The organism is Stenotrophomonas sp. SMYL8 (assembly GCF_036320065.1).
Taxonomy (GTDB): Bacteria; Pseudomonadota; Gammaproteobacteria; order Xanthomonadales; family Xanthomonadaceae; genus Stenotrophomonas; species Stenotrophomonas maltophilia_A.
On record NZ_JAWIRR010000020.1, the window covers coordinates 1 to 87,840 of the forward strand.

71 protein-coding genes are annotated in these 87,840 nt (G+C 67.8%); 37 read left to right on the plus strand and 34 right to left on the minus strand.

From position 1 onward, the window contains the following. A partial coding sequence (locus tag V3B25_RS15200; protein ID WP_329810922.1) for an IS3 family transposase occupies positions 1-236 on the plus strand: 236 nt, incomplete at its 5' end. Between the two features lie 160 nt (positions 237-396). On the opposite strand, the gene V3B25_RS15205 is transcribed toward V3B25_RS15200, so the two are convergent. After that, the gene (locus V3B25_RS15205; RefSeq protein ID WP_032128715.1) at positions 397-1,032 is read right to left on the minus strand and encodes a hypothetical protein; all 636 of its coding nucleotides are present in this window, start codon (positions 1,030-1,032) and stop codon (positions 397-399) included. A gap of 168 nt (positions 1,033-1,200) precedes the next feature. Here V3B25_RS15205 and V3B25_RS15210 point away from each other — a divergent pair, with 168 nt between their 5' ends. The 3 genes from V3B25_RS15210 (at position 1,201) to V3B25_RS15220 (ending at position 6,628) form a co-directional block, all read left to right on the plus strand. Further along, entirely contained in the window at positions 1,201-4,887 is a 3,687-nt protein-coding gene (locus V3B25_RS15210; RefSeq protein ID WP_329810923.1) for an indolepyruvate ferredoxin oxidoreductase family protein, read from the plus strand. A 157-nt stretch (positions 4,888-5,044) separates the two neighbouring features. After that, the gene (locus V3B25_RS15215) at positions 5,045-5,302 is read left to right on the plus strand and encodes a helix-turn-helix transcriptional regulator (RefSeq protein ID WP_004134030.1); all 258 of its coding nucleotides are present in this window, start codon (positions 5,045-5,047) and stop codon (positions 5,300-5,302) included. Positions 5,303-5,305: 3 nt separating this feature from the next. Then, positions 5,306-6,628, plus strand: coding sequence for a type II toxin-antitoxin system HipA family toxin (locus tag V3B25_RS15220; RefSeq protein WP_329810924.1), 1,323 nt, complete (start codon positions 5,306-5,308; stop codon positions 6,626-6,628). On the opposite strand, the gene V3B25_RS15225 is transcribed toward V3B25_RS15220, so the two are convergent. Further along, the gene (locus V3B25_RS15225; RefSeq protein ID WP_049462868.1) at positions 6,629-7,243 is read right to left on the minus strand and encodes a DUF938 domain-containing protein; all 615 of its coding nucleotides are present in this window, start codon (positions 7,241-7,243) and stop codon (positions 6,629-6,631) included. Positions 7,244-8,090: 847 nt separating this feature from the next. On the opposite strand from V3B25_RS15225, the gene V3B25_RS15230 reads away from it, so the two are divergent. Genes V3B25_RS15230 through V3B25_RS15270 form a run of 9 tightly spaced genes read left to right on the plus strand, consistent with a single transcriptional unit; the run spans position 8,091 to position 20,445 of the window. Continuing rightward, the gene (locus tag V3B25_RS15230) at positions 8,091-9,722 is read left to right on the plus strand and encodes a TldD/PmbA family protein (protein ID WP_329810925.1); all 1,632 of its coding nucleotides are present in this window, start codon (positions 8,091-8,093) and stop codon (positions 9,720-9,722) included. A 30-nt stretch (positions 9,723-9,752) separates the two neighbouring features. After that, positions 9,753-11,387 (plus strand): TldD/PmbA family protein, encoded by a 1,635-nt coding sequence (locus tag V3B25_RS15235; protein WP_032128710.1) that lies wholly within the window; start codon positions 9,753-9,755, stop codon positions 11,385-11,387. 21 nt (positions 11,388-11,408) lie between these two features. Continuing rightward, complete coding sequence (locus V3B25_RS15240) at positions 11,409-12,743, plus strand: TldD/PmbA family protein (protein WP_019336350.1); 1,335 nt, start codon at positions 11,409-11,411, stop codon at positions 12,741-12,743. Then, entirely contained in the window at positions 12,743-13,450 is a 708-nt protein-coding gene (locus tag V3B25_RS15245; RefSeq protein WP_329810926.1) for a DUF4159 domain-containing protein, read from the plus strand. Before V3B25_RS15240 ends, V3B25_RS15245 begins: the two co-directional genes overlap by 1 nt. Before the next feature lie 16 nt (positions 13,451-13,466). Beyond that, a complete protein-coding gene (locus tag V3B25_RS15250; RefSeq protein ID WP_049422406.1) occupies positions 13,467-14,450 on the plus strand; it encodes a MoxR family ATPase in 984 nt (327 codons plus the stop codon). Between the two features lie 7 nt (positions 14,451-14,457). Beyond that, a complete protein-coding gene (locus V3B25_RS15255; protein WP_329810927.1) occupies positions 14,458-15,354 on the plus strand; it encodes a DUF58 domain-containing protein in 897 nt (298 codons plus the stop codon). After that, on the plus strand, positions 15,351-16,472 hold the full coding sequence (locus V3B25_RS15260) for a BatA domain-containing protein (protein WP_329810928.1): 1,122 nt from the start codon (positions 15,351-15,353) through the stop codon (positions 16,470-16,472). Before V3B25_RS15255 ends, V3B25_RS15260 begins: the two co-directional genes overlap by 4 nt. Next, the gene (locus V3B25_RS15265) at positions 16,469-18,640 is read left to right on the plus strand and encodes a hypothetical protein (RefSeq protein WP_329810953.1); all 2,172 of its coding nucleotides are present in this window, start codon (positions 16,469-16,471) and stop codon (positions 18,638-18,640) included. Before V3B25_RS15260 ends, V3B25_RS15265 begins: the two co-directional genes overlap by 4 nt. Further along, the gene (locus V3B25_RS15270) at positions 18,637-20,445 is read left to right on the plus strand and encodes a hypothetical protein (protein ID WP_329810929.1); all 1,809 of its coding nucleotides are present in this window, start codon (positions 18,637-18,639) and stop codon (positions 20,443-20,445) included. The genes V3B25_RS15265 and V3B25_RS15270 overlap by 4 nt, the downstream gene beginning before the upstream one ends. Positions 20,446-20,544: 99 nt before the next feature. Here V3B25_RS15270 and V3B25_RS15275 read toward each other — a convergent pair whose 3' ends face one another. Further along, complete coding sequence (locus V3B25_RS15275) at positions 20,545-21,219, minus strand: hypothetical protein (protein ID WP_329810930.1); 675 nt, start codon at positions 21,217-21,219, stop codon at positions 20,545-20,547. Positions 21,220-21,259: 40 nt separating this feature from the next. Then, the gene (locus V3B25_RS15280) at positions 21,260-21,778 is read right to left on the minus strand and encodes a hypothetical protein (RefSeq protein ID WP_329810931.1); all 519 of its coding nucleotides are present in this window, start codon (positions 21,776-21,778) and stop codon (positions 21,260-21,262) included. Positions 21,779-21,990: 212 nt separating this feature from the next. Here V3B25_RS15280 and V3B25_RS15285 point away from each other — a divergent pair, with 212 nt between their 5' ends. The 3 genes from V3B25_RS15285 (at position 21,991) to V3B25_RS15295 (ending at position 25,880) form a co-directional block, all read left to right on the plus strand. After that, a complete protein-coding gene (locus tag V3B25_RS15285; protein WP_329810932.1) occupies positions 21,991-24,480 on the plus strand; it encodes a DEAD/DEAH box helicase in 2,490 nt (829 codons plus the stop codon). Further along, positions 24,477-25,499: a ribonuclease H-like domain-containing protein gene (locus V3B25_RS15290; protein WP_329810933.1), complete on the plus strand. Its 1,023-nt coding sequence runs from the start codon at positions 24,477-24,479 to the stop codon at positions 25,497-25,499. Before V3B25_RS15285 ends, V3B25_RS15290 begins: the two co-directional genes overlap by 4 nt. A 66-nt stretch (positions 25,500-25,565) precedes the next feature. Further along, a complete protein-coding gene (locus V3B25_RS15295) occupies positions 25,566-25,880 on the plus strand; it encodes an I78 family peptidase inhibitor (protein WP_088023101.1) in 315 nt (104 codons plus the stop codon). A 40-nt stretch (positions 25,881-25,920) separates the two neighbouring features. On the opposite strand, the gene V3B25_RS15300 is transcribed toward V3B25_RS15295, so the two are convergent. The 5 genes from V3B25_RS15300 to V3B25_RS15320 all read right to left on the minus strand — a co-directional run bounded on the left by V3B25_RS15300 (position 25,921) and on the right by V3B25_RS15320 (position 32,285). Next, positions 25,921-27,912: a M56 family metallopeptidase gene (locus tag V3B25_RS15300; protein ID WP_329810934.1), complete on the minus strand. Its 1,992-nt coding sequence runs from the start codon at positions 27,910-27,912 to the stop codon at positions 25,921-25,923. Between the two features lie 3 nt (positions 27,913-27,915). Continuing rightward, positions 27,916-28,302: a BlaI/MecI/CopY family transcriptional regulator gene (locus V3B25_RS15305; protein ID WP_180855496.1), complete on the minus strand. Its 387-nt coding sequence runs from the start codon at positions 28,300-28,302 to the stop codon at positions 27,916-27,918. Between the two features lie 107 nt (positions 28,303-28,409). Next, positions 28,410-30,665 (minus strand): TonB-dependent receptor, encoded by a 2,256-nt coding sequence (locus tag V3B25_RS15310; protein WP_329810935.1) that lies wholly within the window; start codon positions 30,663-30,665, stop codon positions 28,410-28,412. Between the two features lie 17 nt (positions 30,666-30,682). Further along, positions 30,683-31,903, minus strand: a complete 1,221-nt coding sequence (locus V3B25_RS15315; RefSeq protein ID WP_329810936.1) for an MFS transporter — start codon at positions 31,901-31,903, stop codon at positions 30,683-30,685. Then, positions 31,893-32,285 (minus strand): hypothetical protein, encoded by a 393-nt coding sequence (locus V3B25_RS15320; protein ID WP_223224697.1) that lies wholly within the window; start codon positions 32,283-32,285, stop codon positions 31,893-31,895. Before V3B25_RS15320 ends, V3B25_RS15315 begins: the two co-directional genes overlap by 11 nt. Before the next feature lie 127 nt (positions 32,286-32,412). On the opposite strand from V3B25_RS15320, the gene V3B25_RS15325 reads away from it, so the two are divergent. Both V3B25_RS15325 and V3B25_RS15330 read left to right on the plus strand, forming a co-directional pair. Next, positions 32,413-33,360 carry an AraC family transcriptional regulator gene (locus V3B25_RS15325; protein WP_154351865.1) on the plus strand — a complete coding sequence of 316 codons (948 nt, stop codon included), beginning with the start codon at positions 32,413-32,415 and terminating at the stop codon, positions 33,358-33,360. Between the two features lie 144 nt (positions 33,361-33,504). After that, a complete protein-coding gene (locus V3B25_RS15330) occupies positions 33,505-34,572 on the plus strand; it encodes a serine hydrolase domain-containing protein (protein ID WP_329810937.1) in 1,068 nt (355 codons plus the stop codon). 72 nt (positions 34,573-34,644) lie between these two features. Here the strand turns inward: V3B25_RS15330 and V3B25_RS15335 are convergent, their stop codons facing one another. Further along, complete coding sequence (locus V3B25_RS15335; protein ID WP_329810938.1) at positions 34,645-35,763, minus strand: SDR family oxidoreductase; 1,119 nt, start codon at positions 35,761-35,763, stop codon at positions 34,645-34,647. 194 nt (positions 35,764-35,957) lie between these two features. Here V3B25_RS15335 and V3B25_RS15340 point away from each other — a divergent pair, with 194 nt between their 5' ends. After that, positions 35,958-36,266: a hypothetical protein gene (locus V3B25_RS15340; RefSeq protein WP_004153470.1), complete on the plus strand. Its 309-nt coding sequence runs from the start codon at positions 35,958-35,960 to the stop codon at positions 36,264-36,266. Here V3B25_RS15340 and V3B25_RS15345 read toward each other — a convergent pair. After that, positions 36,244-37,299: a DNA topoisomerase IB gene (locus V3B25_RS15345; protein ID WP_329810939.1), complete on the minus strand. Its 1,056-nt coding sequence runs from the start codon at positions 37,297-37,299 to the stop codon at positions 36,244-36,246. The two genes, V3B25_RS15340 and V3B25_RS15345, sit on opposite strands and share 23 nt — an antisense overlap. Positions 37,300-37,410: 111 nt before the next feature. Here V3B25_RS15345 and V3B25_RS15350 point away from each other — a divergent pair, with 111 nt between their 5' ends. The 3 genes from V3B25_RS15350 (at position 37,411) to V3B25_RS15360 (ending at position 43,937) form a co-directional block, all read left to right on the plus strand. Continuing rightward, positions 37,411-37,800, plus strand: a complete 390-nt coding sequence (locus V3B25_RS15350; RefSeq protein ID WP_004133799.1) for an I78 family peptidase inhibitor — start codon at positions 37,411-37,413, stop codon at positions 37,798-37,800. 175 nt (positions 37,801-37,975) lie between these two features. Then, positions 37,976-42,430, plus strand: coding sequence for a glutamate synthase large subunit (gene gltB / locus V3B25_RS15355; protein WP_329810940.1), 4,455 nt, complete (start codon positions 37,976-37,978; stop codon positions 42,428-42,430). A 61-nt stretch (positions 42,431-42,491) separates the two neighbouring features. Then, positions 42,492-43,937 carry an FAD-dependent oxidoreductase gene (locus tag V3B25_RS15360; RefSeq protein ID WP_329810941.1) on the plus strand — a complete coding sequence of 482 codons (1,446 nt, stop codon included), beginning with the start codon at positions 42,492-42,494 and terminating at the stop codon, positions 43,935-43,937. On the opposite strand, the gene V3B25_RS15365 is transcribed toward V3B25_RS15360, so the two are convergent. Beyond that, positions 43,923-46,331 carry an ATP-binding protein gene (locus V3B25_RS15365; RefSeq protein WP_329810954.1) on the minus strand — a complete coding sequence of 803 codons (2,409 nt, stop codon included), beginning with the start codon at positions 46,329-46,331 and terminating at the stop codon, positions 43,923-43,925. The two genes, V3B25_RS15360 and V3B25_RS15365, sit on opposite strands and share 15 nt — an antisense overlap. Positions 46,332-46,498: 167 nt before the next feature. On the opposite strand from V3B25_RS15365, the gene V3B25_RS15370 reads away from it, so the two are divergent. Then, positions 46,499-47,365 carry a methylglyoxal synthase gene (locus V3B25_RS15370; protein ID WP_201117759.1) on the plus strand — a complete coding sequence of 289 codons (867 nt, stop codon included), beginning with the start codon at positions 46,499-46,501 and terminating at the stop codon, positions 47,363-47,365. 373 nt (positions 47,366-47,738) lie between these two features. On the opposite strand, the gene V3B25_RS15375 is transcribed toward V3B25_RS15370, so the two are convergent. The 3 genes from V3B25_RS15375 to ttcA are packed head-to-tail and all read right to left on the minus strand — an operon-like array spanning position 47,739 to position 50,440. Continuing rightward, a complete protein-coding gene (locus tag V3B25_RS15375) occupies positions 47,739-48,518 on the minus strand; it encodes a SprT family zinc-dependent metalloprotease (RefSeq protein WP_329810942.1) in 780 nt (259 codons plus the stop codon). Positions 48,519-48,577: 59 nt separating this feature from the next. Continuing rightward, the gene (locus tag V3B25_RS15380; protein ID WP_005411825.1) at positions 48,578-49,483 is read right to left on the minus strand and encodes a recombination-associated protein RdgC; all 906 of its coding nucleotides are present in this window, start codon (positions 49,481-49,483) and stop codon (positions 48,578-48,580) included. A 36-nt stretch (positions 49,484-49,519) separates the two neighbouring features. Continuing rightward, a complete protein-coding gene (ttcA, locus tag V3B25_RS15385; RefSeq protein WP_329810943.1) occupies positions 49,520-50,440 on the minus strand; it encodes a tRNA 2-thiocytidine(32) synthetase TtcA in 921 nt (306 codons plus the stop codon). 91 nt (positions 50,441-50,531) lie between these two features. On the opposite strand from ttcA, the gene V3B25_RS15390 reads away from it, so the two are divergent. Further along, positions 50,532-50,735, plus strand: coding sequence for a YdcH family protein (locus V3B25_RS15390; RefSeq protein ID WP_049461553.1), 204 nt, complete (start codon positions 50,532-50,534; stop codon positions 50,733-50,735). 100 nt (positions 50,736-50,835) lie between these two features. Here V3B25_RS15390 and plsB read toward each other — a convergent pair whose 3' ends face one another. The 4 genes from plsB to V3B25_RS15410 form a co-directional block, all read right to left on the minus strand. Continuing rightward, positions 50,836-53,472, minus strand: a complete 2,637-nt coding sequence (gene plsB / locus V3B25_RS15395; protein ID WP_032128690.1) for a glycerol-3-phosphate 1-O-acyltransferase PlsB — start codon at positions 53,470-53,472, stop codon at positions 50,836-50,838. After that, entirely contained in the window at positions 53,472-54,422 is a 951-nt protein-coding gene (locus tag V3B25_RS15400) for a hypothetical protein (RefSeq protein ID WP_329810944.1), read from the minus strand. Before V3B25_RS15400 ends, plsB begins: the two co-directional genes overlap by 1 nt. A 424-nt stretch (positions 54,423-54,846) precedes the next feature. Next, the gene (gene pyrF / locus V3B25_RS15405) at positions 54,847-55,572 is read right to left on the minus strand and encodes an orotidine-5'-phosphate decarboxylase (RefSeq protein WP_032128688.1); all 726 of its coding nucleotides are present in this window, start codon (positions 55,570-55,572) and stop codon (positions 54,847-54,849) included. Beyond that, complete coding sequence (locus tag V3B25_RS15410) at positions 55,569-56,492, minus strand: 5'-nucleotidase, lipoprotein e(P4) family (protein ID WP_201117755.1); 924 nt, start codon at positions 56,490-56,492, stop codon at positions 55,569-55,571. Before V3B25_RS15410 ends, pyrF begins: the two co-directional genes overlap by 4 nt. A 101-nt stretch (positions 56,493-56,593) precedes the next feature. Here V3B25_RS15410 and V3B25_RS15415 point away from each other — a divergent pair, with 101 nt between their 5' ends. Further along, positions 56,594-57,244 (plus strand): DUF480 domain-containing protein, encoded by a 651-nt coding sequence (locus tag V3B25_RS15415; protein WP_032128686.1) that lies wholly within the window; start codon positions 56,594-56,596, stop codon positions 57,242-57,244. Between the two features lie 98 nt (positions 57,245-57,342). On the opposite strand, the gene V3B25_RS15420 is transcribed toward V3B25_RS15415, so the two are convergent. Further along, positions 57,343-57,870 carry a GNAT family N-acetyltransferase gene (locus tag V3B25_RS15420; RefSeq protein ID WP_049422378.1) on the minus strand — a complete coding sequence of 176 codons (528 nt, stop codon included), beginning with the start codon at positions 57,868-57,870 and terminating at the stop codon, positions 57,343-57,345. 341 nt (positions 57,871-58,211) lie between these two features. Further along, entirely contained in the window at positions 58,212-60,188 is a 1,977-nt protein-coding gene (locus V3B25_RS15425; RefSeq protein ID WP_094001738.1) for a UvrD-helicase domain-containing protein, read from the minus strand. A 101-nt stretch (positions 60,189-60,289) separates the two neighbouring features. On the opposite strand from V3B25_RS15425, the gene V3B25_RS15430 reads away from it, so the two are divergent. After that, complete coding sequence (locus tag V3B25_RS15430) at positions 60,290-60,910, plus strand: thymidine kinase (protein WP_008264720.1); 621 nt, start codon at positions 60,290-60,292, stop codon at positions 60,908-60,910. 95 nt (positions 60,911-61,005) lie between these two features. Further along, on the plus strand, positions 61,006-61,710 hold the full coding sequence (locus V3B25_RS15435; protein ID WP_032128680.1) for a sel1 repeat family protein: 705 nt from the start codon (positions 61,006-61,008) through the stop codon (positions 61,708-61,710). Positions 61,711-61,752: 42 nt separating this feature from the next. On the opposite strand, the gene V3B25_RS15440 is transcribed toward V3B25_RS15435, so the two are convergent. The 4 genes from V3B25_RS15440 to V3B25_RS15455 all read right to left on the minus strand — a co-directional run bounded on the left by V3B25_RS15440 (position 61,753) and on the right by V3B25_RS15455 (position 65,826). Further along, on the minus strand, positions 61,753-63,357 hold the full coding sequence (locus V3B25_RS15440) for a glucan biosynthesis protein D (RefSeq protein ID WP_201117753.1): 1,605 nt from the start codon (positions 63,355-63,357) through the stop codon (positions 61,753-61,755). 105 nt (positions 63,358-63,462) lie between these two features. After that, positions 63,463-64,275, minus strand: coding sequence for a bifunctional DNA-formamidopyrimidine glycosylase/DNA-(apurinic or apyrimidinic site) lyase (mutM, locus tag V3B25_RS15445; protein ID WP_329810945.1), 813 nt, complete (start codon positions 64,273-64,275; stop codon positions 63,463-63,465). A 19-nt stretch (positions 64,276-64,294) separates the two neighbouring features. Next, complete coding sequence (locus V3B25_RS15450) at positions 64,295-64,627, minus strand: EF-hand domain-containing protein (RefSeq protein ID WP_049398994.1); 333 nt, start codon at positions 64,625-64,627, stop codon at positions 64,295-64,297. Then, positions 64,624-65,826, minus strand: coding sequence for a fatty acid desaturase (locus tag V3B25_RS15455; protein WP_329810946.1), 1,203 nt, complete (start codon positions 65,824-65,826; stop codon positions 64,624-64,626). Before V3B25_RS15455 ends, V3B25_RS15450 begins: the two co-directional genes overlap by 4 nt. Before the next feature lie 151 nt (positions 65,827-65,977). Between V3B25_RS15455 and V3B25_RS15460 the strand changes: the two genes are divergently transcribed. Continuing rightward, positions 65,978-66,799, plus strand: a complete 822-nt coding sequence (locus V3B25_RS15460; protein WP_107432555.1) for an ATP-binding cassette domain-containing protein — start codon at positions 65,978-65,980, stop codon at positions 66,797-66,799. Between the two features lie 143 nt (positions 66,800-66,942). Here V3B25_RS15460 and V3B25_RS15465 read toward each other — a convergent pair whose 3' ends face one another. Together V3B25_RS15465 and V3B25_RS15470 are read right to left on the minus strand one after the other, a co-directional pair. Next, positions 66,943-68,145, minus strand: a complete 1,203-nt coding sequence (locus V3B25_RS15465) for a DUF4785 domain-containing protein (protein ID WP_329810947.1) — start codon at positions 68,143-68,145, stop codon at positions 66,943-66,945. An 11-nt stretch (positions 68,146-68,156) separates the two neighbouring features. After that, the gene (locus tag V3B25_RS15470; RefSeq protein ID WP_049399000.1) at positions 68,157-69,035 is read right to left on the minus strand and encodes a hypothetical protein; all 879 of its coding nucleotides are present in this window, start codon (positions 69,033-69,035) and stop codon (positions 68,157-68,159) included. A 262-nt stretch (positions 69,036-69,297) separates the two neighbouring features. Here V3B25_RS15470 and V3B25_RS15475 point away from each other — a divergent pair, with 262 nt between their 5' ends. Next, positions 69,298-70,137, plus strand: a complete 840-nt coding sequence (locus V3B25_RS15475; RefSeq protein WP_049399001.1) for a phosphatase PAP2 family protein — start codon at positions 69,298-69,300, stop codon at positions 70,135-70,137. Positions 70,138-70,249: 112 nt separating this feature from the next. On the opposite strand, the gene V3B25_RS15480 is transcribed toward V3B25_RS15475, so the two are convergent. After that, the gene (locus tag V3B25_RS15480; RefSeq protein WP_329810948.1) at positions 70,250-72,520 is read right to left on the minus strand and encodes a TonB-dependent receptor; all 2,271 of its coding nucleotides are present in this window, start codon (positions 72,518-72,520) and stop codon (positions 70,250-70,252) included. A gap of 159 nt (positions 72,521-72,679) precedes the next feature. Here V3B25_RS15480 and V3B25_RS15485 point away from each other — a divergent pair, with 159 nt between their 5' ends. Next, the gene (locus tag V3B25_RS15485; protein ID WP_329810949.1) at positions 72,680-73,696 is read left to right on the plus strand and encodes a TIGR00266 family protein; all 1,017 of its coding nucleotides are present in this window, start codon (positions 72,680-72,682) and stop codon (positions 73,694-73,696) included. Positions 73,697-73,979: 283 nt separating this feature from the next. After that, a complete protein-coding gene (locus tag V3B25_RS15490) occupies positions 73,980-74,972 on the plus strand; it encodes a patatin-like phospholipase family protein (RefSeq protein WP_329810950.1) in 993 nt (330 codons plus the stop codon). 39 nt (positions 74,973-75,011) lie between these two features. Here the strand turns inward: V3B25_RS15490 and V3B25_RS15495 are convergent, their stop codons facing one another. Next, positions 75,012-77,012 (minus strand): hypothetical protein, encoded by a 2,001-nt coding sequence (locus tag V3B25_RS15495; protein WP_329810951.1) that lies wholly within the window; start codon positions 77,010-77,012, stop codon positions 75,012-75,014. Between the two features lie 87 nt (positions 77,013-77,099). Then, on the minus strand, positions 77,100-77,582 hold the full coding sequence (locus V3B25_RS15500) for an Lrp/AsnC family transcriptional regulator (protein ID WP_004153377.1): 483 nt from the start codon (positions 77,580-77,582) through the stop codon (positions 77,100-77,102). Between the two features lie 125 nt (positions 77,583-77,707). Here V3B25_RS15500 and phhA point away from each other — a divergent pair, with 125 nt between their 5' ends. Next, the gene (gene phhA / locus V3B25_RS15505) at positions 77,708-78,601 is read left to right on the plus strand and encodes a phenylalanine 4-monooxygenase (RefSeq protein ID WP_110710638.1); all 894 of its coding nucleotides are present in this window, start codon (positions 77,708-77,710) and stop codon (positions 78,599-78,601) included. 105 nt (positions 78,602-78,706) lie between these two features. On the opposite strand, the gene V3B25_RS15510 is transcribed toward phhA, so the two are convergent. Then, positions 78,707-79,762, minus strand: coding sequence for a LacI family DNA-binding transcriptional regulator (locus V3B25_RS15510; protein ID WP_032129266.1), 1,056 nt, complete (start codon positions 79,760-79,762; stop codon positions 78,707-78,709). Positions 79,763-80,001: 239 nt separating this feature from the next. Between V3B25_RS15510 and V3B25_RS15515 the strand changes: the two genes are divergently transcribed. The 4 genes from V3B25_RS15515 to V3B25_RS15530 all read left to right on the plus strand — a co-directional run bounded on the left by V3B25_RS15515 (position 80,002) and on the right by V3B25_RS15530 (position 83,031). After that, positions 80,002-80,592, plus strand: coding sequence for a cysteine dioxygenase family protein (locus V3B25_RS15515; protein WP_049399007.1), 591 nt, complete (start codon positions 80,002-80,004; stop codon positions 80,590-80,592). A 116-nt stretch (positions 80,593-80,708) separates the two neighbouring features. Further along, positions 80,709-81,347, plus strand: a complete 639-nt coding sequence (eda, locus tag V3B25_RS15520; RefSeq protein ID WP_049422364.1) for a bifunctional 4-hydroxy-2-oxoglutarate aldolase/2-dehydro-3-deoxy-phosphogluconate aldolase — start codon at positions 80,709-80,711, stop codon at positions 81,345-81,347. A 96-nt stretch (positions 81,348-81,443) separates the two neighbouring features. Next, complete coding sequence (gene adhP / locus V3B25_RS15525) at positions 81,444-82,472, plus strand: alcohol dehydrogenase AdhP (protein WP_182266977.1); 1,029 nt, start codon at positions 81,444-81,446, stop codon at positions 82,470-82,472. Between the two features lie 166 nt (positions 82,473-82,638). Continuing rightward, a complete protein-coding gene (locus V3B25_RS15530) occupies positions 82,639-83,031 on the plus strand; it encodes a hypothetical protein (protein WP_107432547.1) in 393 nt (130 codons plus the stop codon). A gap of 141 nt (positions 83,032-83,172) precedes the next feature. On the opposite strand, the gene ligD is transcribed toward V3B25_RS15530, so the two are convergent. From ligD to V3B25_RS15545, 3 genes are all read right to left on the minus strand, one after another. After that, positions 83,173-85,659, minus strand: a complete 2,487-nt coding sequence (gene ligD, locus V3B25_RS15535; protein WP_329810952.1) for a DNA ligase D — start codon at positions 85,657-85,659, stop codon at positions 83,173-83,175. 3 nt (positions 85,660-85,662) lie between these two features. Continuing rightward, positions 85,663-86,568, minus strand: coding sequence for a Ku protein (locus V3B25_RS15540; RefSeq protein ID WP_049422360.1), 906 nt, complete (start codon positions 86,566-86,568; stop codon positions 85,663-85,665). 164 nt (positions 86,569-86,732) lie between these two features. After that, positions 86,733-87,131: a hypothetical protein gene (locus V3B25_RS15545; RefSeq protein WP_032129272.1), complete on the minus strand. Its 399-nt coding sequence runs from the start codon at positions 87,129-87,131 to the stop codon at positions 86,733-86,735. Positions 87,132-87,277: 146 nt separating this feature from the next. On the opposite strand from V3B25_RS15545, the gene V3B25_RS15550 reads away from it, so the two are divergent. Then, positions 87,278-87,622, plus strand: a complete 345-nt coding sequence (locus V3B25_RS15550; RefSeq protein ID WP_032129273.1) for a hypothetical protein — start codon at positions 87,278-87,280, stop codon at positions 87,620-87,622. The last annotated feature ends 218 nt before the right edge of the window (positions 87,623-87,840 follow it).

Sequence of the window (87,840 nt, forward strand, 5' to 3'; positions counted from 1 at the left end):
ACTCGTTGAAGCAAAGCATGTCCCGGCGCGGCAACTGCCTGGACAATGCGGCGATGGAGAGCTTCTTTGGAACGCTGAAGTCGGAATTCTTCTACCTGAACAGCTTTGACAGCCTCGAGAGTCTGGAGGCTGGGCTGGTGGAATACATCCAGTACTACAACGAAGAACGCATCAAACTGAAACTGAAAGGTCTGAGCCCGATAAAGTACCGGGAGCAGGCCCAATCGGCCGCCTGACCCCGTCCAAGTCTCGGGGGTCACTTCATGGACGGGTTTACGGCGTGTCCTGCCAACCCACACCGCCCCGCCATCCCACAGATTGCCCGCTGTTGCTGTTGCTTTGGCTTTGGCTGTTGCCTCTGCGGGTGCCGGGTGCAACCCGGCCGAACCCCTTCCCTCAGGGCCAGGCAGGTGGTGCGGCCGCCCAGGCCTGCTGCACCTCGGCCAGCGACGCGCGCTCATCCTCACGCCACTGCGGCAGCAGCTGCCCATAGTTGGCCGTGGTACTCCACTGCGTCGGCTCGGTGCGTACCGCAGCCGCATACCACTGCACCGCCTCCTGCTTCTGCCCCATCCGCCACAATGCCAACGCATAGGTCGGTGGCACCCAGGTGGGCTTCGTACGGGCGTTGCTGGCCGATACCAGCCACTGTTCCAGCGCCGCCTCCGGCTTGCCCTGGCGCAGCAGGTCCCAACCGTAGTTCCAGCGCACGCTGCGGCCGCTGCTGCTCTGTGCCGGCGCCTCTTTCATCGCCTCGCCATACAGCTGCTCGGCCAGCTCGCCACGGCCCTGCGCGCCGGCCACCGATGCCAGCTGCACCGTCGCTTCCACCGCGCGGCGGCCGCGCTCACGCAGCTTGACCAGCTGGGCCACCAGCTCATCGCCCTCGCCCTGCACCGCCACCATCGGCGTTGCCGCCAGGTCGTTGTCGAAGTAGAACTCCTGTGGTGCCGGCACAGCCGGCGCGGCCCACGCAGTGGCCACTCCCGAGGCCAGCAGCACGCTGGCCAGGATCTTTCCTGGAACTGACATCCCTTCTCCCCAGGCCGCAACTGCAGCCTCCCTCTCTCTCCCCGATCCTAACCCCAGCACCGCCGCGGGCGCGAGTGCCGGGGCCTCGCGGCCCCGCTGCTACAATTCGCGCCTTTCCCGCCGCGTGCCTGCACGCGGCCGGTGCCAGCCGATCCTACCGGGCCAGCCATGACCAGTACCGCGCAACTCACTTCGCCCTCGTCCGCCGACCTGCTCGACCGTGATTACACGCTCGACCACAAGTACACCCGCAGCGAGGGGCGGATCTACCTGAGTGGCGTGCAGGCGCTGGTGCGGCTGCCGCTGATGCAGCGGCTGCGCGACGCCGCCGAAGGCATCGACAGCGCCGGCTTTGTCAGCGGCTACCGTGGCAGCCCGCTGGGTGGCTTCGACCTGGAGCTGTGGCGCGCGCGCAAGCACCTTGAAGCAGCCAAGGTGAAGTTCACCCCGGGCCTGAACGAGGACCTGGGCGCCACCATGGTGTGGGGCACGCAGCAGACCAACCTGTTCCCCGGCGCCAACGTGCAGGGCGTGTTCGGCATGTGGTACGGCAAGGGCCCGGGCGTGGACCGCTGCGGCGACGTGTTCAAGCACGCCAATGCCGCCGGCACCTCGCGCCATGGCGGCGTGCTGGCGCTGGCTGCCGACGACCATGCCTGCCGCAGCTCGACGCTGCCGCACGGCAGCGAGGACGAGTTCGTCAGCGCGATGATGCCGGTGCTGAACCCGGCCGGCGTGCAGGACATCCTCGACATGGGCCTGCTGGGCTGGGCGATGAGCCGCTATACCGGCCGCTGGGTCGGCTTCAAGACGATTGCCGAGACGGTGGAATCGTCGGCCTCGGTCGAGGTCGATCCGATGGCGCGCCGCATCGTGCTGCCGGAAGACTTCGAAATGCCCTCGGGCGGCCTCAACATCCGCTGGCCGGACCCGCCGCTGGACCAGGAAATGCGCCTGCACCGCTATGCGGTGAAGGCCGCACAGGCATTCGCCCGCGCCAACGGCATCGACAAGGTGGTGATGGACGCGCCGCGCGCGCGGCTGGGCATCGTCACCACCGGCAAGAGCTACCTGGACGTGTTGCAGGCGCTGGAATACCTGGGCCTGGATGAAGCGGCCTGTGCCGACATCGGTATCCGCGTGTACAAGGTCGGCATGACCTGGCCGCTGGAGCCGCAGGGCATCGCGCGCTTCGCGCAGGGCCTGGAAGACATCATCGTGGTGGAGGAGAAGCGTGCCTTCATCGAGCGCCAGATGAAGGAACAGTTCTTCAACTGGCCGGCCAGCTGGGGCCAGCGCCCGTCGATCGTCGGCAAGTACGACGAGAGCGGTGAGTGGATCCTGCCGTCCACCGGCGAACTGACCCCGGCCACCATTGCCGGCGTGATCGGCCGCCGCATCCAGAAGTTCTTCAACAACGAATCGATCGAGCAGCGCCTGCAGTGGATGCAGGAAAAGGAAGCCGAGCTTGCGCTGCCGCGCGCCAGCTTCCCGCGCGTGCCGCACTACTGCTCCGGCTGCCCGCACAACACCTCCACCAAGGTGCCGGAAGGCTCGCGTGCGCTGGCCGGCATCGGTTGCCATTACATGGTGACCTGGATGGACCGCAGCACCGACACCTTCACCCACATGGGCGGCGAAGGCGTGACCTGGGCCGGGCAGGCGCCGTTCACCGACACCCCGCACGTGTTCCAGAACCTCGGCGACGGCACCTACTTCCACAGCGGTTCGCTGGCGATCCGCCAGGCGGTCGCCGCCGGCGTCAACATCACCTACAAGATCCTCTACAACGACGCGGTGGCGATGACCGGCGGCCAGCCGGTGGACGGCCCGCTGAGCGTGCCGGACATCGCCAGGCAGATGCGCGCCGAAGGCATCCACACCATCGTGGTGCTGTCGGACAACATCGGCAAGTGGACCGGCCAGCGCGAGCACTTCCCCAGCGACGTCGAGTTCCACGACCGCAGCGAGCTGGATGAGGTGCAGAAGCGCCTGCGCGAGGTGAAGGGTGTTTCGATCCTGATCTACGAACAGACCTGCGCCACCGAGAAGCGCCGCCGCCGCAAGCGCGGCAAGCTGGAAGATCCGCAGAAGCGCGTGCTGATCAATTCGCTGGTCTGCGAAGGCTGTGGCGACTGCGGCAAGAAGAGCTTCTGCGTGTCGGTACTGCCGAAGGAAACCGAGTTCGGGCGCAAGCGCGAGATCGATCAGTCCAACTGCAACAAGGACTATTCCTGCGTGAACGGTTTCTGCCCGAGCTTCGTCACCGTGCACGGTGGCCAGCCGCGCAAGGGCAGCAAGCGCGATGCTTCCACCCTGCTGGACAACCTGCCGGCACCGGCCATCCGCGGCACCCTCGAACAGCCCTGGAACATCCTGATCACCGGCGTCGGCGGTACCGGCGTGGTGACCATCGGCGCGCTGCTGGGCATGGCCGGCCACCTGGAAGGCAAGGGTGCGACCGTGCTCGACCAGACCGGCCTGGCACAGAAGGGCGGCGCGGTGACCACGCACATCCGCATCGCCCGTCGTCCCGAAGACATCCACGCCGTGCGCATCGCCGCCGGTGAGGCTGACCTGGTGGTGGGCTGCGACATGGTGGTGGTCAACGACTACTGGGCCCTGTCGAAGGTGCGTGCCGGCCGTTCGCAGGTGGTGCTGAACACCTACGAAGCGATGCCCGGTACCTTCACCACCCGCCCAGACATGCAGTTCCCCGCCGCCGACATCGTGGCCGGTGTGCGCGTGGCGCTGGGCGGCCAGGAGCCGTTGCTGCTGGATGCCACCCAGCTGGCCACCGCGCTGCTGGGCGATGCGATCGCCGCCAACCTGTTCATCCTCGGCTATGCCTGGCAGCAGGGCCTGGTGCCGCTGTCGTTCGAGTCGCTGATGCGCGCCATCGAGCTCAACGGTGCGGCCGTGGCGATGAACCAGCAGGCCTTCGCCTGGGGCCGCCTGGCCGTGGTCGACCCGCAGGCCGTGCAGCAGGCCGCCGGCCTGGTGCGCAACCGCCACACCGATACCGAATCCACTCCGGGCCCGCTGCACCCGCTGCCGCCGGGCGAGTGGGAGGGCAACGAATGGGGTGCCACCGCCGCACCGCGCAACACCGGCGACGAACGCGAACTGCGTGGCCTGCCCTCGCACGGTGGCGACGTGGCGTTCCTGCCGCTGGACGACGCCCGCCTGTCGCGCTCGCTGGATGAAATGATCGAGCGCCGCGCCGCGTTCCTGGTCGAGTACCAGGACGCTGCCTACGCCAACCGCTACCGCAGCCTGGTCGAGCGCGTGCGCGCCGCCGAAGCCGACCGCATCGGCGGTTCCACCGCGCTGACCGAGACCGTAGCCCGTTACCTGTTCAAGCTGATGGCCTACAAGGACGAGTACGAAGTGGCCCGCCTGTATACCAGCGGCGACTTCCAGCGCCGCCTGCAGCAGCAGTTCGAGGGCGATTACCAGCTGCGCTTCCACCTGGCACCGCCGCTGTTCGCCAAGAAGGACGAGCAGGGCCGGTTGCTGAAGAAGGAATACGGCCCGTGGATGTTCAAGGCCTTCGGCCTGCTGGCCAGGCTGAAGTTCCTGCGTGGTGGCCGCTTCGACATGTTCGGACGCACCGAGGAACGCCGCATGGAGCGCAAGCTGATCGGCGATTACGAAGCCACCGTGCAGCTGCTGCTGGACGGACTGGATGACGACCGCCTGGCGCTGGCGGTGGAGATCGCCAGCGTGCCCGAGCACATCCGCGGCTTCGGCCACGTCAAGGAAGCGCATTTCGAGCAGGCCAAGGCGCGCGAAGCCGCCCTGCTGGCGCAGTGGCGGAACCCGAAGGCGCTGCATATCGTGCAGGTGGCTTGAGCACCGCTGACGGCACGAAAGCAACCTATTGATTGCATATTGAGATAGCAATCGATAGGTTGCCTCCAGCGAAGGAAAGAGATAGGTTGCTTGTCGTAATGCAACCTATCCTTTGCGTACACGTTCGCGTACGGTCACTTTCTAGGGGACTGCCGATATGGACAGGCCGCTGCACACGGTGAGGACACCTCAACAACTGGCACCGCTGATGCGTGCGTTCAGGCGCCAGGCGGGCCTGAGCCAGGCGCAGTTGGCGGCACAGCTCGGCATAAGCCGCCAGGCAGTAGGCGCATTGGAGCGCGACCCGGCATCGGCAAGCTTCGAACGGCTGATGCGGGTCTGGGCAGTGCTGGGTCTGGAAGTCAGATTGCAGCAGCGAAGCCCCCCGGAGACAACGTCAACGTTGGAGTGGTGAGCCATGGGTACGCTGCGGGTCTGGATGAATGGTGTCGAGGTCGCGCTCTGGGATGATGTCCGGAGCGGATCTTCCCGGCTTTCGTACGTCGACTCGTGGATCAGCTCCGCCCAGTCCCGGCCGTTGTCACTCTCACTGCCCCTGCTCCCGGAGGGTGAGAGCCATCGGGGCGATGTCGTCAACAACTACTTCGACAACCTTCTTCCCGACAACGCCGTCATCCGCAACCGGATCCGCGACAGGTTCTCCACGCGCAGCAGCGACACATTCGATCTTCTCGAAGCCATTGGCCGGGATTGCGTCGGCGCAGTACAACTGCTGCCGCTTTCGCATACACCGGGGGACATCCAGCAGATTACGTGCGAAGCGTTGGACGAATCAGGCGTCGCTGCGATCCTGCGTCAGGTGACGGCAGGGAATCGACCTGGCGCACCCACCAGTGATGATGCGTTCCGCATATCCATCGCCGGTGCGCAGGAGAAGACGGGACTTCTGCTGCATGCTGGCCAGTGGTGCATTCCCACCGGCAGTACCCCATCCACCCATATCTTCAAGCTGCCGCTTGGCATTGTGGGCAACATGCGGGCGGACATGCACCAATCCGTCGAGAACGAATGGCTGTGCATGCAACTGCTTTCCGCCTTTGGAATCCCCGTTGCGAATACGCAGATGGGACGCTTCAAGGACGAACGCGCGCTTATTGTGGAGCGATTCGACCGCCGCCTTTCTGCGGATCGCCGGTGGTGGCTGCGGCTGCCCCAGGAAGACATGTGCCAGGTCTTCGGTCTGCCCGCTGCCAGGAAGTATGAATCCGATGGCGGCCCAGGCATCGTGACCATCATGGATCTGCTTCGACAATCCGAGCATTTCGAGGATCGGGCGACCTTCTTCAAGACGCAGATTCTTTTCTGGATGTTGGCTGCAACCGATGGACATGCCAAGAACTTCAGTGTTTACCTCGAAGCCGGTGGACGCTTCCGCCTGACACCCGTCTACGACGTATTGTCGGTGCATCCCATCCTGGGTAGGGGGCCAAACCAGCTCGACCCGCGGAATGCACAGCTCGCGATGTCCGTCCAGGGCAAGAACCGCCACCGGAAGCTGCACCTTGTGCGACGACGCCATTGGAACGAAACCGCACGCGCCTGTGGTGTCGCTGATGGTGCGGAGCCGTGGATCGAAGCGCTGATCGCAGCCGTCGAACCCGCCATCGAGCAGGTCACGCGTCAGCTCCCAAGTGATTTCCCCGTAAACGTGTCCGAACCCATTTTCAACGGGCTGCGCGCTGCGGCAGCACGCCTTTCCAGCATGTCGCCGGACGCCTGATCACCCCAGCCGCCACAGCAGCAACCGGTTGTTGGCCGGCATCGCCACATCACCCAGGCGGGTGAAGCCGTTGTCCGCCGCCAGCGCCTGCACCGCTTCCACATCGCGGATGCCGCTGCGTGGATCACGCGCCTTCAGCCAGGCATCGAACTGCGCGTTGCTGTCGCTGGTGTAGCGACCGCCGTAGTTGAACGGGCCGTACACCGCCAGCAGCGCACCATGCCGCAGCACCGACGGCAGCGCGGCGAACAGCGCCTGCACATGCTCCCAGCCCATGATGTGCAACGTGTTGGCACTGAATGCGGCATCGAACGTGCTGCCCTCGGGCAACGACAGGCCCGGCGCCGGGGGGAGTTCCACCTGCAGTGCCACCGGCGGCAGCAGATTCAGCAACGCGGCCTCCGCACGCCAGGCCTCGATGCCGGGCAGATGGTCCGGATGATCGCTGGGCTGCCAGCGCAGCCAGGGCCAGCGCTCGGCGAAGAACGCCGCGTGCTGGCCGGTGCCACTGCCGATCTCCAGCAGCCGATGGCGGTCGCCCATCCACGGGTCGAGTGCGGTGGCGATGGGTTCGCGGTTGCGCTCGCAGGCTTCTGAATACGGCTTGCTCGACATCAGGGACGGTGTCCAGGCGGGGTCGGCCCCATTGTGCACGAGGGGGTGTCTGCAGGGCTTGCAGCCCTGCACCCGCACGAGCCGGAGCAACAGCAACAGCCAAAGCAACTGCAACAGCGGGCTTCCTGGGGGATGGCGGGGTGGGTCCGGTTGCGGGGGACGCCGTGAATCCCCCTCCGGGGTCCGGCCCAGCCGCTGGCGGCTGTGCGTTCGGGCGCTTGCGAAGCGGTGCTTCGCAAGCAAAGCGCCCTCACCCATGGAGGCTCGGTCGCGCCATCCATGGCGCTCACGCCCCCGCAACCGGACCCACCCCGCCTTCGACAGTTTTCTGCCGTCTGCCGGAACGGCTCTTGGGGTCAGATCCGTTTTCCGCAGGAGAACGGCTCTGACCCCGGATACATTTCGATATCTGACAGACGTGTCGACCAAGGTCGACACCTACCAACAGCCGAGTGAACCTGTCGAAGGTGGGGCGGTGTCGGATTGCGGGGTGTCAGCCGCATGGGCCCGAGGCATGCCTCGGGCGGGTTGGGCAGGACACCCAACCCCGGTCTTGCCGTGTGCGCAGGACTGCGCACACGAGCAAGCGGCTGCCAAGCCTACAGGGACGTACTTGCGGCGTCCCCGCAGTCCGACACCGCCCCACCAACCCACGGAATGCCGCTCTGGCTTTGGCCGTTGCCGTTGCCGTTGCATTGAGCAGGTGCAGGGCTGCAAGCCCTGCCGAAACCCACCCAACCATGACTGCAGTCACTTGCCCGGACGCGCCGCGCTGGCGAAAGTCGAGGAGTTGACGTGATCGGTCCGGCCCGTTGCCAACCGCACGCAAGCGAGAGAGAGAAACGCTGTGCAACGACGTGAGTTCCTGGCTTTTTCCGGTCTGGGCCTGGCGGGCCTGCTGCTGCCGCATTCCCGTGCCATCGCCGCCGAGCAGCTGCTCGCCCCGGTCGATACCGCCCAGCGCAGACGCCTGGCGGACGTTGCGCTCGCCGCCGCACGCACCGCCAAGGCCAGCTACTGCGACGTGCGCATCGGCCGCTATCTCAACCAGTCGGTCATCACCCGCGAGCACCAGGTCGGCAATGTGACCAACCGCGAATCGTCCGGTGTCGGCGTGCGGGTGATCGTCAACGGCGCCTGGGGCTTTGCCGCTACCCACCAGCAGACCGAGGCTGCCGTGCGCGCGGCGGTCGAGCAGGCTGCGGCCATCGCCCGTGCCAACGCCAGCATCCAGACCCGGCCGGTGCAGCTGGCGCCGACGCCCTCGGTCGGTGAGGTGCGCTGGCAGACCCCAGTGCGCAGGAACGCGATGGCGGTGCCGATCCAGGACAAGGTCGAGCTGCTGCTGGCGCTCAACGCCGCCGCGCTGAATGCGGGCGCCGACTACATCAATTCCACCCTGTTCCTGGTCAATGAACAGAAGTACTTCGCCTCCAGCGACGGCTCGTTCATCGACCAGGACATCCATCGCATCTGGCTGCCTTTCACTGCCACCGCCATCGACAAGGCCAGCGGCAGGTTCCGCACTCGTGCCGGCCTGTCCTCGCCGATGGGCATGGGCTACGAGTTCCTCGATGGCGATGCGCGCGGCAAGGTGCAGCTGCCCGGTGGCATCACCGCCTACCGCGATTCCTACGACCCGGTCGAGGACGCCATCGCCGCCGCCCGCCACGCGCGCGAGAAACTGAAGGCGCCATCGGTGAAGCCGGGCAAGTACGACCTGGTGCTGGACCCGTCCAACCTGTTCCTGACCATCCACGAGAACGTTGGCCACCCGCTGGAGCTGGACCGCGTGCTCGGCTACGAAGCCAACTACGCCGGCACCAGCTTCGCCACGCTGGACAAGCGCGATGCCGGTTTCCGCTGGGGCAGCGACATCGTCACCTTCTTCGCCGACAAGACCCAACCGGGCAGCCTCGGTGCGGTCGGCTACGACGATGAAGGCGTGAAGACCCAGCGCTGGGACCTGGTGCGCGACGGCATCCTGGTCGATTACCAGGCCACCCGCGATGAGGCCCACATCCTCGGCCGCGATGCCTCGCATGGCTGCAGTTACGCCGATTCCTGGTCCAGCGTGCAGTTCCAGCGCATGGCCAATGTCTCGCTGGCGCCGGGCAAAAAGCCGCTCAGCGTCGAAGACATGATCAAGGACGTGGAGAACGGCATCTACATCCACGGCCGTGGGTCGTATTCGATCGACCAGCAGCGCTACAACGCGCAGTTCGGCGGCCAGCTGTACTACCAGATCAAGGACGGAAAGATCGCCGGCATGGTCGAGGATGCGGCCTACCAGATCCGTACGCCGGAATTCTGGAATGCCTGCACTGCGATCTGCGACGAGCGTGACTTCCGCCTGGGCGGTTCGTTCTTCGACGGCAAGGGCCAGCCCGGCCAGGTCTCGGCGGTCTCGCACGGTTCGTCCACCACCCGCTTCAACGGCATCAACATCATCAGCACCGCGCGCAGTCTCGGCGCTTGAGCCACCCATCCTTCGACATGGAGAGCAGCCTTGCAAAGACGTGACTTCCTGGCCCTGACCGGGCTTACCGCGGGCGGGCTGATCGTGCCTTCCTTCTTCGGCAAGGCGATTGCCGCCGAACAACTGCAGAGCACGCTGGACCTGGGGCTGAAGAAGCGCCTGGCCGATGCGGCGCTGGCCGCTGCCCGCCAGGCCGGTGCCACCTACTGCGACGTGCGCATCGGCCGCTACCTGCGGCAGTTCGTGATCACCCGCGAGGACAAGGTGCAGAACGTGGTGAACACCGAGTCCACCGGCGTGGGCATCCGCGTGATCGTCAACGGTGCGTGGGGCTTCGCCGCCACCAATGCGCTGGGTACGGCCGATGTAGCCAAGGCCGCGCAGCAGGCCGCAGCAATCGCCAAGGCCAATGCCGGCGTGCAGACCGCACCGGTACAGCTGGCCAAGGCGCCGGGCGTGGGTGAGGTGAGCTGGCGCACGCCTATCCGCAAGAATGCGATGGAAGTGCCGATCAAGGACAAGGTCGGCCTGCTGCTGGACGTCAACGCTGCGGCGATGGGCGCCGGCGCCAGCTTCGTCAATTCGATGCTGTTCCTGGTCAACGAGCAGAAGTACTTCGCCTCCACCGATGGTTCCTATATCGACCAGGACGTGCACCGCATCTGGGCACCGATGACGATTACCGCCATCGACAAGTCCAGCGGCAAGTTCCGTACCCGCGAAGGCCTGTCCTCGCCGATGGGCCTGGGCTACGAGTATCTGGACGGCGCGGCTGCCGGCAAGGTGGTCAGCCCGAATGGCGTGGTCAACTACAGCTCTTCCTACAACATGAAGGAAGATGCCATCGCCGCCGCCAAGCAGGCGCAGGAGAAGCTGAAGGCCCCGTCGGTGAAGCCGGGCAAGTACGATCTGGTGCTCGACCCGTCGCACACCTGGCTGACCATCCATGAGTCGATCGGCCACCCGCTGGAGCTGGACCGCGTGCTCGGCTACGAAGCCAACTACGCCGGCACCAGCTTCGCCACCCTGGACAAGCGCGAACAGCATTTCCAGTACGGCAGCGAACTGGTCAACATCTTCGCCGACAAGACCCAGCCGGGCAGCCTCGGTGCGGTGGCGTACGACGATGAAGGCGTGAAGTGCAAGCGCTGGGACCTGATCAGCAACGGCAAACTGGTGGATTACCAGACCATCCGCGACCAGGCCCACATCCTCGGCAAGACCGAGTCCGACGGCTGCTGCTACGCCGACTCGTGGTCCAGCGTGCAGTTCCAGCGCATGGCCAACGTGTCGATGGCACCGGGCAAGAAGCCGCTGAGCGTGCCGGACCTGATCAAGGACGTGGAGAACGGCATCTACATCATCGGTGATGGTTCGTTCTCGATCGACCAGCAGCGCTACAACGCGCAGTTCGGCGGCCAGCTGTTCTACGAGATCAAGAACGGCCAGATCACCCGCATGCTGGAAGACGTGGCCTACCAGATCCGCACGCCGGAGTTCTGGAATGCCTGCACCGCCGTGGCCGACGAGCGCGACTACCGCCTGGGCGGTTCGTTCTTCGACGGCAAGGGCCAGCCGGGCCAGGTCTCGGCGGTCTCGCACGGTTCGTCGACCGCGCGCTTCAACGGCATCAACGTCATCAACACCGCACGCAGCCTCGGCTGACCGGTCAGGAGCCCTTACACCATGAGTATCTTCACCGAAGCCCAGGCCAAGGCCATCCTCGACAAGGTCATCGCCCTGTCCAAGGCCGACGAATGCACCGCCGTGCTGGCCGGCGCGATCAGCGGCAACATCCGTTTCGCGCTGAACAACGTCTCCACCAGCGGCATCGTCGACAACACCGAGCTGGCGGTCACCGTCGCCTTCGGCAAGCGCGTGGGTACCGCCTCGATCAACGAGTTCGACGATGCCGCGCTGGAACGCGTGGTACGCCGCGCCGAAGACCTGGCGCGCCTGGCGCCGGAGAACCCGGAGTTCATGCCGGCCATCGGCAAGCAGAGCTATCGCGCCAGCCCGACCTTCAGCGAATCCACTGCAGCGATCGATCCAGCCTTCCGCGCCAAGGTCGCCGCCGATTCGATCGCCCCGTGCCGTGGCCACGGCCTGATCGCCGCCGGCTTCCTCGAGGACGGCCAGGGCTTCCAGGCCACCGCCAACAGCAACGGCAACTTCGCCTACCAGCGCACCACCAACTTCGATTACACCTGCACCGTGCGTACCGAAGATGGCCGCGGTTCGGGCTGGGTCGGCCGCAACCTGAAGGATGCCGCCGACTTCAAGGCCGACCAGGACATCCGCATCGCCATGCGCAAGGCCACCGAATCGGCCGAAGCCAAGGCGCTGGAGCCGGGCAAGTACACGGTGATCCTGGAACCGGCCGCGGCCGCAGGCCTGATCAGCTTCATGATGAACTTCTTCAGCGCACGCTCGGCCGATGAGGGCCGCAGCTTCCTGTCGAAGAAAGGCGGCGGCAACAAGCTGGGCGAGCAGGTCTACGACCCGCGCGTGACCATGATTGCCGATCCGTGGCATCCGGACGCACCGGTGCTGCCGTGGGACGGCGAAGGCATGCCACGCGAGCGCATGGCGATCATCGAGAACGGCAAGATCGCCAACCTGGACTACTCGCGCTTCTGGGCGCAGAAGCAGGGCAAGACCGCCAAGGCAACGCCGGGCAACCTGCTGATGAGCGGTGGCGACAAGAGCACCGCCGAGCTGGTGCGCGGCACCCAGAAGGGCATCCTGGTCACCCGTACCTGGTACATCCGCATGGTCGATCCGCAGACCGTGCTGCTGACCGGCCTCACCCGCGACGGCACCTTCTACATCGAGAACGGCCAGATCAAGCACCCGGTGAAGAACTTCCGCTTCAACGAATCGCCGGTGATCATGCTCAACAACATCGAAGAGCTGGGCAAGCCGGTGCGCGTGGCCGGTGATGAATCCAGCTACGTGATGATGATCCCGCCGATGAAGCTGCGCGATTTCACCTTCACCTCGCTGTCCGACGCGGTCTGATGGATCGCCGGGCCTGCCTGCGCTGGTTGGCCGCTGCCGCTTCGGCGGCGGCGCTGCCGACCTTGGCGCAGTCAGGCCCGCGCAGTTCGCGCTACGACTTCTGGTTCACCCGCCTGCAGTACGACTCCGGCGACTGGGATGTGGACGCGCGCATGCCGTCCAACCTGATCACCTCGCTGATCGACTACACCTCGCTGCGCGTGGATCCGCAGGAGCATGTGGTGGCGCTGGCCGACCCACGCATGCTGGAAGCGCCGTTCTGCTACCTGGCCGGGCACACGCTGGTGGAGTTCAACGCCGCCGAGCGGCAGAACTTCGTGCGCTATGTGCGCAATGGCGGCTTCGTCTTCGTCGACGACTGCAACCACGATATCGACGGCCTGTTCGCCACCTCGTTCGAGTCGCAGATGGGTCGCCTGTTTGGTCCCAAGGCACTGCAGAAGCTGCCCAACAGCCACCCGCTGTACCGCAGCTTCTTCCGCTTCCCCGATGGCCCGCCCGCCACCAGCTTCGAACTCAACGGCTGGGGCGACGACCTGGTGCACGACTATCTGAAGGGCATCGAGGTCGATGGCCGCCTGGGCCTGCTCTACAGCAACAAGGACTACGGCTGCGAGTGGGACTACGACTGGCGCAACAAGCGCTTCCTGGCCGAAGACAACACCCGCTTCGGCGTCAACATTGTGATGTACGCGTTGAACAATTGATAGGACCTGCACGCCCATGACCACCGCTGACCTCGACTCCCTGCTGCCGCGCCTGCACGATCTGCGCGCTGCGCTCGCACGCGCGGTGGTTGGCCAGAACACCGTGGTCGAACAGCTGCTGATCGGCCTGCTGGCCGGCGGCCACTGCCTGCTGGAAGGCGCCCCGGGGCTGGGCAAGACCCTGCTGGTGCGCTCGCTCGGGCAGGCGCTGGAGCTGCAGTTCCGGCGCGTGCAGTTCACCCCCGACCTGATGCCCAGCGACATCCTCGGTACCGAGTTGCTGGAGGAAGACCACGGCACCGGCCATCGCCATTTCCGCTTCCAGCAGGGCCCGATCTTCACCAACCTGCTGCTGGCCGACGAACTCAACCGTACCCCGCCCAAGACCCAGGCCGCGCTGCTGGAAGCGATGCAGGAGCGTACCGTCAGCTACGCAGGCACCACGTATGCACTGCCTGCACCGTTCTTCGTGCTGGCCACGCAGAACCCGATCGAGCAGGCCGGCACCTACCCGTTGCCGGAAGCACAGCTGGATCGTTTCCTGCTGCACGTGCTGGTGGATTATCCGAGCGAGGACGAAGAGCGGCAGATCCTGGAACAGACCACCGGCGGTGCCACCGACGCGGTGCCGAAGGTGATGGATGCCGAAGCGGTGATCGCGCTGCAGGCCGCAGTACGCCAGGTGCATGTCAGCCCTGATGTGCTGGCCTGGATCACCCGCCTGGTTCGCGCCAGCCGACCAGGCGAAGGCGCACTCGCGGCGATCAACCAGTGGGTGAAGTGGGGTGCGGGCCCGCGCGCCGGGCAGTCGCTGGTGCTGGCGGCGAAAGCACGCGCATTGCTGCAGGGCCGCTTCGCCGCCACCCGTGAGGATGTGCAGGCCTTGGCCGCGCCGGTGATGCGTCATCGCCTGCTGCTGTCGTTCGCCGCCGAGGCCGAGCAGAAGCGTGCCGACGACGTGGTCGCCGCCCTGCTGCAGGCCGTGCCGTTCCCGGGTTGAGCCACGCGTGAACGCAGGTGCCCCGCTGACGTTGCCACCGGAACTGCGTGCGCGCCTGCGCCTGCTGCGGTTGCGGCCGCGCCTGGCGAGCGGCGCAAGCGGCATCGGCCAGCACGCAAGCCGCAGCCGCGGTGCGGGCCTCGAATTCGCCCAGTACCGGGCCTACGAACCGGGCGACGAGCTGCGCCAGATCGACTGGAAGCTGTATGCACGCTCGGACCGCTTCTTCGTGCGCGAATCCGAACGCGAAAGCCCGATCACGGTCTGGCTGCTGCTCGATGCCACCGCCTCGGCCGGCCAGGCCGATCGCGCGGCACCACAGCGCACGCGCCTGGACCACATGCGCGGCGTGGCCGCCTGCGTGGTCGAACTGGCCCTGCAGCAGGGCGACCGTTTCGGCCTGCTGGCGATCAACGGCGATGGACTGCAACTGGTGCCCGCAGCGAACGGCGCACGCCAGCGTGACCGCGTGCATCTGCAACTTCATGCGCTGCAGGCGCGCGGTGGCTGGCCTGCGGCCGATCGCCTGCGCCCGCTGTGGGAGCGCGTGCGTCCGGGCGACCTGCTGCTGGCAGTTGGCGACGGCTTCGACGAAGCCTGCATCGCGCTGCTGGAACAACTGGCCAGCGCGCGCCGCGAAGTGGCCCTGCTGCAGATCCTGACTGCCGACGAACGCGACTTCCCGTTCGATGCCGGCCACCGCTTCCGCGATCCGGAAACCGGCGAGGAACTGCTGGGCGATGGTGCGGCGATCCGCGCCGACTACCTGCAGCGCTTCGCCGACGCACGCAGTGCGCTGCAGTCGCGCCTGCAGGCCAGTGGCATCGCCAGTGCCACCGGCTGGCTCGACCAGCCGCTGGATCAACCACTGCAGGCGCTGTTCGGGCGTGGGGGCGGTGCATGATCCTGCTGTTCCCGTTGGGCCTGGCCGCGCTCGCCGCATGGCTGCTGCCGCTGCTGATCCACCTCGCCCGCCGCCATCCGTACACACCGCTGGATTTCGCCGCGCTGCGCTGGCTGCGCGCACAGATCCGGCCACGCCAGCGCATCCGCTTCGATGACTGGCCATTGCTGCTGGTGCGCCTGCTGTTGCTGGCCGCGCTGGCCTTGTTGCTGGCACGGCCTGCGTTGACCGGCCCCGTGCCGGCCTCCAGTGCATGGACGGTGGTGGCCCCGGGGCTGGATGCCGCCGCACTGCGCGGTACCGCTGCGGATCGCAACTGGCACTGGCTGGCGCCCGGCTTCCCGGCCATTGATCAGGCACCACCTGCAACCAGCGCATCCCTGCCCAGCCTGCTGCGCGAACTGGACGCGCAGCTGCCCGTTGGCACCGCATTGACCGTGCACGTTCCCGATCCCCTGCCCGGCCTGGATGGCGCCCGCCTGCAGCTGTCGCGTGAGGTGCAATGGCACACGCAGCCGATGCCGGTCACTGCGCAACCGCGTGCCGCAACGTCGCCGCGCCTGCGCGTGCACAGCGATGCTTCGGCCGCTGCCCAGCACTGGTTGAATGCACTGCAGCGCGCATGGGGCGTGCAGGCGCCGCTCGCTCCTCTGGTGGCGGATGCCCTGCCCGAACGCGGCGAGATCGGCGTATGGAGCCGCAACGACGCACTGCCGGCGAACTGGCAGGCGTGGCTGCGCGACGGCGGCAGTGTGCTGATCGCCGCCAAGCCCGCCACGGAAGCCCAGGTCCTGCTGCGCAGCGCCGAAGGCGTGCCGCTGTTGTGGCAGCAACGTGTCGGCCTTGGCCGCCTGCTGTCACTACCGGGTGATTGGGATGCCGCCAGCAACACCGCGCTGCGTGATCCACAGCTGCCGCGTTCCCTGCTGCTGGCCCTGCAGCCGCCGCCGTCGCCACGCGTGGGCGATGCACAGGACCAGGCGCCGCGCCAGATTGCACTGCCCGCCGCAGCATCGCCGGTGCGTGAGCCCACGGCATGGCTTCTGCTGGCAATCGTGCTGCTGTTCGCACTGGAACGCTGGATGGCCAGCAGCGCGCGGCGCAGGGCGATCGCATGAAGACGCTGCAGCATGCCTGGCAACGTGCGCGTCGTCGCCGCGCCGCCATCACCCTGCTGCTGGGCCTGCCGTGGGCGCTGGCTGCGACGGCGCTCGCACTGCGGCTGTCCGGTTTCGATATCGCCTGCGTGGTCGCCACGGTCAGCCTGCTCGCCTGCGCGGCCTTCGCCACTGCACGTGCCCGCCAGCTGGACCGCCAGTGGCTGCAGCGCCAACTCGATGGCAGTGGTGCCAGCGAGGACAGTGCCGATCTGCTGTTCGCCGACGCCACCACGCTCAATCCGCTGCAGCAGCGCCAGCGTGTGCATGTGCTGGCCACGCTTGAACGCGCTATGCCGGAGCTGCGTCCGCGTTGGCCGCACCTGGCGGTGATGCTGTGCTGGATCGGTGGCTTGGCCGTTGCCCTGCTCGCGTTCGGCTGGCCGCGTTCGAACCCAGACCCGGCAGCCGTTCATTCCGCCACGACGACCGGCAGCACGGCGTCCGCAGGCCCGCTGCAACTGCAGTCCAGTCGCCTGCGCATCGACGCACCGGCTTACACCGGGCAAGCCACGCTGACGCAGAGCACGCTGGATGCCAAGGTCGCCGCCGACAGCCAGCTGTCGTGGTCGTTGCGCTTCGACCGCGCACCGGCCAAGGCATGGCTGCAGTTCCACGATGGTCGCCGGTTGCCACTGAGCGAGCACGATGGACAGTGGCAGGCGCAGGATGTGGCACGCACGCCGGTGCTGTACCGCGTGGTGAGCGAACCGGCACTGGCAGAGACCCGCCTGTATCGGCTGGATGTAGTGGCCGACCGCGCGCCCAGCGTGCGCGTGCTGGAGCCCGCCGCCAGCCTGGTGCTGGGCACGCCCGGGCAACGGCAATGGGCGCTGCGCTTCGAGGCCAGCGACGATTACGGTGTCGCGGCGCAGGCAACACTGTCGATCACCACCACCCAGGGCAGCGGTGAGAACATCACCTTCGCGAAGCGCAGCGTCACGCTTGCCGGCAGCGGCGAAGCCACCGCGCGGCGTTTCGCCCATACCCTTGATCTTGCTGCGCTGGGCGCACAGCCCGGCAACGATGTCATCGCCCAGCTGGAAGTGCGCGACAACCATGCGCCCACGCCGCAGACCGGACGCAGCAGCAGCGTGATCCTGCGCCTGCCCAGCGCCGAAGTCGCACTCGGTGCAGAGCTGGAAGGCCGCATCAAGAAGACCCTGCCGGCCTACTTCCGCAGCCAGCGACAGATCATCATTGATGCCGAAGCGCTGATCCGGCAGCGCCGCACTCTCGCCGCCGAGGACTTCGTGAAGCGCAGCGATGCGATCGGCGTCGACCAGCGCATCCTGCGCCTGCGCTACGGCCAGTTCCTGGGTGAGGAAAGCGAAGGTGCGCCGAAGCCACCGCCGACCAGCGACCTGCCCACCAGCGATACGCCCGCCGCAGACGACCACGATCACGACGACGATCACGACCATGGCGCCGAGGCCGGAGCGCACGATGAGCATGGCCACGATCACGGCGGCAAGGCGTCCAATGCCGATACGCCACCGGTGTTCGGCAGCGCCACCGACGTGCTCTCGGAATACGGACACACCCATGACCACGCCGAGGCGGCCACTCTGCTCGATCCGCAGACCCGTGCCACGCTGAAGGCGGCGCTTGACCAGATGTGGTCGGCCGAAGGCGAGCTGCGCCAGGGCCGCCCGGAGCAGGCGCTTCCGTTTGCCTACAAGGCATTGGGCTTCATCAAGCAGGTGCAGCAGGCCGAGCGCATCTATCTGGCCCGTGTCGGACCGGAGCTGCCACCGATCGATGAAGGCCGCCGCCTCGGCGGTGACCGTGCCGGGCTGGCCAGTCGTGAACTGCCGCTGGCCGCCCGCACCCCGCCCGATCCGGCCATCGTCGAAGCCTGGCAGCGTCTCGGCGACGACACCGGCGCGCCGGATCTGGATGCGCTCGCGACTTGGCAGCAGCGCAACGCGGCCTACCTGCCCGATGCACTCGATCTGGCTGCGGCCATCGAGCAGCTGCGCATCGAGCCCGGTTGCCAAGACTGTCGCCAGCGCCTGCGCGCACAGTTGTGGCGGGCGCTGCAGCGTCCGCTGCCGCAGGCGATGCGGCGCAGTGCCGCCGATGCGATGGGCCAGCGGTACCTTGATGCGCTGGAGGCGCAGCCATGAACGCCTCCGCTGTGAACCTGTGGATTGCACTGGCACTCGCCCTGATCGTGGTCATCGCCAGCGTGCGCCAGCTGCGTGGAAACACCGCGCACCCTGGCCGCCGGTGGATCGTGATCGCACTGCAGATCATCGTCGCCGCGCTGCTGTATTTCTGCCTGGTACCGCCCACCCGCCAGCAACCCGCAGGCGGGCTGGTCGTGCTCGGAACCGATGCCGGCAAGGCCGGCGCGCTCCCAGCCAGCGAAGGCCCGCTGTTGCTGTTGCCGGAAGCTGCCGATATACCCGGCGCACAGCGCGTTCCCGACCTGGCCACCGCGCTGCGCCAGCATCCGGCGTCCACACTGACACTGGTCGGTGCGGGCCTGGCCGCACGTGACCGTGACGCGCTGCTGCCACCGGATGTACGTTGGCAGGCCGCACCGGAGCCGCGCGGCTGGATCGCACTGCAACCACCGGCCGATGTCGCTCCCGGTGCTCGTTTTGACGTCCAGGCACAGGCGCGTGGCGCGGCCAAAGCGAAAGCAGAGCTGCTTGACCCCGCCGACAGCGTGGTTGATCGCATGGACGTTGCCGAGGACGGGCGCGTGAAGCTCAGCGGCATCGCCCGCGCCGAAGGCCGCAGCGTGTTCCAGCTGCGCCTGCTCGATGCCGACGGCCATGTGGTGGACAGCGTACCGGTGCCGCAGCAGACCCTGCCGGCCGCACCGCTGCGCCTGCTGGTGCGCGCCAGTGCGCCGGGTCCAGAGCTGAAGTACCTGCGGCGTTGGGCGGCCGATGCCGGCATCCGCGTGCAGGTGCAGGCCGATACCGGGGCGGGTGTCAGCGTGGGAGATGGCGCGGTCGCGCTGGATGCGGCGTCACTCGCGCGCAGCGATCTGCTGTTGCTGGACGAGCGCAGCCTGGCCGCATTGAGTGCCGGCCAGCTGGCTGCCGTGCGGCAAGCGTTGCGCGAGGGACTGGGCGTGCTGGTACGCAGTGCGGGCGCACCTTCGGCCAGCGCGCGCCAGCGCCTCCGCGATCTGGGCCTGCCGGTGCAAGGCGATGGCAGCAGCCACGCCCTCGAACTTCCCGGCGACGGCGACAGCGCGGTCCTCGCCGCACGGCGTGGCCCGCTCGCCGCGGGTACGCTGCCGACCGGCTACGGCGAAGAGGCTGACCGCAGCTCGCACAATGCTCCCCTGCCTGCGCTGGAAGCACTCGCGCTGCAGGCACCGGGCAGCACCGCCCTGCTGCTGGATGGCACGGGCAAGGCTGTCGGTGGCTGGCGCGCTGCCGGCAAGGGCCGCATCGGCCTGCTGCCGCTGACCGACAGCTGGCGCTGGGTACTGGCCGGGCGCGACGACCGCCACGGCGAACTGTGGAGCGGCGTGGTGGCCACGCTGGCACGTGCACAGGGCAGCGCTGATGCGCTGTGGTCACCGCAACCGATCGGCTGGGCAGGCGAACGACAATCGCTGTGCGGTGTGCAGGCGCCGCTGCAGATCTTCGACAAGCGTGGCGACGATGTACCCCTGATCGTCGATGGCGCGACGTCGGCGCTGCGCTGCGTCGGCTGGTGGCCCCGTGAGGCAGGCTGGCAGCGCCTGCAGCATGGCGGCAGCGTTGTCTGGCGCTATGTGTTCGATCCGAAGGATGCACCGACGCTGCATCGGCAGGCGATGATCGATGCGACCACGCGTGCACTGGCCGCCAGCACGCCGGCAGACGCGTCAGTGATGCAACCCATGGCAGGTCCACGCTGGCCGTGGTGGCTGGCGTTCGTGTTGTGCGCATCGCTGCAGTGGTGGCTGGAACGGCGACGCTGAGCCCATCGATTGGATCGCGGACAGCATCCACGCATGGCGTGGATCTACTGGCCGGTTGCCCTGGTAGATGCCAACCTTGGTTGGCGCCTTTCCGCGGGGTCAACGCGTGCCGGCGCGCCGGTACACGCCGTTGAAGCGCACGTTCATGCCACCGCATTCGCTGTTGTCGGCCACGATCAGCACCTCCCCCAGCGAATGTACGCGCACCTTGCAGGTGTCCTCTACAAACTCGACATCGGCACCACGCGGCGTCGCGCGCGCTTCCACCTGGCCCATGTTCGGCCCGTAGGGGCGCTGCTCCGGCGTGGGGTTGGCGGAGGGCCAGTAGGCGTCACCCTCCACATGCAGCTGCCCGCCCTGCACGGTGATGCGCAGGCCGTTGTCGCCGTCCTTCCAGTGGCCCGCCCAATCCTGCAGCGACGGCACGACCACCGGCAACGCCTGCAGCTTGCTGCGGTCCACCCAGCCAGCACTGCCACCCACCTTGTTCGGGAAGAACGCGCAGCGGTAGCGGCCAAGATCACGCCCGGTCACCACGGTATCGCCATTGACCACATAGCTGCGCTGTCGGCAGGCCGGTTCGCCCTTCGCCGGGCAGCCGTCCATGTCGCCAAGCAGGTACAGACGGGGCGCATCGACCACCCGCGCCAGAGCGAACCGGCTCTGTTCAGAGGGAAACGCGCCATTGCGGCAGGCGCCATCACCGGCGATGCCATCGGCGAAGGCGGACGCCGGCAGCAATGCCGCCAGCAGGCAGATCGAACGCAGGAACATGGCAGCACTAGCGGTTGGGGAGCCGGCAGGATATACCGGCCTACTTCACCGGCGGTGCATCGCCGGCATCCTGCTCCTGGGAGAACCGCAGCGCACGCTGCTGCTGCTCGGCACTGAGCTCCGGCGGTGGCCGCGCCACGGCGGCCTGGATCTGCGCCGGTCCGCCGGTGAGTTTGTTGATCCCCTTGGCCGCCGCCATCACACCCTTGACCACGCCCATCATGATGTAGCCACCGCCCATGCTGACCTGCTCCGGCGACGGCGGTTCGCTCCAGTCGCGACTGAAGCGGTTGTCGCCGAACTTCACCGGGTTCTTGAAACGGTACAGATCCAGCGGCTCGTCTTCGGGCTTGAGCGCACGCACTTCGCCAAGGGTGGTGACGTTGTCCTGCGGCAGGGTGGTGGAGATCGGCGCGGTGGTTGCAGCCAGCGCATCTGCAGGAGGTTCGGGCGCTGGGTTGGGCACCGCTACCGGCGTGGCCTGCTGCGCCTGCGCGATACCGGCCAGCAGCATGCTGGCCAGGACGGCTCCCTGCGTTCCACGTCGTGCCACAGCCATCCACCCTGTTGGTTGCGTCCAGCACCCAAGGATACGGATACCGGCTTCAGATTTCGTTGCTGCACGGGCAGCTGTTCAGCCAGGGGAGATGCGGCGACGCCACGGGACGCGAGCACTGAACGGTTCATGCCCTTGGTGTGCGGTGTCTCACATCCTGAGACGTGAGTGTGGTGCCATGTGACCCCTCGCAATCCGTCCCGGCTCCACTTTCCATGGCTTACGAACTCGCCAAGCGCACCGCCGATGCCGAGCAGAAGCTCGCCACCCGCGATGGCCTGCCCGCCCGCGACGGCGCACTGCTCAGTGCGCGCCTGCAGCGCCGCTACCAGGACCGCATCACCGGCAGCTTTGCCATTCCCGGCCGGGAAGGCCGCTATGCGCCCATTCCCGATTCGGTTCCGCCGGCCCTGGCTGCCGCGCTGAAGGCGCGGGGCATCGAGCAGCTCTACAGCCACCAGGCCGAGGCCTGGGAGGCCAGCCAGCGCGGCGAGCACGTGGCCATCGTCACCCCCACCGCCAGCGGCAAGTCGCTGTGCTACACCCTGCCGGTGGTCAGCGCGGCGATGCAGGACAAGGCCAAGGCGCTGTACCTGTTCCCGACCAAGGCGCTGGCCCAGGACCAGGTGGCCGAGCTGCTGGAGCTCAACCGCGCCGGCGATCTGGGGGTGAAGGCCTTCACCTTCGATGGCGACACCCCTGGCGATGCGCGGCAGGCCATCCGCCTGCACGGCGACATCGTGGTGTCCAACCCGGACATGCTGCACCAGGCCATCCTGCCGCATCACACCAAGTGGGCGCAGTTCTTCGAGAACCTGCGCTACATCGTCATCGACGAAGTGCATACCTACCGCGGCGTGTTTGGCAGCCACGTCACCAACGTGCTGCGCCGGCTCAAGCGCATCTGCGCGTTCTACGGCGTGCAACCGCAGTTCATCCTGTGCTCCGCCACCATCGGCAACCCGCAGGCCCATGCCGAGGCGCTGATCGAGGCACCGGTCACCGCCATCACCGAATCCGGCGCGCCCAGCGGGCCCAAGCAGGTGCTGCTGTGGAACCCGCCGGTGATCAATCCGGACCTGGGCCTGCGCGCCTCGGCACGCTCGCAGAGCAACCGCATCGCACGCATTGCGATCAAGTCCGGGCTGAAGACCCTGGTGTTCGCGCAGACCCGCTTGATGGTCGAGGTGCTGACCAAGTACCTGAAGGACATCTTCGACCACGACCCGCGCAAGCCGCCACGCATCCGCGCCTACCGCGGTGGCTACCTGCCCACCGAACGCCGCGAGACCGAGCGTGCGATGCGCGCGGGCAACATCGACGGCATCGTCAGCACCTCGGCGCTGGAGCTGGGCGTGGATATCGGCAGCCTGGACGTGGTCATCCTCAACGGCTACCCCGGCAGCGTGGCCGCCACCTGGCAGCGCTTCGGCCGCGCCGGCCGCCGCCAGCAGCCGGCGCTTGGGGTGATGGTGGCCAGTTCGCAGCCGCTGGATCAGTACGTGGTGCGGCACCCGGACTTCTTCGCCGAGGCCTCGCCCGAGCACGCGCGCATCGCGCCGGACCAGCCGCTGATCCTGTTCGACCATATCCGCTGCGCGGCCTTCGAGCTGCCGTTCCGGGTCGGCGACGGCTTCGGTCCGATCGATCCGGAAGTGTTCCTGGAAGCACTGGCAGAGACAGAAGTGATCCACCGTGAAGGCGAACGCTGGGAATGGATCGCCGACAGCTATCCGGCCAATGCGGTCAGCCTGCGTGCAGTGGCCGACGGCAATTTCGTGGTGGTCGACCGCAGCGACGGCCGCCAGCAGATCATCGCCGAGGTTGATTATTCCGCCGCCGCACTCACACTGTACGAAGGCGCCATCCACATGGTGCAGTCCACGCCCTATCAGGTGGAGACGCTGGACTGGGACGGCCGCAAGGCCTACGTCACCCGCACGCATGTGGATTACTACACCGACAGCATCGACTTCACCAAGCTCAAGGTGCTGGACCGTTTCGACGGCGGCGTGGCCGGGCGTGGCGATTCGCACCATGGCGAGGTGCACGTGGTGCGCCGCGTGGCCGGCTACAAGAAGATCCGCTACTACACCCACGAGAACATCGGCTACGGGCCGGTGAACCTGCCCGACCAGGAACTGCACACCACTGCGGTATGGTGGCAGCTGCCGCAGGCGCTGCTGCTGCGCGCGTTCGCCAGCAAGCAGGATGCGCTGGATGGCTTCCTCGGCGCCGCGTATGCGCTGCACATCGTCGCCACCGTAGCGGTGATGGCCGATGCGCGTGACCTGCAGAAGTCGGTCGGCAACGGCGATGGTTCCTGGTTCGCGATCGCCGACCAGAGCGGCCGCGGCCAGCTGCGCGGCAGCGAAGGTGATCCTGGTGTGGTGGAACTGCTGCAGGAGTTCGTACCCACCGTGTATCTGTACGACAACTTCCCCGGCGGCGTCGGCCTGAGCGAACCGCTGTGGCAGCGCCAGGCCGAGCTGGTGCAGCGCGCGCGCGAACTGGTGCAGCGCTGCGACTGCAAGGCCGGCTGCCCGGCCTGCGTGGGCCCGGTGCTGGCCGCGCAGGAAGAGGATGACACCTCGCCGCGCGCGCTGGCGCTGCGCGTGCTCGACCTGTTCGACGCCGAGGCCTGCCAGCATGTGCCCGACGTGGTGGTGACCGTGCGCGATCCGATGGAGCTGCTGGCACCGTGAGCCTGAGCCTGGACAAGCTACGCCTGCTGCGCAGGCAGGCCGGCGACCCGAAAGCGGCCACGCCGGCGGCGCCGGATGCAACGCCTGCGCCCCCCGCACCCGTGGCCGCCAACGATGCACGGCAACCACCGGCCGAGCGCTCGGTGTTCGCCTGGGTCGAACAGGAAATCCGCCACAAGCCGACTGGCGCAGCGGCGCCCGTTGCTGCACCGGCACCACTGCGCCGACCAGAGGTAGGCAGCCTGCATCGCCTGCTCGGCCTGCGCACGCGCGCCGGCGGTGCACCTGCACGGGCCAGCGCGCAGGATCGGCAGCTGCCCGGCGAGGAGATCGCACCGGGCTTGTTCCTGATCGAATCGCTGCAGCCGCAGGCGATTCCCGCGCAGCCACTGTCGCTGGACTTCGCCCGCCGCGATGGCGAGCACGTGGCCGCACGCGACCTGCTGTTCTTCGATACCGAGACCACCGGCCTGGCCGGCGGCACCGGCACCCGCGCCTTCATGATCGGGGCCGCCGACTGGCATGTGTGCCCGCAACGCGGCGAAGGCCTGCGCATCCGCCAGCTGCTGATGGCGACGATGGCCGCCGAGGACGCGATGCTGGCCACCTTCGCCCGCTGGCTGCAGCCGTCCACCGTGTTCTGCAGCTACAACGGCCGCAGCTACGATGCGCCGCTGCTGAAGGCGCGCTACCGGCTGGCCCGCCAGCGCTGCCCGATCAGCGCGTTGGATCACGTCGACCTGCTCTATCCGACCCGCCGCCGCTATCGGGGCACGTGGGAGAACTGCAAGCTGTCCACCATCGAACGCCAGCTGCTGCGCGTGGTGCGCGAGGACGACCTGCCCGGTTCTGAAGCGCCGGGCGCATGGCTGCGCTTCCTGCGCGGCGGCGACGCGGTGAACCTGCGCCGGGTGGCCGACCACAACCACCAGGACGTGGTGACCCTGGCCCTGCTGCTGCAGCGGCTGGTACGGGAAGAACAACGTGAGCGCGAAACCCTGGCGCTGGTCGGGCAGTAGGCGTTGACGCAGCCTGACGGTGGCAGCGGTGACACTGCCGCCACCATCCATGCCTGGAGCCCGACGATGCGCCTCAATCCCCTGGTCCTGCTCGCCATCCTGCCCTTGGCCGCCTGCAGTCACGCCGGCAGCAGCACCACCCACGATCCCGCGCCAGCGCCCGTGGCCGATGCCGCGCACGAATGCAGGCCGGAGGCACTGGATGCCTTCACCGGCAAGACCGCCGACGAAGCCACGATCAAGAAACTGGTGGCTGACAGCGGCGCGCGCGGTGCACGGGTGGTCAAGCCGGGCATGGCGGTGACCATGGACTTCCGCCAGGACCGCGTGACCGTGCAGGTGGATGCGCAGAACCGGATCGAGCGCGCCAGCTGCGGTTGATGTTCCCAGGGGGGTGCCGGCCAGCGGCCGGCACTACCGCTCAGAGTCGCTCGGCCTTGCCGCTGGCCAGTGCGCGCGCGATCACCTGCTGTGCCTGCTGCGATGCCTGCGCATGCACGCGTGCCTGGCGCTCGCCCAACGCGGCCTGTTGGCTGCCCAGTGCCGCCTGTCGGCTGGCCAGTTCAGACTGCTGGCTGGCCAGGCGCTGCATGTCACGTGTGCGGCCGGATTGCGCGGCCTCGCTGCGGGCTTCCTGCATTGCACGACGTGCCTCAGCGGCGGCCTCGCGTGCAGCCTCACTTGCAACGGCCATATCGCTGGTCGCACCACGCGCCGCCTTCGCTGCTTCTGCGGCGGCCTCACGATTGATGTCGTGGGCAGCCATCGCGCTACGCGCTACCTCAGCGGCGGCCAGCGCAAGGCGGCGTGACTCCTCGCCCTGCAGGCGGCCCATCTCACCCATCTGCCTGCCGAGTTCGCCCTGCTCGCGACCCAGCGCACTCTGCTGGCGGCCCAGTTCGCTCTGCTGGCGACCGAGGTCTGCGGCGCCGCTGTAGGCGCGCTGCAGGGTCTGGATCAGCATCGGGTCGCGTACCACATAGCGCTTGTCGCCCTGGCGGAACCACAGCGCCGGGCCCTTGCCGAGCTGCCTGCGGGCGACCGTCACGTCGTCCATGCCGCCATTGGCGAAGGTCGAATCGCCATCGACCAGCACGAAGGCCTCCGGCGGCGATTTGCTCAGGTCCAGGCGGCCGTAGGTGGTGATGGAGGTAGTGCGGGAGGTCGAATGTTGACTGTGCATGCCGGTATCGACGTCGACATCCGCATCCACGTCGACCGCCACATCCGCATCGTCCGGACCTGACAACGCCTCGACGTCAGCCGGCTCGGCGGGCGGCGCGGGCGCCACCGGCACGGCCGGAACGCGCGCGGCCGAAGGCGGTGCGGGCGGCGCCTTCGGCGGCGGCGGCACCACGGCCTTCGGCGCCGCAGGAGGCGCGGGCGGAGCCGGCGGCACCGGCGCTGCGACCAGCCGCATCGGCGCCACGCCCACCAGCACCACGGCGGCGGTCAGCGCCATCGCCAGGATGCGCGGGCAGGCCCGGCGCGGCTGCAGCGAAAGCAGGCGACGCTTGAGACTGGTGGTGCTCGGTGCGGCGCTGGCCACGCCCAGGTGCGGCTGCGGTGCCACGCCCAGCTGCAGCAGCAGGCGGCCATAGGCCTGGCGGCTCGCACCATGCTGGCCGACCACCGCTGCGTCCACCGCTTCTTCGCGGGCCTGTGCGTATTCGCGCACCGACAGGCGCAGCAGTGGGTGGAAGAAGAACAGGTGCTGGGCCAGTGCGGGCAGCAGGCCCCACTGCAGGTCACGCCGCTGCAGGTGCTGCAGTTCATGGGTCAGTGCCAGGTCCAGCGCATCACCCTGCAGGGCGTTATCGCCAGCCGGCAGCAGCAGCACCGGGCGGAACGGACCGACCAGCTGCGGTGCGTCCACCTGCGCGCTCATCCACAGCCGCGGTGCCGGGCGCACGCCGTGCGCATCCGAAGCCAGCTGCAGGGCCTGCACCAGTGCTTGGTCCTCGCAGGGATAGGCCGCTGCCAGCAGCGCACGGCAGCGGCGCCACTCACCGAAGGTACGCAGCACCATCAACACCACGCCGGACATCCACAGCGCGGCCAGCACGACAGCCCACCACGCCACCGCCGGTACGTCTGCGGCCGGCATCGGCATTGCAGCCAACAGCTGTGCCGAAGCTTCCGGGGCCAGCGGGTAGACCATCTCGGCGGCCACATCGGTCGCGCTCATCGCCGCCGCCTGCGGGGCCGGCAGCCAGGCCAGCTGCAGCGGCTGGCTCCAGAACAGGCCGAGCACGGCCTGCAGCGACACCAGCCACCACAGGCGGCAGCGAGTGGCCGCCGACAGCGACGGCAGCGCGCGGCATACGCCGTACACCAGGGCCACCAGCAGCACGGTCTGCAGGCTGGTCCAGCCCAGCCGTTCCAACATCGGGATCAGCATCGTGGTGTCCATGGCTCAGCCCTCGTGGCGGCGCGATTGGAGCTGGGCGACCAGCGCTTCCAGCTCGGCCAGCTCGTTGTCGCTGACCTGCTGGCGCTGCGACAGGTAGGCCACGAACGGCGACACCGAGCCCTGCAGGGTGTTGTCGACGAACTGCGCCACCGCGCCCTGCAGCACGCTCTCCGGGCCACGCGTGGCCTGGTAGCGGTAGACGCCATCCTGCTGCTGGCGCTGAAGATACCCCTTCGCCCGCAGCCGCTCCATCATCGTCAGCACGGTGGAGCGGGCCAGGCCACGGGCCTCGCCGTAGCCGCTGGCGACCTCGCCGACGCTGGCCGGCGCATGTTCATCGATGTACTGCAGCAGGGCCAGTTCCTGGTCCCCGATGGTCTTGCCACGCATGACACCACTCCCTTGACTACACGTGTCGTCACTGTCAGCTTGACGACAACTGTAGTCAACCCCCCGGAAGTCATGGGCCGACGAACGGTAGGGGGACGCCGCCCGGCTCAGTACTCCACCCGATACCCGATCGAGAAGGTCCGCCCTGCCGCCGGCAGGCTGGACATCTTCCCGTAGGTCGCCTCGGCCTGCTGGCCATAGACTGTGCGGTAGTCACGATCGGCCAGGTTGTAGATGCCGACACTGAAGCGGCCGCCTGCCAGCGGCAGCTCGCCGATCAGGTCGAATACCGCATAGCCGTGGATCTTCGCCGCCGGGGTAGCGCGGATGCTGGGACTGATCGCTGCGAGTGGCGCATCGCGCCAGGCACGATCGGTGCCGCCCACCACTTGTCCCTGCAAGCGCAGCAGGCTGTCATTGGCGAAGCGCCACTGCCCATGCACACCCGCCTTCAAGGGTGAAACGCGGAACGCATTGAGCTCACGCCAACGTCCGGCAGCATCGCGGTACTGGCCCCGGGTGCTGGCAAGGCTTGCGCCCAGCTCCAGCTGCGCCGTCGGTGTGTAGCGCAGGTTGGCCTCCACGCCCCACACGCGCTCATCGGTGTCGGCCACCGACACGCTGTAGTCGCGGTTGAACTGCACGGTCTTGTCCGAGCGGTTGTAGAACGCGGTCACCGCGCTCTGCAGCGATGCATCGCTGCGGCGCCAGCCCAGCTCATAGCTGTCGACCTTGATCGGGCCGACGTTGCGGCTGTCGATGACGAAGCTTGCCGGTACATCGCGCAGCATGCGCTGGGTGTCCGGCAGGCTGAAGCCCTGCGAGACGTTGGCGAACAGCTGTTGGGATGCATCCAGCCGGTACACCACGCCGGCATTGAACAGGGTCTGCGAGTGGCGCACGCGGCCGCCCCGCAGCAGGTGCGGCTGATACCCGGCAACGGCATCGGCGGTGATCGCTTCGGTGTAGGGAAGCGAGTCTTCTACGCGGTTGCGCAGGATATGGTGGCGCACGCCGGCCTGCACGCTGAAGCGCTCACTCAGCGAATGGTCGGCCTGCAGGAACAGGCCGGTGGTATCCACGCGCACGTCCGGCCCCATCGCGTACTGCGCGGTGGGCTGGTAGTCGAGACCGTTGCTGGCGATGAAGCGGTTGATGTCATACATCTGCCCGCGCTGGCTGTCCTGCTCGCGCTCGTGGTCCACGCCGTACGACAGCTGCAGGCTGCGGCCCGCCACGTCGAAACCCTTGTGCAGCGCTGTGCGCAGGCCCCACACATCGATATCGGTGTTGGACTGCATCGCCACATAGGCGAAGCCACCGCGCAGTGCCGGGTGCACCAGCGTCGACACCGACGGGAACCAGCGCCCCTGCTCGTTGCGGTAATAGGCTTCCACGCTCAGTTCCTGCCCGCCCAGTACATCGCGGTTGCGGTACTGCGCATTCACTCCCTGGTGCCGGGTACGTGGCTGCGCCTCCAGCTGCAGGCCGGGCAGCGCCTGGTGGCTGGGCGTGAATGCAGGGTTGAACAGCGCAGCCAGGCGCGGGCCATAGTCGGGGCCATGATCACTGTCCTGCTGATCGTCGAACCAGCGCACGCCCACGCTCAACTGCTGGCTGTCCGTCGGGGTCCAGTCAAAGCGCGCATTGAGTTCGCGGGTCTCGGTGTCCTGCCGATCGGTCTGCGCGATCTCCGGACCGATACGGCGGCCATGCGCATCCAGCGATGCGCCCTGCCGGCCATAGGCGAAGCCGAACGCGCCACTGAACTGATCGCCGCGCACGGTCATGGTCTGCGCTGCGTTCCAGGCCAGCGTGTCACTGGACAGATGCGAGGGACTGCGCAGGCCGAACTGGCTTGCCAGCTGGACCGGCTGATCGCCGGGCTGCAGGGTGATGATGTTGATGATGCCGCCACTGGCACCGGCGCCATACAGCGCGGTGGCGCCGGAGATCACCTCGATGCGCTCGATCATGGTCGGCGAGATGCTGTTGAGCTGGCGCGACCCATCGCGTGCGCCGGTCAACGGCACGCCATCGATCATCACCTGCACGCTGCGGCCCCGCATGGTCATGCCGTAGTTGCTGGTGGTCCCGCTGGCCGGCGCCAGCGACGGCACCAGCTGGCCGAGGATGTCGGCGGTGCTGCGCCCGGCGGTGATCTGCTGGGCAATCTGCTCGCGCTCGATGGCATACACGGTGCCGGCGATCTCGGCTACGCTGCGTGCGCCTCGCACGGCGGTGACACTCACCGCATCCAGTTGCCGGGTGCCAGCCGTAGCGGACGTATTCTGCGCCGCCAGCTGGCCACTGATGGCCAACGCCAGCATCGCCAGCGGAAGGGTTGCTGCGGTCTGCCGCATGGTGTCCTCGTTGCGTATCAGGGGGAATCGATAGGCGCTGCGAAGCGGCGCATCAGCGGCCGGCACAGCAGCAACCCGAGCGCCGAAACTGCCGCCAGCGCGATGTAGTAGATGGGGTAGCCCAGGCCCTTGGCGAGGAAGCCAGACAACGCGCCGCCGATGAAATTGACCAGCAGTTCGAAGCACACGAGCAGGGTGAAATCAGTGCCGGCCTGGGCACGCGAACTGACCCGCATGAACAGGGCATACAGGCTGGTCATCGCCACATAGCGCAGCGCCAGCAGCGCGATCACCAGCGCGCCCAGGCCCCACCGTGACGTCGCCATCGCACCGCTGTAAAGCATCAACGCCAGCAGTACATACAACACGGTGCGCCACCAGCCAGCGTGCATCAGCAACTGCTCGGCCCGGCGCTGCTTGAGCAACCAGGCGGCGGCCACCGCAGCCAGCATGCCGGTACCGGCACCACCCACCGAGATCAGCAGCCCGATCTCGGTCAGGCTGAACTGCTGGTCGACCAGCAGCGGATTGATCATCGCCATTGCGGGTGCTTCCACCAACCGATACAGCACGATCAGCAGCAGCGCCCAGCGCAGTTCGCGACGACGCAGCGCACGCAGGATGCTCGGCTGCGGCGCGTCGGGCCTGGCCGGCGTTTCGTTGATCTGCTGCACTGCCAGCAGGGTCAGTGCGCTCATTGCCGCCAGGCTCAGCAGGGCCACGCTCCAGCCGCGGGTTTCATACAGCCACAGCACACCGGCGCCACCGATCATGCTGCCCAGGGCCACGCCCACGCTCTGCGCCATGCTGCCCAGCCGGTGCTCGGCCGGCGCCAGCGCCTCCACGGTATAGCCGTCGATGGCGATGTCCTGGGTGGCGGCAATGGTCGAGATCCACATGCCGACCAGCACGAACACGACCAGGCCATGATCCAGGCCGGTGAACGCCAGCACCAGGATCCCGGCCAGCAGCAACAGTTGCGTCAGCCACAGCCAGCTGCGGCGGCGGCCGAGGGCGGGCAGGTGCCAGCGGTCGACCAGCGGCGCCCACAGGAACTTCAGCGCCCACGGCAGGTACAGCAGCGACAACATGCCGATCCAGCGCAGATCCACGCCCTGGCTGCGCAGGATGGCCGGTACCGCCACGTTGTAGAAATACAGGGGCAAGGCATGTGCCATGTACAGCGCGACGATCACACCCAGGCCGAATGGCGAAGCAGCGGTGCGCTCAGTGCGCATCGGCCTGCTCCAGGTGCTCGCCAATCCAGCGCATGCCCGCGCCGGCATCGGCGGTGACGAAGTACGGCACGGCCCAGGCCGCGTGCAGCGCCGGGGTGTCCAGCCGTTGCTGCTCGGCGGCATCGCTGGCGATGCGCACCAGGCCCCGGCAGTACTGCCGGAAGGCGGCCTTGTACTGCTTGTACCAGACCGCCTGCAGGGCACGGTAATCGTCGCAGAAGGTGGCACCGGGCGCGGTGCTGGCAACGAAGTAGAAGGGGCGGTGGGCATCGATCAGCGCCTGCACGCGGTCCAGCCAGTACCGGATCTGGTGCGCATCCACCGCGCCATGGAAGACGGCACGCAGCACCACCGCCTCGTTGATCACCAGACCCATCGCCATCGACCTTCTTGCTGAACAGGGGAAAGGGGCAGCGAGCCCCCGCAAATGAGAATAATTTGCAATACCATTGAAAGTTTAGGCGCGACGAAAGAAAATTTAGGCACGACAGCATTCGCGGGTGCCTTGCATGCAGGTCTATTCCTGCGCCGAACTGATGAGCGCCGCCCACGCGCTGGGCGGCCGGGTCGACTTTGAATCGGGCCTCCCCGATGCGCTGCCGGTGCTGGCCGGCTGGCAGCAGGTGCAGTCGATGGACAGCGGCCTGGTGCTCTACCTCAGCCGCAGCCAGGACATGGTCGGCGGCCGCAGCCAGAACTGCCTGCCTGCGGGCCTCACCGCCAGCTTCCTGCTGCAGGGGCAGGCCGAAGTGGTCATCGCCAACCAGCGCCTGCAGATGGACAGCCGGCGGACCGGGAGCCCGGCGATGCTGGTCCACCTTCGTGAGGAGGAAGCGTTCCAGCGCCATTGGCAGGCGGGTCGCGAGGAAACCAAGGTCAGCCTGCACCTCGGCCGGGACTGGTTGTCGCGCCAGCTCGATGGTATTGCGTCGGCCGGACTCACCCGCCTGCGACTGAGCCACGCACGCAACCAGGCGTGGCAACCGCCAGCGCCACTGCTGCGGCGGGCCGCAGCGTTGTTCGGGGCGGAAACGGCGGAGCCGCCTCTGCTGGCCAACCTGCAACGCGAGAGCTTTGCGCTGGAAGTCGCGGCCAGCGTGGTTCGATCCGTGATCGCCGAACGCGAGGCGCCTGCCCCCAGCGCACATCTGCGGCGTTGCGTGGACCAGTTGCAACAGTGGCTGCAGAGCGGCGAAGCCGATGGCCTGACCATCAACCAGATGGCGCGCAGGCTGGGGACCAACGCCGTCGACCTGCAAAGCACCTTCCAGCAGCTGCACGGCAGCAGCATCGCCGCCTGGCTGCGTGCACTGCGCCTGCAACGGGCGCACGATGCCCTGCTGCAACGACGGGTGTCAGTGGACGTGGCGGCCAGCGTGGCCGGGTACGCCCATACCAGCAGCTTCAGTGCCGCGTTCAAGCGGCAGTTCGGAAGGTCTCCTTCCCGGATCCGCTAGCCGCAGCAGGCACGTCCCGCGCGCACAACCAGTACCTGCCTCGCAGCGCAGGTACTGCTTAAACCTTTTGCGCACCCGCTGCATCCGATCCTCGACGCCCCGCCGGAATCCCGCATGTTCCGCCCAACGCTTCGAGTCGTGCTCATGCTCATCACTGCCCTGCCCTTCGCCGCCATCTCCGCCAGCCAGGACCAGGCCAACGAGCAGACCCGCCGCCTGATCCGCCAGATCATGCTGGAGCAGCGCATTCCCGGGCTGCAGGTCGCGGTGATCAAAGACGGGCAGATCGTGTTGTCCGAGGCCTACGGTCTGGCCAATGTCGAGAACGGTGTGCTCGCCTCGCACGACACCCGCTTTCCGCTCAATTCGGCCACCAAGGCGTTTACCGGCGTGGCTGCCGCGCAGCTGGCCCAGCAGGGGCAGCTGGATCTGGACGCGCCGACCTCGCGTTACCTGGATGATCTTCCGGCAGCGTGGCGAGACGTACGCGTACGCCAGTTGCTTGCGCATACCTCAGGCCTTCCGGACATCCTTGATGCGAATGGGCTGTTGGGCGGTGGCTCCGAAGCGCAGGCGTGGACAGCCGTCACTGCGCGGCCGGTCGAAGCCGTACCCGGGCAGCGCTTCGCCTACAACCAGACCAACTACGTACTGCTGGCACGGATCATCGCGCAGCAATCCGGCATGCCCTACGAACGCTTCCTCGCCACCCGCCAGTTCAGCAGCGCGCGCATGGCGCGCACCACCTTCGGCGACAGCTACGACCTGATCCCGGATGTGGCGACGATGTACAGCCTGGCCCCGCGTGCCACCGACGCAGCCGATGCACCGCCGCGCCTGCCGCACTGGTTCTACGACATTCCGCCTTCACTGTGGGCCGGTGGTGGCATCCTCACCACCGCCGATGACACCGCACGCTGGCTGGTCGCGTTGACCGACGGGCGCCTGCTTCAGGATGCACCTCGGAAGAGGATGTGGACCGCAGAGCGCCTCACCGATGGCCGTGCCGGCCCATGGGCGGGCGGCTGGCCGGTGCTGCGCGCATCGCCCGACCTGCAGGTGGCCGGCATCGGTGGCGCGCGATCGGCCTTCATCGTCTACCCCGACCGCGGCGTGGCGGTGGTGGTGCTGACCAATCTGGTCGGTGCCAATCCACAGCAGTTCATTCCGCGCATTGCCGATCTCTATGCGCCTGCGGTGACCGTGCCCTGAGGCTGCCGGCCAGCGGCCGGCACTACCGGAGCATCGGCCGCGCCGACGGCCATTTCCGGCAGAATCGGTGCGTCAGCCGTGCGGCCCGCCCATCACCGGCAGGATCACCCCGCTGATGTAACTGGCACAGACCGGCGAAGCCAGGAACACATAGGCGGGCGACAGTTCTTCGGGTTGTGCGGGCCGCCCCATGTCACTGTCCTTGCCGAACTCCGCAACATCTTCGGCCTGCTTGTCGGCGGGGTTCAACGGCGTCCACACCGGCCCCGGCGCCACGCAGTTGACCCGGATGCCACGTGGCAGCAGCTGGCTGGCCAGCGCCTTGGTGAACGCATGGATCGCGCCCTTGGTGGCCGAGTAGTCGATCAGCGCCTTGCTGCCGAAGATTCCCGTTTCCGATCCTGTGTTGATGATGCTGGCACCCTCGCCCAGGTGCGGCAGCACCGCGCGCGCCATCTGGATGTAACCGCCGATGTTGGTCTGCAGGGTTTCCTGCAGATGCGCGTCTTCCAGGTCTTCCAGCCGCTCGCAATGCAGCTGGAACGCGGCGTTGTTGACCAGGATGTCGATGCCGCCGAACGCCTTGGCCACCTGCTTGACCGCCTTGTTGCAGAAGCGCGGATCGCGCACGTCACCGGCGATCACCACGCAGCGACCGCCTTCGCGCTCCACGTGCTGGCGGGTGATGTCCGCGTCCTCGGCCTCGTCCAAATGCAGTACCGCCACATCGGCGCCTTCGCGTGCGAACAGTACTGCCACCGCACGGCCGATACCAGAATCGCCACCGGTGATGATCGCGCGCATGCCCTGCAGCTTGCCGCTGCCGGCGTAGTCCGGTGCAAGGAAACGCGGCGCCAGCTCCAGTTCGTGTTCATGCCCAGGCTTGGCCAGCTGCTGCGCCGGCATCGCCTCCGGCTGACGGCGTGCGCCTGCCTGGGTCGCGGTCTTCTTTGTTGCCTTCTTGGTTGCCTTCTTGGCCGCGCGGGCGTCCTTGGCCTTCTCCTGGTCCTGCAGGCGCCGCTGCCGGGCCGCGACGCGCGCTGCCCGCGGATCGCTGGCGGCCGCCTTGCGGGTTGCGGTCTTCACCACCCGTGGGCGATCGGGGTCGGCGACGGTCTTGGTTGCGGTGCTGCCTTTGCGCACCTTCGGCGTTGCCTTGCGGCGGGCGGGGGTCTTCTTGGCGGTGGCCATGCAGGTCTCCTCGGGGGGAATGGGGTTGCCGGCCAGCGGCCGGCACTACCCGGGGCGGCATCCGCCGCGCCTGCAGTGTCTCCACCTATGCTGTTGGCGGCAGTGAGCGCACCGTGTCCACGATGTGCACGGTATTCATTCCGCCACCACGTGCGACGTCGCACGCTGCACGCAACCACACAAGGAACGCCACCATGAAACATGCCATCGCCACCACCGCCGTCTGCTTCGCCCTCGCCGCCTGCAGCAGCACACCGATGGCCCAGGTGCAGCCGATCGACGGCGTGATTTCCGGACAGTGCCACAGCGACATGGTGCGCGGCGCACTGGGCTTGGCCGCTTCGGACGCCACCGTGGCCCGCGCACGCGTGGACAGCGACAGCCTGCATGTGCGGGTGCTGCGCCATGACGGTCCGCGGGTACCGCCGGCCAGCGAAGGCGGCGACCGCCTGACCATCGAAAAGGGCCGCACCAACAACATCACCGCGATCTACTGCGGCTGAGCCTGCGCGCCCTGCGCAGCACGCGCAGGGTGGCCTGTTCCCATTGGCGCGGCCCACGCAGGCCGGCCAGCTTCGCCAGTTCACCGCGCTCCCAGCCGGCGAACACGCACGGGTCGATGTAGGCCTTGCGGCACACCGCCGGGGTATTGCCCAGCAGCGATGCCACTTCGCACACCACCGCGCGCTGCGCCTGCGCCAGCGCGCGCTGACTGGCCGGTTCCGGCAGTTCGGTGGCGGCAAACGCCTGCACCGCCGCCACCGTGCCACCCCAGGTGCGGAAATCCTTGGCAGTGAAGTCCTCGCCCATCGCCTCGCGCAGGTAGTCGTTCACCGCGCCGGAATCCACCGGCTGCAGCGCACCGTCATCATCGCGGTACTGGAACAGCGCCTGCCCCGGCAGCTGCTGCAGGCGCCGCACCAGCAGCCCCAGCCTGCGGTCGCCCACGGTCACCTCCTGCAGCTGCCCGGACTTGCCGCGGAAGCGCATGCGCACCCGGCCGCCGCGCAGCAGCTCCAGATGGCGGTTGCGCAGCGTGGTCAGTCCGAACGAACGGTTCTGTTGTGCATAGGTTTCATTGCCGACCCGCACCAGGGTGTCCGCCAACAGCGCCACCACCATGGCCAGCACCTTTTCCTGCGGAAACCCAGGTCGCTTGAGATCCCGCGACAACCGCCGCCGCAGCGTGGGCAAGGCCTCGCCAAAGGCGATGATGCGGTCGAACTTGCCGGCGTCGCGCTCCTTGGCCCAGTCGGCGTGGTAGCGGTACTGCTTGCGTCCGCGTGCATCGCGGCCGGTGGCCTGCAGGTGGCCGTTGGCGTGGGCGCAGATCCATACGGCGGTATACGCCGGCGGAATCGCCAGCGCACGGATGCGTTGCAGGGTGGTGGCGTCGCGTATCGCGTGACCATCGGCATCGCGGTAGCTGAAACCCTTGCCGGCGCGGCGCCGGCTGATGCCCGGCTGGGTGTCATCGACATAGCGCAGGCCGGCCGCGCGCGCGGCCTGTCGTTCGGGGGTGGAGGGGGTAGGCATGTCGGTAGTGTCGCCGTCGCCATGCCGCGATCCTGTCGATAACACAAGACAAACACGTGAGGGCCGGTTCGCCGCTATGCTCGGGTCTTCACAACCCCTTCCGGAGTCATGATGTCGTTCCCGATTCGCGCCCGTTCGCTCTCCGCCCTGTTGCTGCCGGCCGTGCTGGCGCTGACCGCCTGCCAGGCACCGGCGCTGGATGAACAGGATTCGGCCACGGCCCACGCCCAGCAGGCCGCCGAAGCCGCCAAGGCGCCGGCCGACGAAGCCGGCAAGGCCACCGAGGCTCCGCCGGTCGGCACCTGCGATGCCAGCCAGGTGCAGAGCCTGGTCGGCCAGACCTATACCGACGCGCTGGGCAAGCAGGCGCAGGAAGATGCCGGCGCCAACCAGGTGCGCGTGCTCAAGCCCAACGACGTGGCCACGATGGAGTTCCTCGGCGACCGCCTGAACATCGAAGTGGACGCCAAGGGCGCCGTCAGCGGCGCGCGCTGCGGCTGAGTCCGGCCCCGCGCCGGCACTGGGTTGCCGGCGCGTTCTGTTGCACCTGCAACCGTGTATTGCGGCGTTGCAGCAACCTGTGATCTAGTCGAGGCATCCGGTGGCCTCACGATGCGCTCCAGGGATTGAGCGGGCTTGAGTGTCCCCGTTCAATTCATTCCGCATCGAGGTAGAGATGGCCCCCCGCAACCGCCAAGGGCTTTACGACCCGCGCTCCGAGCGCGATGCCTGTGGATTTGGCATGGTCGCCCAGCTCGACGATCAACCATCGCGCCTGTTGGTTGATACCGCCATCGCCGCGCTTTCGCGCATGACCCACCGTGGCGGTGTCGCCGCAGATGGCCTGACCGGCGATGGCTGCGGCCTGCTGCTGCGCCGCCCCGATGCGTTCCTGAAACTGCTGGCCAGCGAAGCCGGCATCGCGGTCGCTGCGCGTTTCGCCGCCGGCCTGGTGTTCCTGCCACACGACGCCGACGCGGCGCAGGCCTGCCGCGCGCAGCTGCAGGCGCAGGTGGAAGCGGTCGGCTGCAAGGTCGCCGGCTGGCGCGAGGTGCCCACCGATGACAGCGTCTGCGGCCAGCTGGCGCGCGACACGCTGCCGCGCATCGAGCAGGTGTTCGTCGACGCCGGCATCGGCCAGGACGATGCCGGCTTCGCGCTGGCGCTGTTCCTGGCCCGTCGCCGCAGCGAACAGCAGCTGCGCGAACACGCCGACTTCTACGTCACCACCCTCACCCCGGATGCGATCAGCTACAAGGGCATGGTGCTGCCGGACAAGCTCAGCCGCTTCTTCCCGGACCTGCAGCGCCGCGAGCTGGCCTCCAGCGCGATCGTGTTCCACCAGCGCTTCTCCACCAACACGCTGCCGCGCTGGCCGCTGGCGCACCCGTTCCGCATGCTCGCCCACAATGGCGAGATCAACACCATCGAAGGCAACCGGCGCTGGGCGCAGGCGCGCAGCAAGGTGTGGAAGACGCCGCGCTTCGATATCGGTGAATTCGACCCCGTCATCTCCATGCACGGCTCTGACTCGCAGAGCCTGGACAACATGCTGGAACTGATGGTGGCCGGTGGCATGGAGCTGATCCAGGCGCTGCGCATCCTGGTGCCGCCGGCCACCCAGTCGCTCGAATTCAAGGATCCGGACCTGGCCGCCTTCTACGAGTTCCATGGGCTCAACAGCGAGCCGTGGGATGGCCCGGCCGGCATCGTCGCCTGCGACAGCCGCTACGCCGTATGTACCCTCGACCGCAACGGGCTGCGCCCGGCGCGCTGGATGCTGACCGCCGACCGCCACTTCCTGGTTGCCTCCGAAGCGGGTGTGTGGGAAGTGCCGACCGAGCGCGTGGTGCGCAAGGGCAAGCTCGGCCCCGGCGAAATGGTGGCCATCGATCTCAAGCGCGGTGACCTGCTCGACTCCGATGCGGTGGATCGCATCAACCGCGGTCGCGCGCCGTACAAGCAATGGCTGCAGCAGGGCGTGACCTACCTGCAGACCGAACTGATCGATCCCTCGCTGGTGGAGGAACCCTTCGACGAAGGCACGCTGCGCAGCTACCACAAGCTCTACCAGCTCAGCAGCGAGGAAGTGGAACAGGTGCTGCGGCCGCTGGCCGAGACCGAGCAGGAAGCCACTGGCTCGATGGGCGACGACACGCCGATGGCGGTGCTGAGCCAGCGCAGCCGTCCGCTCTATGACTACTTCCGCCAGGCGTTCGCGCAGGTCACCAACCCGCCGATCGATCCGCTGCGCGAAGACTGCGCGATGTCGCTGTCCACCCAGCTCGGCAGGGAGACCAACATCTTCCACGCCGGCCCGGAGACGGTGAACCACGTCATCCTCAACTCGCCGGTACTGAGCCAGCGCAAGCTGCGCCAGCTGCTGAAGATGGACCAGTACGTGCAGGCCAACCGCCTGCTGGACCTGTCCTACAGCGAAGACGAGGGCCTGCGCGCCGGCATCGAGCGCATCTGTGCCGAGGCCGAACAGGCCGCGCGCGAGGGTATGGTGATGCTGCTGCTGTCCGACCGCTACCCGGTGGCCGGGCGGCCGATGGTGCATGCCCTGCTCGCCACCAGCGCCATCCACCACCACCTCTCGCGGCTGGGCCTGCGCTGCGACGTGAATCTCATCGTCGAGACCGGCACCGCGCGCGACCCGCACCACATGGCCTGCCTGCTCGGCTTCGGCGCTACCGCGGTGTACCCGTACCTGGCCTACCAGACCCTGTTCGACCTGGGCCGACGCGGCATCCTCAAGCTCAGCAAGGGCGGTGAGCAGTCGCAGATCGGCCGCCGCTACCGCAAGGGCGTCTACAAGGGCCTGTCGAAGATCATCTCGAAGATGGGCATCTGTACCGTGGCCAGCTACCGCGGCGCGCAGCTGTTCGAGATCATCGGCCTGGAACCGGAAGTCGTGGACCTGTGCTTCCCGGATACCGCTTCGCGCATCGGTGGTGCCGGTTTCGCGCGCCTGGATGCCGACGCACGCGAGCTGTGCGCGCAGGCCTGGGATGCGCAGCAGGACGTGAATGTCGGCGGCCTGCTGAAGTACGTGCACGGCGGCGAGTACCACATGTACAACCCGGACGTGGTGACCACCCTGCAGCGCGCGGCGCGCAGCGGCGATCCGCGTGCCTGGCAGCAGTACTGCGATGCCGTGCACGCGCGTCCGCCGTCGGCACTGCGCGACCTGCTGGAACTGGTGCCGGCCGCTGCGCCGACACCACTCGATGACGTGGCACCGGCCAGCGAGCTGTTCCCGCGCTTCGATACCGCGGCGATCAGCCTGGGTGCACTGTCCCCTGAGGCACACGAGGCGCTGGCGATTGCGATGAATCGCCTCGGTGGTCGCAGCAATTCCGGCGAAGGCGGCGAAGATCCCGCACGCTATGGCACCGCGCGGCGCAGCAAGATCAAGCAGGTGGCCTCGGGCCGCTTCGGCGTCACTGCCGAATACCTGGTCAACGCCGAAGTGCTGCAGATCAAGGTCGCGCAGGGCGCCAAGCCCGGCGAAGGCGGCCAGCTACCTGGGCACAAGGTCAACGAGCTGATCGCGCGGCTGCGCTACGCGCGTCCAGGCATCGGCCTGATCTCGCCGCCGCCGCACCACGACATCTATTCGATCGAAGACCTGGCGCAGCTGATCTACGACCTCAAGCAGGTCAACCCGACCGCGCTGGTGTCGGTGAAGCTGGTCAGCCATGCCGGCGTCGGCACGATTGCCGCCGGCGTGGTCAAGGCCGGTGCGGACCTGATCACCATTTCCGGCCATGACGGCGGCACCGGCGCCTCGCCGGTCAGCTCGATCCGTTATGCCGGCGTGCCGTGGGAACTGGGCGTGGCCGAAGCGCACCAGGCGCTGCTGGCCAACGATCTGCGCGGGCGCACCCTGCTGCAGACCGACGGCGGCCTGAAGACCGGCCTGGACGTAGTCAAGGCCGCGCTGCTGGGCGCGGACAGCTTCGGCTTCGGCACCGCGCCGATGATCGTGCTGGGCTGCAAGTACCTGCGCATCTGCCACCTCAACAACTGCGCCACCGGCGTGGCCACCCAGGACGAGCGCCTGCGCGAGAACCACTTCACGGGCCAGCCCGAGCGCGTGGAGAATTTCTTCCGCCTGCTGGCCGAGGAAGTGCGTGGCTGGCTGTCGTACCTGGGTGCGCGTTCGCTGGAAGAAATCGTAGGCCGCACCGACCTGCTGCGGCAGATCGAGGCCGCACCGCGCGACGGCGTGCGCGTTGACCTGTCGCGCCTGCTGGCCGATGCGCGCTACGAAGGCAGCCACTGCGCGGCGCAGCGCCTGTACGAATCGCCGGACAGCCTGGCCACGCAGATGGATGGCCTGCTGGCGCCGGCCATCGAGCACAAGCGCGGTGGCGAGCATCGCTTCCTGATCCACAACACCGACCGCAGCATCGGTACCCGCCTGGCCGGTGCGGTGGCGCGCGCTCATGGCAACCAGGGCATGGCCGAAGCGCCGCTGGAACTGCGCTTCCGCGGTAGTGCCGGGCAGAGCTTCGGTGCGTTCAACGTCGGTGGCCTGCACCTGGAAGTGGAAGGCGAAGCCAACGACTACGTCGGCAAGGGCATGGCCGGGGGCCGCCTGGTGGTGCGGCCGCCGCGCGGCGCCCGCTTCGAGGCGCGCAGCACCGCCATCATCGGCAACACCTGCCTGTACGGTGCCACCGGCGGTGAACTGTTCGCTGCCGGTCGTGCCGGCGAGCGCTTCGCGGTGCGCAATTCCGGCGCGCTGGCGGTGATCGAAGGGGCCGGTGACCACTGCTGCGAGTACATGACCGATGGCGTGGTGCTGGTGCTGGGCAAGGTCGGCCTGAACTTCGGCGCCGGTTTCACCGGTGGCCTGGCCTACGTGCTGGACGTGGACCGCGATTTCGTCGACCGCTACAACCACGAGCTGATCGACATCCATCGCGTGTCCGCCGAAGGCTTCGAGAACTACCGCCAGCACCTGCACCGCCTGATCGGTCGCCATCGCGAACTGACCGGCAGCATCTGGGCGCAGCAGATCCTGGACGAGTTCCGCGATTACATCGGCAAGTTCTGGCTGGTCAAACCCAAGGCCGCCAGCATCGAGTCGCTGACCGAAACCCTGCGCCGCGCTGCGTGATGTTTTCCGGTTGTGCCGGCCGCTGGCCGGCAACGTTCCCTCCCGCATTCCAGAGCCCGCCATGAGCCGCAAGCACGCCTTCCAGTTCCTCGACCTGCCCCGCACCATGCCGCAGCGCATCCCGGTGGAACTGCGCACGTCCGGCGATTGGGGCGAGCTGTACGGAAAGTTCGGCAAGGAAGATGCCCAGTACCAGGCCGGTCGCTGCCTGGATTGCGGCAACCCGTACTGCAGCTGGAAGTGCCCGGTGCACAACGCCATTCCGCAGTGGCTGCAGCTGGTGCAGGAGAACCGCATCCACGAAGCGGCCACGCTGTGCCACAGCACCAACCCGCTGCCGGAGGTGTGCGGCCGGGTCTGCCCGCAGGATCGCCTGTGCGAGGGCAGCTGCACGCTGGAAGAGTTCGGTGCGGTCACCATCGGGGCGGTGGAGAAGTACATCGTCGATACCGCGCTGGCCAGCGGGTGGCGTCCAGACCTGGCTGCGGTGCAGCCGACCGGCCACAGCGTGGCGGTGATTGGCGCCGGCCCCGCCGGCCTGGCCTGTGCCGATCGCCTGGCGCGGGCCGGCATCGCCGCGGTGGTCTACGACCGCTATGAGCAGATCGGCGGCCTGCTGCAGTTCGGCATTCCCAGCTTCAAGCTGGACAAGGACGTGATCCACCGCCGCCGCGAAGTGCTGGAGGGCATGGGCGTGCAGTTCCGCCTCGGCGTGGAGATCGGCCGTGACCTGAGCGTGCAGCAGCTGCTGGACAGCCACGACGCGGTGTTCGTCGGCACCGGCGCCTACCGCTACACCGATGGTGGCCTCGACGGCCAGGACCTGAAGGGCGTGCTGCCGGCCCTGCCGTTCCTGGTGCAGAACAGCCGCATCGTTGGCGGCGATGATCCGAAGGGCCGGCCGATTGCCGGCTGGGAAGACACCATTGCCCTGCCCGACCTCAACGGCAAGCGCGTGGTGGTGCTCGGTGGCGGCGATACCGGCATGGACTGCGTGCGCAGCGCGGTGCGGCTGGGCGCGGCCAAGGTCACCTGTGCCTATCGCCGCGACGAAGCCAACATGCCCGGCAGCGCGCGCGAAGTGGCCAATGCCCGCGAAGAAGGCGTGCGCTTCCTGTTCAACCGGCAGCCGCTGTCGATCGAAGCCGGCGCCGACGATGAAGTGATCGGCGTGACCGTAGTCGAAACCCGGCTGGGCGAGCCCGATGCCAACGGCCGCCAGAACGCCGTGCCGATCGAAGGCAGTGAATCGCTGCTGGAAGCGGACGTGGTGATCATCGCCTTCGGCTTCTCGCCGAGCGTGCCGGCGTGGCTGGCCGAGCTGGGCGTGGAAGGCCAGTCCAACGGACGCATCGTGGCCGGCGGCAAGGACCGCCTGCCATTCCAGACCGCGCATCCGCGCCTGTTCGCCGGTGGTGACGCGGTGCGCGGTGCTGACCTGGTGGTGACCGCCGTGGCCGAAGGACGCGATGCCGCCGCCAGCATCGTGCGGCTACTGGCCCACTGAGTCCGGTACCAGCAATGCCGCCAGCAGCGCCCGCAGTGCGTGCGGCTCCACCGGCTTGGCCAGGAAGTGGTCGATGCCAGCCGCACGACAGGCTTCGCGGGTGCTTTCCATCACACTGGCGGTGAGCGCGATGATCGGCACCTGCGCACGCGCCGGGCAGGCATCGGCACGGATCGCCCGTGCCAGCGCGAAGCCATCCATGCCCGGCATGTGGCAATCGGTGATGACCAGGTCGAACGGCTGCGCCTGCCATGCTTCAAGCGCCGACCGTCCATCGGTACAGGCGTGGACCTGCAACCCGAGCGCACACAGGTGCTGCTCCAGCAGATGCAGGTTGGTGGGATGGTCTTCAGCCATCAGCACGCGCGCCGCCGGCAATGGACGCTCGTCCGCACCCGCCGCCGCGGGCGCGGCCACGGGTGCCTCACAGGCATGCAGGTCCAGATCCAGCCACACCGTGGTGCCCTTCCCGGGCGAACTGCGCAGCTGCAGCTCCGCCGCCATCGAGATCGCCAGCTCGCGGCAGATCGCCAGGCCCAACCCACTGCCGCCGAAGCGCCGCGTGGTCGAGCGCTCCGCCTGGGTATAGGCAGCGAACACCGCCTGCTGGCGCTCCTCGCTGATGCCCACGCCGCTGTCGCTCACCTGCAGGCGCAGCCGCTGGCCCCAGTCACATTGCTGCAGTACCTGCACCTGCAGTTCCACGTGGCCCTGCCGGGTGAACTTCAATGCGTTGCCGGCCAGGTTGAACAGGATCTGGCGCAGGCGCAGGCCATCGGCCAGCGATCCCGGCTGCATCTCCGGATCAAGCACCACCTGCAGGTGCAGGCCTCGGCTGGCGGCCACCGGCATCAGCAGCTGCTGCACCGCGCGCACCAGTGCCGCCAGGTCGGTGGGCCGCAGCTGCAGTGGTGCGCCTTCCAGGCGTTGGCGGTGCAGTACATCGTCGAGGATCTGCCGCAGCATCCGCGCGGCATCATCGACGGTAGCCAGCACCTGCTGCTGGCGCGGCTCCAGCCTGCTGCCCGCCAGCCGTTCGAGCATGCCCAGCAGCGTGCTCATCGGGGTGCGGATCTCGTGGCTCATCGTTGCCAGGAAGTGCGCCTTGGCCTGTGCCGCCTGCTCGGCCTCGCGGCGCGCTTCGGCCAGCGCGCGGGTACGTGACTGCACCTCACTGACGTCGATCCAGTAGCCGCTCCACTCGACGTCGCTGTCGTCGCAGGACAACGGCCGCCCATGCGAGCGCACCCATCGCCAGCCCTGTGGCGAGCGGGTGCGGAAGGTGACGTCGATCGGGCCACGCGCCAATGCAGCCATCTCGACGCAGGCCATCACCTGGTTGCGGTCATCCGGGTGGACCGCGGCCAACAACCGCTGGTGATCGATCCGCGCGGTCTCCACGCTGATTCCGAACAGTGCCTGCACGTCCCCGGCGATCTGCGGAAAGCTGTAGTGGCCGCCCGCCGAACGACGCGCCTGGTAGACCACCGCCGGCAGGTTCGCGGTCACCTCCTGCAGGCGCTGCTCCACCCCTCGGCGGCGCACGCTCTCGCGATGGACCCGCCAGTAGCCGAAGGCATGGACCAGCGCCAGGGCGAGCAGGATCAGCGAGGCCGGCACCAGCCAGCGCAGGGGCGACGATGACGGAGCATTGCGCGGCCGGTCGGGCAGCCAGGCCGCGCGGATCTGATCGCGTTCGGTGTCGGTCAGCTGCGACAGCGCCTGTTCGAAGCCGGCGATGACATCGGCGCAGGCGGGCGTGGTCGCCAGCACCAGGGCATCATCGAAACCGGCCGGCGCGGCGATCAGCAGTGCATCGCCCTGGTAGCGGCGCAACGCCGCCTCGACGTCGCCGAGGTTGGCGACCACCGCATCGATCAATCCGGTACCCAGCAGCGGGAGTGCATCGTCCAGCGCTGCCGGTGGCAGCAGCTGTGCACCGGCTGCCTGCTCGGCCAGCAGCCCCTGCAGCGGCACCCGGCTGGGGCTGGCCACGGTGCGTCCACGCAGATCTTCCAGGCCCAGCACCGGCGGCGCATCCTCCCGGCGCACGATCACCTGTGGCAGTTGCAGGTAGGGCGTGCTGACCACCCATCCGGCAGGCAGTTGCGAGCGTGGCCATCCCAGCAGCGCCTGAGTGCCGGCCGGCAGCTCGTCCCGGTCCACGCTGGTGGCCGGCACGGGCAACAGCTGCAGTGGCCGTTGCCCGCCCAGCAGCTTCAGGTACGCCGCGCCAAGCCCCCGGGCTTCGCCCTGTTCGCTGGACGACAAAGGAGCCCGGTCGGACGGCCAGGCGATGCGCAGCGGTGTGCTGCAGCCCGTGGCGGAGGCCGCGGCAGGCAGCAGCAGGCTGGCCATGACAGCAACGGCTGCCGGGAAGCCGGCGACATTCACGGTAGGCATCCTCATCTCGCGGGCGGAAGGAACGGCCGCGCTGCGGTACCGCTGCCTGCCACGCTATCGACGCGCGGGCCGACGGCAATGAAGAAAGTTGTAAAAGCATCCCGATGGGGGAATGCCGACATACACTGCCGCCTTCACCCGTACCTGCGGAGCGTTCGATGCGCATCGGCCTGGCTGCCAACCGTCTTCATCACCACGACGCGCGCGCTGCGCTGTTCCGTTGGCTGCGCAGCAGCGAGGCCGGCCTGCGCGAGCTGGGCGTGTCGCTGCATGCGGTCGGCCGCACCCATGACGCGATCGAACGGCAGGGCTTCCTGACCGGGTACGCGGGCCTGCACCGTTATCCCTACGGACGCGAGGGTGGCCTGATGAAGCTGGTCGCCGAAGTCGTTGGCATGGGTCCGGATCGGACACTGGATGGCGCGATCTACCTGATCGACCCGGTCGATCCATCCTCGGTGTTTCCGGAAGCAACCGCGCTCAAGCGGCAGTGCGTGATCCACGGCAAGCCGTTCATTTCGACCGTAGCCACCGCACGCGACTGGGTGGAGGTGGAGCGCGTCCACGCCGGGCTGGCAGCCGATACCGGCGCCGACGACCTGCATGCGTTCGAAGGCCAGACGCTGGCGCTGATCGCGCACGATGCGATGAAGCCGGCGATGCTGGCCTTCGCCGATGAGCACTTCGATGTGCTGGCCCGGTTCGGTGAGCGGGTGGCCACCGGGACCACCGGCCAGCGTTTGAACGAGCTGGCCTGGAGCCGGGGCTGGCCGCGTGATACGCCGTGGGTGACGCGCTACCAGAGCGGCCCGATGGGCGGTGATGCGCAGATTGCCGACCGGGTGCTGGAGGGGCGTTGCCAGCGCGCGATCTTCTTCGAGGATCCACACGTGGCGCGCCAGCATGAGGCGGATATCCAGCTGCTGGAGCGCGCGGTGACGACGGTGACTGATCAGGCGGTGTGCATTACGGCGCCGCGGGTGGCGGCGCGGTGGGCGACGGCGGCGGCGTTGCGGGCGGGGTGAGGGTTTCGGCCAACGGCTGAGCCCCTCGTGGTGGGTCGTTCAGATCAGAAGCCGTGCTCGGCCGGGTGGGGTGGATTGCACAGGGGGCGCTGCAAGTACGTCCTTGTAAGCTCGGTCGCCGCATCCATGCGGCTCACGCCCCTGCGCAACCCACCCCACCCGGCCACGGACACTTTCCGGTGTGCCCACCACGGAAGAAAGAAAGAAGAGCAGGAGCGGGTCGCGCGCTGCGCGCGCGCTGTGTGCGCTTCTGTAGAGTCGAGCTTGCTCGACTGCTCAGCACGCGGTCTTGAGTGAAGCCCCTTCTGTTGAAGGGGCGCGCCGAAGGCGGGGGTAGAGGAAGAATGCGTGGGCAACTGCTGTAGCGCGGGCGCTACAGCAGTTGCCGAAGCATCGCCTTCAGGCGTCGCCCTTCCAGCTGGAAGTAGTCGCGCTGTTCGCGCCAGGCAGGGAAGCGTTGTTCCACTTCACGCCAGAACGCGGGTGAGTGATTCGGCTGGATCAGGTGGCAGAGTTCGTGCACCAGCACGTACTCGAACGCGTCCGAGCGGCCCAGCACCAGCGCCAGGTCCAGTGCCATGCTGCCGTCCGGGGCCAACGATCCCCATTGCGAGGACATCACCTTCAGACGCAGGCGGCTGGGTGCGCGCGGCAGGGTGGGCAGGTACTTCGGCAACCAGCGGCCGACGTCGGCGCGGGTCTGGGCTTCGTAGAACTCGCGCAGCAGGCGGCGCAGGGTGGCATCACCGCCGCGGGTCGGCCACTGCACGCAGGCGCCGTGCGCGTCGATCTCCAGGCGCGCGTAGCGGCCTTCCTGCCAGCGCAGCGGCAGCAGTTCGCCACGCAGGGGCAGCACGCCGTCTTCGCCGGGCTGCAGCGGTGCCGGCAGGCCCTGGCCCTGGTACTGGCGCAGCTGCAGCGCCAGCCAGTCGCGATGCTGTTCCAGGAAGCGTTCGCCCATCACCAGGCTTGCGCGCGGCGGCAGGGTCAAGCGTGCGCCGCGCTCGTCCACGCTCAGCTTGATGCGGCGCGCACGTGGATCGCGCACGCGCAGCACCTCGATCTCGGCATCCTCCAGGCGCAGGCGAACGGTGTCGCGCTGTACGGTGGCGGGCGGGGTCGGGCTGATCAGGCGGCGCAGCAGACGGCTCATGCGCCCAGCATAGCGCCGCTTCGGGCCGCCGGATGACCGGCGGCCGTCGGGCTGCCTGTTCAGTCAGCCTTGCTGAGCTTGAAGGCTTCTTCCAGCAACAGGAACAGGCGGCGGATCTCGGCGCTCTGCAGGGCGAAGCGGGCGTCGAACTCGGCGCGGCGGCCGTCTTCGTCGGCATGCTCCAGCTGGTCCAGGGCGCCATCGAGGAACTTCAGCTTGCGCACGATCAGGTCGTCGCCGATCACGAAGGACAGGTTGTCTTCGAAGATCAGCGCCAGCTTGGTCACCTGCTTGCCGGCGTCCAGGTGCTTGTCGATCTCGTCGCAGCGCAGTTCCTGGTGCTGGCACTTGACCACCGCGCCACCTTCCACCGGGTCCTTCATCTCGCACTCTTCGCCCAGGCTCAGCCCGGTCGGCAGCGGCTCACCGGCGATCCAGCCGGTCAGGATCGAACGCGGTGCGACTTCGGCATTCAGCGGCATCGCCGGGAAGCTGCCGAGCAGGCCGCGGATGTCGGACATGAAGTACTCGCCGGTCTTGCGGCTGGAGGTATCCACCGCCACGTAGCCGTGCTGCAGGTCGATGAAGGCGTCGTTGCGCGAGGACTTCACGAAGGCGCGCGGCAGCAGTTCATGCAGCAGGTCGTCCTTCATGCGCTTGCGCTCGCGGCCACCCGGGCGGCGGCCTTCCTTCTCCTCGATCTCCTCCAGCTTGCGCTCGAGCAGGTCGTTGACCACCGCCGCCGGCAGGATCTTGTCCTCGCCGCCCACGGTCAGCCACAGATGTTCGGCGATGCGGTGGGAGAGCAGTTCCTTCTCCTCGCGGCCGAACGGCGAGATGAAGCCGCGCGAATTCATTTCCAGTGCGCCGACCGGCTTCAGCAGGGCGTGCGGCAGCAGGGTGTCGACTTCGGAAAAATCGGTGGTGGTCGGGAAACGGAAGAACGTCAGGTTGCGAAAGAACATGGAATTCCGGATGGCAAAGAGGAAGGGCGACCGACCTTAAACGGTGGGCGTCTCGGGATCTGCGTCGGCGTCGGCCGGGGAGCCGGCCAGCCAGGCATGGACGTCGGGCAGCGGCGCGTCGTCGCGACGGCCCAGCGCCATGAAGTCGAACAGGGTGGTGTCGGCCAGCTGCGAGGGCCGGACTTCGCCCATGGCACGCGCGATCTGCTCGATGCGGCCCGGGTGGTCCTTTTCCCACTGCTTCAGCATCAGGCCGACCTGGCGGCGCTGCAGGTTCTCCTGGCTGCCGCACAGGTTGCAGGGAATGATCGGGAACTGGCGGGCCTGTGCGTACTCGACGATGTCGCTTTCGCGCACATAGGCCAGCGGCCGGATCACCACGTGCTTGCCGTCATCGCTGCGCAGCTTCGGCGGCATGCCCGACAGCTTGGCGTGGTGGAACAGGTTCATGAAGAACGTGGCCACCATGTCGTCACGGTGATGGCCCAGCGCGATCTTGGTGAAACCGTGGGTCTCGGCGTAGTTGTACAGCGCGCCACGACGCAACCGCGAGCACAGCGAACACATGGTCTTGCCTTCCGGAATGACCCGGCTGACTACCGAATAGGTGTCCTGCTCGATGATGTGGTACGGCACGCCCAGGCCTGCGAGGTATTCCGGCAATACGTGCTCGGGGAAGTCCGGCTGCTTCTGGTCCAGGTTCACCGCCACCAGCTCGAACGGCACCGGCGCCTTCTTCTGCAGCTGCAGCAGCACGTCCAGCAGGGTGTAGCTGTCCTTGCCGCCGGACAGGCAGACCATGACCTTGTCGCCGGCCTCGATCATGCCGAAGTCGGCAATCGCCTCGCCGACCTGGCGGCGCAGGCGCTTGGCCAGCTTGTGCTGCTCGCGCTCGGCCACGCGCGGATCACGGGCGACGCGCGGCTGGGGATCGGGAAGGGAAATCACGGCACTCATGGGTTCCATTCTAACGGCTCGGAGCGGCCACGGCCGGGGGTCGGAATTCCCCTCTCCCGGCAGTCATCATCGCTGTGTATGCTCGGAGGCTGTGGACACCTACAGCCCCGCCGAGATCGTCGAGCACCTCGCCGCCCTGCGCGCCGAGCACCGCCTGCTGGATGAACAGATCACCCGCATGGCCGCCAATGGCGAGGACGAGCTGGAAGCCAAGCGCCTGAAGCGGCGCAAGCTTCAGCTGAAGGACTGCATCGCCAAGCTGGAAAGCCTGCAGATTCCCGACGAACCGGCCTGAGCGGTGGCCCATCCACGCATGGCGTGGATCTACTGCTTCGCCCCGGTAGATGCCAACCTTGGTTGGCATGCCGTTCGCCGGGCATGCCCCGGCGCTGCCTTCAATCCTGCGGCGCAGGCTCGTCCGGGCGGGCCGCTTCCGGGCTGACCCGCTCGATGGTGTGGCGCAATTCGCGGCCGAGGATGAACTTGGCATCCTTGGCCCAGGCGTCCAGGCGTTCGTCGAACAGCAGCTTGCTGTTCTCGTCCGGCCACACCAGGCGCAGCTCGCGCAGCTTCTGGATGAAACCACGGAACAGGGACTTGTCGAAGAACTCCGGTGCCGCCGGTGCGTAGAGCAGGCTCAGCCGCTGCGCGGCCTGCTGGCACAGGCTTTCCAGCTCGGCCGCGCCGAGCACGCCCGGGCCGTTCTTCACCAGCACCGAGATGGCGATGTAATAGCGCTCGAACGCCTGCTGCAGCGAATGGCCGATCGCACGCAGGCGGAACACCTCGTCGGTCTGCCCCGTATTGCGCGCCAGGATGCCACCGTCGTCATCGTTGACGTTCTGCAGCAGGCCCTCACGCACAAACACATCGATGGTCCGGTCGATGCGCTGGGCGAACTCGTCCTCGCTCCACGGCAGGAACAGCTCGGCCTGCAGGAACGGGTACACCGTACGGCCCAGCTGGACCAGGCCGGTGCGGCTCATGCGGCGGTTGTTCTGGAAGCAGCAGGCCACCCACGACGAGGCGGTGAACAGGTGCACCACGTTGTTGCGGAAGTAGCTCAGCAGCACTGCGGTATCGCCGCTGACGCTGAGCACGTCGCCCAGCGGGTGCTTGATGCGGGTGAGGACGTTGATTTCCTCGGCGTGGGCGATGATCCGCTCCGGCGAGTGCGGGGTCACCGTCACCCGGTCCGAATACGGCATCTCGACCAGCAGGGTCTTGCACAGCTCGATCTGCGCGATCAGGTCGGCCTCGCCCATCGCGTGCTTCGGCGTGGACAGCAGGGCCAGCGCCAGCAGGTTGATCGGGTTGACGTCGGCGGCGCCGTTGATGCGCACCTGGATGCGTTCGGCCAGCGTATCCACCGTGGTCGACAGCCACGCCGGCTTCTCGTCCTCGGAGACCGCCTCGCCCTTCCACTCCGGCGCCTTCTCGGCGAGCACGTCGTTCAGTGCGATCGGTTCGCCGAAGTTCACCACCACCTGGCCGTAGTTCTGCTTGAGCACCTTGGGGATGCCCCACAGCAGCGACCAGATCGATTCCTTTTCCTTCGGCCGGCCGGACAGTTCGTCCAGGTAGCTGCCGCCCTCCATCAGCTTCTCGTAGCCAATGTAGATGGGCTGGAACAGCACCGGCTTGCGCGGCTGGCGCAGGAACGCGCGCAGCGTCATCGAGATCATGCCGCCCTTGGGCTGCAGCAGTCGGCCGGTACGCGAGCGGCCGCCTTCGACGAAGTACTCCAGCGAGTAGCCACCGGCCACCAGCTGCGCGACGTATTCGCTGAGCACCGCCGAGTACAGCGCGTTGCCACGGATCGAGCGGCGGATGAAGAACGCACCGCCCTTGCGCAGCAGGGTGCCGACCACCGGCAGGTTCAGGTTGATGCCGGCCACGATGTGCGGCGGCACGATGCCACGGTCGTACAGCAGGTAGGACAGCAGCAGGTAGTCCATGTGGCTGCGGTGGCTGGGCACGTAGACCACTTCGTGGCCCGGCGCGGCGGCCTTGAACTTGTCCAGGTGGTGCACCAGCACGCCCGCATAGATGCGGTTCCACACGTGGCTGAGCATGAAGCTGGCCGAGCGCACCACCGGGCTGGAATAGTCCGCGGCGATTTCCCAGGCGTAGGCGTGCGCCTTCTTCCAGGCATCGGCCGGCTTCGAATTGTCGCGCTTGGCCTGTGCGGCGATCGCTTCGCGCACCGGTTCGGCCGCCAGCACCTGGTCGACCAGCAGGCGCCGCGTCGACAGGTCGGGGCCGATCACCGATTCACGGATGCGGCGGAAATGGGTACGCAGCACGCGCTGCAGCTTGCGCACCGTGCGCTCCGGCTCCAGGCCTTCGTCCACGGTGCTGCGCAGCGAGATCGGCGGGGCAAAGCGGACGATGGTGCTGCGGCCGTTGAGCAGCACCGCCAGCAGGCGGCGGAAGCGGCCGACCAGCGCCCAGTTTTCCGAGAACAGCACGGCGAACCAGCCGCTCTGCTTGTCCGGCGCGCGACCGACGAAGATCGACACCGGCACCAGGTGCACGTCCAGGTCATCGCGCACGCGATGGGCCTGCAGCACCTTGGCCAGCGAATCGGAGTGGGTCTTGGCGCCGCGCTGCTCGGGAATCAGCGAGTTGCTGGAGCTGCGCCGCGACAGCGCCAGGTAGGCGCGCTTGCGGCCGGTCGGGTCACCGGCCAGCGGCACCAGCGGCGACGGCAGGCCGGCCTGGCGGCAGGCCTTGTCCAGGATCAGCGCATTGGACAGGCCGTAGTCTTCCAGCACGTACATGACCGGGCGGCCATCGTTGTACTGGCCCGGGTCTTCCGGCTCGATCTTCAGCGACAGCCACGGCTCGACCAGACGGCCGAGCAGCCGAGCCCACAGCGGGCGGCGGCCGGCCGGACGCGCGTGCGCGGGCGGCGGTACCGGGTTCGGGCCGGTACCGGTCGAGGGGGACGCCGGCACCGTATCGGCGGGCGTCGACTGGGATTCTTCGCCGGGGAACGGCAGCGGGTTCTGTTTCGACATCGGCGCCATTATGGCTTAGGCGGCAGTGTTGCCGCTTCCCCACCCTCGGGCGGGGTCTCGGCCGGTGCCGGCGCCGCTGCGGCACGGGCCGCGTCGGCCTTGCGCAGCAGGGCATCGGTGTCGGCCAGGGTGCGGGTCAGGTACCAATGGCCCTCGCGCCGGCTCAGCGGCAGCTGCAGGCTCATCTCGCGCCCCGCCAGATCGTAGTGCAGGCGCACCAGCGCGTTGTCGCCTTCCACCGACAGCAGCTCGCCCCGCACGCTGCGCAGCGCGTCATCCACGCCCAACCCGTAGCTGCCCAGCACCGCCTTGAGGGTGTGGATGAACGGCGCCAGCTGCTGCAGGCTGCCTTCCATGCCCGCGGCCTGCAGGCCGGCCTCGTCATCGAAGCCGACCTTGCCGGCGGCGCCCACCAGCGCGGCGATCGTGCTGCGTGCACGCGCACGGTCACTGATCGGCGCGCCCTGCGCCCAGCTGGCGAGGGTTTCGACCAGGGCGATGTAATGGGCCTGCTGGCCGGGCGTATAGCCCTTCTGGTGGCGCAGGTACTGCACGCCGAAGTTGCCCATCGACTGCGCGGCCTGGCGTACGGCGCTGGCCTGGCCAGCCAGCTGGCGATCGAAGCTGCGCTGCAGTTCGGCACCGGCATTGGGCGTGCGCAGTGCGGCCAGCATCGGCAGCAGCTGGTCGCCCAGTGGCAGTTCAGTCAGCGGCCACTGGCTATGGCCCTCGGCCCAGGCCTGCTGCAGGCGCTGGTACTGGCTGGGGGGAACCGACAGCTTTGCATAGCCGACCAGATCGTCCTCGGCCAGGTGCAGGGCCATCGCCTGCACCGCCGCGACCGGCTCGGCCGCCGGCTTGGCCGGATCGTTGACCGATTCACGGCAGGCGGCCACGGCCAGCAGCATGACTGCCAGCCCCCATCCACGCGCAGACCTTCCTCGCACTGCCACGCTCATGCACTCGGACTCCCCGGACCGGTCCGCATCTTGCGGCCTGCGAGGTGACAGCGGCAAGCCGGGACGTCACGGTTTCTGCAGTTGCTTGTGCAAGTCACTGATCGGAATAAAAAAAGAGCCGGGATCACGAGGATCACAGGCTCTTCAAGCCGGCGCAGGGCCGGTGGACAGTGTTGTGGCACATGTCCGGTCCGAGGACCGGATGGCGGCGATCCTACGCTGCCGCTCAAGTTAAGGCAACACTTCACGTAGTGTCATATAAATCATTGATTTTATTGATTAGCCTGATGCCTGGTGCCGGGGCCATGAAATCTACGGCAGATTTTGCGGCGATTCGGGCACAACCGGTCCTTCGGCGGATGCAAAAACGCCATCCCGCGCGGGTCGGGATGGCGTTCGGGCCTGCAGACTGCGCAGCGGAATCTCAGCGCGTAGCCAACGCCGACGCGATTTCCTGCTGGATGGCCCGGGCCGCAGCCTGCGGATCGGCGGCCAGGCGGATCGGGCGACCGACCACGATGGCATCGGCGCCATCGGCAAAGGCCTGGGCCACGCCAACGGTACGCTTCTGGTCATCGCCGACCGGGCCACCGGGGCGGATGCCCGGGCAGACGATCGAGAACCCGGCGCCGGTAGCGGCGCGGATCGGGCCGGCTTCCTGGCCCGAGGCGATCACGCCATCGATACCGGCCGCCTGCGCGGCCAGCGCGCGCTCGACCACCACGTCCACCGGCTCACGGTCGATGCCCATCTGCGCCAGGTCCGGGCGGCCCATCGAGGTCAGCACGGTCACCGCCAGCAGGCGCATGTCGCTGCTGTTGGCGGCGGCGCAGGCTTCCATCATCGCCGGGTGCCAGCCGTGGATGGTGGCGTAGCTGACCGGCCACTGCGACAGGCGCTTGATCACCGCCGCGGCGGTGGCCGGGATGTCGAAGAACTTCAGGTCGACGAACACGCGCTTGTCGCGGCGGGCCAGCTCGTCCAACACCTGGAAGTACTCGCCGGAGGCGAGCAGTTCCATGCCGATCTTGTAGAACGCCACGCTGTCGCCGAGGCGGTCGACCCACTCCAGCGCCTGCACGCGGTCAGGCACGTCCAGCGCGAAGATCAGGCGCTCGTCATCGCGCAGCGGCAGCGGCGCGCGGCTCACGGTGCGTAGTCCAGCGCAGCGCGCTTGGCGTCGTGACGGGCCTGGCGCGACTGGCTGTAGTCGTTGTTGAACTGCGCCGGCTCGAAGCCGCCGTAGGTCGGGTTCGGCAGCATCCACCAGCGCTCGCCGAACCAGTCGTGGTACTGCTGCAGCAGCGCGTCACGACCGTCGTTGGTGTTGGCGGTCACTTCGACGAAATCGCCCAGCTGGTCGCCGAACTGCATCAGCACGCGGTATTTCTGCCCGGCCAGGCGACGGCGGCAGTTCTTCTCGCTGCCGGCCTGCTCGCAGCCTTCGACCACGGTGCCCAGGCCCAGGAACACGCTGTCGTCGGCCACCGGCAGGCCCTGCTCGCGCAGGTTGGCCAGGGTTGCGTCCTTCAGGTGCACGGCACGGTTGGAGATGTACAGCAGGGTCACGCCCTTGGCGTTGGCGGCCTTGGCGAAATCAACCACGCCCGGAATGGCCTTGGCCTTCTTTTCGGCCACCCACTGGTCCCAGGTCAGCTCGTCGTATTCCTTGCCGTCGCGCACCAGGCGCGCCTGGTAGGGCGAGTTGTCCAGCACGGTCTCATCCACGTCCAGCACCACGGCCGGCTTCAGGCCCTTGGCCTCGTTGCCGCGTTCTTCCGGCACCAGCGCATCCCAGTGGGTTTCCTTCAGCGCGGCATCCAGGTGGTCGGCGGCGGCACGGTAGGTCTGTTCGGTGATCGCCTTGTACTCCTGCGCGCGCTGCATCCACAGCACCGCATTGAGGTTGTCGTTGGCAGTGGCATCGAGCGCGCCGTCGGCCTTGGCAGCGGCGGCCGGGGCCTCCGGCGCAGCGGCTTCAGCGGCAGGCGCATCCACGCGCTTGCAGGCGGACAGGCCCAGCGCCGCGGTGGCGAGCAGGGTCAGGGACAGGGAAACGGGACGACGCATGGATTCACCGGCAATCAGATATACCGGCGCATTTTACCGGCAAAGGCGGTCCCAGGACGGCTATGCTTGGCGGTTGACCCGTTGCCCTTCCGGAGGCCGCCATGACCGATTCCACCCAGACCCCCGACGTCCCCCTGCTCGACGCCGTGCAGGCCCGCCTGCTGGGCTGCCTGGTGGAGAAGGAGGCAACCACCCCGGACACCTATCCGCTGACGGTCAACGCCGCCCAATCGGCCGCCAACCAGAAGACCGCCCGCGAGCCGGTGATGAACGTCGATGCCGGCAGCGTGCAGCACGCGCTGCGCCAGCTGGAAACACTGGGCCTGGCCCGCCAGCACTTCTCCTCGCGCGCAGACCGTTACGAGCACCGCCTGCAGGCCGCGCTGGACCTGACCCGGCAGCAGACCGTGCTGCTGGCGATGCTGCTGCTGCGTGGGCCGCAGACCCTGGGCGAACTGGTCACGCGCAGCGAGCGACTGCACCGCTTCGCCGACGCCGACGAAGCCCGCCACGCCATCGAGCGCCTGCAGCAGCGCGCGCTGCTGGTGGTGCTGCCGCGCGCCAGCGGCCAGCGCGAAGACCGCTACATGCACCTGCTGTGCGGTGAAGTGGACGGCGCGGCGCTTGCGGCCAAATACGCCAGCAGCGGCGGTGGCAGCGACGCGGCCGATCCGGGCCTGGCCGAGCGCGTGGCCCAGCTGGAAGCGGCCGTGGCCGAGCTGCAGGCGCAGCTGGCCGAACTGCGCGGTTGATGGTGGGTGCCGACCGTTGGTCGGCACTGCATCTGAATCGTGCCGACCAACGGTCGGCACCCACCGTCAGCTGCTACTGTGCCGGCCAGCGGCCGGCACTACCCGACGTCAGCCGCACCCAAGGTGGCGTACAGCCGGCTGGGCGTTTCGATGCCCGGCAACTGGATCACCCCGCGCTCCTGCATGCCCAGGCCCAGCAGGATCTTCCCGGACACCACGTTGTCCAGATCGGTGATGCCGTACAGATCCTGCAGGCCCAGCTCAGCGCGCGCATGCGCGAACACCGCCCGCGCCGCCTCACCGGCATAACCCTGCCCGGCGAATTCAGACAGCACCGCGTAGCCGATGTCCGGCCCCGGCAGGCCATCGCGGCGCACCAGCCCGGCATTGCCCAGCCACGCCCCATCGGACAACCGCTCGATGGCATACATGCCGAACCCATTCAACGCATAGCTGTGCAGCACCCGCAGCGCGATGTACTCACGCGCCTGTTCTTCACTGCGCACATTGCGGTCACCAATGAAGCGCACGAAGCCCGGATCATTCAACAGCGCCAGCATCGGCGCCGCATCGCGATCAGGTTCAATCGCACGCAGGCGCAGGCGTTCACTTTCGATGGGATGCACGCGCAGACCTCCAGCCGAAACCCCGATTCTGCCTCAACCCCCGGCTGTTGCTTTTGATTTTCTTTTTTCTTTTCCGTGGCTGGCGCGCACGGAACCTGTCAGAGGCCGGGCGGGTGGGCTGGGCGGGACCGTCCGCGGCATGGGCCCGAGGCATGCCTCGGGCGGGTTGGGCAGGACGCCCAACCCCGGTCTTGCCGTGTGCGCAGGACAGCGCACACGAGCAAGCCGCGGCCGAGCCCCCATGGATGGGTTTACGGCGTGTCGCGACCGGCCCACCCGCCCGGCCCACCACGAATGCGCTGCGAACGGCGGCAGCCACGAGGGGCTGCGCCGTTCGCCGATCAATCGAACAACGCCTCGATCGCCGCCAACCCCGCACTCGCCCGTTCCTTCTTGCGCACCGCATCGGCCACCGGATCAGCACCATCGCGCTGGATCTCCTCCGCCGGAATCTCCTCGAAGAACCGGCTCGGCTTCAACCGCACGTGCTCACCGAACTTGCGGGTCAGCTTGCTGTAACTCATCCACAACTGGATCTTGGCGCGGGTGATGCCCACGTACAGCAGGCGCCGCTCTTCCTGCAGGTTGCCCTCGTCCAGGCTGACCTGGTGCGGCAGCACGCCATCCTCGCAGCCGACGATGAACACGTACGGGAATTCCAGGCCCTTGGAGGCGTGCATGGTCATCATGCGCACCTGGTTGCCGCCCTCGTCCTTGTCGCTGCGCGACAGCAGCGCCAGCTGGCCGGCCAGGTCGGCGGCAGTGGCACCGCGCGGGCCCCCCTCGAACCACTGCGCCAGTTCCTCGATGTTGTTGGCACGGCGCTGGTAACTCGCCTCTTCCTTGGCCTGCTGGCGCAGTTCGCTGAGCAGGCCGGATTCCTTGGCGACCTTGCGGATCATGTCGCCGGAAGTGACCTGCCGGGTCTGTGCACGCAGGTCACGCAGGATGTCGGTGAAGCGCGCCAGGCTGTTGGCCGCGCGCGGGGGCAGTTGCTGCAGGGCACCGATCGCCTCGGCAGCCTGCGCCATCGGCATGTCCTTCTCCTGCGCCAGCTCGGCCAGCTTGGCCAGCGTGCCGGCACCGACGTCGCGCTTGGGTGACTGCACCGCACGCATGAACGCGGTGTCGTCGTCCGGGTTCACCAGCAGGCGCAGCCAGGCCAGCGTGTCCTTCACTTCCTGGCGTTCCAGGAACATGGTGCCGCCGGTCAGGTGGTAGGGGATGCGCAGCAGCTGCATCGCCTTTTCCAGCGGGCGCGACTGGAAGTTGCCACGGAACAGGATGCAGAAGTCGCTCCACGGCACGTTGCGCGACTGCGCCACGAAGGCAATCTCGGCAGCGACCTTCTCCGCTTCATGTTCGCTGTTGCGGCATTCCCATACGCGGATGCGCTCGCCGTCGGCCTGGTCGCTCCACAGCTTCTTCAGGTGCTCATGCGGATTGTTGGCGATCAACGCATTGGCCGCGCGCAGCACGCGGTTGGAGCAGCGGTAGTTCTGCTCCAGCTTGATGATCTCCAGCGCGGGGTAATCACGCCCCATCTGCTGCAGGTTTTCCGGGTTGGCGCCACGCCAGGCGTAGATCGACTGGTCATCGTCGCCCACGCAGGTGAAGTTGCCCTTGTCACCGGCCAGCTGCTTGAGCAGGCGGTACTGCGCGTCGTTGGTGTCCTGGCATTCGTCCACCAGCAGGTAGCCGATGCGCTCGCGCCAGGCCAGGGCGATCTCGGGGTTCTCTTCCAGGATCTGCACCGGCAAACGGATCAGGTCGTCGAAGTCGACCGCATTGAACGCAGTCAAGCGCAGCTGGTAACGCTCGTAGACGCTGGCCGCTTCCTTCTCGCGGTTGCTGCGCGCGGCAGCCATCGCCTGTTCGGGCGACAGGCCGGCGTTCTTCGCGCGCGACACCAGGTTCTTCATGTCCTCGATGTCATCAGGCTTGGCCCCATACATCAGGTCCTTGATCTGCGCAGCGGCATCGTCTGCATCGAAGATCGAGAAGCCGCGCTTCAGGCCAACGGCCGCGTGCTCGATCTGCAGGAACTTCAGGCCCAGCGCATGGAAGGTGCAGATGGTCACCTCGTCGGCGTCCTGCTCGCGCAGGCGCTTGGCCACGCGCTCGCGCATTTCCTTGGCCGACTTGTTGGTGAAGGTGATCGCCGCGATGCGGCGCGCCGGATAGCGGCCGCAGCCGATCAGGTGGGCGATCTTTTCCACGATCACACGCGTCTTGCCGCTGCCCGCGCCGGCGAGCACCAGCAATGGACCTTCGATGTGCAGGACGGCGGCGGCTTGGGGGGGATTGAGACCGTGCATGGGATGGGGATTGTAGCGGGGCCGGGTGACGACCACAGCGGGCCGCCGGTGGGGTTGCTGAACGGCTTCGGCGAAGCGGGGCTGCGGCGTACAATCCGTCGATGGCCAAGCTCTACTTCTACTATTCGGCGATGAACGCCGGCAAGACCACCACCCTGCTGCAGAGCGCCCACAACTACCGCGAGCGCGGCATGCGGGTGGCGATCCTGACCCCGCGCCTGGACGATCGTGCCGGCGCCGGCGTGGTCGCCTCGCGGATCGGCCTGCGTGCGGACGGCATGGCCTTCGACCGCGATACCGACCTGCAGCGATGGGTCGAGCAGGATCTGGCAGCCAACGGCCCGATGGGCTGCGTGCTGGTGGACGAGGCGCAGTTCCTGACCCGCGCCCAGGTCTGGCAGCTCAGCGAAGTGGTCGACCAGCTGCGCATTCCGGTGCTGTGCTACGGCCTGCGCACCGACTTCCGCGGCGAGCTGTTCGAAGGCAGCCAGTACCTGCTGGCCTGGGCCGATGAGATGCAGGAGATCAAGACCATCTGCCACAGCGGCAAGAAGGCGACGATGACGGTGCGCGTGGACGAGCATGGGCACGCGGTGCAGGACGGCCCGCAGGTGGAGATCGGCGGCAACGACCGCTACGTGTCGGTCAGCCGCGCCGAGTTCAAGAAGATCACCCGCGGTGAAGGACGGATCGATCCGGCGCAGGCGCCGCTGCCGCTGTAGCAGGCGCGCCGGTGCGCCATGACCTCCAGCGGTTTACAAGCACGCGCTGTCGCGCCTAGGCTGCGGCTCCCCTGCTGCCGAACTGGACGTCCGACATGCGCTCTGCCCTCCTGCTGCTGCCGCTGCTGTTGCTGCCCCTGCTGGCCACCGCGGCCGAGCGCCCGTCAGGTGAAGACGATGCGGCGGTGATCGGCGCCGGTTTCATGGACAGCCACCCGGACATGATGTACCGGCAATGGGGCGTCAACGCGCTGCGTCGCAACGATGTCAACGGCGCGATGGACAACTTCCGGCTGGCCGCGCGGTATGCGGACAAGCCTGCCCAGGGCTACCTCGGCGAGATGTACTGGTACGGGGTAGAGCAGCCGCGCAATCCGGTCATGGCCTATGCCTGGATGGAGGTGGCGGCCGAACGTGGCTATCCGTTGTTCGTCGAGCTGCGCAACGAGTACTGGGCCACGCTGCCGCTGGAGCAGCATGATGCGGCGCGCGCGCAGGCAAGCGCGCTGCGCGCCGAGTATGGTGACGAAGTCGCGCGCCCACGCATGGCCGAAGTGCTCAGAAAGGGGCGCCGCGAGATGACCGGCAGCCGCGTCGGCTCGATGTCCAACAACGTCGACATCGTGTACATGGACGGCGGAATCTCCCGCACCATCAAGGCCGATCGCCTCTACGACCCGAAGTACTGGGACCCGAAGCAGTACGAACGCTGGCAGGACGAAACCTGGATGAAGATCCGCCGGGGCACGGTGGAAGTGGGTGTGCCGACCCAGTCGCACGCCACCGACAGCAAGCCTTGAAACAACGGTGCCGGCATGTAGCCGGCACCGGGCCGCATCCATTCAGTACAGCGTGCGCTCCGGCGCACCTGCCGGCGGCGGGGTGTACTGGTACAGCCAGGTCTCGGTGAGGGTCTTGCCGCCACTGCGCAGGAACAGGCGGATGTCGATCTGCTCGGTGCTGCCTTCCAGCGGCACCAGGTCGAACATCGCGCGGTAGCCGTTGATCTCGCGCAGCGGGCGCGCCGACACGATCTCGACCCGGCCACGGCTGGCTTCCACCACGGCCTCGACCTCACCCTTGTCGATCAGCCTGGCCAGTTCGCCGCCTTCGAAGTCCACCGCGAAGCGCCAGCTGAAATACTCGCGCTTCTTGCCGACCACGCCGCCCAGGCCGGTGCGGCTGGCCACGCAGTGCGCCAGCGGCGGCCGTGCCGGCGGCTCGGCGCCCCAGTACAGGCGGTAGCCGACCAGCAGCTCCTGGCCCGGCTGCGGCTTTTCCTTCGGGTTCCAGAACGCCACGATGTTGTCGAAGGTCTCGTCCACGGTGGGAATCTCCACCAGCTGCACCGAGCCCTCGCCCCATTCGCCCTTCGGCTCCACCCACAGGCAGGGGCGCTTCTCGTAGAACACGCCGTCGTCCTGGTAGTGGTCGAAGTTGCGGTCGCGCTGCAGCAGGCCGAAACCACGCGGGTTGCGGTCGACGAACATGTTGAAGCGCAGGTTGCGCGGATTCAGCAGCGGTCGCCAGATCCATTCGCCGGCACCGGTCCACAGCGACAGGCCATCGGTGTCGTGGATCTCCGGGCGCCAGTCCCATGCCATGCGGCGGTCGTTCTCGCCCACCTGGTACATGCTGGTGCACGGGGCGATGCCCAGCCGCTCGATCGCCTTGCGCGGGTACAGCGCGCTGTCGATGTCCATCAGCAGCACGTCGCCATTGGTGATGGCGAAGCGGTAGGCACCGGCCACGCTGGGCGAATCCAGCAGGCCGTAGACCACGATCGTCTCCGAATCGGCCGACGGCTGCTCCAGGTAGTAGGCGATGAAGTCCGGGAATTCCTCCGGCTTGCCCATGCCGGTGTCGATCGCCAGGCCGCGCGCGGACTGGCCGTACTGGCCTTCCTTGCCGACCGCGCGGAAGTAGCTGGCGCCGAGGAAGGCGGCGAAGTCGCGGTCGGTGTCCTTGCGGGTGTTCAGGCGGAAGCCGGCGAAGCCCAGATCGGCCGGCAGCTCGCCGTCCTTGATGCCGCTCTTGCCGTAGTTGAACGCCGCGCCGTCATAGGCCAGCTCCTGCGCCTTGCCGTCGACCACGTCGAACATGCGCACCGGCGAGTGGAAGTACAGGCCCAGGTGGAAGAACTTGGCCTGGAACTTGCCAGGCTGGTCAGCCCACAGCGCATGGTCCTGGCGGTAGCCGATCGACTGGTACTGGTCCCAGTCCAGGCCTTCCAGGCGGCCCGGCAGCACCCGCTTGTGGCTCTTGTAGGGTGCCTGTGCCAGCGCGCGCGCCTGGCCCTTCAGGGTGGCGAAGTCGAACGGCTGCGGCTGGCCGAGGCGGCGCAGGCCCATCTGGCCGCTCTTGCTGGCCGCGCACGCGGGCAGGGACGGCAGGCCGAATGCAGCCAGGGCGAGGGAGGCATTGCGGATGAAGTCGCGTCGTTGCATGCAGGCGCGTCAGGCACAGAGGGAAGGTCGGCCATCATAGGCAGACAAACGTTAACGGGCAGCGGAGACGTACCCTGCCCGTTCAGCTGCCGATGGCCGCCCGGCTCAGCGCTGGCAATGGCTGCACCAGACGCTGGCGCGCTGGCCGATGGTGGCGTGCTTCAGCGCGCGACCACAGTTCGGGCAGGGCAGCCCGTCGCGGCCGTACACCAGCAGTTCCTGTTCGAAATAGCCCGGTGCGCCGTCAGGGCTGATGAAATCGCGCAGCGTGGTGCCGCCACGGGTGATGGCGTAACCGAGGATTTCATTCACCGCGTCGGCCAGCCGCTGATAGCGCCCGCGCGAGATCTTGCCGGCCTCGCGCAGTGGACTGATGCCGGCCTTGAACAGGCTCTCGGCGGCGTAGATGTTGCCCACGCCCACCACCACCGCCTGGTCCATCAGGAAGGTCTTCACCGGCGCGCTGCGGCCACGGCTGCGGGCGAACAGGTAGTCGCCGTCGAACGCGTCGTCCAGCGGCTCCGGGCCCAGCCCCTGCAGCAGCGGATGGATCTCACCGGCGGGCTGCCAGAGCAGGCTGCCGAAGCGGCGCGGGTCGTTGAAGCGCAGCAGGCGGCCGTTGTCCAGGCTGATGTCGACGTGGTCGTGGGCGCGTACCGGCGTATCACCGGGCAGCACACGCAGGCTGCCGGACATGCCCAGGTGCAGCACCGCGCTGCCGATGGCGGTATCCAGCAGCAGGTACTTGGCGCGTCGGCGGATCTCCTCGATGCGCTGCCCCGGCAGCAGCTCGGCCACTTCCGGCGGAATCGGCCAGCGCAGGTCGGCGCGGCGCAGGATCACGCCATGCACGCGGCGGCCCTGCAGGTGCGGCGCCAGGCCGCGGCGGGTGGTTTCGACTTCGGGCAGTTCAGGCATGAACCGATTCTACGCCCGCTCAGCGTGGCGGTGCCGCCAGTTCACGGGCATCCAGGACGCCATCACCGTTGGCATCCTGCTTGTGGAAACGCTGCACGATCACCTGCCGCTGCTGCTCGCGGCTGATCGCCCTGCCCTTGCCGCCGGGCAGCTCATCGGCGCTCAGCACGCCATCGCCATTGCGGTCCATGCGGTCGAAGGCATACAGCATCCACTGCACGTACTCGGATTCACTCACCCGGCCGTCGCCATCGCTGTCCATCCGCTGCAGGTAGCTGGTGGTGTCGGTGACCTGGGCCAGCGCCACGCCCGGCAGCAGCACCGCCAGCAGAAGCCCGTACCCTGCCCTCACGCGCCCACCAGGCTGTAGCCCTTCAACCGTGCGGCATAGGCCTGCAGCGCGGCGATCCCGCTTTCCTCGGCCTCGCGGCACCACGCCTGCAACTGATGCAGGCGTTCGGCGGCATCGTGGCCGCGGGCCTCGAGCAGCGCCGCCAGCCGCGCGCGGTACTCGACCAGGGTGCGGATGCGCGGGCGCTGCGCCACCCATTCGCTGAGCTGGGCACGACTGTCCGGCTTCAGCCAGCGGCCATCGTTGACCAGGCCACGGCGCAGCCGGCGCGGCAGCAGGCGGCGCAGCTTGGCCCCGGCCTGCACGGCTTCCTCGCGAAGGGCCGGCATGAACACATTGCGCTGGTAATCGGTCATCGCCTGGAAGCGGTGCGACAGCAGCGCCTTCAGGGTTTCGGCATCTGGCACCGCGATGTTCGGGCGCACGTCCATGGCCGGCGCCACCCGCAGCACCTTGGCCAGGCGCAGCGCCTGCAGCAGGCGGATCGCACTCCAGCCGATATCGAACTCCCAGCGCCGCATCGCGAAGCGCGCCGAACTGGGGAAGGCATGATGGTTGTTGTGCAGCTCCTCGCCACCGATCCAGAACCCCCACGGCGTGAGATTGGTGGAGGTGTCGGCGGACTCGTAGTTGCGGTAGCCCCACCAGTGCCCCAGGCCATTGACCACGCCCGCGGCCCAGAACGGGATCCATGCCATCTGGATCGCCCACAGGGCCACGCCCGGCAGGCCAAACAACACGGTATTGATCGCGAACAGCAGCACCGGCCCCAACGTGGCATGCGGGGTATACAGGCGGCGCTCGATCGCATCATCCGGGGTGCCGCGCCCGTACTGCTCGATGTCCGCGCGCATGCCACGCGCTTCGCGGTACAGCTCCACGCCGTGCCAGAACACCTTGCCGATGCCACGGGTGACCGGGCTGTGCGGGTCGTCCTCGGTCTCCACCTTGGCGTGGTGCTTGCGGTGGATGGCCACCCACTCGCGGGTGATCATCGAGGTGGTCAGCCACAGCCAGAAGCGGAACACATGGGCCAGCGCCGGGTGGAAATCGACCCCACGATGGGCCTGGCTGCGGTGCAGGTACAGGGTCACCGAGAAGATGGTGATCTGGTTGAAGACCAGCAGCACCGCCAGCATGGCCCACCAGCCCAGGCCGAGCACACCACCGGTCAACAGGGACATCAGGGCATCTGGCATGACGGCTCTCCGGGTCGACGCGGGGATGGCAGACATCATGGGCGCTTGCGTTGCAAACTGCATCCCTGCGGCGATGCTCTGCATCGCCATCCGAGGCACCGTTCACAGTTGGGGACCTGAGTTGTCGAGCCTTGATCCACGCGCCAGCGCCATGACCGCCGCCCCGCCCCTGGCGGAGCAGCCCCCCTTGATCGAACTGGACCGCGCCACCGTGGTACGCGGCCAGGTGAAGGTGCTGCACGGGCTCAGCCTGCGCATCGCGCAGGGCCAGCACACCGCCCTGCTCGGCCCCAACGGCTGCGGCAAGTCCACCTTCATCAAGCTGATCACCCGCGAGCTGTACCCGCTGGCCCAGGGCGACGGCACGGTGGCGGTGAAGGTGCTGGGCCAGAACCGCTGGCAGGTGGATCGCCTGCGCTCGCAGCTGGGCATCGTCACCGGCGACCTCAGCAGCAATCTGGCCGACATGCCGGGGCTGACCGTGGAACAGGCGGTGCTGTCCGGCTTCTTCGCCAGTTACGTGGTGCCGGCCTTCCGCGAAGTGACCGCCGACATGCGCGCGCGCGTTGGCGAGACGCTGGCAATGACCGGCGCGCTGTCGCTGCGTGAGCGTGCCTACGCCGAGCTGTCCGCCGGCGAGACCCGCCGCGTGCTGATCGCCCGCGCGCTGGTCAACCGGCCGCAGGCACTGCTGCTGGACGAACCCTCCACCGGCCTGGATCTGGTCGCCCGCGAACAACTGGTGGCGACCATGCGGGTACTGGCGCAGCAGGGCATCACCCTGGTGCTGGTGACCCATCACATCGAAGAGATCATTCCCGAGATCGAGCGGGTGGTGCTGCTGCGCGACGGCCGCGTACTGGCCGATGGCACCCGCGCCGAGCTGCTGCGCAACGAACCGCTGTCGGCGGTGTTCGGCGGCGCGATCACGGTGGTCGAGCAGGAAGGCCGACTGACCGCGTACGCGGGATAGACAGATGCATCGCTCTCCGTAACCGTCTGTAGAGTCGAGCCATGCTCGACTGCCGTTCGCCGCGAGCAGAAGCAGCCGAGCATGGCTCGGCTCTACAGAAGGCGGGGCAGCGGGCCGGATTCTCCGGCCCGCCACCGCTTTGCTCAGAACCGCAACGCCAGTGCGCGCGACTCGATCGGTGCCATCCGGCTCTGGTCCTGCAGCTGCAGGTCGCGCAGCTCGTACGGCGCACCGAATCCGGCCGGCAACGCCGCCTGGTCGAACGGCAGCACCAGCTGGCCTGCGCCCGGGCCATCGAACCACGCGGCCGCATGTGCCTGTGCGACCGGCTTCAACTGGCCATCGCGGGCCGTGGCGTACAGCGTGCCCCGCGCCTCATAGCGGCCGGCGGCGGCCACCTGCAGCGGCAGCGCCACCTGGCGGCTGGCCGGGTCCGGTGCCGCCTGGCCACTGAAGCGGGCAGTCGGCCGTGCCACCGCGAAGGCGACCTTGCCATCGCGCAGCACACCGTCGGCCTGGGCGAACACCTGCAATTCCCACAGCCCCTGCACGCTGCCGACATCGGCCGGGATCCGCACCTGCGCGCGCAGGCTGCCATCGGTAGTGCGCAGCAGGCGCTGCGGCCAGCTGCGGCCATCCGGCGCGACCAGCAGGGCTTCACCGCCCAGGCCGCCACGACGCGATGCCAGCTGCGCGGTGGTGGCGCCGTCTTCCAGCAGGCGTGCCTGCAGCTGCACGTTGCCACCGGCCAGCACCTGCGCCTGGTTGGCCTGCACTTCCAGCCGCAGCGGGCTGTTCGGCTCCAGCACCTGTACCACGTAGCGGCCCTGGGCCTGCGCGCTCTGCAGCGTGTAGGCACCGACGGCACTGGTCGCGCCGGTACGCAGCATGCTGCTGCCATCGCTGACCGGCATGCCGGCGTCCTGCAGCGCGCGCGCATCGACACTGCGCGCCACGCTGCTGCGGCCGGCCGGGTCGCGCACCTGTAGCGTGTTGGCCGGCAGCGCGCGGGCACCGTCGGCCGGGCTCAGCTGGATCACCGCATCCGGTGCCGTCAGCGGCAGGTCCAGGCCGCGCTGCAGCTGCGTGCCATCAACCTGCTGCCAGTAGCTGCGGCTGACCGAGGCATACGGCGTGGCCGCCTGCAGTGGCTGTGCCGGATCCAGCGCCCAGGCAAAGGACAGCGGCGCGTGTTCGCTCTCATCGGCGGGAAGCGGCGCGGCTACCAGGGCGGCAGGCACCTGATCGCCCGCACGGGCGGCCTGCAGCGGCTGCGCGGCCTGCGCTACGGAAAGGGACAGCACTGCCAGGGTGGCGCCGGCCAGCAGGGTGGATTGAATCGTCATGGTCGTCTACCTCACTGGGTCAGGTCGTTGCGCAGCAGGGTGCCGAGGCCGAAGCACTCGCGGCGGCTCTGGTTGTGGCTGAGCGGTTCTGCACCCTGGGTACGCGCCTTGTCGGTGAACCAGGTGGTGCCGGCGGCCTTCTGGCTGCTGCACTCCAGGAAGCCATCGGAGCAGGACGACAGCCAGTTCTGGGTGAACTCCAGGCCGACGTTGGCGGCATAGCCACCGCAGTAGCTGTTGCTGTCCCACACCGCCGACTCCACATCGCTGCCCACCACCGCGCGGAACGGCTTGGGCAGCGCCGGGCGGCCAGCGGTGCCATAGAGGTTCTGCGCGTTGTAGGTGGCCATGCTCGCCACCTGCTGCTGGCGCACGGCGTCGTTCTTGTAGCCCAGCAGCCAGCCCAGCGAGGTTTCAAAGGTGTTGCCGTTGAGCACCGCATCGGCCAACGGCGTGCCGGCCGAAGACGGTGCCAGCGCGTTGACCTTGCGCACCGTGCGGATGATCTTCGGATAGCGGCTGTCGTAGGTCGGGTTGGACAGGATCCAGCGCATCACGTTGCCGCCGTTGGAGTGGGTGATCACCACCAGCTGGGTGATGCCACGGCTGTCGATGAAGCCGGTCAGCTGATTGGCCAGGCAGCCGGCCGCTTCCGGCTTCCACATGTACTGGGTGAAGTCGCAGTTGATGACCACGTAGTTGCTGCTGTTGGGCAGGCCCTGGCGCACGGTATCGATGATCGCCGGCTGCCAGTAGTCCTGGGTGGCGTTGGTCTGTGCGCCGGTGCCATGCACGAAGGCCACGCCGACCACGTCGGCCGCCTGTGCCGGCGCGGCTGCCAGCCCGAGGAGCAGGGCCAGGACGGTACTTCCTGTTGCGGTGCTGCGCATCGCTTCTCTCCCTCTGTCAACGGATCCCCCCGACCCGGCTGGAACTGGACGGCCCCTGGTGCTTGCCGTTGTGCCGATGCTCGCGGCGCGGCCGCGTGAAAGTCCGTGCGCTGCGCCCGGATTCAGGAGACTGACGTCACTCGATGACGCTTTTCATATCGCCGGGATGACCATGCCGGGTCTGGCCGTATGACCGATGGCCACTGCGGTGTCGTATACGGGCTGCGATCATGGCGCGATGTTTTTCCTCCGGAGCCTGTCCATGTCGCTGATTTCCCACCCTGCCCGCCCGCTGCTCGGCCTTGCCGTCATCGCGGCCCTGGCCGGTTGTGCCGCCACCGCCGCCAAGCCGACCGCCGTCGAAGCCAACATCACCACCAAGGCGGTGGGCTATCTGGACAAGAGCGCGGTACCGGCCAGCCTCGACCTGGTGCCAGCACCGCCGGTGGCCGGTTCGGCCGCCCTCGCCCTCGATGAACAGGTCAGCCGTGAAGCCCGCGCGCTGCGTGGCAGCCCGCGCTTCGCCCAGGCCGGTGTCGATGCGGAACTCGGCTTCCCCGAAGGCGCCAACCACTTCTCCTGCGCCGCCGACATCGACGTCGATGCGGTGAAGACCCCGGCGCTGTACCGCCTGCTGGAGCGCAGCCGGATCGACGCCAGCGCCGCCACCAAGGCCGCCAAGAACCACTACCAGCGCCCGCGCCCGTTCATGGTCAATGGTGAACCGACCTGCTCGCCGAAGGACGAAGAAGGCCTGCGCAAGAACGGCTCGTACCCGTCCGGCCACACCTCGATCGGCTGGGCCTGGGCCCTGATCCTGTCGGAGATCGCACCGGATCGCGCCGATGCCATCCAGGCGCGCGGCCGCAACTACGGCGAGAGCCGCCTGGTGTGCAACGTGCACTGGCAGAGCGACATCCTCGAAGGCCGCTTCATGGGCGCTGCCGCCGTGGCCCGCCTGCACGACAACGCCGCGTTCAACAAGGACCTGCTGGCCGCACGCAAGGAGATCGCTGCCGCGCGCAAGGCCGGCCTGCACTCCAGCCGCGACTGCGCGGCCGAGGAAGCGGTGCTGAAGGTGCGCCCGCAGAGCGCGCTGTAAGCGCCTGGCGGTTCAATTGTTACCGGCCAGCGGCCGGCACTACCGATGGGTGTAAAGCAGAAGGGCCGGCATTGCGCCGGCCCTTCTTCATTGCATCTACGCGGTCACCGCATCAGAACTTCGCGGTGAACTCCACGCCCCAGGTACGCGGCTCGTTGAGGAAGCCGGTCAGGTTGTTGAAGTCGATCGCGCCGACCACGCGGGTCTGGTTGGTCAGGTTGCGGCCGAACACGGCCACGTCGTACTGGCCGTAATCCCAGTTGTAGCCCAGGCGCAGGCCGCCTTCCAGCGAACTACGGCCGCGGAATTCCGGCGACTCGTAGATGAAGAAGTTCACCGCGCTGCGGTAGGCCCAGTCGGTGTAGGCATACAGCTCGCTGCCATCGCTGAGCGGGAAGCCCACGCGCAGGGTCGCGTTGTGGATCCACTTCGGCGCCTGCGGCAGCGGGTTGCCGTTGACCAGTGCGTAGGTGCCACCGTTGATGACGGTGGTCGGGTCGTTGATGGTGCAGCCACCGCCGCAGATCGCTACCGCCAGATCCTTGTCCTTGATCTCGGTGTCGTTGTAGCTGCTGCCGAAGGTCAGCAGCACGTTGTCGGCCAGATAGGCTTCCAGGTCCAGCTCCACGCCCTGGCCGATGGTCTTGTCAGCGTTGAGCAGGGTGGCGGTGTTGTTGGTGCCGCCCACCGCGATCAACTGCTGGCCGTCAACGTTGTAGCGGAACACGCTCAGGCCCAGGCGCGCGCGGCGCTCGAACAGGTCGGCCTTGATGCCGGCTTCGTACGAGATCACCTTCTCCGAATCGGCCTGCGACAGGCCCGGCGCGAAGGCCAGGCGGCCCTGGATCGACGGCGCGCGGAAGCCCTTGGCCACGCGGGCGTAGGTATTCACGTTGTCGGTCAGCTTGTACACGCCGCTGACATCCCAGCTGACGTCGTTGACGTCGGTGTTGGCCAGGTACGGGCCACTGACCGGGGTGCCGAACGGCACGGCCTGCAGCACGCTGGCGTTGAAGTCCTTCTTGTCCTGGGTGTAGCGCACGCCGGCACGCAGCTTGAAGCGGTCGGTGACATCGAAGTCACCCGAGGCAAATACCGCCCAGGCCTTGTTGCGCTGGTTCTGCACCACGTGGCCGGTCTGCGGGTTGCCCGGCTTCAACGAGTTGTAGTTGAAGTTGTTGATGGTCACGTCTTCGTCGAAATAGAAGACGCCGGCCTGCCAGTCGAAGCGACCCCATTCGTTGGATTCGACGCGGAATTCCTGCGTCCACTGGCGATGGTGCGGCAGGCCGTCGGCCGACTCCGACGAGAACGGGATGAAGCCCGGCCCATAGTTGCCAGCGCCCAGCGATGCGTCGCCGTAGCCACCGTCGATGTCACCACGATTGAGCGATTCGGCGGTTTCATAACCGGTGATCGAGTGCAGGGTCACCGAACCGAGGTTCCACTGCAGGCGCGCACTGCCGCCCCAGGTCTTCAGGTCGGAGAAGTTGACGCCATCGTTGGCCACCTTGTCGCGATCGAAGTTCTCGACCAGGCCGTTGCCACCCGTCTGGATGATGTTGGCACGGAACAGGCGGGCGGTGCCGTTGAGCTTGCGCTTGTGCAGGTTGAACAGTGCTTCGAAGTCGTCGCCTTCGTACAGGAACTGCACGCGGCCGGCGGCTTCGTCATAACCTTCGAAACCGCTGTTGGGCGCACCGGCGCGGGTGTTGTCGACCCAGTCGTCACGGCGCTGGTAGATGGCCGAGACGCGTGCCGACCAGCGGTCGGTCAGCGGGCCGCCATAGGCGCCCTGCACGTTCCAGCTGTTGTAGCTGCCATAGCCCACGCGCACGTAGCCGTCAGCATCCTGCGAAGGGCGCGCCGAATCGAACTTGACCACGCCGGCCGGGGTATTGCGGCCGAACAGCGTGCCCTGCGGGCCGCGCAGCACTTCCACATTGGCCAGGTCGAACAGCGGGAAGCCCTTCAGCAGCGGGCTTTCCTGCACCACGTCGTCGTACACCAGCGACACCGGCTGCGACGCATTGAGGTCGAAGTCGGTGTTGCCCAGGCCACGGATGTAGAAGCGCGGGAAGGCACGGCCGTAGGACGACTCGATGTTGAGGCTGGGCACGCGCGCGGCCAGGAAGCGGATGTCATCGCCCGCCGAACCCAGCACATCGAGCTTCTCGCCCTGGATCGCGCTGATCGCGACCGGCACGTCCTTGGCGTTCTCGACGCGGCGCTGCGCGGTCACCTGCAGGGCATCAAGGGCAACCGGATCCTTGGCAGCGGGAGTTTCCTGGGCGGCTGCTACCAGCGGCAACAGGGCGGAAAGAGCGGCAACGAGGGGGCGCGCGACCGGAAGGCGGCCACGGGAAGTGCGGGTCGGAGACATGGCGGTAGGCTGTGTTTGGAGGGGTGGTAAAACGGCGCTACCAGATAATTGTTGCAATACAGCACCTGCCCCGCAAATGCCTGCCGTTCATGGCCGCGTCGCTCCGGCCCCCGCGCCCTCGCTAGACTCGGGGTTTTCCAGCCCTGCAGAGCCGCCGCGATGACCCAGTGGTACTTCCATGCCTCCGCCCAGGCCGAGCGTATCGGCCCGCTTGATGACGAGTCCGCGCGCCGTTATGCGCAGGCCAACCCGCGCGCCCTGGCCTGGTGCCAGGGCATGAGTGGGTGGACCTCGATTGCCGAGGTGCCCGAACTGCAGTCCGCGGCCCCGGGCATGCCGAACACCCCGCCGCCGGTCCCCGCCGCGGCCAGCGGCCGCGCCGACGACATCGAGTTCCGCATCGTCGGCCATGAAATGCAGTTCGTGGAGATCGAGCTCGACCCCGGTGAGAGCGCCATTGCCGAGGCCGGCGCATTGATGTTCAAGGATGCCACCGTGCAGATGGACACGGTGTTCGGCGCCGCCAACGGCGACCAGGGCGGCGGCTTCATGGGCAAGGTGATGGCCGCCGGCAAGCGCGTGCTGACCGGCGAGAGCCTGTTCGCCACCGTCTACACCCAGAGCGGCCACGGCAAGGGCAAGGTCGCCTTCGCCGCGCCCTACCCCGGCACCGTGCTGGCAATGAAGCTGGACCAGCATGGCGGCCGCCTGATCTGCCAGAAGGACAGCTTCCTGGCCGGCGCGCGCGGCGTGCAGATCGGCGTGCAGTTCCAGCGCAAGATCATGACCGGCCTGTTCGGCGGCGAAGGTTTCATCATGCAGAAGCTGGAAGGCGACGGCTGGGTGTTCATCCATGCCGGCGGTTGCGTGGTGGAGCGCGAGCTGGCCGCCGGCGAGCGGCTGGACGTGGATACCGGCTGCGTGGTGGCCTACCACCCGACCGTAGACATGGATGTGCGCCGGGTGGCCGGCATCAAGAGCATGCTGTTCGGTGGCGAAGGCGTGTTCCTGGCCACGCTGACCGGTCCGGGCAAGGTCTGGCTGCAGTCGCTGCCGTTCTCACGCCTGGCCGGCCGCATGTGGATGGCCGCGCCGCAGGGCGGTGGCCAGAACCGCGGCGAAGGCTCGGTGCTGGGCGGCCTGGGCCGGATGCTGGACGGCGACAACCGGTTCTGACCGCCCCCGGTAGTGCCGGCCGCTGGCCGGAGCCCCATGGACCTTGGCGCGCATCCCGGTAGTGCCGGCCGCTGGCCGGCAGCCTCATGGACCTTGGCGAGCCTCCCGGTAGTGCCGGCCGCTGGCCGGCAGCCTCATGAACCGTTGCCAGGTTCCCAATGATTGCCGGCCAGCGGCCGGCACTACCTTTATGAATGGGCGATGTTTCCTACCCTGCCCGCCCCGCCACGGCTTCGGTATGCTGGCGCCCTTTCCAGAATCCGGCGCCGCGAGCGCACTGCCGATGAGCCTGTTCCGCCCCCGCATGCTGCTGTCCGTCGCCCTGATCGGCCTGCTGGCCGGCTGCGGTGGCGACCCGGTCCGCCCCACACCGCCGCCGGCGCCGACCGTGGTGCCGCAGGCCAAGCCGGTGAAGATCGGCATCGCCCTCGGTGGTGGCGCAGCCAAGGGCTTCGCGCACATCGGCGTGATCAAGATGCTGGAGGCCAACGGCTTCGAACCGGCCGTGGTGTCCGGCACCAGCGCCGGCAGCGTGGTGGGTGCGCTGTACGCCAGCGGCATGGACGCGTTCCAGATGCAGAGCAAGGCAGTCGCCCTGGACGAAGCCAGCATCCGCGACGTGCGCCTGTTCTCCGGCGGCCTGGTGCAGGGCCAGAAGCTGCAGGACTACGTCAACGAGCAGGTTGCCAACCGTCCTGCCGAGCGCCTGAAGAAGCCGTTCGCCGCCGTCGCCACCCAGCTCGAAACCGGCGAGCGCTCGATTTTCGTGCGCGGCAACGTCGGCCAGGCGGTGCGCGCGTCCAGCAGCATTCCCGGTGTGTTCGAACCGGTGAAGATCGGTGGCCGCAACTACATCGATGGCGGCGTGGTCAGCCCGGTGCCGGTGGATGCCGCGCGCCAGCTCGGCGCCGACTTCGTGATCGCCGTGGACATCTCCAGCAAGGCCAGCGGCAAGGCGCCGACCGACATGCTGGGCATCGTCAACCAGTCCATCTCGATCATGGGCCAGCGCCTGGGCGAACAGGAACTGGCACGCGCCGACATCGTCATCCGCCCGAAGGTGCTGGACATCGGCGCCGCCGATTTCAGCCAGCGTGGCACCGCGATCCTGGAAGGCGAGAAGGCCGCAATGGCAGCCATGCCGCAGATCCGCGCGAAGATCCAGCAGCTGCAGCGCGCACGTGCCGCCGCAGCCGCACCGGCACCGGTGGCCGCGCCGAAGTGCGAGAGAGCCTCGCGTCTGGGCAAGCTGATGGGCCGCAAGGACAAGTGCTGATCTGAGCCGGTGTGTCGCTGCCAGACTGCGACGCGCGTGCTAACGCGTGGGCCGGTAGCCGCTGGCCTGCTGTCGCTCGCGCCTGCGCTTCTGGCGCGCCTGCTCCTGCAGTGTCGCCGTATGCTGCAGCTGTTCCATGCCATCGGCCGGTACGTGCAGCTGGCGTCGCGCACGGGTCAGCGCCAGATAGACCGCGCGCACCGGGTTGTGCCAGATGCGCCCGCCCTGCCCCGCACTGAAGCAACCGGGTGACAGCGAGACCACGTCGAACTGCAGGTTCTTCGCGTGTTCGGCCAGGCACAGCGCCACCCGCCCTTCAGCGGGCGTGTCCTGGTCATCAAGCGCCAGCAGCAGTGACTGCACCCGATCGGCAGACGCAAACAGTTCGACCAGCGCGCCCTGCCCTTCGTCGGCCTGCGTGGCCAGGAAGCGCTCCCATTCCTGGTCCGATGCACTATCGCGGCGCCGGCGCCACGCATCCAGCGGCCGCTGCAGCACGCTGCGCAGCGCGCGCAGCGATGCCGGATGCAGGTAGGGCCGCAGTCCGAGTGCGTGCAGCTGTGCCGCGTCCAGGGCCAGATCGGCGACGCTGCCATGGATGCGCAGGCCCTCGCTCGGCACCTGCGCCCAGTCGCGGTAATGCAGCACACCGGTGGCGCGGTCGGTGGCACCGATGAACGGCCCACTGTCCTGGTCCAGTCCATCCAGTGCCAGGGTCTGGTTGACCAGGCCTTCGACCTGGTTGCCCTGGCGCACCGACTGGTGCATTTCCAGCACCTTCGACGCGGCCCAGCGCGGCAACGTACCGGTCAGGCACTGGCGCGGGTCACCCAGGCTGACCACGCCAGGCGCATGGCCGGCCAGCAACTGCTTCCAAGACGGGCTCAGGTCATGCGCCTCGTCCACCAGCAGCATGCCCATGTCCTGCGGCGGGGTGACGCCGCGCAGCGCCAGCCACTTGCCGATGTGCGCCGGGCTGAGGCTCAGCAGCGTGCCCCGCTGCAGCTCGGCGTCGAACATGCAGCGCCAGACGTGCTCGGCGGCCGCCATGTACGGCGACACATCGAGCATCGCAGCGGGCACCGAACGGTCGAAATGCTGGAACGCCAAGCCCGTTGCCGACGACGCGCACCAGCGGTTGATGGCCTCGAACGCGGTCAGCAGCACCTGCTCCGGGCTGCGCCCACCGATGCCCTGCAGGCCGATGCGGCCGGCAATCTCGCGCGACGTACGGGTGCTGCGCCGGTAGCTGGCAACGAAGCCACCGGTCTGGCCGCTGCGCGCGGCGTGCTGCGCTACGCGGTTGGCGAACTCGATCTGGGTCAGCAGGCGCACCGCAGTGCTGGTCGGCACCCGGGCGCGGAAGGCTTCCACCTGCCCACGCGAGGGCGCCACGTAGGTGTAGCGGCCCGGCCGCGCATCCATCAGCGCCAGCACCAGGTGGCCCTTGCCGGTGCCGGCATAGCCATCGAGGTCGATCAGCTCATCGGGGTTGGCGGCGATGGCGCGCAGCACGCGGGCCTGCTCGGAGGTGTACAGGCCATGGTGTTCGACCGACCGTGCATCCTCGGCGACAACCTCATCCTGCGTGGCCTCGTCATCGTCACTGGAAAAGGTGGCGGGAAAGCGGATCTCATGTTCGACCAGGGTTTCCTGACAGGCCTGCTGCAGGGCCAGGCCCGGGTACTCCCGTGGCGACTGCGCGATGACGTCCTGCAGGATCTCCGCCGGTGCCAGCAGCACGCCGTGGCCGGCCAATGCGGTCAGCCAGGCATCCAGTTCCGGTTGGCCACCGCCACCGGGCCCGGCCAGCTGTGCAGCCGCGCCTTCGTTGCCGGCAAACAACGCGCAGGCATCATGCAGCAGGCGCTCGATCTCGGCCGCCGGATGCAGGCGCGTCCGGCACAGCTGCGCGGCCATCAGGCCGGCCTGCTCCACTGCGGTCTGCGGTGGTGTGCCATGGGCAACGTAGCGCGCCAGCGACTTGCGCTGCAGCGGCAGGAACGTGGTGGTGGGCAGCGGGTGCTGGAGTTCGGACATGCGTGGAACCGGAAAGGAACGCTGCGACGCGCGCAGGGCGGAGATGCTCGGCTACCCGCCCGGCGCCGTCAAATCGCGGCGGCGCGTTTATTCCAGCTGCGAAAGCGGCAATGCCTGGAAGCCCTTCACCGTGCGCAGCACGAAGCTGGAATTGGCATCGGCCACGCCGCCGGCATTGAGCAGCCGGTCCAGCAGGAAGTGCGAGAAGTGCTCCAGGTCGCGCACGTAGACGTGCAGCAGGTAGTCCATGTCGCCGGTCAGTGCATGGCAGGCCACCACTTCATCCCAGCCCTGCACGCTGTCGACGAAGTGGCCGATGGCGGCCTGGTCGTGCTTTTCCAGCTGCACGCGCACGAAGGCCTGCAGGCCCAGGCGCAGCTGGCGCGGTTCCAGCCGCGCGCCATAGCCGACGATCACGCCCTCGCTTTCCAGCCGCTGCAGGCGCCGCAGGCAGGCCGAGGGCGAGAGGTTCACCCGCGTCGCCAGCTCTGCGTTGGTGGCGCGCCCATCCCGCTGGATTTCAGCCAGCAGACGTATATCCGTGCGATCGAACTGGACTTCTCCGGCCATTGTTGCCCCGCAACATCGTGAGTACGCAATGATATTGCGCCAACAAGGCCAATCGGCGCAACTTTTGCAACCCTGTTGCGCGCGCCCTGCCCTAGCATCGTGGGTATCCCGTCAAGGAGTGCCCCATGGACCTCGCCCAGCCCCGCCGCGTCGAACACCAGCAGACCGACAAGGGCTACGTGCCGGTGTATACCACCGCGCTCGTCGAGCAGCCGTGGGACACCTACAGCGCCGACGACCACGCCACCTGGAGCACGCTGTACCAGCGCCAGCGCGAGCTGCTGGTCGGCCGCGCCTGCCAGGAATTCCTGGATGCACAGGACGAGATGGGCATGAACGCGCACATGATTCCGCGCTTCGACCAGCTCAACGAAGTGCTCGGCGCCGCCACCGGCTGGACCCTGGTCGGCGTGGAAGGCCTGCTGCCGGAACTGGACTTCTTCGACCACCTGGCCAACCGTCGTTTCCCGGTGACCTGGTGGATCCGTCGCCCGGACCAGATCGATTACATCGCCGAACCGGACCTGTTCCACGATCTGTTCGGCCATGTGCCGCTGCTGATGAACCCGGTGTTCGCCGACTACATGGAGGCGTACGGCCGTGGCGGCGTCAAAGCCCACGCGATCGGCCCGGATGCACTGCAGAACCTGACCCGCCTGTACTGGTACACGGTGGAGTTCGGCCTGATCGATACGCCCGACGGCCTGCGCATCTACGGCGCCGGCATCGTGTCGTCGAAAGGCGAATCGCTGTACTCGCTGGAATCGGCCGCGCCCAACCGCATCGGCTTCGACCTGCAGCGGATCATGCGCACGAAGTACCGCATCGACACCTTCCAGAAGACCTACTTCGTCATCGACAGCTTCGAACAGCTGATGCAGGCGACCTCGCCGGACTTCACCCCGATCTACGCGGCGCTGTCTGATCAGGCGCATCTGCCGGCGGGCGATGTGCAGGGCGATGACCGCGTGTTCCAGAAGGGCACCGGCGAAGGCTGGGCCGACGGCGGCGACGTGTAGGCGAACGGCACACACCGCTCCGTACTGAAAACGGCGCACCTGGATGCGCCGTTTTCGTTGCTGCCTGCCTGCACCGTCACGGCAGTGCAGGCGATGGCAGGGCGATCAGGCGTCCACGGCCCGGCAGGAACCGCGCACCATCAGCTGCGGATGCACGCTGGTTGCGGTCGGCGCATCCGGCACGTCGGCCTGCACCAGCATCGCCGCCGCCATGCGCCCGATGTCGGACACATGGCGGCGCACCGAGGTCAGCGGCGGCCACAGCCGCGACGCCAGTGGGCTGTCGTCGTAGCTGACGATCGACAACTGCTGCGGCACCGCGATGCCCGCACGCAACGCCACCTGATACACGCCGGCAGCCATTTCGTCGTTGCCGGCAAAGATCGCACTGGGCCGTTGTCCGCCCATCAGCAGCCGTTCGGCGGCATGCACGCCCGACTCGAACGTATCGCCCGCTTCCAGCACGCGTTCACCCGGCAGGGTCAGGCCCACCTGCGCCAGCCGGTCGAGGAAGCCATGGGTGCGCTCGCGTGCGGTACGGCGGTCGCCCGGACCGGCAATCACCGCGATGTCGCGGTGGCCGAGCGAGAGCAGGTAGCCCGCTGCCGCGGCTGCACCGTCGCGATCATGGGTGACCACGGCCTGTGCCTCGTCATCCGACACATGCGCGTTGATGCGGACGTAGCGGCATTCAATGCCGTCGAGCATCTCCGTCAACGCAGCTGACTCGGAGGCACGCGGGCCCAGGATCACGCCATGCAGCTTCTGCTGCTGCACGAAGCGCCGCACGCCGTACGCACAGTCCGGAGCCAGGCTGTCGCAGGGATGCACCACCAGTTCATAGCCGGTGCCGCGCAGCGCTTCCAACGCGCCGTGCTGCAGGTCGACGATGCATTGGGCGCCCGGGTCGTCATACACCAGGCCGATCAGGAAGGAGCGGCGGAACGCGAGGCCGCGCGCCAGGGGGTCGGGCACGTAACCGACCTCGCGCATCAACGCCTCGACCTTGTCGCGGGTGTCTTTGCGCACCAGCGGCGAGTTGTTGATGATTCTTGAAACCGTTTTCTTGGAAACTCCCGACAGTCGTGCGATGTCGTTGATCGTGGCAGCCTTGCCCTTCGATGCCGGCAACGCGGCATCGCTAATAATTCGCACTGACATGTATAGAACCAGGTAAGTCGGAGAATTCTAGCCTTGCGCCCGTGGGGCGCGAAGTTGCGGAATGTCGCAGCGAAGATGGATCGCGTCGTGTTCGACCGCTTCTGCTGCGCGAGGTTCCATTGTGATCGCTCTACTTGATGTCCATCTGAACCGTTCTTCCGCGCGTGTTCACCTTGAATGCGGGCGCGACGCGCGCGAACGCCAACATTCCCTTAACCAGGCTCCGCTACAGTCGGGGCATGGACCTGCAGACTTCTCCGTTTCCGGTGTTCCGTGGCCGCGACAGGTTGATCGCTGCGGTCGACGCGGCGATGACCTCCGGTGATGCCGAGCGCATCACCGCCGACCTGCAGCTGGCGCTGCAGGAAGCCATCGCGGACAGCCGCATCGAATTGCCCGAGTGCGTACACCGTCCGGTCAGTGATCATTACGCGCGACGCCCGCTGTACCACAGCCGCGAACACGGCTACAGCGTGATTGCCATGAGCTGGGGCCCAGGGCAGGGCACGCCGCTGCACGACCACGATGCCATGTGGTGTGTGGAGGGAGTGTGGTCAGGCGAGCTGGAGATCACCCGCTATGAACTGCTGGAGCGCAACGGTGAGCGCTGCCGCTTCCGCCGCCACGCCGTGCTGCGCGGGGGCTGCGGCAGTGCCGGCAGCCTGATTCCGCCGCACGAGTACCACACCCTGCGCAACGCCAGCAACGAAGCGCTGGCGATCTCGGTACACGTGTACGAGGCGCAGATGGAGCGCTCTGCGGTGTTCGATCCGCTCGGTGGTGACTGGTACCAGCGCCGCATCCAGGCATTGCAGGCCGACCCGGCCTGAGCCGGGGGCAGGGCGGGGCACCACCAGCACCGTCGTGAGCCACGTGGCATCATGCGCCGCTGCGCTGCCGGACCCGGCGGCGATCCGCGATGCCCGGTCGGGCAAGGAGCAAGACGATGTCCAGCGCTGATCCGCGCCTGCGCGCGCTGTTGAAGCTGGCACCGGTGATTCCGGTGTACACCCCCGAAGATGTGAATGAAGCGGTCGAAGTGGCCCAGGCGCTGTTCCGCGGCGGCCTGCCGGTGATCGAAGTGACGCTGCGCACGCCGCAGGCGCTGGATGCGATCAAGGCGATGGTCGAGGCCGTGCCCGATGCGGTAATCGGTGCCGGCACCGTGCTCAACACCGCGCAGATGCAGGCAGCGAAGCAGGCCGGTGCGCGTTTCGCGGTGTCCCCGGGTGCGACACCGGCACTGTATGCCGCCGCACGCGACGCCGACCTGCCGTACCTGCCCGGTGCCGCCACCGCATCGGACCTGATCCTGGGCCTGGAGCACGGCCACGACACCTTCAAGTTCTTCCCGGCAGTGCAGGCCGGTGGCGCTGCGCTGCTGGCGGCCTGGCACGGCCCGTTCGCCGATGTGCGCTTCTGCCCGACCGGCGGCATCAGCGCGCAGACTGCGCCGCAGTTCCTGCACCTGCCCAACGTGCTGTGCGTGGGCGGCTCGTGGCTGACCACCCCGGCGCTGCTGCAGACCCGCGACTGGGATGCGATCGAGCGCCTGGCCCGCGAGGCGTCAGTGCTGGCCAGCTGAACCTGCTGCACGAATCGTCAAAGGTTTGATCGTGATCAAAGCGCCGGCCTCGAGCCGGCGTCATTCTGTGGGCAAGCGCACTACGGAGATCCGAACATGAATTCGACCATGAAGGCCGCCGTGGTGCGTGAGTTCGGCAAGCCACTGGTGATCGAGGAAGTCCAGGTACCGCGCCCGGGGGCGGGCGAAGTACTGGTCAAGATCGAGGCCTGTGGCGTCTGCCACACCGACCTGCACGCCGCCGAGGGCGACTGGCCGGTGAAACCGAACCCGCCGTTCATCCCCGGTCACGAGGGCGTGGGGCACATCGTGGCCGTGGGAGGCGGGGTAGGGCACGTCAAGGAAGGCGACAGGGTCGGCATCCCCTGGTTGTACTCGGCCTGTGGCCATTGCGAACACTGCCTGGGGGGCTGGGAAACGCTGTGCGAGACACAGCGCAACACCGGCTACTCGGTCAACGGCGGCTTCGCCGAGTACGCACTGGCCGATGCCAACTATGTCGGCCTGCTTCCGAAGGACGTGGGCTTCGTCGAGATCGCGCCGGTGCTGTGCGCCGGCGTGACCGTCTACAAGGGCCTGAAGGTGACCGACACCAAGCCCGGGGACTGGGTCGCCATCTCCGGCATCGGCGGTCTGGGCCACATGGCGGTGCAGTACGCCCGCGCGATGGGCCTGAACGTGGCTGCGGTGGATGTGGACGACAACAAGCTGGCATTGGCCCGGCAGCTCGGCGCGCAGATCACCGTCAACGCGCGCACCACCGACCCCGCCGCCTTCCTGAAGAAGGAAATCGGCGGCGCGCACGGCGCCCTGGTCACCGCGGTTTCGCCGAAGGCCTTCGAGCAGGCGCTGGGCATGGTCCGCCGTGGCGGCACCGTCTCGCTCAACGGCCTGCCGCCGGGCAACTTCCCGCTGGACATCTTCGGCATGGTGCTCAACGGCATCACCGTACGCGGCTCGATCGTCGGCACCCGGCTGGACCTGCAGGAGTCGCTGCAGTTCGCCGCCGAAGGCAAGGTCGCGGCCACGGTCAGCACCGACCGCCTGGAAAACATCAACGACGTGTTCGCGCGCATGCACGCGGGCACCATTGAAGGCCGCGTGGTGCTCGACTTCGCCGCCTGACCGCCTGTGCATGGCCGCCGTCGTTCCGTCCCCCTCTCCCACGGACGCGGCGGCCATGCCTATCCCCCGGTGGTGTCGGCCGTTGGCCGGCAACCCCCAGTCGGTTCGGTAGTGCCGGCCGCTGGCCGGCAACCCGGGCACTCTGTGGCAGCCGTACAATGCGCGCATGCCCGGCCTGCTCAAGACCCTGTTCCTGTCCCTCGTCGCCCTGATCGGCGGCGTGCTGTCGCTTGCGCTGGTCAGCAGCGTCGCCAGCTGGCTGCCCCCGCTGGTGGGCATGTCGCCGGACAACAACAGCGTGCAGCTGGGGTGGGACCTGGCCTTCAGCGTGCTCGGCGGCGTCGCCGGCATTTCCTTCGCCACCTACTACGCGCCGTGCTGGCCGCGTTCGCATGGGTTCTCGATCTGGTCGCTGATCGCACTCGGATGCGGTTACGCGATGTGGAGCGCCGGCGCGGATTTCCCACTCTGGTTCGTCATTTCGCTGCTGGCATCGCTGCCGTTGCAGCTGCTGGCCGGCTGGTGGTTCGGCCGCCGCGCGTCGCGCGATCCGCGCTGAGCGCATCCAGGTAGTGCCGGCCGCGGGGCGGCCCCCCCCCCCCGGGGAAACGGGGCGGGCCCCGGGGGGCCCGACCCCGGAGGGGCCGGGCCGCTGGCCGGCAACCCCGGCCATGCTACAGGTGCCGGCCAGCGGCCGGCACTACCGCTTCAGCGACGGCAGCGTCTGCTTCAATCGCGCGATGCCCCGCCATGGGTCACCCTTCAGCCGCTTGGCACGCGCCAGCGCCTTGGCCATCGGAAACGCGTCGGCCGCGCTCACCCGCGCCAGTTCTTCCCAGCGCAGCGGCACCGCCACGCCGCCAGAATCGCGTGCACGCAGCGACCACGAGCACACGCTGGTGGCGCCTCGGGTGTTGCGCAGCCAGTCGATGAAGATGACGCCATTGCGCTTCGCCTTGCTCATCGTCGCCACGTAGCGGTCCGGCGCCTGCTCCGCCATCGCCTGTGCGAACGCCTCGCAGAATGCCTTGGCTTCGTCCCAGCCAGCCTTGGGCTGCAGTGGCACCACCACGTGCACGCCCTTGCCGCCAGACAGGCGTACGAAGCTCTCCAGACCCACCTGCTGCAGGCGGTCACGCACGTCGCGCGCACCGGCTTTCACCTGTACCCAGCTGACGCCGTCACCAGGGTCGAGATCGAACACCAGTCGATCCGGATGCTCCGGGTCGGCCACGGTCGCACCCCAGGGATGCAGCTCCAGCGTGTTCATCTGCACCAGTTGCAGCAGGCCCCGTGCATCGTCGATGTAGACGTAATCCTCGCGGCCGCTCTTCTGCAGGAGGGGCACCGCATGTACCGCATCGCCCAGGCCGGGGCCATGATGCTTCTGGAAGAAGCAGGCCTTGCCGACGCCATCCGGACAGCGCAGCAATGACAGCGGACGTCCGGCGATTTCGGGCAGGATCCAGCGCGCCATGCGCTGGTAGTAGTCGGCCACGTCGCCCTTGCTCAGTTTCTGCTTTGGAAACACCGCCCGCTCAGGATGGGTGATCTGGACCTCACCTCCGGCTTCGGCATCTGCGCTGCTCATTCCCAGGTCCTCCTTCTGCTTGTCGCTGCGCAACCGCTTGAAACTGGCCTGGCGCAGCAGGCCTTCCTTGCCCCAGCCACGGAACGCCACCTCCGCCACCGTCACCGGTTTCACCCAGCGTACGCTGGCGGCGCGGAACGGCACATGCGCCGGCAGCTGCAGCACCGGCGTCTTCACTGCCAAAGGCTGCAGTGCCTTGAGCAGCGCGCGCAGGCGCTCGTCGTCGAAGCCGGTACCCACGCGGCCCACATAGCGCAGCCCGGCCTTGTCCGGCGTGGCCAGAAGCAGCGAGCCGAACCCCACCCGGGAACCCTTGGGTGCCGTATAGCCGACGATCACGAACTCGTCGGTGTCTTCGTGCTTCACCTTCACCCAGCTGCGCGCGCGGGTGTTTACGTACGGCGCATCCACCTGCTTGCTGACGATGCCTTCGAAGCCGGCCTCGCCGCTGGCATCGAACACCTGCGGCCCATGGTCGACCACGTGTTCGCTGAAGGCCAGTGTTCCAGGCGCCGGCCCGATGAGATCCTTCAGCAGCGCCTTGCGTTCCAGCAACGGCGCACGACTGATGTCCACGCCGGCCACACCCGGAAGATCGAACACGATGTAACGCAACGGTTGCTTCGAGCTTCCATCGATCACGCGCTGCAGTGCTGCGAAATTGCTGCGTCCTTCCTTGTCCAGAACCACCAGCTCGCCATCCAGGCGCGCATCGCGCACCGGCAGCGCCAGCACGGCCTGCGCGACCTCGGGAAAATCGGCCGTCCAGTCCAGGCCGTTGCGCGAGCGGAGTTTCACCTCGCCATTGTGCAGATCGGCCAGCAGACGATAGCCGTCCCACTTGATCTCGTGCAGCCAGCGCTCGCCGTCGGGGGCACTGTCGCGATGATCGGTCAACTGCGGTTTGAACCCAAGGGGATAGGGCGTATCACGTGCGCCGTGCAGTTGCAGCGCGCGTGCACGCCAACGCGCATCGGCCTTGCGCGTGGTCGTGCGTGCGACGGGTGCAGCATGCGCCGCCTTCGCTGTGGAACGCTTCTTCGCCGCAGATGCTCGTTTCGGCGTGGGTGCCGTCAGCAGGTCATCCGCCTCCGCGTCGCGCGCTTCGCCGTCGTCGCGCTTGATCAGCAGCCACTGCACCTGACGCCCCTTCATTGCCGTGCGCACCAGCTTCCAGCCGCCCGCCAGGCGTTGCCCATGCAGCACGAAGTCGATCTTTCCAGCGGCCAGCGCCTGCAGTGGATCGCCTTCACAGGCCCAGGTGCCGTGATCGAACACATCCACGTGGCCAGCACCATAGTGGCCTTCAGGAATGTCGCCTTCGAAACCGGCGTAGGACAGCGGATGGTCTTCCACTTCCACGGCCAGCCGCTTCTCACCGACGCGCAGCGAAGGCCCCTTGGGCACGGCCCAGCTCTTCAGTACGCCGTCCATTTCCAGGCGGAAGTCATAGTGACGCGAGCTTGCGTGATGCAGCTGGATGACGAAGGTCGGCCGCCGCTTCGGATTCCCGCGTGCGGGCGTGTCGTCAGGCTCCGGCGTCTGCCCGGCGCCACCACCCAGTCTGCGCTTGCGCCGGTACTGGTGCAGCGACATGGTTCAACCTGCCTTGCGCCGCGTGGTCTTCTTTACGGCCTTTTTGGCGGCCTTCTTCGCAGCCTTCTTCGCCGGTGCCTTGCGCATTGCCGTCTTCTTCGCCGGCGTGCGCTTGTTGGCGTCCAGGCTCTTCTGAAGCAACGCCATGAAATCCACCACATTGGTGGTGGCATCTTCACGCGGTGCGGGCTCGTCTTCCACCCGGGTAGTGCCGCCCTTGGATTTGATGCGCTTGTTCAATACCAGCTGCAGACGCTCGCGGAACTCATCGTGATAATCCGAAGGATCCCAGTCACCGGCCATTGATTCGATCAGCTGTTCGGCCATCGCCGTTTCCTTGCTGGTGATGCGATAGTCGGACAGTTTTCCGGTGGGCAGCTTGTAGTCCTCGGGATCCACCAGCTCCTGCGGATAGCGCAGGATCATCAACACCAGCGCGTCCTCATGCGGCATCACCGCGCACAGGTATTCGCGCGTGCGCACCACCACCCGCGCGATGCCCACCTTGCCGGTACTGCGCAGCGTTTCGCGCAACAGCACATAGCCCTTTTCGGCCTTCTTGCCGGGCACCAGCAGATACGGTTTCTCGTAGTAGCGTGGGTCGATCTGCGCCGCATCCACGAACGATTCCACCTCCACCGCTTCGTGGCTTTCCGGCGCCGCCGAACGGATATCACCTTCCTCCAGCACGACATAACTGCCCTTGTCGTACTCATAGGCTTTGACGATGTCCTTCCAGGGCACTTCCTCACCAGTGTCGGCGTTGACCCGTTCGAAACGGATCGGCTTGCGATCGCGGGAGTCGAGCATGCGGAACTGCAGATCGACCTTGCGTTCGCCGGACATCAGTGACACCGGCACGTTGAGCAGGCCAAACGACAACGTGCCGGTCCAGATCGGGCGGGCCATGGGCGCACCTTTGGCGGGGCAGGGTGCCCAGCGTGGGCCGGAGGGCGTAAACCAGCCGTGTCCGTGCCGTGCACGTGGGTTCTACGGAAAGCGGTAGTGCCGGCCGCTGGCCGGCTGAGGCTCGCGGCCTGAAGTTTCCTGGGGTTGGCGGCCCGCGGCCGGCACTACTGCAGTAACGGCCTCACCGCCGCCGCCGGAATATGGTCCAGTGCGCGCCAGGCGTCCTCCACCACCGGCCTCGCCTGCGACCAGCTCAACCGCGACTGCCCGCGCATCTGCTCCCAGTGCTCGGCCAGTTCCTCGCAGGTATCGGCGGCATCACCACGCGGCCAGTCGGCAGCGTGGGTAGTCAGCGCGAAGGCATACACCGGGCACAGATCGCGCCAGTTGCGGTGGCTGTGGCCACGGCGCTCTTCGTAATCGCTCAGCATGTACTGCAGGTAGTCCTGCGCCACGGCCTGCGGGTCCTCGTGGCGACGCGTGCGGCGCTGCGCGGTGCGTTGGCCGAGCGGATCGAGCAGGGCGTTGAAGACGGACGGTGCGGGTCGTTCAAGACGGGGCATGGCCGGCTCCTGCAGCGGGGGCGGGTGGGCAGGAATACGCGCGATCCCGTTACCGGGGGGTGAGCGAGATGTTCATGACGCCAGGTTCGCAGCGGCTTTACCTGCAGCGCGGTGTAGTGGGAGCCCCCGAGTGCAGGTACCAGACCATGAGCCGAGAGACCTCACGAGACCCGCTGCGCGAAAACCACCCGCCCATTCCCGGCGAGCAGCGCGGCAAGCGCGATGCCGACAATGCCGACTACCGCGGCACCGGTGCACCGTTCTTCGATGCCGAGCATGCCGGAGAGCATCTGCCGGTGAAGCACGAGTCTGAACAGGCCGCGCTGGACCGCAAGGACGGCGGCGACCGCCATCGTGGCGGCCAGGAAAGCCCGCTCAAGCGGCGTGAGCGCAAGCAGCGCGCCAGCGACAACCAGGATGAGGCGCTGGAGGAGACCTTCCCGGCCAGCGACCCGACCTCGCCGTTCGTGCCGGCCAAGGCCCCCGACTGACCGGTAGTGCCGGCCGCTGGCCGGCAACCTCCTGACGTCCTGCACGGCGCAATGCCGGCCAGAGCCCCCGACTGACCGGTAGTGCCGGCCGCTGGCCGGCAACCTCCTGACGTCCTGCACAGCGCGATTCTGGCCAGGGCCCCCCGACTGACCAGTAGTGCCGGCCGCTGGCCGGCAACCCCCTGACGTCCTGCACGGCGCGATGCCGGCCAGCGGCC

Coding starts and splice junctions, on each gene's coding strand:
- V3B25_RS15205 (WP_032128715.1), bottom strand. CDS start 1,032: ATGTCAGTTCCAGGAAAGATCCTGGCCAGCGTGCTGCTGGCCTCGGGA.
- V3B25_RS15210 (WP_329810923.1), top strand. CDS start 1,201: ATGACCAGTACCGCGCAACTCACTTCGCCCTCGTCCGCCGACCTGCTC.
- V3B25_RS15215 (WP_004134030.1), top strand. CDS start 5,045: ATGGACAGGCCGCTGCACACGGTGAGGACACCTCAACAACTGGCACCG.
- V3B25_RS15220 (WP_329810924.1), top strand. CDS start 5,306: ATGGGTACGCTGCGGGTCTGGATGAATGGTGTCGAGGTCGCGCTCTGG.
- V3B25_RS15225 (WP_049462868.1), bottom strand. CDS start 7,243: ATGTCGAGCAAGCCGTATTCAGAAGCCTGCGAGCGCAACCGCGAACCC.
- V3B25_RS15240 (WP_019336350.1), top strand. CDS start 11,409: ATGAGTATCTTCACCGAAGCCCAGGCCAAGGCCATCCTCGACAAGGTC.
- V3B25_RS15245 (WP_329810926.1), top strand. CDS start 12,743: ATGGATCGCCGGGCCTGCCTGCGCTGGTTGGCCGCTGCCGCTTCGGCG.
- V3B25_RS15250 (WP_049422406.1), top strand. CDS start 13,467: ATGACCACCGCTGACCTCGACTCCCTGCTGCCGCGCCTGCACGATCTG.
- V3B25_RS15260 (WP_329810928.1), top strand. CDS start 15,351: ATGATCCTGCTGTTCCCGTTGGGCCTGGCCGCGCTCGCCGCATGGCTG.
- V3B25_RS15265 (WP_329810953.1), top strand. CDS start 16,469: ATGAAGACGCTGCAGCATGCCTGGCAACGTGCGCGTCGTCGCCGCGCC.
- V3B25_RS15270 (WP_329810929.1), top strand. CDS start 18,637: ATGAACGCCTCCGCTGTGAACCTGTGGATTGCACTGGCACTCGCCCTG.
- V3B25_RS15275 (WP_329810930.1), bottom strand. CDS start 21,219: ATGTTCCTGCGTTCGATCTGCCTGCTGGCGGCATTGCTGCCGGCGTCC.
- V3B25_RS15280 (WP_329810931.1), bottom strand. CDS start 21,778: ATGGCTGTGGCACGACGTGGAACGCAGGGAGCCGTCCTGGCCAGCATG.
- V3B25_RS15285 (WP_329810932.1), top strand. CDS start 21,991: ATGGCTTACGAACTCGCCAAGCGCACCGCCGATGCCGAGCAGAAGCTC.
- V3B25_RS15295 (WP_088023101.1), top strand. CDS start 25,566: ATGCGCCTCAATCCCCTGGTCCTGCTCGCCATCCTGCCCTTGGCCGCC.
- V3B25_RS15300 (WP_329810934.1), bottom strand. CDS start 27,912: ATGGACACCACGATGCTGATCCCGATGTTGGAACGGCTGGGCTGGACC.
- V3B25_RS15305 (WP_180855496.1), bottom strand. CDS start 28,302: ATGCGTGGCAAGACCATCGGGGACCAGGAACTGGCCCTGCTGCAGTAC.
- V3B25_RS15310 (WP_329810935.1), bottom strand. CDS start 30,665: ATGCGGCAGACCGCAGCAACCCTTCCGCTGGCGATGCTGGCGTTGGCC.
- V3B25_RS15315 (WP_329810936.1), bottom strand. CDS start 31,903: ATGCGCACTGAGCGCACCGCTGCTTCGCCATTCGGCCTGGGTGTGATC.
- V3B25_RS15320 (WP_223224697.1), bottom strand. CDS start 32,285: ATGGCGATGGGTCTGGTGATCAACGAGGCGGTGGTGCTGCGTGCCGTC.
- V3B25_RS15325 (WP_154351865.1), top strand. CDS start 32,413: ATGCAGGTCTATTCCTGCGCCGAACTGATGAGCGCCGCCCACGCGCTG.
- V3B25_RS15330 (WP_329810937.1), top strand. CDS start 33,505: ATGCTCATCACTGCCCTGCCCTTCGCCGCCATCTCCGCCAGCCAGGAC.
- V3B25_RS15335 (WP_329810938.1), bottom strand. CDS start 35,763: ATGGCCACCGCCAAGAAGACCCCCGCCCGCCGCAAGGCAACGCCGAAG.
- V3B25_RS15340 (WP_004153470.1), top strand. CDS start 35,958: ATGAAACATGCCATCGCCACCACCGCCGTCTGCTTCGCCCTCGCCGCC.
- V3B25_RS15345 (WP_329810939.1), bottom strand. CDS start 37,299: ATGCCTACCCCCTCCACCCCCGAACGACAGGCCGCGCGCGCGGCCGGC.
- V3B25_RS15350 (WP_004133799.1), top strand. CDS start 37,411: ATGTCGTTCCCGATTCGCGCCCGTTCGCTCTCCGCCCTGTTGCTGCCG.
- gltB (WP_329810940.1), top strand. CDS start 37,976: ATGGCCCCCCGCAACCGCCAAGGGCTTTACGACCCGCGCTCCGAGCGC.
- V3B25_RS15360 (WP_329810941.1), top strand. CDS start 42,492: ATGAGCCGCAAGCACGCCTTCCAGTTCCTCGACCTGCCCCGCACCATG.
- V3B25_RS15370 (WP_201117759.1), top strand. CDS start 46,499: ATGCGCATCGGCCTGGCTGCCAACCGTCTTCATCACCACGACGCGCGC.
- V3B25_RS15375 (WP_329810942.1), bottom strand. CDS start 48,518: ATGAGCCGTCTGCTGCGCCGCCTGATCAGCCCGACCCCGCCCGCCACC.
- V3B25_RS15380 (WP_005411825.1), bottom strand. CDS start 49,483: ATGTTCTTTCGCAACCTGACGTTCTTCCGTTTCCCGACCACCACCGAT.
- ttcA (WP_329810943.1), bottom strand. CDS start 50,440: ATGAGTGCCGTGATTTCCCTTCCCGATCCCCAGCCGCGCGTCGCCCGT.
- plsB (WP_032128690.1), bottom strand. CDS start 53,472: ATGGCGCCGATGTCGAAACAGAACCCGCTGCCGTTCCCCGGCGAAGAA.
- V3B25_RS15400 (WP_329810944.1), bottom strand. CDS start 54,422: ATGAGCGTGGCAGTGCGAGGAAGGTCTGCGCGTGGATGGGGGCTGGCA.
- V3B25_RS15410 (WP_201117755.1), bottom strand. CDS start 56,492: ATGCGTCGTCCCGTTTCCCTGTCCCTGACCCTGCTCGCCACCGCGGCG.
- V3B25_RS15415 (WP_032128686.1), top strand. CDS start 56,594: ATGACCGATTCCACCCAGACCCCCGACGTCCCCCTGCTCGACGCCGTG.
- V3B25_RS15425 (WP_094001738.1), bottom strand. CDS start 60,188: ATGCACGGTCTCAATCCCCCCCAAGCCGCCGCCGTCCTGCACATCGAA.
- V3B25_RS15430 (WP_008264720.1), top strand. CDS start 60,290: ATGGCCAAGCTCTACTTCTACTATTCGGCGATGAACGCCGGCAAGACC.
- V3B25_RS15435 (WP_032128680.1), top strand. CDS start 61,006: ATGCGCTCTGCCCTCCTGCTGCTGCCGCTGCTGTTGCTGCCCCTGCTG.
- V3B25_RS15440 (WP_201117753.1), bottom strand. CDS start 63,357: ATGCAACGACGCGACTTCATCCGCAATGCCTCCCTCGCCCTGGCTGCA.
- mutM (WP_329810945.1), bottom strand. CDS start 64,275: ATGCCTGAACTGCCCGAAGTCGAAACCACCCGCCGCGGCCTGGCGCCG.
- V3B25_RS15455 (WP_329810946.1), bottom strand. CDS start 65,826: ATGCCAGATGCCCTGATGTCCCTGTTGACCGGTGGTGTGCTCGGCCTG.
- V3B25_RS15460 (WP_107432555.1), top strand. CDS start 65,978: ATGACCGCCGCCCCGCCCCTGGCGGAGCAGCCCCCCTTGATCGAACTG.
- V3B25_RS15465 (WP_329810947.1), bottom strand. CDS start 68,145: ATGACGATTCAATCCACCCTGCTGGCCGGCGCCACCCTGGCAGTGCTG.
- V3B25_RS15470 (WP_049399000.1), bottom strand. CDS start 69,035: ATGCGCAGCACCGCAACAGGAAGTACCGTCCTGGCCCTGCTCCTCGGG.
- V3B25_RS15475 (WP_049399001.1), top strand. CDS start 69,298: ATGTCGCTGATTTCCCACCCTGCCCGCCCGCTGCTCGGCCTTGCCGTC.
- V3B25_RS15480 (WP_329810948.1), bottom strand. CDS start 72,520: ATGTCTCCGACCCGCACTTCCCGTGGCCGCCTTCCGGTCGCGCGCCCC.
- V3B25_RS15485 (WP_329810949.1), top strand. CDS start 72,680: ATGACCCAGTGGTACTTCCATGCCTCCGCCCAGGCCGAGCGTATCGGC.
- V3B25_RS15490 (WP_329810950.1), top strand. CDS start 73,980: ATGAGCCTGTTCCGCCCCCGCATGCTGCTGTCCGTCGCCCTGATCGGC.
- V3B25_RS15495 (WP_329810951.1), bottom strand. CDS start 77,012: ATGTCCGAACTCCAGCACCCGCTGCCCACCACCACGTTCCTGCCGCTG.
- V3B25_RS15500 (WP_004153377.1), bottom strand. CDS start 77,582: ATGGCCGGAGAAGTCCAGTTCGATCGCACGGATATACGTCTGCTGGCT.
- phhA (WP_110710638.1), top strand. CDS start 77,708: ATGGACCTCGCCCAGCCCCGCCGCGTCGAACACCAGCAGACCGACAAG.
- V3B25_RS15510 (WP_032129266.1), bottom strand. CDS start 79,762: ATGTCAGTGCGAATTATTAGCGATGCCGCGTTGCCGGCATCGAAGGGC.
- V3B25_RS15515 (WP_049399007.1), top strand. CDS start 80,002: ATGGACCTGCAGACTTCTCCGTTTCCGGTGTTCCGTGGCCGCGACAGG.
- eda (WP_049422364.1), top strand. CDS start 80,709: ATGTCCAGCGCTGATCCGCGCCTGCGCGCGCTGTTGAAGCTGGCACCG.
- adhP (WP_182266977.1), top strand. CDS start 81,444: ATGAATTCGACCATGAAGGCCGCCGTGGTGCGTGAGTTCGGCAAGCCA.
- V3B25_RS15530 (WP_107432547.1), top strand. CDS start 82,639: ATGCCCGGCCTGCTCAAGACCCTGTTCCTGTCCCTCGTCGCCCTGATC.
- ligD (WP_329810952.1), bottom strand. CDS start 85,659: ATGTCGCTGCACCAGTACCGGCGCAAGCGCAGACTGGGTGGTGGCGCC.
- V3B25_RS15540 (WP_049422360.1), bottom strand. CDS start 86,568: ATGGCCCGCCCGATCTGGACCGGCACGTTGTCGTTTGGCCTGCTCAAC.
- V3B25_RS15545 (WP_032129272.1), bottom strand. CDS start 87,131: ATGCCCCGTCTTGAACGACCCGCACCGTCCGTCTTCAACGCCCTGCTC.
- V3B25_RS15550 (WP_032129273.1), top strand. CDS start 87,278: ATGAGCCGAGAGACCTCACGAGACCCGCTGCGCGAAAACCACCCGCCC.